89 protein-coding genes and 1 tRNA gene (2 of these 90 cut by a window edge) are annotated in these 115,343 nt (G+C 61.8%); 58 read left to right on the top strand and 32 right to left on the bottom strand.

Annotated features, from left to right (window positions below):
• From AC07X6_RS11675 to AC07X6_RS11660, 4 genes are all read left to right on the top strand, one after another.
• Window positions 1–390, top strand: partial view of a DUF2946 domain-containing protein gene (locus tag AC07X6_RS11675; RefSeq protein ID WP_494791059.1) — the 3' portion only. Its footprint begins 18 nt before the window's first position; only the last 390 of its 408 coding nucleotides appear in the window; its start codon lies beyond the left edge, outside the window; it ends in the stop codon at window positions 388–390.
• Window positions 391–467: 77 nt separating this feature from the next.
• Entirely contained in the window at window positions 468–2,582 is a 2,115-nt protein-coding gene (locus AC07X6_RS11670; RefSeq protein WP_494791058.1) for a TonB-dependent receptor family protein, read from the top strand.
• Between the two features lie 8 nt (window positions 2,583–2,590).
• Window positions 2,591–3,931 carry a PepSY-associated TM helix domain-containing protein gene (locus AC07X6_RS11665; RefSeq protein WP_494791057.1) on the top strand — a complete coding sequence of 447 codons (1,341 nt, stop codon included), beginning with the start codon at window positions 2,591–2,593 and terminating at the stop codon, window positions 3,929–3,931.
• Between the two features lie 56 nt (window positions 3,932–3,987).
• A complete protein-coding gene (locus AC07X6_RS11660) occupies window positions 3,988–4,380 on the top strand; it encodes a hypothetical protein (RefSeq protein ID WP_494791056.1) in 393 nt (130 codons plus the stop codon).
• Here AC07X6_RS11660 and AC07X6_RS11655 read toward each other — a convergent pair.
• Complete coding sequence (locus tag AC07X6_RS11655) at window positions 4,372–5,298, bottom strand: LysR family transcriptional regulator (protein WP_494788447.1); 927 nt, start codon at window positions 5,296–5,298, stop codon at window positions 4,372–4,374. The genes AC07X6_RS11660 and AC07X6_RS11655 overlap by 9 nt on opposite strands.
• Window positions 5,299–5,400: 102 nt before the next feature.
• On the opposite strand from AC07X6_RS11655, the gene AC07X6_RS11650 reads away from it, so the two are divergent.
• The 4 genes from AC07X6_RS11650 (at window position 5,401) to AC07X6_RS11635 (ending at window position 9,161) form a co-directional block, all read left to right on the top strand.
• On the top strand, window positions 5,401–6,510 hold the full coding sequence (locus AC07X6_RS11650) for a muconate/chloromuconate family cycloisomerase (protein ID WP_494791055.1): 1,110 nt from the start codon (window positions 5,401–5,403) through the stop codon (window positions 6,508–6,510).
• Between the two features lie 10 nt (window positions 6,511–6,520).
• On the top strand, window positions 6,521–6,811 hold the full coding sequence (gene catC, locus AC07X6_RS11645) for a muconolactone Delta-isomerase (protein WP_230538771.1): 291 nt from the start codon (window positions 6,521–6,523) through the stop codon (window positions 6,809–6,811).
• Window positions 6,812–6,822: 11 nt separating this feature from the next.
• On the top strand, window positions 6,823–7,626 hold the full coding sequence (gene pcaD, locus AC07X6_RS11640; protein ID WP_494791054.1) for a 3-oxoadipate enol-lactonase: 804 nt from the start codon (window positions 6,823–6,825) through the stop codon (window positions 7,624–7,626).
• 131 nt (window positions 7,627–7,757) lie between these two features.
• Window positions 7,758–9,161: a sodium:solute symporter family protein gene (locus tag AC07X6_RS11635; protein WP_494791053.1), complete on the top strand. Its 1,404-nt coding sequence runs from the start codon at window positions 7,758–7,760 to the stop codon at window positions 9,159–9,161.
• Between the two features lie 13 nt (window positions 9,162–9,174).
• On the opposite strand, the gene AC07X6_RS11630 is transcribed toward AC07X6_RS11635, so the two are convergent.
• The 3 genes from AC07X6_RS11630 to AC07X6_RS11620 form a co-directional block, all read right to left on the bottom strand.
• Entirely contained in the window at window positions 9,175–10,569 is a 1,395-nt protein-coding gene (locus tag AC07X6_RS11630) for a GntP family permease (RefSeq protein ID WP_494791052.1), read from the bottom strand.
• Between the two features lie 92 nt (window positions 10,570–10,661).
• Window positions 10,662–10,738 (bottom strand) — tRNA-Pro (locus tag AC07X6_RS11625).
• A gap of 54 nt (window positions 10,739–10,792) precedes the next feature.
• A complete protein-coding gene (locus tag AC07X6_RS11620; protein WP_494791051.1) occupies window positions 10,793–12,886 on the bottom strand; it encodes an AsmA family protein in 2,094 nt (697 codons plus the stop codon).
• 123 nt (window positions 12,887–13,009) lie between these two features.
• Here AC07X6_RS11620 and AC07X6_RS11615 point away from each other — a divergent pair, with 123 nt between their 5' ends.
• From AC07X6_RS11615 to arsH, 3 genes are read left to right on the top strand one after another with little or no spacing between them, the layout of a single operon-like run.
• Window positions 13,010–13,381: an ArsR/SmtB family transcription factor gene (locus AC07X6_RS11615; protein ID WP_494791050.1), complete on the top strand. Its 372-nt coding sequence runs from the start codon at window positions 13,010–13,012 to the stop codon at window positions 13,379–13,381.
• On the top strand, window positions 13,378–13,800 hold the full coding sequence (gene arsC / locus AC07X6_RS11610; RefSeq protein ID WP_494791049.1) for an arsenate reductase (glutaredoxin): 423 nt from the start codon (window positions 13,378–13,380) through the stop codon (window positions 13,798–13,800). The genes AC07X6_RS11615 and arsC overlap by 4 nt, the downstream gene beginning before the upstream one ends.
• Complete coding sequence (gene arsH, locus AC07X6_RS11605) at window positions 13,801–14,526, top strand: arsenical resistance protein ArsH (RefSeq protein ID WP_494791048.1); 726 nt, start codon at window positions 13,801–13,803, stop codon at window positions 14,524–14,526.
• A 50-nt stretch (window positions 14,527–14,576) separates the two neighbouring features.
• On the opposite strand, the gene ispB is transcribed toward arsH, so the two are convergent.
• Complete coding sequence (gene ispB, locus AC07X6_RS11600) at window positions 14,577–15,566, bottom strand: octaprenyl diphosphate synthase (RefSeq protein ID WP_099395339.1); 990 nt, start codon at window positions 15,564–15,566, stop codon at window positions 14,577–14,579.
• 304 nt (window positions 15,567–15,870) lie between these two features.
• On the opposite strand from ispB, the gene rplU reads away from it, so the two are divergent.
• From rplU to proB, 5 genes are all read left to right on the top strand, one after another.
• Window positions 15,871–16,182 carry a 50S ribosomal protein L21 gene (rplU, locus tag AC07X6_RS11595; protein ID WP_034754730.1) on the top strand — a complete coding sequence of 104 codons (312 nt, stop codon included), beginning with the start codon at window positions 15,871–15,873 and terminating at the stop codon, window positions 16,180–16,182.
• 53 nt (window positions 16,183–16,235) lie between these two features.
• Window positions 16,236–16,508, top strand: coding sequence for a 50S ribosomal protein L27 (rpmA, locus tag AC07X6_RS11590; protein WP_070219281.1), 273 nt, complete (start codon window positions 16,236–16,238; stop codon window positions 16,506–16,508).
• Window positions 16,509–16,622: 114 nt separating this feature from the next.
• Complete coding sequence (gene obgE, locus AC07X6_RS11585; RefSeq protein ID WP_071325171.1) at window positions 16,623–17,732, top strand: GTPase ObgE; 1,110 nt, start codon at window positions 16,623–16,625, stop codon at window positions 17,730–17,732.
• A 13-nt stretch (window positions 17,733–17,745) separates the two neighbouring features.
• Window positions 17,746–18,156 (top strand): hypothetical protein, encoded by a 411-nt coding sequence (locus tag AC07X6_RS11580; RefSeq protein ID WP_494791047.1) that lies wholly within the window; start codon window positions 17,746–17,748, stop codon window positions 18,154–18,156.
• 27 nt (window positions 18,157–18,183) lie between these two features.
• On the top strand, window positions 18,184–19,302 hold the full coding sequence (gene proB, locus AC07X6_RS11575) for a glutamate 5-kinase (protein WP_494791046.1): 1,119 nt from the start codon (window positions 18,184–18,186) through the stop codon (window positions 19,300–19,302).
• 35 nt (window positions 19,303–19,337) lie between these two features.
• Here the strand turns inward: proB and AC07X6_RS11570 are convergent, their stop codons facing one another.
• Genes AC07X6_RS11570 through AC07X6_RS11535 form a run of 8 tightly spaced genes read right to left on the bottom strand, consistent with a single transcriptional unit; the run spans window position 19,338 to window position 27,832 of the window.
• Complete coding sequence (locus AC07X6_RS11570; protein WP_175533213.1) at window positions 19,338–19,478, bottom strand: hypothetical protein; 141 nt, start codon at window positions 19,476–19,478, stop codon at window positions 19,338–19,340.
• Between the two features lies 1 nt (window position 19,479).
• The gene (locus tag AC07X6_RS11565) at window positions 19,480–20,607 is read right to left on the bottom strand and encodes an MBOAT family O-acyltransferase (RefSeq protein ID WP_494791045.1); all 1,128 of its coding nucleotides are present in this window, start codon (window positions 20,605–20,607) and stop codon (window positions 19,480–19,482) included.
• 1 nt (window position 20,608) lies between these two features.
• Window positions 20,609–21,496, bottom strand: a complete 888-nt coding sequence (locus tag AC07X6_RS11560; protein ID WP_494791044.1) for a hypothetical protein — start codon at window positions 21,494–21,496, stop codon at window positions 20,609–20,611.
• A 1-nt stretch (window position 21,497) separates the two neighbouring features.
• Window positions 21,498–23,291: an AMP-binding protein gene (locus tag AC07X6_RS11555; protein ID WP_494791043.1), complete on the bottom strand. Its 1,794-nt coding sequence runs from the start codon at window positions 23,289–23,291 to the stop codon at window positions 21,498–21,500.
• Window positions 23,292–23,304: 13 nt separating this feature from the next.
• Entirely contained in the window at window positions 23,305–26,163 is a 2,859-nt protein-coding gene (locus AC07X6_RS11550; RefSeq protein ID WP_494791042.1) for an AMP-binding protein, read from the bottom strand.
• 27 nt (window positions 26,164–26,190) lie between these two features.
• On the bottom strand, window positions 26,191–26,838 hold the full coding sequence (gene nth, locus AC07X6_RS11545; RefSeq protein ID WP_230538761.1) for an endonuclease III: 648 nt from the start codon (window positions 26,836–26,838) through the stop codon (window positions 26,191–26,193).
• Window positions 26,835–27,557: an electron transport complex subunit RsxB gene (gene rsxB / locus AC07X6_RS11540; protein ID WP_494791041.1), complete on the bottom strand. Its 723-nt coding sequence runs from the start codon at window positions 27,555–27,557 to the stop codon at window positions 26,835–26,837. Before rsxB ends, nth begins: the two co-directional genes overlap by 4 nt.
• An 8-nt stretch (window positions 27,558–27,565) precedes the next feature.
• A complete protein-coding gene (locus AC07X6_RS11535) occupies window positions 27,566–27,832 on the bottom strand; it encodes a hypothetical protein (RefSeq protein ID WP_494791040.1) in 267 nt (88 codons plus the stop codon).
• Window positions 27,833–27,917: 85 nt separating this feature from the next.
• Here AC07X6_RS11535 and AC07X6_RS11530 point away from each other — a divergent pair, with 85 nt between their 5' ends.
• From AC07X6_RS11530 to AC07X6_RS11520, 3 genes are all read left to right on the top strand, one after another.
• On the top strand, window positions 27,918–28,658 hold the full coding sequence (locus AC07X6_RS11530; RefSeq protein WP_494791039.1) for a substrate-binding periplasmic protein: 741 nt from the start codon (window positions 27,918–27,920) through the stop codon (window positions 28,656–28,658).
• Window positions 28,659–28,784: 126 nt separating this feature from the next.
• The gene (locus tag AC07X6_RS11525; protein ID WP_494791038.1) at window positions 28,785–31,349 is read left to right on the top strand and encodes a TonB-dependent receptor plug domain-containing protein; all 2,565 of its coding nucleotides are present in this window, start codon (window positions 28,785–28,787) and stop codon (window positions 31,347–31,349) included.
• A 42-nt stretch (window positions 31,350–31,391) separates the two neighbouring features.
• Window positions 31,392–32,069: a DOPA 4,5-dioxygenase family protein gene (locus tag AC07X6_RS11520; protein WP_494791037.1), complete on the top strand. Its 678-nt coding sequence runs from the start codon at window positions 31,392–31,394 to the stop codon at window positions 32,067–32,069.
• A gap of 67 nt (window positions 32,070–32,136) precedes the next feature.
• On the opposite strand, the gene AC07X6_RS11515 is transcribed toward AC07X6_RS11520, so the two are convergent.
• The 4 genes from AC07X6_RS11515 to AC07X6_RS11500 all read right to left on the bottom strand — a co-directional run bounded on the left by AC07X6_RS11515 (window position 32,137) and on the right by AC07X6_RS11500 (window position 36,073).
• Window positions 32,137–33,357 (bottom strand): polyhydroxyalkanoate depolymerase, encoded by a 1,221-nt coding sequence (locus AC07X6_RS11515; protein WP_230538755.1) that lies wholly within the window; start codon window positions 33,355–33,357, stop codon window positions 32,137–32,139.
• A 273-nt stretch (window positions 33,358–33,630) separates the two neighbouring features.
• Window positions 33,631–33,954 carry a ferredoxin FdxA gene (gene fdxA / locus AC07X6_RS11510; RefSeq protein ID WP_010395176.1) on the bottom strand — a complete coding sequence of 108 codons (324 nt, stop codon included), beginning with the start codon at window positions 33,952–33,954 and terminating at the stop codon, window positions 33,631–33,633.
• A 332-nt stretch (window positions 33,955–34,286) separates the two neighbouring features.
• Window positions 34,287–34,574 carry a protealysin inhibitor emfourin gene (locus tag AC07X6_RS11505; protein WP_474294964.1) on the bottom strand — a complete coding sequence of 96 codons (288 nt, stop codon included), beginning with the start codon at window positions 34,572–34,574 and terminating at the stop codon, window positions 34,287–34,289.
• Between the two features lie 101 nt (window positions 34,575–34,675).
• Window positions 34,676–36,073: a hypothetical protein gene (locus tag AC07X6_RS11500; protein ID WP_494791036.1), complete on the bottom strand. Its 1,398-nt coding sequence runs from the start codon at window positions 36,071–36,073 to the stop codon at window positions 34,676–34,678.
• Window positions 36,074–36,271: 198 nt separating this feature from the next.
• Between AC07X6_RS11500 and AC07X6_RS11495 the strand changes: the two genes are divergently transcribed.
• The 4 genes from AC07X6_RS11495 (at window position 36,272) to proX (ending at window position 40,536) form a co-directional block, all read left to right on the top strand.
• Window positions 36,272–36,556 (top strand): polyhydroxyalkanoic acid system family protein, encoded by a 285-nt coding sequence (locus AC07X6_RS11495; RefSeq protein WP_230538752.1) that lies wholly within the window; start codon window positions 36,272–36,274, stop codon window positions 36,554–36,556.
• A gap of 585 nt (window positions 36,557–37,141) precedes the next feature.
• Window positions 37,142–38,374 (top strand): glycine betaine/L-proline ABC transporter ATP-binding protein ProV, encoded by a 1,233-nt coding sequence (gene proV / locus AC07X6_RS11490; protein ID WP_086145175.1) that lies wholly within the window; start codon window positions 37,142–37,144, stop codon window positions 38,372–38,374.
• On the top strand, window positions 38,371–39,474 hold the full coding sequence (gene proW, locus AC07X6_RS11485; protein ID WP_494791035.1) for a glycine betaine/L-proline ABC transporter permease ProW: 1,104 nt from the start codon (window positions 38,371–38,373) through the stop codon (window positions 39,472–39,474). Before proV ends, proW begins: the two co-directional genes overlap by 4 nt.
• A gap of 9 nt (window positions 39,475–39,483) precedes the next feature.
• Window positions 39,484–40,536: a glycine betaine/L-proline ABC transporter substrate-binding protein ProX gene (gene proX, locus AC07X6_RS11480; RefSeq protein ID WP_494791034.1), complete on the top strand. Its 1,053-nt coding sequence runs from the start codon at window positions 39,484–39,486 to the stop codon at window positions 40,534–40,536.
• A gap of 151 nt (window positions 40,537–40,687) precedes the next feature.
• On the opposite strand, the gene AC07X6_RS11475 is transcribed toward proX, so the two are convergent.
• Together AC07X6_RS11475 and AC07X6_RS11470 are read right to left on the bottom strand one after the other, a co-directional pair.
• On the bottom strand, window positions 40,688–40,942 hold the full coding sequence (locus AC07X6_RS11475) for an acyl-CoA-binding protein (protein WP_070219266.1): 255 nt from the start codon (window positions 40,940–40,942) through the stop codon (window positions 40,688–40,690).
• A gap of 200 nt (window positions 40,943–41,142) precedes the next feature.
• A complete protein-coding gene (locus AC07X6_RS11470; RefSeq protein WP_494791033.1) occupies window positions 41,143–41,499 on the bottom strand; it encodes an FKBP-type peptidyl-prolyl cis-trans isomerase in 357 nt (118 codons plus the stop codon).
• A 196-nt stretch (window positions 41,500–41,695) separates the two neighbouring features.
• Here AC07X6_RS11470 and AC07X6_RS11465 point away from each other — a divergent pair, with 196 nt between their 5' ends.
• From AC07X6_RS11465 to AC07X6_RS11435, 7 genes are all read left to right on the top strand, one after another.
• Entirely contained in the window at window positions 41,696–42,667 is a 972-nt protein-coding gene (locus AC07X6_RS11465) for a YVTN family beta-propeller repeat protein (protein WP_230538749.1), read from the top strand.
• A 71-nt stretch (window positions 42,668–42,738) separates the two neighbouring features.
• Window positions 42,739–43,521, top strand: coding sequence for a polysaccharide deacetylase family protein (locus tag AC07X6_RS11460; protein WP_494791091.1), 783 nt, complete (start codon window positions 42,739–42,741; stop codon window positions 43,519–43,521).
• The gene (locus AC07X6_RS11455; RefSeq protein WP_494791032.1) at window positions 43,518–44,558 is read left to right on the top strand and encodes a sterol desaturase family protein; all 1,041 of its coding nucleotides are present in this window, start codon (window positions 43,518–43,520) and stop codon (window positions 44,556–44,558) included. The genes AC07X6_RS11460 and AC07X6_RS11455 overlap by 4 nt, the downstream gene beginning before the upstream one ends.
• Entirely contained in the window at window positions 44,558–45,385 is an 828-nt protein-coding gene (locus AC07X6_RS11450) for an EI24 domain-containing protein (RefSeq protein ID WP_474294973.1), read from the top strand. Before AC07X6_RS11455 ends, AC07X6_RS11450 begins: the two co-directional genes overlap by 1 nt.
• Window positions 45,386–45,416: 31 nt before the next feature.
• Complete coding sequence (locus AC07X6_RS11445) at window positions 45,417–46,202, top strand: competence/damage-inducible protein A (protein WP_230538745.1); 786 nt, start codon at window positions 45,417–45,419, stop codon at window positions 46,200–46,202.
• A gap of 364 nt (window positions 46,203–46,566) precedes the next feature.
• Complete coding sequence (locus AC07X6_RS11440) at window positions 46,567–49,683, top strand: transglycosylase domain-containing protein (RefSeq protein ID WP_494791031.1); 3,117 nt, start codon at window positions 46,567–46,569, stop codon at window positions 49,681–49,683.
• A gap of 73 nt (window positions 49,684–49,756) precedes the next feature.
• A complete protein-coding gene (locus tag AC07X6_RS11435; RefSeq protein ID WP_494791030.1) occupies window positions 49,757–50,128 on the top strand; it encodes a hypothetical protein in 372 nt (123 codons plus the stop codon).
• Here AC07X6_RS11435 and AC07X6_RS11430 read toward each other — a convergent pair.
• A complete protein-coding gene (locus tag AC07X6_RS11430) occupies window positions 50,125–50,730 on the bottom strand; it encodes a glutathione S-transferase family protein (protein WP_494791029.1) in 606 nt (201 codons plus the stop codon). The genes AC07X6_RS11435 and AC07X6_RS11430 overlap by 4 nt on opposite strands.
• A 131-nt stretch (window positions 50,731–50,861) precedes the next feature.
• Between AC07X6_RS11430 and AC07X6_RS11425 the strand changes: the two genes are divergently transcribed.
• Window positions 50,862–52,199, top strand: coding sequence for a TAXI family TRAP transporter solute-binding subunit (locus tag AC07X6_RS11425; protein WP_230538741.1), 1,338 nt, complete (start codon window positions 50,862–50,864; stop codon window positions 52,197–52,199).
• Here the strand turns inward: AC07X6_RS11425 and AC07X6_RS11420 are convergent.
• The 3 genes from AC07X6_RS11420 to AC07X6_RS11410 all read right to left on the bottom strand — a co-directional run bounded on the left by AC07X6_RS11420 (window position 52,196) and on the right by AC07X6_RS11410 (window position 53,459).
• A complete protein-coding gene (locus tag AC07X6_RS11420; RefSeq protein ID WP_230538740.1) occupies window positions 52,196–52,480 on the bottom strand; it encodes a helix-turn-helix domain-containing protein in 285 nt (94 codons plus the stop codon). The two genes, AC07X6_RS11425 and AC07X6_RS11420, sit on opposite strands and share 4 nt — an antisense overlap.
• Entirely contained in the window at window positions 52,477–52,827 is a 351-nt protein-coding gene (locus AC07X6_RS11415) for a type II toxin-antitoxin system RelE/ParE family toxin (RefSeq protein ID WP_494791028.1), read from the bottom strand. Before AC07X6_RS11415 ends, AC07X6_RS11420 begins: the two co-directional genes overlap by 4 nt.
• A 170-nt stretch (window positions 52,828–52,997) precedes the next feature.
• Window positions 52,998–53,459, bottom strand: coding sequence for a rhodanese-like domain-containing protein (locus AC07X6_RS11410; protein ID WP_494791027.1), 462 nt, complete (start codon window positions 53,457–53,459; stop codon window positions 52,998–53,000).
• 386 nt (window positions 53,460–53,845) lie between these two features.
• Between AC07X6_RS11410 and glnA the strand changes: the two genes are divergently transcribed.
• The 6 genes from glnA to AC07X6_RS11380 all read left to right on the top strand — a co-directional run bounded on the left by glnA (window position 53,846) and on the right by AC07X6_RS11380 (window position 61,176).
• On the top strand, window positions 53,846–55,261 hold the full coding sequence (gene glnA, locus AC07X6_RS11405; RefSeq protein WP_070219258.1) for a type I glutamate--ammonia ligase: 1,416 nt from the start codon (window positions 53,846–53,848) through the stop codon (window positions 55,259–55,261).
• Between the two features lie 156 nt (window positions 55,262–55,417).
• On the top strand, window positions 55,418–55,927 hold the full coding sequence (locus AC07X6_RS11400; RefSeq protein ID WP_442908028.1) for a DUF4124 domain-containing protein: 510 nt from the start codon (window positions 55,418–55,420) through the stop codon (window positions 55,925–55,927).
• Window positions 55,928–55,932: 5 nt separating this feature from the next.
• The gene (glnL, locus tag AC07X6_RS11395) at window positions 55,933–57,021 is read left to right on the top strand and encodes a nitrogen regulation protein NR(II) (protein WP_474294986.1); all 1,089 of its coding nucleotides are present in this window, start codon (window positions 55,933–55,935) and stop codon (window positions 57,019–57,021) included.
• A 48-nt stretch (window positions 57,022–57,069) separates the two neighbouring features.
• Window positions 57,070–58,560, top strand: coding sequence for a nitrogen regulation protein NR(I) (gene ntrC / locus AC07X6_RS11390; RefSeq protein ID WP_494791026.1), 1,491 nt, complete (start codon window positions 57,070–57,072; stop codon window positions 58,558–58,560).
• A 139-nt stretch (window positions 58,561–58,699) separates the two neighbouring features.
• Complete coding sequence (gene corA / locus AC07X6_RS11385) at window positions 58,700–59,665, top strand: magnesium/cobalt transporter CorA (RefSeq protein ID WP_034760218.1); 966 nt, start codon at window positions 58,700–58,702, stop codon at window positions 59,663–59,665.
• Window positions 59,666–59,799: 134 nt separating this feature from the next.
• The gene (locus tag AC07X6_RS11380) at window positions 59,800–61,176 is read left to right on the top strand and encodes a GAF domain-containing sensor histidine kinase (protein WP_230538735.1); all 1,377 of its coding nucleotides are present in this window, start codon (window positions 59,800–59,802) and stop codon (window positions 61,174–61,176) included.
• A 7-nt stretch (window positions 61,177–61,183) separates the two neighbouring features.
• On the opposite strand, the gene AC07X6_RS11375 is transcribed toward AC07X6_RS11380, so the two are convergent.
• On the bottom strand, window positions 61,184–62,812 hold the full coding sequence (locus AC07X6_RS11375) for an NAD(P)/FAD-dependent oxidoreductase (RefSeq protein ID WP_230538734.1): 1,629 nt from the start codon (window positions 62,810–62,812) through the stop codon (window positions 61,184–61,186).
• 800 nt (window positions 62,813–63,612) lie between these two features.
• Between AC07X6_RS11375 and AC07X6_RS11370 the strand changes: the two genes are divergently transcribed.
• The 4 genes from AC07X6_RS11370 (at window position 63,613) to AC07X6_RS11355 (ending at window position 71,543) form a co-directional block, all read left to right on the top strand.
• On the top strand, window positions 63,613–66,480 hold the full coding sequence (locus AC07X6_RS11370) for a TonB-dependent receptor (protein WP_230538733.1): 2,868 nt from the start codon (window positions 63,613–63,615) through the stop codon (window positions 66,478–66,480).
• A gap of 218 nt (window positions 66,481–66,698) precedes the next feature.
• On the top strand, window positions 66,699–67,097 hold the full coding sequence (locus AC07X6_RS11365; RefSeq protein WP_494791025.1) for a hypothetical protein: 399 nt from the start codon (window positions 66,699–66,701) through the stop codon (window positions 67,095–67,097).
• 591 nt (window positions 67,098–67,688) lie between these two features.
• Window positions 67,689–67,853, top strand: coding sequence for a hypothetical protein (locus AC07X6_RS11360; protein ID WP_230538732.1), 165 nt, complete (start codon window positions 67,689–67,691; stop codon window positions 67,851–67,853).
• 633 nt (window positions 67,854–68,486) lie between these two features.
• Window positions 68,487–71,543 carry a TonB-dependent receptor gene (locus AC07X6_RS11355; protein WP_230538731.1) on the top strand — a complete coding sequence of 1,019 codons (3,057 nt, stop codon included), beginning with the start codon at window positions 68,487–68,489 and terminating at the stop codon, window positions 71,541–71,543.
• 134 nt (window positions 71,544–71,677) lie between these two features.
• On the opposite strand, the gene AC07X6_RS11350 is transcribed toward AC07X6_RS11355, so the two are convergent.
• The gene (locus AC07X6_RS11350; protein ID WP_494791024.1) at window positions 71,678–72,403 is read right to left on the bottom strand and encodes a 16S rRNA (uracil(1498)-N(3))-methyltransferase; all 726 of its coding nucleotides are present in this window, start codon (window positions 72,401–72,403) and stop codon (window positions 71,678–71,680) included.
• Window positions 72,404–72,590: 187 nt separating this feature from the next.
• Between AC07X6_RS11350 and tkt the strand changes: the two genes are divergently transcribed.
• Window positions 72,591–74,588 carry a transketolase gene (gene tkt, locus AC07X6_RS11345; protein WP_494791023.1) on the top strand — a complete coding sequence of 666 codons (1,998 nt, stop codon included), beginning with the start codon at window positions 72,591–72,593 and terminating at the stop codon, window positions 74,586–74,588.
• Between the two features lie 78 nt (window positions 74,589–74,666).
• Window positions 74,667–75,677 carry a type I glyceraldehyde-3-phosphate dehydrogenase gene (gene gap / locus AC07X6_RS11340; RefSeq protein WP_010395244.1) on the top strand — a complete coding sequence of 337 codons (1,011 nt, stop codon included), beginning with the start codon at window positions 74,667–74,669 and terminating at the stop codon, window positions 75,675–75,677.
• A gap of 63 nt (window positions 75,678–75,740) precedes the next feature.
• Here gap and AC07X6_RS11335 read toward each other — a convergent pair whose 3' ends face one another.
• The 3 genes from AC07X6_RS11335 to glnE all read right to left on the bottom strand — a co-directional run bounded on the left by AC07X6_RS11335 (window position 75,741) and on the right by glnE (window position 79,877).
• Window positions 75,741–76,505 (bottom strand): YoaK family protein, encoded by a 765-nt coding sequence (locus AC07X6_RS11335; RefSeq protein WP_230538728.1) that lies wholly within the window; start codon window positions 76,503–76,505, stop codon window positions 75,741–75,743.
• Window positions 76,506–76,532: 27 nt separating this feature from the next.
• Window positions 76,533–77,024 carry a cache domain-containing protein gene (locus tag AC07X6_RS11330; protein WP_494791022.1) on the bottom strand — a complete coding sequence of 164 codons (492 nt, stop codon included), beginning with the start codon at window positions 77,022–77,024 and terminating at the stop codon, window positions 76,533–76,535.
• Between the two features lie 96 nt (window positions 77,025–77,120).
• The gene (gene glnE / locus AC07X6_RS11325; protein WP_494791021.1) at window positions 77,121–79,877 is read right to left on the bottom strand and encodes a bifunctional [glutamate--ammonia ligase]-adenylyl-L-tyrosine phosphorylase/[glutamate--ammonia-ligase] adenylyltransferase; all 2,757 of its coding nucleotides are present in this window, start codon (window positions 79,875–79,877) and stop codon (window positions 77,121–77,123) included.
• A gap of 259 nt (window positions 79,878–80,136) precedes the next feature.
• Here glnE and AC07X6_RS11320 point away from each other — a divergent pair, with 259 nt between their 5' ends.
• The 3 genes from AC07X6_RS11320 to tldD are packed head-to-tail and all read left to right on the top strand — an operon-like array spanning window position 80,137 to window position 86,604.
• Complete coding sequence (locus AC07X6_RS11320; protein ID WP_494791020.1) at window positions 80,137–84,291, top strand: YhdP family protein; 4,155 nt, start codon at window positions 80,137–80,139, stop codon at window positions 84,289–84,291.
• A gap of 30 nt (window positions 84,292–84,321) precedes the next feature.
• Window positions 84,322–85,122 (top strand): carbon-nitrogen hydrolase family protein, encoded by an 801-nt coding sequence (locus AC07X6_RS11315; RefSeq protein ID WP_494791019.1) that lies wholly within the window; start codon window positions 84,322–84,324, stop codon window positions 85,120–85,122.
• Between the two features lie 21 nt (window positions 85,123–85,143).
• Window positions 85,144–86,604: a metalloprotease TldD gene (gene tldD / locus AC07X6_RS11310; RefSeq protein ID WP_494791018.1), complete on the top strand. Its 1,461-nt coding sequence runs from the start codon at window positions 85,144–85,146 to the stop codon at window positions 86,602–86,604.
• Window positions 86,605–86,674: 70 nt separating this feature from the next.
• On the opposite strand, the gene AC07X6_RS11305 is transcribed toward tldD, so the two are convergent.
• Window positions 86,675–89,521, bottom strand: coding sequence for a TonB-dependent receptor (locus tag AC07X6_RS11305; protein ID WP_494791017.1), 2,847 nt, complete (start codon window positions 89,519–89,521; stop codon window positions 86,675–86,677).
• Between the two features lie 508 nt (window positions 89,522–90,029).
• On the opposite strand from AC07X6_RS11305, the gene aroG reads away from it, so the two are divergent.
• Window positions 90,030–91,094: a 3-deoxy-7-phosphoheptulonate synthase AroG gene (gene aroG, locus AC07X6_RS11300; protein WP_494791016.1), complete on the top strand. Its 1,065-nt coding sequence runs from the start codon at window positions 90,030–90,032 to the stop codon at window positions 91,092–91,094.
• A 77-nt stretch (window positions 91,095–91,171) separates the two neighbouring features.
• Here the strand turns inward: aroG and AC07X6_RS11295 are convergent, their stop codons facing one another.
• The 3 genes from AC07X6_RS11295 to AC07X6_RS11285 all read right to left on the bottom strand — a co-directional run bounded on the left by AC07X6_RS11295 (window position 91,172) and on the right by AC07X6_RS11285 (window position 99,910).
• Window positions 91,172–94,015: a TonB-dependent receptor gene (locus AC07X6_RS11295; protein WP_494791015.1), complete on the bottom strand. Its 2,844-nt coding sequence runs from the start codon at window positions 94,013–94,015 to the stop codon at window positions 91,172–91,174.
• Window positions 94,016–94,371: 356 nt separating this feature from the next.
• Window positions 94,372–97,047 carry a TonB-dependent receptor gene (locus AC07X6_RS11290; protein WP_494791014.1) on the bottom strand — a complete coding sequence of 892 codons (2,676 nt, stop codon included), beginning with the start codon at window positions 97,045–97,047 and terminating at the stop codon, window positions 94,372–94,374.
• A gap of 178 nt (window positions 97,048–97,225) precedes the next feature.
• Complete coding sequence (locus tag AC07X6_RS11285) at window positions 97,226–99,910, bottom strand: TonB-dependent receptor (protein WP_494791013.1); 2,685 nt, start codon at window positions 99,908–99,910, stop codon at window positions 97,226–97,228.
• A 724-nt stretch (window positions 99,911–100,634) separates the two neighbouring features.
• Here AC07X6_RS11285 and AC07X6_RS11280 point away from each other — a divergent pair.
• The 11 genes from AC07X6_RS11280 to infB form a co-directional block, all read left to right on the top strand.
• On the top strand, window positions 100,635–102,479 hold the full coding sequence (locus tag AC07X6_RS11280) for an ABC transporter substrate-binding protein (RefSeq protein WP_494791012.1): 1,845 nt from the start codon (window positions 100,635–100,637) through the stop codon (window positions 102,477–102,479).
• A 28-nt stretch (window positions 102,480–102,507) separates the two neighbouring features.
• Window positions 102,508–103,446 (top strand): ABC transporter permease, encoded by a 939-nt coding sequence (locus tag AC07X6_RS11275; protein ID WP_092798198.1) that lies wholly within the window; start codon window positions 102,508–102,510, stop codon window positions 103,444–103,446.
• Window positions 103,447–103,455: 9 nt separating this feature from the next.
• On the top strand, window positions 103,456–104,571 hold the full coding sequence (locus tag AC07X6_RS11270; protein ID WP_230538717.1) for an ABC transporter permease: 1,116 nt from the start codon (window positions 103,456–103,458) through the stop codon (window positions 104,569–104,571).
• 9 nt (window positions 104,572–104,580) lie between these two features.
• Complete coding sequence (locus AC07X6_RS11265) at window positions 104,581–106,272, top strand: ABC transporter ATP-binding protein (protein ID WP_494791011.1); 1,692 nt, start codon at window positions 104,581–104,583, stop codon at window positions 106,270–106,272.
• Between the two features lie 27 nt (window positions 106,273–106,299).
• Window positions 106,300–107,262, top strand: coding sequence for a VTT domain-containing protein (locus AC07X6_RS11260; RefSeq protein ID WP_230538715.1), 963 nt, complete (start codon window positions 106,300–106,302; stop codon window positions 107,260–107,262).
• 349 nt (window positions 107,263–107,611) lie between these two features.
• Window positions 107,612–108,631, top strand: coding sequence for a glucokinase (locus tag AC07X6_RS11255; RefSeq protein ID WP_494791010.1), 1,020 nt, complete (start codon window positions 107,612–107,614; stop codon window positions 108,629–108,631).
• Between the two features lie 412 nt (window positions 108,632–109,043).
• Window positions 109,044–109,838 (top strand): SMC-Scp complex subunit ScpB, encoded by a 795-nt coding sequence (scpB, locus tag AC07X6_RS11250; protein WP_230538713.1) that lies wholly within the window; start codon window positions 109,044–109,046, stop codon window positions 109,836–109,838.
• A complete protein-coding gene (gene rluB, locus AC07X6_RS11245) occupies window positions 109,831–111,918 on the top strand; it encodes a 23S rRNA pseudouridine(2605) synthase RluB (protein WP_494791009.1) in 2,088 nt (695 codons plus the stop codon). The genes scpB and rluB overlap by 8 nt, the downstream gene beginning before the upstream one ends.
• A 345-nt stretch (window positions 111,919–112,263) precedes the next feature.
• Entirely contained in the window at window positions 112,264–112,752 is a 489-nt protein-coding gene (gene rimP, locus AC07X6_RS11240) for a ribosome maturation factor RimP (RefSeq protein WP_035828693.1), read from the top strand.
• A complete protein-coding gene (nusA, locus tag AC07X6_RS11235; RefSeq protein WP_086144982.1) occupies window positions 112,749–114,314 on the top strand; it encodes a transcription termination factor NusA in 1,566 nt (521 codons plus the stop codon). Before rimP ends, nusA begins: the two co-directional genes overlap by 4 nt.
• A gap of 46 nt (window positions 114,315–114,360) precedes the next feature.
• A protein-coding gene (gene infB / locus AC07X6_RS11230; RefSeq protein WP_230538711.1) for a translation initiation factor IF-2 crosses the window boundary here: on the top strand, window positions 114,361–115,343 show its beginning. 1,876 nt of this gene lie beyond the right edge of the window; 983 of the gene's 2,859 nt are visible here — the first part of the coding sequence; it begins with the start codon at window positions 114,361–114,363; its stop codon lies beyond the right edge, outside the window.

Raw genomic sequence — 115,343 nt, 5'->3', positions numbered from 1 at the left:
ACGCGCCGCTTTGCCGCCTGGATCGCCTGTTTCGCGATCCTGCTGGCGGCGCTCGCGCCGTCGATTTCCCAGGCCGTCGCCAACGCCAAGCAGGAGTCCGGCTCCGGATGGGCGGAAATCTGCTCGGTGGCCGGCATCCGTTTTGTCCAGCTTGTGCAAGTCGATGACGGCGCCGCCGATGGCAAATCCGGCGGCAAGTCCATGCAGATGGAGCATTGCGCCTTCTGTTCCACGCATGCGGGTTCTGTCGGCTTGCCGCCGGCCAGTCCCGTGCTGCCGCTGCTTGTGGCCAGCGGCGCGGCCATCTTCCCGGCCCTGTACTACCAGTCCCCGTCTCCGCTGTTCATCTGGTCCACCGCGCAGTCGCGCGCGCCGCCCGGTCTCATTTAAGTTTTCGCATTTTCAATGCTGGCGCTGTCCACCTTGCGGTGTGACGCCCCGCATCCGCACACTTAAACGAGAATCACATGAACAAGAAATTATTGATGCTGGCGGCAGCCATCGCCCTGGCCTATCCCTGCGCGCAGGCGCAGCAACTTGACCACGCCATCGACACGGTCGTCGTTTCCGGCTCGCGCGCGCAATCGTGGCTGTCCGAGACGCCGCAGGCGATCGGCGTCGTCAACGCCAAAACCCTGGAACGCGACAAGCCCAGGACCATGGGCGATATCCTCAACCGCATCGCCGGCGTGTACTGGAATGACCTGGGCAACGAGCAGCACAGCATGAGCATCCGCCAGCCCATCGGCACGAATGCCGTCTACCAGTACCTGGAAGACGGCATTCCCATCCGCCCGCTGGGCGTCTTCAACCATAACTCGCTCAACGAGATGAACATGGCGGGCGCCAGCGGCGTGGAAGTGGTGAAGGGCGCGGCCTCCTCGCTGTACGGCAGCAATGCCGTCGGCGGCGCCGTCAATTTCCTCACGGCCGGCGCCAGCGCGACACCGACGGCAAGCGTGGGCGTGCGGCGCGATAATGTGGGCGGCTTCACCCGCTACGACACGTCCGCCAGCGATACCTGGGGGCCGCTGGGACTGCGCTTTTCCCATTACAGTTCGCGCCGTTCGCGCGACAACTGGCAAGAGTACAGCTATGGCGACAAGGATTCGTTCTCGCTGCGTGCCGATTATGCGCTCGGCCCCACCTCGCAGCTGCGCGCCACCCTCGTCCACACGGATCTCGATGCGGCCATGACGGGCAGCCTGTTCGAGAACGATTACCGCAGCCATCCCGGCAAGAGCCTGAACACGTTTAGCTACCGCAAGGACAAGACCACGCGCATGAACCTGGCGTGGGAAGGCGCGACGACAGCGCATGGCACGAGCACCGTCACCGTGTTTACGCGCAAGAACGACCATGGGCAGATTCCTGCGTATTCCATAGGCAGTTGCGCGGGGCTGAAGTGCAAGGGCGTCATCAACAACAACCACGTCGATTCGCTGGGGCTGGACGTGAAACACCAGCAGGAATTCGCGTGGCTGCGTTCGCGCCTGGTCGCCGGCGTTTACGTGGACAAGAGCGACAATCCCTTTGTCAGCGACAATCTCTCCATCGTGCGCGATGCCGCCACAGGGCGCTACCTGCGCTATACCCTGGCTAATGCGTCCAATCCGCAGGGCGTGCGCGACTACCAGACGGACATTTTGAACACGGCCGTCTTCGCGCAGTGGGAATGGTCTCCGCTGGCGGGCACGCGCGTGGTGCTGGGCGGCCGTTCGGACGCCATCCGCTACGATTACCACAACAAGGTGGCGCCGGGCGGCAGCGTCAATTACGGCGCGCCCGACGAGTCGCGCAGTTTTTCGCACGCGAGTCCGAAGCTGGGCGCCACCTACGCCATCGGCCATGCGGGCAGCGCGTATGCGAACGTCAGCCAGGGCTTCACGCCGCCCGAAGTGAGCCAGCTGTATGGCAAGACGGGCATCGCCGATTTGCAGCCGTCCGTCTACAACAACTATGAACTGGGCTTGCGCTGGGCCTTTTTGCAGGGCCGCTTGAAACTCGACACGGCCCTGTACCGCCTCGATGGGCGCGACACCATCGTCAGCTACACGCTCTCGCCGGGCAACAGCGAAAACCGCAATGCGGGACGCACGCGCAGCGAAGGCCTGGAGCTGGGCCTGAACTACGCCAGCGGCCCGTTCGACGCGCGCTTCGCCACGGCCATCGCGCGCCACCGCTACCTGCGCTACCAGGTCTCCGCCAGCCTCGATTACAGCGGCCACACCATGCCGCAGGCGCCGCGCGACATCACCTCGTTCGAGATCGGCTACAAGCCCGTGACGGGCGCGCGTATCGCGCTCGAAGCCGTGCATCAGGGCCGCTACTGGATGAACAATGCCAACACGGTGGAGTATGGCGGCCACGCGCTGCTGAACCTGCGCGCCAGCTATCAGCTGGCGCGGGGCCTGGAAGCGTGGGCGCAGGTGCGCAATGTGGCCGATAAACGCTATGCCGATTCGGCCAGCAGCAGCTATGCTGGCACGGGCAGCTATGCGCCGAACAGCCAGAACCAGTACACGCCCGGCGCGCCGCGCAGCGTGATGCTGGGCCTGGCCTATACCTATGGCGGAATGTGAGGATGGCCATGGACGACGCAACCTTTCTTGTCGCACGGCGCAAGAGCCTGTACTGGCGCATCCACTTCTGGGCCGCGCTGATCGCCTCGCCGTTTGCCCTGGTGGCCACCCTGACGGGCATTTTGTATGTGTTTACGCCGCAGATCGAGGCAAGGCTGTACCAGCACCTCGACCATGTGGCGCCGCAAGCGTCCATGCTGCCGCTGGACGCCGCCGTGGCGGCAGCGGAACGGGCGGCGCCGCGCGGCTGGACGGTGCAGCAGGTGGTGCCGCCGTTTCAGCAGGACGACGCGGTGCAGGTGGCGTTCGCGCCGCCCGGCGGCGCGCCCGATGAACATGCGGGCCATGGCGGGCATGCCGCACCGGTCAAGCCAAAATTCGGCCTGCCCGCGCAAGCCGTCATCGTGTATGTGAATCCCTATGACGCGCGCGTCTTGGGCAGCCTGGCCAGCAGCGAACGTTTCGGCAACTGGGCGAAAAAGCTGCATTCGCGCCTGCTGCAAAACGATGGCTGGCGCTGGATGATCGAGCTGGCCGCCAGCTGGCTGATGGTGATGCTGGTGACGGGCGTGGTGCTGTGGTGGCCGCGCGGCGCGCAATCGGGTTTGCCGAAGCGGGGCGCGCGGGGCCGCAATGGCTGGCGCCAGTGGCATGCTTTTCTCGGCGTGGTGCTCGGCATCGTCAGCGTCGTGATCCTGACGACAGGGCTGACGTGGAGCCAGGAGGCGGGTGGGCGCATCCGCGCGTTGCGCGACGTCAGCGGCCAGGCGCCGCCGCCCGTGCCGCGCGGCCTGCATTCGCGCGAGGAGGGCGCTCCGCTCGACTGGCAGGATGCGTGGCAGGTGGCGCGCAGCCATGCGCCGGCCATCGCCGTGCAGCTGACGGCGCCGGCCAGCCAGGACGATGTGTGGCGCGCCACCATGGCCGACCGCAGCCAGCCCACCCTGCGCTTCGACCTCCAATTCGATGCCTACAGCGGCAAGCCTTTGTACTATGCGGGATGGGACGCGCAGACGGCGTTCGGCAAGGCGACGGCCATCGGCATCCCGTTCCACCGGGGCGAATTCGGCTGGTGGAACCAGGCGCTGTTGCTCGTGTTCGGCGCCAGCGTGCTGTTTTCGCTGGTGTCAGGCTGGGTGATGTTCTTCAAGCGGCGCCTGCCAGGCTCGCTGGGCTTGCCCAAGCTGCTGCCGGGCGCCTGGACCTCGCCGTCCGCGCTGGCCTGGCTGGCGGCGGCCGGCATGTGCGCGCTGATGCCGCTGCTGCTCGTTTCCGGCTGCATGCTGATGCTGCTGGAACTGGGGCTGGCAAAATGTGGGCCGCGTGTCGGCCGGATGTGGCTGCGCTAAAATAAGGGGCGCGGTCAGGCTCGTTGCCAAGGGCCGCCCCTTTGCCTTGGCTGAACATGATATTCATCGACTTCCCCGCCCTGTCCACGCTGGCCGCCACGTCGGCAGGCGTCACGCAAAAATGCAGCTGCTGCGCCGTCCTGCTCGATGCCTGGCAGCGTCTTCCCACCTCGCTGGAGCTGGACCGCTTTGAAGAAATTGGCACCCTGCGCGAAGATCCGTACGAGGAACCGACGTTTGCGGAATACCACCCGCAGGGCACGTGCTACGACAGCGTCGATGCGCCCATCGCGCCGCGCTACTATCCCGCGAACCTGAGTCAGGTGGCCCGCTGCCTGGACTGCGGCCGCCACTACCTGCGCTACAACGAGGCGGGCGGCTATTTCACGGAGCTGCGCATCCGCGCGCTGCGCCCGGCATTGCTGGCCGACGCGCCGCTGTCAGCGTGAGGGCGACAGGCTTTCCTTGACGTGCGCGATGCCGTGTTCATCGTAGATCGAATACACGGCGGCGAGAAGGTTTTCCAGTTCCGGCGAGCGGTCCATATGCCGCATGCTGAATAAAATGGGCGAGAACGCATGCTTGTCGTCCAGTTTGCGGTACACGACGTTCCGGTGATGCATGGCTTGCACGCTTTCCGGCACGATGGAAATGCCCTGGCCGGCCGCCACCAGTCCCATGGAAATCTGCAGCTCCCGCACTTCCGTGACGGGACCGGGCGTGACATTGCCTTCGCTGAACATGGCCAGCACCTGGTCGGCAAAGCTGGGGCGGGGTGCTTTCGGATACACGAGCAGGGTTTCATGCACCAGCTCCGTCAGGCGCAATCCGCCTTCCCCCTTGGCCAGCCGGTGGCCGGGCGGCAGGGCCACCACCAGCCGCTCTTCGCGCAGCAGGATGCGGCGGATGCTGGGGTCTTCGCTTTTCAAGCGCCCGAAGCCCACGTCGATGCGGCCTTCCTTCAGGGCCTTCAACTGCTGCACCGTCGTCATTTCATGCAGGGTCACGTCGACCTCGGGATGGCACTCGCAAAAGCGGTGCACGATGTCGGGCAATTCGCCATACAGGGTCGAGGCGACGAAGCCGATCGACAGCGTGCGTTCCAGCTTGCCCACGCGTTGCGTCATCGCCTGCAGGTCGCGCACCTGGTCGAGCAGGGGCCGCGCATGGGCGAGGAAAAACTCGCCCGCTTCCGTCAGCCGCAGTGGCCGTGACCCCTTTTCGATCAGCGCCACGCCCAGGGTTTCTTCCAGCTGCTGCATCTGGCGGCTCAGCGGCGGCTGCGCGATATGCAGGCGCGCGGCGGCCCGCGTGAAGTTCCTTTCCTCTGCGACCGCAACGAAGTAGCGCAAGTGCCGTAATTCCATCTTCATACCTTTCAGGTATAGGTTTGATACCAACTCGGTGTTGGACGTGGGGGCATTCCGGGAATATCGTGTCTCCACTCCACAGAATTATACGGAATAAATATGATTCAAAATATCGAGACCTACCTGGTTGATGTGCCAACCATCCGTCCGCACCGGATGTCCGTCGCCACCATGAACACGCAAACCCTGGTGCTGGTGCGGCTGCGCTGCGCCGACGGCATCACGGGCTGGGGCGAGGCGACCACCATCGGCGGCTTGGGCTACGGCGGCGAAAGCCCGGAAAGCATCAAGACGAATATCGATACCTATATCGCGCCGCTGCTGGTCGGCATGGAAGCGAGCCAAGTGGCCAAGGCCATGGCCAGGGTGCGCAAGGCCATCCAGGGCAACCGCTTCGCCAAGTGCGCGATCGAGACGGCCCTGCTGGACGCCCAGGCGCGCCGCCTGAACGTGCCCCTGTCTGAATTGCTGGGCGGCCGCGTGCGCGATGCGCTGCCCGTGGCCTGGGTGCTGGCCAGCGGCGACACGGCGCGCGATATCGCCGAAGGGGAAAAAATGCTGGACCTGCGCCGCCACCGCATCTTCAAGCTGAAGATCGGCCTGCGCGACGTGATGGACGACGTGGCACACGTGCTGGAAATCAAGCGGGCGCTGGGCGAGCGGGCCAGCGTGCGGGTCGACGTCAACCAGGCCTGGAGCGAGACGGACGCCGTGCGCGGCATCGCCGCGCTGGAAGCGGGCGGCATCGACCTGATCGAACAACCGGTGAAGGCGGGCAACCGCGCCGCGCTGGCGCGCCTGAAACAGCGCTTCGACGTGGCCATCATGGCCGACGAAGCCTTGCACGGCCCCGCCGATGCGCTGGCGCTGGCCCAGGCCGATGCGGCCGATGTGTTTGCCGTCAAAATCACGCAGTCGGGCGGCTTGCTGCCCGCGCTGGAAGTGGCCACCGTGGCGCGCCTGGCCGGCGTCGGCCTGTACGGCGGCACCATGCTCGAAGGCGGCGTCGGCACGGCCGCCACGGCCCATGTCTGCTCCACGTTTGCGGAACTGGCCTGGGGCACGGAATTGTTCGGGCCTTTGCTGCTGACGCAGGAAGTCTTGCGCGAGCCGCTCGTGTACCGCGACTTCATGCTGCAAGTGCCGACGGGTCCGGGTCTGGGCGTCGAGATCGATATGGACAAGTTGCATGCGATGCAGCGTCAATAAGGGAGAAATCATGTTATTCCATGTACGCATGAACGTGAACCTGCCGTTGAACATGCCCGCCGAGCAGGCGGCGCAGCTCAAGCAAACGGAAAAGGAACTGGCGCAGCGCCTGCAGCACGAGGGCAAGTGGCGCCACCTGTGGCGCATCGCCGGCCAGTACGCCAACATCAGCGTCTTCGACGTGGACAGCGTGGACGAGCTGCATAATTTGCTGACCTCGCTGCCGTTGTTCCCTTACATGCAGATCGACGTGATGCCGCTGTGCCGCCATCCTTCGTCGGTGCGCGGCGACGATTCCTGAGGAGACAGGCGATGACGCAGACAGGCAACGACACTGCCGGGAAAACGTGCGAGGTGGACGGTATCGGCCTGCATTACCGCACGGATGGCGAGCGCGCTAAACCCTGCCTGGTCCTGTCGAATTCCCTCGGCACGGACCTGTCCATGTGGGATGCGCAGGCGGCCGCGCTGGCGGGCGACTTTTTTGTCGTGCGCTACGACACGCGCGGCCATGGCCAGTCCGCCAGCAGCAGCGCGCCGTTCGGCATCGAGCGCCTGGGCCTGGACGTGGTGGCGCTGCTCGACCACCTTGATATCGCGCGCGCTGCCTTCTGCGGCATTTCCATGGGCGGCTTGATTGGCCAGTGGCTGGGCATACACCAGCCGCGGCGCCTGACGCAGCTCGTGCTGGCGAATACGGCGGCGCGCATCGGCGGCGCCGCGCCGTGGCAGCTGCGGGCGGAGCACGTGCGCCGCGACGGCATGGCCGCGGTGGCCGGAAGTGCCGCCACGCGCTGGTTCACGCCGCAATTTATCGCACGCGAGCCGGATACGGTGGCGCGCCTGGTCGGCACCTTGCGCAGCCAGGATGCCGGCGGCTACGCGGCCTGCTGCGAGGTGCTGGCCCAGGCGGACTTGCACGCCGGCGTCGGCACGATCAGCGTGCCGACCTTGATCATCGCGGGCGAGCACGATCCCGTGACCACCATCGACGACAGCCGCTGGCTGCAGCGGCAAATCGCGGGTGCCCGCCTGGCAAGCCTGCCCGCCTCGCATATCTCGAACGTCGAGGCGGCGGACTTGTTTACAGAGCAGTTGCGGACCTTTTTGTTGTGAGGCTTGCTGTACCGTATAGGTATGGCAGGAATTTGACTTCCCCCTGAGCACCGCCACCGGCTGGTCCGGCATGCGGCAGGGGAAGCTTTCTTGAAAAATAATAATAAGAAAAGCAGACTTGGAGTAGACGGATGGAAAACAGATTGATCATCATCGCTGCGATCACGGTGGGCTATTTCGCCCTCATGTCGTACATTACCTACAGCGTGCGCAAGCATGCCAACAGCGCCGAGGGCATGACGGCGGGCGGGCGCAATTATCCCGCCTACCTGATCGGCGCACTGTTATTGTCGGAATTTATTGGCAGTTCCGTCAGCATCGGCACGGCCCAGAAGGGTTATGAGCTGGGCATTTCCGCCGCCTGGAACCTGGTGGCGCTGTCGCTGGGCTTCTTGCTGCTGGCCATCGTGCTGGTCAAGAAATACAAGGAAAGCGGGCAGTCGACGATTTCCGGCATCCTGGCGCAAACGTATGGCGAGCCCGTGCGTTATGCGGCGTCCATCCTCACCATCGTCGCGTTGAGCATCGTTGCCGTGGCCCTGTATGCGAGCGGCGGAGCCGTGCTGGCGGCCGTGTTGCACATCAACAAAACGGTGGCCATCCTGCTGGTGGGCGCCATTACCGTGATCTATGTCAGCCTGGGCGGCATGCGCTCGGTCGTGTACACGAATTTTGCCCATTCCATCGTCAAGTACCTGGGCGTGATCCTGGCGCTGGCGTATGCGCTGGAAGCCTCTGGCGGCATCGGCGCGCTGCAGGCGCAATTGCCGGCCAAGATGTTCAATTGGGTCGAGATCGGCTGGGGCCAGATCATCGCCTGGATGATCGGCGGCATCGGTTCCATCTTCGCCACGCAATACGTGATCCAGGCCCTGGTCAGCACGGACAACCCGGCCGTGGCCAAGCGCGCCTGCTATTACGTGTCCTCGCTGATGATCCCGTTCGGCCTGATGGCGGCCCTGATCGGCATGTGCAGCGCCGTGCTGTATCCGGGCATGAAGTCGATCGATGCTTTTCCTACCCTGATCGCGCACATGCCGGCGTTTTCCGCCAGCATCATGATCGTCGGCTTGGCCGGTGCCCTGTTCGGCGGCATTTCCGCCACCACCCTGGCATCGGCCACGCTGGCCATGAAGGATTTTTATGACCCTTGGTACAACAAGGCGAAGAATGACGCGAAATCGCTGATGTTCCTGCGCATCGCCATCGTCGTGGCCGGTTTGCTGCCGCTGGTGCTGGCGCTGTATGCGGAAAAACTGCTGATGATCGCCTTCCTGGGCAAGGCCCTGCGCGCCACCCTGGCCGTGCTGGTGCTGATGGCCTTCTACGCGCCGAAATTCGGCACGCCGCGCGGCGCCTTCGTCGGCGTGATCGTTTCCGTGATCTCCACCATCGGCTGGTTCCTGGCGGGCAATCCGTACGGCGTCGACAGTTCCTACCTGGCGCTGGCTGGCCCGCTGCTGACCATGGGCATCAGCCATCTGTTCAAGCCGGCGCAAGCTGTGGCGAAGCCGGCATCGTCGTCGCGCCTGTAGTTTGCCCCGACCCTCAGACCAGCCCCGTCATGTAATAGATGGCAATGACGAGGAACACGGCCACCGTCTTGATGACGGTGATGCCGAAAATGTCGCGGTAGGACTGGCGGTGCGTGAGGCCCGTGACGGCCAGCAGGGTGATCACGGCGCCATTGTGCGGCAGGGTATCCATGCCGCCGCTGGCCATCGCCACCACGCGGTGCATGACTTCGAGCGGAATGTGCGCTTGTTGCGCGGCCTGGATAAAACTGTCCGACATGGCGGCCAGCGCGATGCTCATGCCGCCCGATGCCGAGCCCGTGATGCCGGCCAGGGTGGTGACGGAGACGGCCGCGTTGACGAGCGGATCGGGCACGCTGCGCAAGGTGTTGCTGACGGCAAGAAAACCGGGCAGCGCGGCGATGACGCCGCCGAAACCGTATTCGGACGCCGTATTCATGGCCGCCAGCAGGGCGCCGCCCACGGCCGCCTTGGTGCCTTCGGCAAAGGCGGCGCGGATGCGCCCGAAGGCGGTAATGCACACGAGCAAGATGCCCAGCAGCAAGGCGCCTTCCACGGCCCAGATACCGGTGACGGAAGCGATCGACGTGGACACGGGCGCATGCAAGCCCGGCAGGGCCTCGGCGGTGAGTACGTAGCTGGCGCCATACCAGTGCGGGATCAGCTTGGTCAGCGCAAAGTTGGCCACGCCCACCAGCACCAGAGGCGCCACCGACAGCAGCGGATGGGGCAAGTCGCCCGCGTCGGCCGTGGCCTTTTCGGCCTCGGCCCCATACCCTTCGCCCGTCGCCATGACGGAGCGGCGGCGCCATTCGAGGAAAGCAAGTCCCATGATCACCGTCAGCACGGCGCCTATCGTGCCCAGCCACGGTGCGGCCCAGCCGGTCGTATTGAAAAAGGTGGTGGGGATGATGTTCTGGATTTGCGGCGTGCCCGGTAAAGTATCCATGGTGAACGAAAACGCGCCCAGGGCGATGGCGCCCGGCATCAGCCGCTTGGGGATATTGCTCTGGCGATACAGTTCGGCCGCAAACGGATACACGGCAAACACCACCACGAACAGCGACACGCCGCCGTAAGTCAGGGCCGCGCACACGGCGACGATGACGGCATTTGCGCGCGCGCTGCCGATGTAGCGAATGGCCGCCATGACGATGGCCTGCGAAAAGCCGGACAGCTCGATGAGTTTACCGAACACGGCGCCGAGCAAAAAGACGGGGAAATACAGCTTGATGAAGCCCACCATCTTTTCCATGAAGATGCCGCTGAAGACGGCCGGCACGGCCGATGGATCGGTGAGCAGCACGGCACCCAGCGCGGCGACAGGCGCAAACAGGATCACGCTGTAGCCGCGGTAGGCGGCCAGCATCAGGAAGGCCAGTGCGGCCAGAACTATCAGGAAAGACATCGGTCAGGCCCTTGCGTGAGAAGTGATCAGGATACTAATGATGTAATTAATATCATACTTCCCGGCAACACGCCAACGCGTGGGTCAAGGACTGGTCGGGGTGAGAGGATTCGAACCTCCGGCCTCTGCGTCCCGAACGCAGCGCTCTACCAGGCTGAGCCACACCCCGCTTTCCTTTATTACAGCAGATGGCGGTGCGGGTTTCAAGCGGCTGCATCAAGGTCTATTTCTTTTCCTGTTGCGCCTTTTTGATTTCCGCTTCGCTGACCTTTTTCGCTGGCGCATGCGTCGCCGGGGAGGTGGGGGCCTTGCGGGTGGCGTTTGCTTGCGCCATGACGGCGGCGCAGTCCGTGTCGGGGGCCTTGTCGACATTGACCAAGGGCAGCAGGGCGGCCAGCGGCGTGACGACGGTGGCCAGGGCCACGGCGGCGCCCGCTTTCAGGGCCAGCGGGCCTTTTTGCGGGCCCACGTCCGGGTTCTTGAACGTGCCTTTCGCGTACAGCGGCGTGCGCAGGGTGATGATGCGGGCGCCCTTGGTGCGGGGACGCACGTCGAGGTCCAGAGTTTCGTGGGCCAGGTTGACGTTGCCCGTCACATTCACCACGGCCGTGTCCGTGTCGAGCACGAAGCGGCGCACGTCGGCCTGGCCATTCGTGACGGCGAAATCGCTGGCCAGGCAGTTCAGGTGCACCTGCTTGTCGCCAAAGATTTTTACGAACACGGCATTGGCCAGGTTCAGGCCCGCCAGTTCCAGCATGAACTGGCTGACGGAGCCTTCGCTGACGGTGGCCGCCAGTTCGCCATTCGCGCTGGCCAGCATGGCGGAAATGGAATTTCCGTGGCCCGTCAGCGCCGCATCGCCATACACTTCGCCGAAGCTCGCCTGCATCGATTGCAGCTTGGGAAACAGTTCGCGGATTTTGAGGTGGCGCGCCGCCACCTTCGCTTGCGCGGCGATGGTCTTTTGACGGCCGTCGAGCGTGATGTTCGACGTGATGTCGCCACCGGCCATGCCGAAGTTGAGCGGCGTCAAACTCAGCACCTTGTCTTTCATGTGGATGTTGGCGACAATGTCGTTGAGCGGGATATCGTGCGTGCGCACGAGTTTCTTGCCCGTGAATTTGACGTCGGCATCGAGCGCATTCCATTTCGCCGTGTTGAACTGTTCCACGGGTAAGGCTTTATTGTCCGGCTGCACGGGCGCCTTGCCGCGCGCCTGCTTTTGCGCATTGCTGTCGGCGCCGATGGTGGGACCCAGGTCTTCCAGGCGCAGCTGCTGCGACGTCACTTCGCCACGCAGCAGGGGGCGGGGCTGGCGCGGTAAATATTGCAGGGTGCCGGCCAGGTCGCTCTGGCCCACCGTGCCCTTGAAGTTCTGATACGTCCAGCTCCAGCTGGCGCCGTCCTTCTTGCCCAGCAAGCGGCCCTTGGTGGCGTAGTCCGGCGTTTCCGGCAGCAGCACGCCCGTCAGCGGGTACAGGTCGGCCATGCTGGCGCCGGCCAGGCTCAGTTGCAAGTCGATGCCGGACAGCGAACGCGGGTCCGTCAGGGTGCCATCGATGCTGGCCTTGTTCTTGCCCAGCACGGCATGCGCCTGCACGGGATAGACGGTGTTGTTGTCGGTCAATGACAGCACGGCGCCCGCCTTGCCGCCGCCCGTCACGGGCGCCTTGCGGTAGCTGCCGCCCAGGGTGAATTCGATGCCGTATTTTTGCATGGGGGCGTTGCCTGGCGCATCGCCCGGCGTGGCGTCGGGCGCCGTCGAGCTGACCTTGGCACGCAGGTCCAGGGCGATGCCCTCGTCCAGATAACGGATGGCGCCGTCGGCGAAGGCCATGCGCTGGATTTCCACGTCCCATGCCGACGGGCCATTGTCTTTCAGGGTCCAGCTATTGCTGCCGTCGGCGCGCCGCTGCAGGGCGATATTGGGTGCGTCGAGCGCCAGGTCCGTCAGCACCAGCTTGTGCCGCAGCAGGGGCAGCGGGTGGAGGGCCACGTCGATGCGTTTCGCGCTGGCCAGTTGCGGGCCGGCCGTGGCCCAGTCCGGGTTGCTCATGCGCACATCCTGCGCGCTGATGACAGGGCGCGGCACGTAGCGGCGCCAGCCCGGCTCCGTGTTGAGGCCTTGCTTCCATGTCACTTGCAAGTCGCCGCCGATGACGAAGCTGCGCCCCGTGCTTTCCGACACCTTCTCGTTGATGTAGGGGCGGGCGCGGTTCCAGTCGAAGGTCAGTACGAGGATGACGAGGATGGCAATCAGGGCCAGCAGGGCGGCCAGGCTCCAGCCGAGCATTTTCAGGGGTGTCGAGCGTCTCATGGGAATGCCAATCGCAGTGATTTTTCATCAAGGTAGACCGATTGCTCATATCGGTCGGTGCGCTGGGTTACGTAGGCAGCGCGATTGCTGGCATTGATTCCATAATTCGATTATTATTGAAGTATGGAAAACGAAAATACAACCGCAACGCAAGCTGCGCCGCTGACGAGCACGGCTGCCATCTCGGCCCTGGCCGCGCTGGCACAGGAATCGCGGCTGGCCGTGTTCCGCCTGCTGGTGCAGACGGGCCCGGAAGGCATGGCGGCGACGAAAATCGCCGAAGCGCTGGCGATCGCGCCCTCGTCCCTGTCGTTTCACTTGAAGGAGCTGGCGCACGCCAATCTGGTGACGGCGAGCAAGGCGGGGCGCTCCATCATCTATGCGGCCAATTACGCGGGCATGAACGGCTTGCTGGCCTTTTTGACCGAGAACTGCTGCGCTGGCGCGCCTTGCTGCATCAGCGAACCACATTTACTGAAGGACATCACGACATGACGATCACGATCTATCACAACACCGCTTGCGGCACCTCGCGCAATACCCTGGCCCTGATCCGCAACACGGGTGTCGAGCCCGTCATCATCGATTACGTCAAGCAGCCGCCTTCGCGCGAGGAACTGGTCGATCTGATCCAGCGTGCGGGCCTGTCCGTGCGCGCGGCCATGCGCGACAAGGGCGCCCTGTACGATGAGCTGGGCCTGGCCAATCCGGATTTGCCCGACGCGGCCCTGCTCGACGCCATGCAAGCCCATCCTATCTTGATCAACCGCCCCATCGTCGTCACGGAACTGGGCGTGCGCCTGTGCCGGCCGTCGGAAAAAGTGCTGGAAATCCTGCCGCTGCCCCAGCAGGGCGCGTTTGCCAAGGAAGATGGCCAGGCCGTGGTGGGCGCCGACGGCAAGCCGGTGGCATAAATGGAAGAGTTGCCGAACATCAGCGCCGCGCATCTGGACGTGCCGGATATGGACAAGCTTGCCCCGGCGCAGCTGTCCACGCACGCGCCACGCATCCTGCTGTTGTACGGCTCCTTGCGCGAGCGCTCGTACAGCAAACTGCTGACGCTGGAAGCGGAGCGCATCCTGCGCCATTTCGGCGCCGAGACGCGCGTGTTCGACCCGCATGGCTTGCCCATGGTCGATAGCGTGTCGCCCGAGCATCCGAAGGTGCAGGAGTTGCGCGCATTGTCGCTATGGTCGGAAGGGCAAGTGTGGTGCAGCCCCGAGCGGCATGGCGCCGTCACGGGCGTCTTTAAATCGCAGATCGACTGGCTGCCGCTGGAAACGGGCAGCGTGCGACCCACGCAGGGCCGGACTCTTGCTGTGATGCAAGTGTCGGGCGGCTCCCAATCGTTCAATGCCGTCAACGGCTTGCGCGTGCTGGGGCGCTGGATGCGCATGGTGACTATCCCGAACCAGTCCTCGGTGGCCAAGGCGTACCAGGAATTCGACGATGACGGCCGCATGAAGTCGTCGCCGTATTACGAGCGCCTGGTGGACGTGATGGAGGAGTTGTACAAATTTACTTTGCTGGTGCGCGACCGCCGCGACTACCTGGGCAGCCGCTACAGCGAACGGCTGGAGGCGGCGCCGGCCATCGTGCAGGAATTGGCGAATGCGGCCATGGAGCATGAACGGCAGTAATAAAAACGGCGCCAGTGGCGCCGTTTTTTATTGATGCAGGTCAAACACGATCAGTGATTGCGATCCACGGCAAACGAGCACAGTTGCAGCATGGATTGTTTATAAACACTGTCAGGCCAGCCGGCGATGGCATCGGCGGCGCGCTGGCCGGCGATTTCCGCCTGCTTGCGCGTGTAGTCGAGGGCGCCGCTGCTGGTGATGGCCGTCAGGACGGCATCGAAATGCTGTTCGTCGCCTTGCTCGATGCAGCTGCGCACCAGTTCGCGTTGCTCTGGCGTACCATTTTCCATCAGCCAGATCAGCGGCATGGTTGGTTTGCCTTCGCGCAAGTCGTCGCCCACGTTCTTGCCGATTTCGGCGGCGTCGCCAGCATAGTCGAGCACGTCGTCGATCAGCTGGAAAGCCGTGCCCAGCGAGCGGCCGTATTCGGCAGCCGCTTCGATGTCGTCTTCGCTGGCGCCGGCGATCAGGGCGCCCAGTTGCGCCGAGGCTTCGAACAGCTTCGCCGTCTTCGAGCGGATGACGTTCAGGTAGCTGTCCTGCGTCACGTCCGGATCGTGCATGTTCAGCAACTGCAGCACTTCGCCTTCGGCGATCACGTTGGTGGCATCGGACAGGATTTGCATGACGCGCATATTATTGAGCGACACCATCAGCTGGAACGAGCGCGAGTGCAGGAAGTCGCCCACCAGCACCGACGCGGCATTGCCGAACAGGGCGTTGGCCGTCTGGCGTCCGCGGCGCATCGACGATTCATCGACGACGTCGTCGTGCAGCAGGGTGGCGGTGTGGATGAATTCGACCACGGCGGCCAGTTCATGGTGCGCCGTGCCGCGATAGGCGTGGGCATTGGCCACCAGCAAGATCAGCACGGGACGGATGCGTTTTCCGCCTGCGCTGATGATGTATTCGGCGATCTGGTTGATCAGAATCACATCGGAGTGCAACTTTTGGCGGATCACCGTATTGACTGCGTCCATATCGGCGGCAATCGTTTGCACGATGGTGTTTTGGTTAACGTGTTTGTTAGCGTCAGACAAGGCGAACCTGCATTAGATTGTGGGTGCCGCGATTATACGACAAGGCTTGCGCGCGCGTGATGTTTGCCTATGGCTGTAGGGCAATTGTTTGATCTTGTTGGCACTGGCGTGTGTTTTCCTGTCTGCCTGGCGCAAGCCTGACATGGTGGTCAGGTTGTCGACATACCACGATCATCAAGCTTTGTGAATAGTTTTTGACGCAATTTCTCAGTCCGTGTATAATCGCTGGTTCCCCCTGTTGTGCACGGCTTGCTTTTCATGGCAGTGGGACAAATTCTTTCAACATTTGATGAGGTTTCAAATCATGTACGCGGTCATAAAAACCGGTGGCAAACAATACAAAGTTGTCGCTGGCGAAAAACTTAAAGTAGAACAGATACCGGCAGACATTGGTTCCGAAATCACCATCGATCAAGTGCTCGCAGTAGGCGCGGGCGACAGCATCAAGTTTGGTGCTCCATTGGTCGAAGGTGCAACGGTACTGGTTACGGTTGTGGCGCATGGTCGCCATGATAAGGTCAAAATTTTCAAGATGCGTCGTCGTAAGCACTACCAAAAGCATCAAGGCCATCGCCAGAATTTTACCGAAATCCAAATCGTTTCGATCAACGGCTAATCGCCGCTGTTTGACGCAGTTTGTCTACATAATCAGCTATCAAGGAGTCTTAAATGGCACATAAAAAAGGCGGCGGCACAACGCGAAACGGCCGTGATTCAGAATCAAAACGTCTGGGCGTTAAAGTCTACGGCGGCCAAGCTATCAATGCTGGCGGCATCATCATTCGTCAACGCGGCACCCCAGTGCGCGCCGGCGAAGGCGTAGGCATGGGCAAGGACCACACGTTGTTCGCGTTGATCGCTGGCAAAGTGAAGTTCGTTGTCAAAGGTGCCGGCTCGAAGCAATTCGTGACCGTTGTACCAAACGAAGCAGTACCAGCGTAATTCATTGGCGGAGCGCCAGTTCGCTCCGCAATGATCGCATGATGTAAGGCGCAAGCCTTCAATCGAAAGGCTCTGCCCAAGGTAGAGCCTTTTTAGTTTTATGGCGGCAAAATTATGAAGTTTATCGACGAAGCAAAAATCGAAGTCATCGCGGGCGATGGCGGCAACGGCTGCGCATCTTTCTGCCGTGAAAAATTCCGGCCTTTCGGCGGTCCCGATGGCGGCGATGGCGGCAAGGGCGGGTCCATCTGGGCCGTCGCCGACCGCAATATCAACACGCTCGTCGATTTCCGTTTCTCCAAAATGCACAAGGCTCGCAATGGCGAGCCTGGCCGTGGCGCAGATTGCTATGGCAAGGGCGCCGATGACATCCACCTGCGCATGCCGGTCGGCACCTTGATCATCGACAACGCGAGCGGCGAAATCCTCGCCGACCTGACCGAACACGGCCAGATCGAACTGCTGGCCAAGGGCGGCGAAGGCGGCTGGGGCAATATTCACTTCAAGTCCTCGACCAACCGCGCACCGCGTCAAAAAGGCGAGGGCAAGGAAGGCGAACGCCGCGAACTGCGGCTGGAACTGAAAGTACTGGCCGACGTGGGCCTGCTGGGCATGCCGAACGCCGGCAAGTCGACCTTTATTTCGGCCGTCTCGAACGCGCGTCCGAAAATTGCCGATTATCCATTTACCACCCTGCACCCGAACCTGGGCGTGGTGCGCGTGTCGCACGAGAAGAGCTTTGTGATCGCCGACATTCCCGGCTTGATCGAAGGCGCTTCCGAAGGCGCGGGCCTCGGCCATCAATTCCTGCGCCACTTGCAGCGCACTGGCTTGCTGTTGCACATCGTCGACCTGGCGCCGTTTGAAACCAATGTCGATCCTGTCAAGGAAGCCAAGGCGCTGGTCAAGGAGCTGAAAAAGTACGACGAGTCGCTGGTCGACAAGCCGCGCTGGCTGGTGTTGAACAAGCTCGACATGGTGCCGGAAGAAGAGCGCAAGAAGATCGTCAAGGATTTCCTCAAGCGTTTCGCCTGGAAAGGTCCCGTTTTCGAGATTTCCGCGCTGAACCACCAGGGTTGCCCGGAACTGGTGAATGCGATTTATCAACATCTGGAAGAGAAGAAACACAGCGAAAGCCGTGCCGAAGAAACGCAGATGACCGAAGAAGCGCGCGGTATCTCGTCGATCGACCCGGATGATCCGCGTTTCAAGATTCTCGACTAAGAGCCTTACCCTGATGCCGGTACAGACGATCGCTGTCGCGCCCGCGCGCAAGCAAGCCTGGCAGCGCCGTGTATTGCATCTGATCGCGTATGCTTACGGGCTGAGGGCGGTCGCCTGCCTGCTGTTCGCCGACGAGATGGCGGCCGGCATGGGCATCTTCCTCAATGGCGTCGATGGCTACAGCCAGTTCTACGCTTCCCATGTCGGTGTCTGGGGCGCTACCGCGCTGCTGGCGCTGTTCGCGGCACGGCAGGGCGAACCGCCCATCCTCGGCGATATCACTGCAATGTTGGTCCTGGCGCAGCCCGCCGGCCGTCTGTTCGCGGCCATCAGCTTCGGCTTGCCTCAGGGTTTTGTGTTGTTCATGTGCGCAATCGAGCTGACGGCGGGGCTGGCCTTGCTGCTGCTGCGTCCTGCGCGCTGACGTCTATTAAGTGAAGAGCGCCGCCCCATGAATTCCGTGATTCAAAAAGCTACCCGCATCATCATCAAAGTCGGCTCCTCGCTGGTCACCAACGATGGCCGCGGGCTCGACCATGCCGCCATCGCCCGCTGGGCCGCGCAGATTTCCGGCTTGCGCGCCCTGGGCAAGGAAGTGGTGCTGGTGAGCTCCGGCGCCATCGCCGAAGGCATGCTGCGCCTCGGTTTCGAGCAGCGCCCCACCGATATCCACGAATTGCAGGCGTGCGCCGCCGTCGGCCAGATGGGTCTGGCGCAAATCTATGAAAGCAGCTTCCGCGCCCACAGCCTCGGCACGGCGCAGGTGCTGCTCACGCACGCCGACCTGGCCGACCGCGAACGCTACCTGAATGCCCGCTCCACCCTGACGACCCTGCTGCGCCTGGGCGTGGTGCCGATCATCAATGAAAACGACACGGTCGTCACCGATGAAATCAAGTTCGGCGACAACGACACCCTGGGTGCCCTGGTGGCCAACCTGATCGAGGCCGATGCGCTGGTCATCCTGACGGATCAGCACGGCCTGTTCTCGGCCGACCCGCGCAAGGACCCGAACGCCTACCTGATCACGCAAGGCATCGCCGGCGATCCGGCCCTGGAAGCGATGGCGGGCGGCGCCGGCTCCAGCCTGGGGCGTGGCGGCATGCTGACGAAAATCCTCGCCGCCAAGCGCGCCGCCAAGTCCGGCGCGCACACGATCATCGCCTGGGGCCGCGACAGCGACGTGCTCAGCCGCCTCGCGCAGGGCGAAGCGATCGGCACGGAGTTGCGGGCACAAACGGGCCAATTGACGGCACGTAAGCAGTGGATGGCCGATCATCTGCACACGGCCGGCGCCGTCGTGCTCGACGCGGGCGCCGTGCAAAAGCTGCGCCAGGAAGGCAAGTCACTGCTGCCGATCGGCGTGACGGGCGTGAACGGGGAATTTGGCCGCGGCGCCGTCATCACCTGCGTCGACGTGGATGGTGTGCCCGTGGCGCGCGGCCTGTCGAACTACACGAGCGGCGAAGCGCGCCGCATCATGCGCAAGCCGTCCACCGAGATCGAGTCCATCCTCGGCTACATGGAAGGCCATGAGCTGATTCACCGCGATAATATGGTCTTGCTGTAGGCGGCAACGGGGCCGATGCCTGCATCGGTCCCCGCTTACAGTTGTCCATAACGAAAGCCCACGCCCAAGGCCAGCGGCCATTTTAGCCACAGCAGCAGCAGCAATCCCCCATACCATAGCGTGAAGAGGCCGTGCACGAGCGGTGCGGGCAGGTAGCGCAAGAGAAATTGGTACACCTTAACTCCCGGGTAACAGTGGTGCAAACAGGACCGCCAGGCAGGACCAGGCCGCCTGCAAGTCGCTGGTCGACGTCAGCGCGAAGCTGAGTATGACAAATTGCAAGGTCAAGAACCAGCTGAAAACACGCCAGAGGGCGTAGCGGCGCAATTGCTCCGCCCATGGCATGTGCTTGCCCCACAGGTAGACGATGGCCAGGCCGGCGCCGTGGAACAGGCCCCAGGCCAGGTAGCGCGGCGACAATTCATGCCACAGGCCCAGCACGATCATGCTGCCCAGGCTGGCAAACAGGTATTGCCGCGTGCTTGAGAGGATGGGCCGGAAGACGAAATCGCGGCACCATTCCGACACCGTGATGTGCCAGCGGCGCCAGAAATCGGGCAGGTTGCGGGCTGCAAAGGGAAAATGGAAGTTTTCCGGTACGCGCATGCCCAGCAGAGCGGCAAAGCCGATGGCGATATCGCAATAGCCCGAGAATTGCCAGTACAGGTTCAAGCCATAGCCCACCAGCGGCAGGTAGGCATCGAACCAGGCGTTGCCTGTGGGTAGCTCCAGGCCGTGGAGTTTGTAGTTGATCAAATATCCGGCCAGTAATATCACCTTGCAGTAGCCATACAGCATGCGCTGCAAGGCTTGCGAGGCGAGTTGCTTGTCCCAGCGGGCGCGCAGCAATTCCATGCGGAAGGCGTCGTAACGCTGGACCGGACCGACGGCCAGGGTTGGTGGAAATAGCAGATAGCCCAGAGTCGTGGCGGCGCGGCCATCGCGGGCGACGTTGCCGCCATGCTCGGCGATCAGGTGCCAGGCTTTCAGCGAAACAAAAGCGTAACCCAGATATGCGGCCAGGCCCTGGCTGGCTTTTGCATACTGGTAAGCGATAAAGGCGAGCAGCACACCGGCCAGCCCCAGGGTCTGCATCATGGCCGGGCGGCGCCACTGCGGGCCGCAAATGAAGGCCAGCCAGGCCAGCAAGGCGCTCCAGGCCGCCACGCTGCTCCAGCCATCATGCGCCAGCAAGATGGCACCGCCCAGCGCCAGCAGCCAGGTCCGCCATGCGGGTGGCAGGCGCCAGTAGAGCGCGACCAGCACAGACATGCACAGCATGCCGAAGGTTGTCAGCCAGACCATGTCAGCGCCCGTCCCGCAACTGCTGTAATTGCGTGGCCCACCAGGGCGCAAACAGACGTGCGCCAGCTGCGTTCATGTGGCTGCCATCGCAATGCAGGTCTTGCTGCGCGTAATGTGGGGATGTGAGGTAATGAATATTGGGGCCTGGTGGCAGTGCTTGACGTAATCGCGACAGCCAGCGTTGTTTTTCTGGCGCGATTATTTGTTCCACCAATTCGGCGCGTCTCAGCTCAAGCAGCACGATACGTACGCCACGTTGCGCCAGACGTTGCAGGCGCCTGGTCAGTTGCGGGTTGACGGCCCGGTTGTTAAAAACGAGTTGTATATTGGCAGCATTTTTGAGCGTTTCGCGCCGCCGAATATAGGCCGGGACGGCGGCGCACGCAAAAACTTCGCGTTGGTCAACAAGTGCGGCATAGACCTGTGGCGGTGCCACGCGTACGTCCCCGGCAAGCCGGAAGGCCAGTCCCTTGCTTTCCAGGATGAAATCTTGTCGCAGTTGATCCATGATCAAGTTGTCTTGCTCGGGCAATAGAATGTTTTCGTCTATGACCAGAATGTCAGGGGGATTGCGGTCAATGATGTCCAGGCTGGGTTCCAGGTAGCCGATGCCTGGGCCGGGTTTGGTCATGCGCATCCAGTCGATGCCAGGCAGCGCTATCGGTGCCAGCGCAGGCGGCGTGGCGGCCCATAGCAGGGACGAACCCAGGCCCAGCACGCGTACCTTGCCACCGGACGGCGGTGCGGAGAGAAACTGGCGTGTATGATTGGCAATGGCGTAGTCCGGCTCGCGCCACGGCGCCCAGCGCAATAGCGCCAGCAGCGCGAGCACGCCTGCCATCAGCACCGCGCTGTACAGCCAGATGCGCAGAGGAGGTGCGCTTGCCATCTCAGCGCGTCAGCCGTTTGATCAGTTGTACGGTGGCGTCCATCGTTTCCATGTGCACCACGTCCGATGGACTCAGGCGTACCTTGAACAGGGTTTCCAGGCCGATCACGAAGTTGATATGCGCCAGCGAATCCCAGCCTGGCGTATTCGCGGGACCTGAGTCACCCGTCAGGACGCCCGCCGGGAGGTTGAAGAGTTCCGTTGCCAGCGCGAAGATGTCTTCCTGTTGATTGCCGTGTGCGCTGGCCTCCACCGGACTTTGCGAGAGCGCGTGCTGCAACTGCGCTGTGATGACCTTGCCGGACGGCGTGCGCGGCAACTGGCCCGTAAAACTGATGCGTTTAGGCAATTCATGAGTTCCCAGGTGCTGGGCGCAATGCTGCAGCAGTTGCTGCTGGTCCGCTTCCATGCCGGGGCGTAATACGACGCAGGCGACGGGGATGTCGCCCCAGGTCGGGTCGGGCAAGGCGACGGTGGCCGCTTCCAGCACGGCCGGATGCTGCATCAGCACGCCATTGATGGCTGCCGGCGACAGATTGTAGCCGCCGCAAATGATCACATCCTTGAGGCGCCCCGTGATCCAGTACACGCCATCGCTGTCGCGCCGCGCCAGGTCGCCCGTATGCAGCCAGCCGTCGCGCAACACGGCGGCGGTGGCTTGCGGATTGTCAAGGTAGCCATGCATCAGGTTGGCGCCTTGCAGGCACAGTTCTCCTGCTTCATCACAGCCGGCCGCGCTGCCATCGTCGCGCACGATTTTGGCCAGCATGTCGCGCGGCACCCCCACGCTGCCGATCTTGTGGCTGGCCGCATCCGGTCCCGCATACAGGCCGCAAGCCCCCGTTTCGCTCAAGCCATAGGTATTGATGAGTTTTACATTGAAACACTGGCTGAAGCTGGTCCAGGTGGCTGTGCTCAGGGGCGCACTGCAGGAAATGGCAAAGCGGAAATGACCATTGTCGAAATTTTCCGCCAGGTGGGCGCCATATTGCTGGAGCAGGGCCAGCGCCGTCGGCGCGGCGATCAAATGGCTCACCTGTTCGCGGTAGATGGCAATCAGGATGGCTTCGATGGCCACGATGCTGAATGGGGCAGGACGCACCAGGGTACAGCCCCGTTGGTAAGCCAAGAGCACGCCTTGCACCAGGCCATCGGCGTGCGACAGCGGCATCAAGTTCAGCACGCGGGAGGCGGGCGTCAGTGCGTAGTGTTCGCCGATGGTATGCAGGTGGGCGAGCAGCGCGGGCCAGTGCATTTCCACGCCTTTTGGCCGTGCCGTGCTGCCGGAGGTGAACACGACATAGGCGGGACCATCCTGCCGTGCAGGCGGCAAGGGCGCCGGTGCCGGCGCTGCCAGCAGGCCGGGCCAGTTGTCCAGGTCGGCGGGCGCTCGTCTTCCCAGTAATTTGCTCAGCAGCGCTCCCTTGGCCTGGACGGTGCCGACGCGGATCTGCTGCGCTGGCAACGGTACATGCTCGGTGCGCCACAGGTCGATGATGTCCGCATCGGCAATGACGCCATCGATATGGGTATGTTGCAACAGATCCTTGACTTGCCGCACGGCGGTGCCTGGATCGAGCAGCAGGGGAATTGCGCCGGCGCGCATGCAGCCGAGCAGCATAGGGGCAAATGCCAGATCGTCGCGCACCATCAGCAGCACGCGCTTGTTTTGCAGGTCGTTTGCGGTCAGTTTGGCCGCCACTTGCAGCAGTTGTGCTTCCAGGTCGGCATGCGACAAAGACTTGGGGCCGATCAGGAAGGGCGTATTCGCAGGCGTGGGGCGAGTCTGAAACATGGTATGTGGTTGGTTATGGTGCGATTGAATGAGCCAGCGCGCGGCGGTCGAGTTTTCCTGCTGCCGTGTAAGGCAAGGCTGCCTGTAGGCGCAATTCGCGGGGGAAGGCTTCGATGTGCGCGTGTTGACGGCAAAAGGCGACAAAAGCGGGCAATTCGAAGCCATCATCGACCACCAGCAGGCCGATCAAGCCCTGCGGCCCGGCGGTGACGGCCGCGTGCCGTACCCGCGGATAGCTGCACATGGCGTGTTCAAGCGGGGCAGGATGGACGATGTCGCCATATTCGTTCTTGAGCTGATCGTCGTGCCGGCCCAGCAGGGTGATGTTGCCCAGGCCATCGTGGCTGGCGATATCGCCCGTGTAGATCCAGCCGTCGCGGGCGATGGCTGCCGTTTGCGCCGGATCCCCCCAGTAGGCGCTCATCAGCTGGTTGCTGTGCACGCGCAGTTCCCCTGCCTGCCCCGGCCCCAGCGGCTGGCCATCGCCATCGCAGATTTGCACCACGGCGCCGGCGGGGCGGCCGCAAGCCTGCGCGGCGTCAGGAGCATGCTGGAACAGCATGCACAGGCCGCCCGTTTCCGTCAGTCCGTAATAATCGATGATGGCGAGCCCCATGCGCTCGCACAAGGCCGTGTGCAGCGCCGATGGCAGGGGCGCGCCCGTGGAGATGATTTGCCGCAAACCGGCCGGGTGCAGAGTCAGGTGCTCCGGCAGCCGCTGCAGCATGGCCAGCCAGGCGGGGCCTGTCGCCAGCACGCTCACGCCATGGCGCTGGGCCGCCTGCAAGGTCTTGCCGACATTGCCTCGTTCGCTTTCGTCGGCCAGGTACACGCTGGCGCCGGCAAACAGGGCGGCGACCATGGGATTGCGCAAGCCGCTCATGGTGTGGCAGTCGCCCAGCGACAGCAGGACGTCTCCGTCGTGCCAGCCAAATTCCGTGGCCGCTAGCTGGCCGCTTTGCAGCAGCGAACGCTGGCTGTGCACGACGCCCTTGGGCGTGCCGGTGCTGCCTGAGGTAAACAAAATCACGGCAGGATCGTCGGGATGGACGGCATGTCCGGATAGGGCTGGCGTCGATGGCAGGTCCATCCAGTCTTCCAGCAAGGTTGACAGTTCGGGCAGCGCACAGTCGGGCGGCAAGATCGCTGCCGTTTCCTGGCCGATAGCGTCGAGCAGCAGTGCCGGGCATGTTGCCAGGGCAGCGGCGCCGTGACGGGGATGATCCAGCACCAGCAAGGCGGGTTCAATGCGTTCAAGCAAAGGCTGCAGCAAGGCGGGCGTGTCCGCGAGTTCCTTGCGCAGGGGAACCACGACAGCGCCGATGCGCCAGCTGGCCCAGCTGAGCAGCATGGCTTCAGGATGTTGCGCGCACACCATGACGATGCGGTCGCCTGCCCGGATACCCATCGCCAGCAGACCCCGTTGCAAGGCCGGCACGAGCAACTCGACTTCCGCCCAGCCAAACGCGCTGTCGTCCATGCCACACAGCAATAGCGGGCGCTGCTGGTACAGGGTCGGCAGCAATTCCCACAGATATTCGAAGGTTTCTTCCTGGGGCAGCGGACGCACGATCTGGCTGGCGTAGTAGGACTGCAAACGGGCCATGGCGCCGCTGATGGGAGCCGTCTGCAGCAGTTCCATATCGACCATGTTCCTGGCCTGCTGGCAAACGTATTCCACTGGCAGCTGCAGACGCTGCGCCACTTGCTCCAGCGTACGCAGCTGGCCTAGCTGGAACAGGATCTGCAACTGCTCCGCACTCAGCTTTTGCGGGCCCAGGTGTGCCAGACGTTCCGCATAGCATGGGTGGCGCAGCAGCAAGTCGTCCATCAAGCCGCCCAGTGCGTTCGCATCGGGGATGGCGCAGCCATTCAGGCCGTCGAACCGCAGCAGGGCATTGACGACGGCGCGCGATGCGGGCACGGCGACGTCGAGATCGGCCGGGCGCAGCGGCGCCCCTTCCCATGCGGGCGGCACCAGCGCCACCAGGCCGTTGTAGTGCGCCGTGTCCGGTTCGCCATGCAGCGGTCCGCTGGCGTCGAACAGGGTCACTTCCGACATCACCAGCGTCTTGCGGTCGCCGCGTGCTTGCGCTGCATCAAAACGCTGCTGATAGCGTCGGCCATGAACGATGTTGCCGCCGCGCTCGAAGTACGGCACGGGCTGGCTATTGGCCATGTGTACGTGCGGGAAGATGACCGGTGCATTGCTGCGGGCGATGCGCAGCATCTCGCCGGCAAAGGTCAGCGGCGCATAGCGATGCAGCGAATCGAGACCGTGAATCAGTGCGAACGTGCCGTCGAGAAAAGGCATGGGACTGCCCGGTGGCAAGAAAATGATGTCATGGTTGGGTGCGCGTTGCCCCGCAGGCAGCCAGTGCGCGTATCCCATGTAACCGAGCACATCGAAATTGCCTTCCCATACAGAAATAACATGCTGCTGGGGAAATGCCGCTGCCAGCATTTCGCCACTCCAGCCCGTGCGGCCCCAGGTGTCGAGGATGAGGTCGCCAGCTTGCAGTTGCTCTCTGGCCAGGTCCAGCAAGGGATAAAAGGCACGCGTGGATTCATTGAAGGGCTGAAAGGCGGCGTAGCGGTCGGGAATGCGGCGCACATGGCGGCGATGCATGAAGGACAGATATTCGGCGCTGGGCGTCAACTGGGCACGCAGCGCCGACAGCATTTGCTTATCGCAGCCTTGCCGCGCTTCCGTAAATAGCGCAAAGCCTTGCACGACGGGAATCTCGATCGCGCACGCCGGACAGCTTAATATTGCTTCCATGACATGTGCCGACGTCCCAGCTGGCGTGTCGCCGTGCAGGGGCTGCCGGCAGGCGGGGCAACTCAGGATGTCTAGCGTCGTTTGCAACATGGTGTCGTCGTTCGTGAAAGTGGGTTGTCAGACGACGGCCGGCATCGGCGACTTGTCCTTGTAGTCGCACAGGTCGGCGATCATGCAATTCCAGCATTGCGGCTTGCGCGCCGTGCAGGTGTAGCGCCCGTGCAAGATGAGCCAGTGGTGGGCGTCGTGCAGGAATTCCTTGGGGATGAATTTCAGCAGTTTTTGCTCGACGATATCGACATTCTTGCCTGGCGCGATGCCCGTGCGGTTCGAGACGCGGAAGATATGCGTGTCGACCGCCATCGTCGGTTCGCCGAACGCCGTGTTCATGACCACGTTGGCCGTCTTGCGGCCCACGCCGGGCAAGGCTTCCAGCGAGGCGCGGTCGCGCGGCACTTCGCCGCCGTGCTGATCGAGCAGGATCTGGCAGGTGGCGATCACGTTCTTCGCCTTGGTGCGGAACAGGCCGATGGTGCGGATGTAGCTGGCCAGCTCGTCCACGCCCAGGGCCAGCATCTTGGCCGGGGTATTGGCGACCGGATACAGCAAACGGGTCGCCTTGTTGACGGACACGTCCGTTGCCTGCGCCGACAGCAGCACGGCGATCAGCAGCTCGAACGGCGTCGTGTATTCGAGTTCCGTTTTCGGGGACGGGTTGGCGGCGCGAAAGCGCGTAAAGATTTCCAGGCGTTTGGCGGCGTTCATGCGTCTTTTTTCGGGGCGTTGGGGGCGGGCGGTTCGGTCTGGGCGCTGGCGGCGGCCTTGGCGCGCGCGCGCTCCATGGCGGCGGCGATGATGGCGCGCTTGCGCTCCTTTTCCGCCTGTTCGTCGGGTGTGACGGGCACTTCCTGCGTCACTTCGCGCATCTTGGCGACGGCCTTGGCGGCCAGGCGCGCCTCGTTTTCCTCGCTTTCGCGGCGCAGGCGCTGCGTGCGGAAATCGTGGCGCGCGCGCGCGTCGTCCGCTTCCGCCTGGCTCCAGGCATCCCAGCCCGTGGCGTCGCCGCTGACCGGGTACATGACGATGCAGTCGACGGGGCAGGGCGCCACGCACAGGTCGCAGCCCGTGCACAGGCTGGTCACCACCGTATGCATCTGTTTGGCGGCGCCGACGATGGCGTCGACGGGACAGGCCTGGATGCACAGGGTGCAGCCGATACACAGCGATTCGTCGATGTAGGCGACAGATCGCGGACGTTCGAGGCCGTTGACGGGATTGAGCGGAATGACTTTTTTGCCCAGCAAGCCGGCCAGGCGCACGATGCCCTGCGCGCCGCCCGGTGGGCACTGGTTGATGTCGGCGCTGCCTGCGGCAATCGCTTCCGCATACGGGCGGCAGCCGTTGTAGCCGCATTTGGTGCACTGCGTTTGCGGCAGCAAGTCTTCGATCTGGTCGGCAAGTGAGGGAGGAACGGGATGCGGCACGGTCGTCTTCAATACGCTAAAACGTCATTATCGGCCATCTGGCCCGCATACAAGTAAAAACCTGTGTTGCGAGAGGGGCATAGCGGGCTGTTGCGGGCGCGCCGCAATCGTATTTTATTTCTCCCGGGAATGTCAAAGTGCAAATAAACAACTTTGAAAATTCCTTTTTTTATGGGAGCATGATTTTTATCAAGCCAGTGATCAAAAAAAGCCGACCGCCAGTCCTGTTGCCGCGCCTGCATTGCCATGCGCGCCAGGCCATAGGAGCAAAACATGCGTTTCCTCCGGACAGTTGGTTTGCCCTTCTGTTTCTTTATGCACTCTGCGCTTGCCCTTGCGCACGGGCAGGCAGTATCTTCCATGGCGGCGCCGGGCGCTGCCAGCTCGCGCATCGTCCGCTTCGCGGCGGAAGACTGGCCGCCCTTCATTTCCCGCAGCCTGCCGGCCGACGGCATGTCGGGCGCGATGGTCAGCGCCGTCTTCGAGCGTCTCGGCTATACGGTCAAATATGAGTATTTTCCCTGGAAGCGCGCCATGCAGTTTGGCCTGGCCAGTCCCCGCTATGCCGGTTTTCTGGCCGTCTGGCGCACGCCCGAACGGGAAAAACTCTGCCACTTTTCTGTTCCGGTTGGCAATACGCAAGGCGTGCTCGCATATCTGAAGGAAGATGGCGTGCCTGGCGCCACCCTGGCGGAACTGGGCCAGTTGCGCATCGGCACCGTGGCCGGCTATTCGAATGGAGAACAGTTCGATGGCATGGTGGCGCGCGGCGAGCTGAAGACGGAAGAGGGCTTGAACGACGCGACGAATCTGAAAAAACTGTTCATCAAGCGCTACCGCGTTATCGTCATCGAGCGCCATGTCCTGCAGCACTTGCTGATGGGGCGCAACTTCAGCAAGGCCGAGCGGGAACGCATCGCCATCATCGATACCGTCTTCAAGGAGCGCCCCGTGCACGTGTGCTTCCAGCGCACGGCAGACGGCGCGGCGCAGCAAAAACGCTTCAACGAAGCGGCCCGTGAAATCGATACGGCCAGGCTGGAACGCGATTACTGGAAGCGGCTCGACCAGAGCCTGGCTAGTGCCCCGTCCCTTCCCTGACGTCCCGCGGCACTGTTGTTAGTTGCCAAAACGAAATATCTAAATACGAAACCATTCGTTCTTGTTTGTTTGTCCATCCTTTAGTCTGCAGCCACTGTGTTGACGACTTTGAAAGGATGTTTTCGTATGCTGGAACTGATTCACAAGCATTCCCCCGCACCACGCTTGCGGCAACTGGCGCACGCCGTCTCGCTGGCCGTGCTCGTGCTGGGCGCGCCCAGCGCGGCCCATGCGCAAGCGGCGGCGGACGGCGCTGGCACGCTCGCCGGCGCGCCGCTGGACGCCGTCATCGTCACGGGCGCGCGCGGCACGGGCCGCACGGTGGCCAATAGCGCCGCGCCGATCGACGTGATCAGCGCGCAGCAATTGCAGGCCACGGGCAAATTGAACCTGCTCGATGCGCTCGATACGGCCTTGCCATCGTTTAACTTACCGGCCCGCGTACAGCCCGACCTGGGCAGCATCGTGCGCGCGGGCCAGCTGCGCAACCTCGACCCATCGCATACCTTGGTGCTGGTCAACGGCAAGCGCCGGCATACGACGGCCATCGTCAATGAGGATGGTTTTCCCGGTTCCGTCGCCACCGACCTGGCCCTGATCCCCACGGGGGCCATTGCCCGCGTGGAAATCCTGCGCGACGGCGCCTCCGCCATCTACGGTTCCGACGCCATCGCCGGCGTCATCAACATCATCCTGAAAGCGGATGACAAGGGCAGCTTCAGCACACAGCTCGGTTCCACCTACGACGGCGACGGCACCAACGGTTCCGCGCGCATCGACGGCGGCACGCGCCTGGGCGAGCACGGCTTTGCCCACTTCGGCGCCGAAGTCCAGCGCCAGGGCATTGCCGTGCGTAACTTCGGCTTGAATCCCGGCTATCTGTCGTATCCGGCCGTGCGCAACAGCGATGGCCAGCTGGTCAAATTGGGGCCGAACAACAGCTTGCCGGCCGGCGCTTCGCCTAACCCGGCCGAAGCGACGCGCAACAGCAATCCCTGGCGCAATACGGGTGTGCCGCAAAGCACGACCGCCTCGCTCAGCGCCAACGTCGGCTATGACGTGTCGAACGAGGTGCAACTGTACGGCTTCGGCACGTATGCGCACCGCAATGCCCGCTCGGCGCAGAATTTCCGTCTGCCCAATACCATTTTCAATAACAACAAGGGCTTGCTGGCCGTGTATCCCGACGGCTTCACGCCATATGAAACGACGAGCGAAAACGACTTTTCCTTGACGGGCGGCATCAAGGGCGAGACGGCGGGCTGGTCTTGGGACCTGAGCACGACATATGGCCGCGACGATATCAACGTGGGCGTGGAGCACTCGGCCAACTACTCGCTGACTTATCCGGGCGGCAAGACGGATTTTGATATCGGCAAGCAGCGCTATAGCCGTTCGACCACCAACGCCGACCTGCGCCGTCCCGTGCCGCTTGGCTTGAGCGAACCGGCCGACCTCAGCGTCGGCCTCGAGTATTCGCATGAAACGCAGCAACGCAGCCCGGGCGAGCCTGCTTCCTGGCAGGGCAGCGGTTCGTCGGCGCTGGCGGGCTACCTGCCCGTCGATGCGTCCGACACGGCGCGCCACAGCTACGCGGCGTATATCGGTCTGGGCGCCAAACTGACGCCGCAGTTGCTGCTCGATACGGCCTTGCGTGCCGAAAAATATTCCGATTTCGGCAGCAAGACGACGGGGCGTTTGTCGGCCCGCTATGACGTCACACCCGCTGTCGCCGTGCGCGGCACCGTCAGCAATGGCTTCCATGCACCGAGCCTGGTGACGCAATCGTATTCGAACACGTCCGACCATGCGGGCGTGCCCTACACCCTGGCGCAGCCCAATTCGCTTGCGGCGCGAGCCTTGGGCGCGCAAGCATTAAAACCGGAAAAATCGACGAATCTGTCGGCCGGGCTGACCTTCAATCCTACGCGGACCCTGCGCCTGGCCGTTGACGCGTATCAAATCAAGGTCAGCGACCGCCTCGGTGTGTCGTCGAACATCGGCATCGACCGCAGCTCGGGCGTGGCGCTCGACGGCAGCGGCCGGCCGCTGACGGCGGCGCAAGCGGGCGTGATTGAAAACCTGCTGCGTTCGGCGGGCTTGACGGTCGGCAATGGCCTTGTCGCGCATTATTTTGCCAACGTGGGCGACACGCGCACGCGCGGCATCGATTTCACGGCGGAAGATGTGCTGCGCGTGGCCGACGGCAAGCTGCGCTGGACGGCGGCGGCGAATCTCAACCATACGAGCCTGGTGGGCAAGGCGGAACTTCCCGCCGTGCTGCAAGGCTTGCCGAACATCGGCACCCTGAGCAAATCGGCCGAGTACGACTTGCTGTACCGCGCGCCGCGCGACAAGGAAATCCTCACCCTGGCGTATGAAAAAGCCGGTTGGGCATTCAATGTACGCGAGACGCGCTACGGCAAGCTCAAGCGCCTGAACGCGATCACGGGCGGCGATTACCAGCTGAAAGCCGCCTTTGTGACGGATGTCAGCATCGGCTACGACATCAGCAAGCGCCTCAACGTGACGGTGGGCGCCAACAATGTCTTCGACCAGAAACCGAACCAGGTGCCGCGCGAGGCGCGCAGCGCCGCGAATCTGGCGCAGTACACGGGGGCTTACGACAACTCGGGGCCATTGGGCGTGCTGGGCGGCTATTACTACGCCCGCGCAACACTGTCATTCTGATTTGCCGCATCCCTCTACCGATCATCAAGAACAGGAACTCCTATGTCTGACAAAAATCAACACGCGGCCATCGACCTGGAATGGGCCAATCTCCTTTCTCCGCAGCGCCGCACGGTCTTGCGCGGCGGCGGCCTGGTGGCGGCGCTGGCCGCCTCGGGGCTGGCGGGGACGGCGCTGGCGCAGGATGGCGCCGTGAAACGGGTGAAGCCAGGATCCGGCAAGAGTCCGTGGGGCGAGCATACGGACACGGCGCCTACGCCGCGCCCCGTCAGCGTGCGGCCCGGCGAGGAAGCCTTGCCGGGCAAGCCGCGCGCCTATACGGATATCGAGAGTTATCACGCGCATATCTATTTTGACGAAGACAGTTACCAGAAGGCGGCGCTGATACGCAAGTGGGCGGCCGAACGCTTCCAGATCGAGCTGGGCGACTGGAACCTGGAGCCGCGCGGCCCGCACGTGACGCCGTCGTTTTACTTTGGCTTTACCAATGACCTGATATCGGTGATCGTGCCGTGGCTGCAGCTCAACAGCCTGGGCCTGACGATATTGATCCACCCGAATACGGAAGATCCGCGCGCCGACCACCTGTATTACGCGCTGTGGGTGAACCGCTCGCAGCCCGTGAATGGCTATGCGATGAAGAAGCCGGGGCCGGGCGAGCCGAGGGTCGAGCAAATCTTTGTCAATACGCGCCCGACGGTGAAAATCGAGCGCGCGTGAGCCGGGCATAAAAGAAAACGCCACGCCAGTATGAACTGGCGTGGCGTTTCGATGGAGATTGCGTGTATTAGCCGTGCTTCTGAATGAATTCGCCGATTTTCGGGCAAATGATCTCGCGCCAGCGGCGGCCCGAGAAGATGCCGTAATGGCCACATTTTGGCGCCACGAAATCTTGCTGCATCTCGGCAGGGATGCCGGAACACAAGTCATGCGCTGCCTGCGTCTGGCCGGCGCCGGAAATGTCGTCCAGTTCGCCTTCCACGGTGAACAGCGCCACGTTCGTGATGTCTTGCGGGCGCACCAGCTGGCCGCCCACTTTCCACGTGCCCTTCGGCAGGCTGAATTCCTGGAACACGGTCTTGATCGTTTCCAGGTAGTACTCGGCCGGCATGTCCAGCACGGCGTTGTACTCGTTGTAGAACTGGCGGTGGCCTTCCGCCGGTTCGTCGTCGCCCGTCACCAGGTGCATGTAGAACTCGCGGTGGCTTTGGGCGTGGCGGCCCGGGTTCATGGCGATGAAACCGGCGTGCTGCAGGAAGCCCGGATACACCTTGCGGCCAAAGCCCGGGTAGTTCGGCGGCACCGCGTAGATCACGGTGTTTTCAAACCACGAGAATTTCTTTTCCGTCGCCAGGTTGTTCACTTGCGTGGGCGAGCGGCGCGGGTCGATCGGGCCGCCCATCATCGTCATGGTTTTCGGCATGTGCGGATCTTTGGCCGTCGCCATCAGCGAAATGGCCGCCAGCACGGGCACGGTCGGTTGACAGACGGAAATGACATGCAGGTCGGGCGCCAGCAGGCGGATGAATTCCTGCACATAATAAATGTAGTCGTCCAGGTGGAACGGGCCTTCCGTCAGCGGTACCATGCGCGCGTCCGTCCAGTCGGTGATGTAGACATCGTGCTCGGCCAGCAAGCCGCGCACGGTATCGCGCAGCAGGGTCGAGTGGTGACCGGACAGGGGGGCAACCAGCAAAACTTTGGGCTGTTGCAAGCCAGTGGTTTCTTTTTTGAAGTGAATCAGGCGGCAAAACGGTTTTGTCACGACAACATGTTCGCGGATGTCGACGCTCTCGCCTTGGACGAGAACGGATTTGATGTCGAATTGCGGTTTTTCGTAGTCTTTGCCAAGGCGGTACATCAGCTCGTAGCCGGCTGCGATGCGTTGCGAAAACGGGGTGTGGGCCAGTGGAGAAACCGGGTTGGTAAATAACTTGGAGGACATGTCTGCCCATTGCATCACCGGAGTGAGGAAAGAGCGTTGCAGTTCGTGCAGTTGGTAAAGCATATAGAGTCCTTGTTTAATTCCAAGCGCCAATATCGGCTCAAATATCATAATCCAATTTTACGATATTTGTTGAGGACAAAATGTGCTTTACCGCGCACAGGTCCACAGTTTGCGCTTTGCTGTGACAGCGCGCCACACTTGCGTGGATAGACCTGCAACGATGCCATAAAAGCAAAAAAAGCAGCGTTTCCGCTGCTTTTTGTACATTTTTTTGCCGCCACGCCCCTGCGGGGAAGAGTCTCCGCCGGAACTGCCGCCGCAACTGCCGTGCGCTTAGCGCACCAGCATGTCGAGCTTGTCCTTGACGTCCTTGTATTGCTCGGCTTCCGGCAAGGCAGCCTTCGTCTTGGTGATCGAGGGCCAGTTGCGGGCCAGATCGACGTTGATCTTGATGAAGGCTTGCTGGTCGCCCGGCACGTCTTCTTCCGCGAAAATCGCGTTCACCGGGCACTCTGCCACGCAGACGGCGCAGTCAATACATTCGTCCGGATCGATTGCCAGGAAGTTCGGGCCTTCCCGGAAACAATCTACCGGGCAGACATCGACGCAGTCGGTATAGCGACAGGCGATGCAGGATTCGGTGACAACGTGGGTCATAACAGTCCTATCAATTTGGGGGGAGGTGCTGTAGCGCCTGCAGGAACCTCGGCGGCGCATACTAAAGCAAAGCATTGTATTTTAAGGCAATTCGCTATTTCTCACAAATCCCGCTTATATACAATACATATAAGCAAATTCATTTTTTGACAGTGCCGTTGCTGCGCAGAGCGGGCATTTCAGCGACTATCCGGGACGTTGCCATGAAGAACGCGGCAAGAAAGCGACAGTCGCCCGCCGCGGCAGGTTGCGGGGCGGGTGGCGTGCTGGCTTACCGTGTGGTGTTTTTGTTTTACTCAGGTCAAGAGCGCTACAAATACATGCCAGAAAAATCAGGCGCTGGCACGTATTTGCGTCAGCAACTGTTGCCAACGTGCATTTTCAGCACTGCCATCCTCGGCAAACGTGATGGTGCGGCGCGCGCTGGGCGCGTCGACGGTGATCTGCCAGTGGGGAATGTCGGCGCCGACCTGTTCCACCGTGGCTGGCGGCTGCGTGAAAAAGCCGCTGCTGGCCAATGCCGCTTCCAGGCGGGGGCCAGCCGGATGGGCTTGCGTATCGATGTCGTACTGTTCGCTCAGGCCGGCAAAGCCGCCGCTGCTGCGGGCTGAAATTTTCATGCTGCTCCTTGCTGTTGTGGGTGGTGGGCCGCGCCATGGCCAGCCGCTGGTGCGGCTGGCCTGACGCGGGCGCGCTGGTGCGCTGCCTTGTGCTGTCCTGTTTACCGTGGACCGTAGCTGCGGCACCAGGCGGCCAGTGCTTCGCGCTCCGCTTCGAGCAATTGATCCGACTCGCTGTATTCCGCATGGTTCATGGTACCGCAGCAGGCGCGCCTGTCCTGCACGGCGTCGTCTTTGTCGACGACATCGGCGGCAAACGTCATCTGGCCATCGTCCGTCATGGCATTGGCCTTGAGCACTTCGCGCACGGTAAAGCTGTTGCGGATGAAATCGAGGTAGGCGCCGTTGCCGTCGGCCTGGGCGATCGTCAGCATGTGGCCGGCCACGTCGGCATATGTGGCGGCCTGCTCGGGCGATGCCACCAGGGCGCGCAAGACCAGGCTGCGCAGGTAGTCGCCGCAGCGGTGCAGCACGGCCGCGTCGTCTTCCAGCTGGGGCTGGCGTTCGTGGGCAAAGATGTCGGCCAGGATGTCGTAGATGGCGCCCGTAAACACTTGCGAGATGGCGTGCACTTCCGTGCCTGCTTCCGACAATTTGATGTCGTTGTCGGCATTGCGCAAGCCGTTCGGCCGGCCCAGCGCCAGGCCGAATTGCTCCGCCAGGTCGGCCAGGAAGGTTTTATCGTGCAGGTCGGATTTCGTTTGCGCGATCACCGCTTCCACCTGGTCCAGCTGCGACAGGGCCAGGAAGATGGCCGTCAGGTCGCCGAACGACTCGTGCAAGCCGCCCGTTTGCGGCGGATTGTTGCTGAGCAGCCAATTCGGCTTGAGGCCATCGAGCACGGCGTGCCCCGTTTCATGCGAGACGATATCGAGCGAGCGGCAGGTGTAGACGCGCTCGGTGGCGCCGCTGGGGATGAAGTCGCCGAACTTGAGCGCCTTGTCGCTGCGGCTGTAATACGCGTTCATGACGTTGGGCAAGCCGTGCGGGAATACGCGCAGGGGCGCCGTATTGCTGGCGCTATTCCATTGCCAGGGCAGGGGCGGCGCCGTGTCATTGCTGGCCAGCGCGCGCTGGTACATGGTGAGCGTCATGCGCACGATGGCAAACGTGTGCACGGCGTCGAACTGGTCGGTGTTCGGCGAAACGATGAAGTCGCCGAAGGCATTCGGGCTGACCTGCGCGATGCCCGGTTCGCCAAAGGTGATGCGCGCGTCGCGCGGGCCTTGCAGGATCAGCCCGGGCAGGAAGGCCTTGCGTGTGCCCAGGTCGCTGACGGACGGATCTTGTTTCCAGATCAGCACGCGTGAGCCGACGGGCACGGCGGCCAGGTTGCGCACGGTTGCCTCCGTCAGGCGGGGCGGACCCGGCTGCAAGGTCAGTTGCGCATTCTTGCGGTGCAAGCGATACGGCGCCGAGGGGGTAGGGACGTAGCCGACGGGCAGGGACACGCATTTGGTCAGCACGGCTTCGACCGGCACGATGACTTTCTGGTCCATGGTGGTTCTCCAAGACACTCGCAACTGGAACTGGAATAGTCGTCCCGCTGCGGCGTGTCCGGTTTGATCGCACGCAAACGACATGCGGGAAAGACGGGCTTTTTTAGCCGTCCGGCGCCGGCTGCGGCCGTGTCCGCCGCATGGCGGCTGGTATGATGCTGGCCGTATTGCCCCCGTTTTTAATAAAAGGATCGTTTGATGGCGGATATAAATATAGTTCAGCAACATAAGCTGACAGCGGTAAAGGCGCGCGAAGCGGCGCAGCAAGTGGCCGACAAGCTGGCCCAGGAATATGACCTGGCGTGCGCCTGGGATGGCGATGTGCTGCGTTTCGAGCGCAGCGGCGTCGATGGTTCGCTGACCCTGGAAAAAGAGCAGGCGCAACTGCAAATCAAGCTGGGTTTCATGCTCAGCGCGTTTGCTTCCACGATCGAAGGCAAGATCGCCGAGAAGATGCGCAAGGTGTTTACCGAGTCAGCTTGATGGCGTTTCACGCGCTTGTCTGGCGCCCCGTTTGGTGCTAGGAAGCGTGCCGCAGCAATGGGCGAAAAGACGATGAAAACACGTCTCTTTTCGCCTTTTTTACGTCTGACTGTACGTTAGCGAACATTGCTATCACATTTCTATTTGGAAAGCTATTGGACTTTTGTGTCTTTTTGCGTTATACTTGAGTCATATTTACAACAGCTACACCGCGTTTCACCTTCTGCTTCGCAGTACTCTCCGCTCGCTGAGTGGTGAATAATTCTTCGGGTTTTACACCCGCATCCAGTTAAAAGTAGCTTGGTCGATTTTTTTTCGGTCAAATACATTTGGTGCCATGTATTTGCATGGCGCTAGCGTTGTTAAAAGTCCTGAACCACAGCCTCTTTTAGCACGCACACGGCACCCCGGCACCGGCTTAGGCCATCCGCTGGTCACACGCGTGTCACCCCCTGTTTATTGTCGCTCCCGTGCGCATTTTGGCGCCGTGGCGTAGCCGACGCAACAGGGTTTGCTGATTCCCGCCGCAAGCTAGCAGGCTTGCTGGGTTTCAATCCATTCGTCAAATCGAGGGAGAACCACATCGTGGCAAAACAAATCATTATCGACCATGTGTTCAAAGTGTTCGGCGACAAGCCAGAAGAAGCACTTGAACTCGTCCGCCAGGGCGCCAGCAAGCAGGACATTCTGGCCAAGACAGACTGCACCATCGGCGTCTTCGACGCCACCTTTACCATTGAAGCGGGCGAGATCTTCGTCATCATGGGCCTGTCCGGTTCGGGCAAGTCGACCCTGGTGCGCATGCTGAACCGCCTGATCGAGCCCACCGCCGGCCGCATCCTGATCGACGGCAACGACATCAATACCTTGCCGGACGCCCAGCTGCGCGCCCTGCGCCGCAAGGACATCAGCATGGTGTTCCAGTCGTTCGCGCTGCTGCCGCAAATTACCGTGCTCGACAACACCGCCTTCGGCATGGAGCTGGCCGGCATGCCCAAGGCCGAGCGCCATGCGCTGGCCCAGCAAGCGCTGGAGCAGGTGGGCCTGGACGGCTACGGCGCCAGCTATCCCGACGAATTGTCGGGCGGCATGCAGCAGCGCGTGGGCCTGGCCCGTGCGCTGGCGTGCGATCCATCGATTTTGCTGATGGATGAGGCGTTTTCCGCGCTCGATCCGATTATCCGTACGGAAATGCAATCGGAACTGCTGCGCTTGCAGCAAATCAAGCGCCGCACCATCGTCTTCATTTCGCATGACCTCGACGAAGCCATGCGCATCGGCGACCGTGTTGCCATCATGAAAGATGGCCACGTGGTGCAGGTGGGCACGCCGGAAGAGATTTTGCGCAAACCGGCCAACGATTACGTGCGCAACTTCGTGCGCGGCGTCGATGCGGCGGCCGTCTTCAAGGCCAGCGATATCGCCCGCAAGAGCCAGATCGTCGTGTCCGAGTCGCCGAGCCGCGGTTCGCGCGCCGCGCTGTCGATGCTGGAAGAGCAGGATCGCGCGTTTGCCTACGTCGTCAATCCGCAGCGCAAGTTCCTCGGCGTCGTCTCGGCCGATTCGCTGCGCAGTGCGCTCGACGGCCATGTCGGTCCGCTGGGCCTGGCGCATGCCTATTTGCCCGACGTGCAGACCATCAATGCAGACGAGCCAGTCGCCGGCCTGTTCGGCCAGGTGGCGCAACTGCCTTACGCCGTCCCTGTGGTGGCCAATGACGGCAGCTTCCGCGGCGCCATCAGCAAGACAACCTTGCTGAAGTTCCTCGACCGCGATACGCCAGCCATTGCCGAACAACAACAGAAAGGACAAGCATGAACCCAAGCACCGTTTCCACAGTAGAACCTGTTGTTGAACAGGCCGCCCAGATCAATCCCTGGGCGCTGACGCCGCCGACCGACGCCAGCACCGCGTGGCTGGATGCCGCCGCGCCCGCCGTGCAGCCGGAACACGCGACCGGTTTTCACCTGACGCAGATTTTCGACGGCTCGCTGCCGCTGGAAAGCTGGATCAACCAGGGCCTGGGCTGGGTCGTCGCGCATTTCCGCCCCTTCTTCCAGGCCGTGCGCGCGCCGATCGACAGCGTGCTGTCCGGCGTGGAAGGCGTGCTGCTGGCGGCCCCGTCGCTGACGGTGATCGCCATCATCGGCTTGCTGGCGTGGCAATTTACCAGCCGCACCCTGGCCATCGGCACCGTGCTGGCGCTGCTGCTCGTGTCGATGCTGGGCATCTGGCCGGAAGCCATGACCACCCTGTCGCTGGTGCTGACGTCGCTGGCCTTCTGTCTGGCCATTGGCTTGCCGCTCGGTATTTTCCTTGCCAGCAGCGACCGCGCACAGAATATCCTGCGCCCCCTGCTGGACGCCATGCAGACGACGCCCGCCTTCGTCTACCTGGTGCCCGTGGTGATGTTGTTTGGTATCGGTAATGCGCCGGGCGTGATCGTGACGATCATCTTTGCCCTGCCGCCGCTGGTGCGCCTGACCAACCTCGGCATCCGCCAGGTGCGTCCCGACCTGATCGAAGCGGCCCGTGCCTACGGCGCCTCGCCGTGGCAGCTGCTGACCCGCGTGCAGTTTCCGCTGGCCATGCCGTCCATCATGGCCGGTATCAACCAGTCGCTGATGCTGTCGCTGTCGATGGTCGTGATCGCCTCGATGATCGCCGTTGGTGGCCTGGGCCAGATGGTATTGCGCGGCATCGGCCGCCTGGACATGGGCCTGGCAACCGTGGGTGGCCTCGGTATCGTGCTGCTGGCCATCACCCTCGACCGCTTGACGCAAGCGATGGGCCAGCCACGCCGTGGCGTGCGCCACTGGTACCAGACGGGCCCTGCCGGTTTCGTTCTGCGCCTGGTGCGCGGCAACACGGACAAAAATAATGTTGAACAGCAAGCAACGCTGGCCAACGCACAATAAAGGAACCACATGCATCAAATCGACAATTTTAAAGTGACGCAAAAATCGCAACGCAAGTTCCAGCTGTTTTCCGCCCTGGCGATCGCCGCCATGGCCCTGACCACCAGCCTGGCCATGGCGCAGACGCCGGCCGCCGATGCGCTGCCCGGCAAGGGCGTCAAGGTCCAGCCGCTGCAAAGCTCGATCGCGGAAGAAACCTTCCAGACCATGCTGGTCGACAAGGCCCTGGAAAAGCTCGGCTACGATGTGCAGCCGATCAAGGAAGTGGAATATCCGACCGCGCATATCGCCATCGCCAACGGCGACGCCACCTTCATGGCCGTGCACTGGGACCCGATGCACAAGGATTTCTATAACAATGCGGGCGGCGACGCCAAGCTGCTGCGCACGGGCCAGTATGCGGGGCCGGCCGCGCAAGGTTATCTGATCGATAAGGCGACGGCCGAGAAGTACAACATCACGAATATCGACCAGTTGCGCGACCCCACCCTGGCCAAGCTGTTCGACCACGATGGCGACGGCAAGGCCGACTTGACGGGTTGCAACCCCGGCTGGGGCTGCGAAGCGCTGATCGAGAACCACATGGATGCGTACAAACTGCGCGAAACGGTAACGCACGTGCAGGGCAGCTATGCGGCCCTGATCGCCGATACGCTGGGCCGCTACAAGCGTGGCGAACCGATTTTGTACTACACGTGGACGCCGTACTGGGTCAGCGGCGTGCTGGTGCCGGGCAAGGACGTGGTCTGGCTGAAAGTGCCATTCTCGGCCAATCCGGACAAGGTGAATACCCGCCTCGACGATGGCAGCGATTACGGTTTTGCCGTCAACACGGCTCGTATTGTTTCTAACAAGGAATGGGCGGAGAAAAATCCGGCCGCGGCCAAGTTGTTCGAGGTGATGCAATTGCCCGTGGCGGACATCAATGCGCAGAACGAGCGCATGCGCCGCGGCGAAAACACGCAGGCCGATATCGCCCGCCATACGGCCGGCTGGATCAAGTATCACCAGCAAAAGTTTGACGGCTGGATCGCGCAGGCGCTGGCGGCGGCAAAACAGTAAATTACGGCTGATACCGGCGTAAATACAGGCGTAAAAAAAGTGGCTACCGGTTTGGTAGCCACTTTTGCGTTAACGGCCTGTTTTGGTGGTTTTTGGTGAGTTTTCAGCCGTTTTCGGCCTGTTTCTCTGCAAAACGGGCGCTTGTCGCGCTTTAGTCCTTCAAGTCTTCGATCAGGTCGATGTATTGCTGTTGCGCATCTTCCTTCGAGGTGCCGGCCAGGGCCGCCCAGGCATCGAACTTGGCGCGGTTGACGAAGTCGGTCATGCCGGGGCGTTCGCCCGTGGCGTCGCCGCTCGACGCTTGCTTGAACAAGGCGTAAATTTTCAGCAAGGTCATATTGTCCGGACGCTCGGACAGGGTCTTGGAATCGAGCTGCGCTTGGTCGAATTGCTCTTGTAAACTCATGATGGCTCCTGTGTACAGATGGAATCGCTGGAAAAGTGCGGCAGGCGCGGCGGAGTGGCCACCGTGCGTGCTGCAGTGCCTGACATCATAGTGAAAAAAGCGCGCCGTGCATTAGAGGACACATTCAAAACAAAAACGCCGCCGCTGCGTGAGCAGGGGCGGCGCCTGGTACAGTCGCTTGAGCGCTGCGGAGTCGGTGCTTATACGCCCAGCAGTTCGACGTCGAAAATCAGGGTGGCGTTCGGTGGAATCACGCCGCCGGCGCCGCGGGCGCCATAGCCCAGTGCCGCCGGGATGATCAGCTGGCGCTTGCCGCCCACTTTCATGCCTTGCACGCCTTCGTCCCAGCCTTGAATGACGCGGCCGGCGCCCAGCGGGAATTCGAATGGGTCGTTGCGGTCCTTGCTCGAATCAAATTTCGAACCGGCGCTGCCGTCGTCGTTCTGCAGCCAGCCCGTGTAGTGCACGACAACATTGTTGCCGGCTTGCGCTTCAGGGCCTTCGCCGACGACGGTATCGATGTATTGCAGGCCGGAAGCGGTAGTGGTGGTGGTCATGATAATCCTTGTGTAGGCGATGAAAGCTTCAGATTGTAGAGCAATGAGTTGCAAAGCGCCATTCCAGGCCCGGAGCGAAGAAAAACCGGAAATGAAGGCGATGTGTGGCCGCCCGGTGCATTTAAGGGGGATTTCACACAATAAATACGGTGTTCCACGTAAAATGCATGTTTTGTATTTAACAGTGATTTCTTCCATGTTCCGCAGTCTACGCCGCCTTGTTTTTTCCTCGCTGTGCCTGGTTTCCGCAATATCGACGGCGCAAGCCGAAGTGGTGGTGGTGCTCAATTCCCGTGATGCTACGGTGCAACTGCTGGACCAGAAAACCTACGCCCCCCTGTCCACCTTTGCCGTCGGCAAGGAACCGCACCATCTGATGGAGACGCCGGACGGCAAGTCGCTGATCGTCGCCAGCTCCGTCGGCAATGAGCTGATCTTCCTCGACCCCGTGTCGGGCCAGATCCAGCGCCGCATCAGCAATATCCTCGACCCGTACCAGATCGGCTTTTCGCCGGACCAGAAATGGTTCATCTCGAACTCGCTGCGCCTGGACCGCATCGACCTGTACCGCTACGATGGCAAGAACCTGACCCTGGCCAAGCGCATCGCGCTGCCGAAATTGCCCAGCCACATGGCCTTCACGGCCGACAGCACCATGGCGTTCATTACGCAGCAGGGCAGCAACCAGGTCAGCGCCATCGACCTGGCCACGCAGACGGTGAAATGGACCATGCCCGTCGGTCCGGCGCCGGCCGGCATCACGATGACGCCCGACGGTAAATATTTGCTGGTCGGCATCATGGGCAGCGATTACGTGGAAGTGATCGACTGGCGCACGCAAAAGACCGTCAAGCGCATCAAGGCGGGCGCCGGCACGCACAATTTCCGCGCGCTCGGCGACAACCGCATGACGTTCGTCTCGAACCGCGTGTCGAACACCATCAACATCATCGACCAGAAAACCCTGGAAAACGTGGGCACCATCAATGTGCCCGGTGGCCCGGACTGCATGGAAATCACGCCCGATGGCAAGACCATGTGGGTAACGTTGCGCTGGATCAAGAAAGTGGCCGTGATCGACCTGACCACGCGCAAGGTGATCAAGACGATACCGGTGGGCCGCTCGCCCCATGGCGTGTATTTCGCCACCCACTCGCCGCGCATGTGATGACGGGTGTGATGATGCAACCTTTCACTTTCGCGTGCCGCGTGCCTGCCATGCTGCTGTGCGCCAGCGTCATGCTGTCGCCCGCGCATGCCGCCGCAGCGGCGCCAGCAGCACCGGCCCCAGCCGCATCTTCGGCCCCGGCCGCCTGCAAGGGCACGCTCTACATGACCTTCGACACGGGCAGCCAGTCGCAAGCGCAACTGATCGCCGACGTGCTGAACAAGCGCCATATCAAAGCGACGTTCTTCCTGGCCAACGAAAAGACCACGCGCGGCGACTATTCGCTCGATGCCTCGTGGGCACCGTACTGGAAAGCGCGCGTGGCCGAAGGCCATGCGTTCGGCACGCATACGTTTGACCACGTGTACTGGAAGAAGGATCTGGCCAACGGCTTGATCCAGGTCAAGCCCCAGTTCGGCAAGGATGGCGGCAAGCTGGCGTCTTTCACGGATCAGCAATTTTGCGAGGAATTGCGCCGCGTCGATACGCGCTTCCAGGAACTGACGGGCCGCAAGCTCGACCCGTTCTGGCGCGCGCCGGGCGGCTACACGTCGCCGCGCACCCTGGCCGCCGGCAGCGCCTGCGGCTACCAGCATGCGGGCTGGGCGCCAGCGGGGTATTCGGGCGATGAACTGCCCAGCGACAAGTATCCAAACGCCATGCTGCTGAAAAAGGCGCTGGCGAACTTGCGCAGCGGCGACATCTTCATTGCACACATGGGTATCTGGTCGCGCAAGGAGCCGTGGGCGCCGGCCAACCTGGACGCCTTGATTTCCGGCTTGCAAGACAAGGGCTTCTGCTTTGCCACCCTGCGCGAGCATCCCGGCTACGCGCCGAAGAAGGGCCAGCCATGACCGCCGCCGACATCGTCAGCGTCGTCACGCCCGCCATCGACGCCGTGGTCGACGCGTTTGGCGTGGCGCAAGGCTGGCTGTTCCAGACCGTGGTGAATCCTCTCGTCTACCACCTGGGCTTTGGCGAATTCACGGAAGAAGCGTTTGAGGGCACGGAATGGCTGCTGATCGGCCTGTGCGAACTGGTGCTGCTGTTTCTCGTGCTGCGCCCGCTCGAAGCCTGGATACCCGCGCAAAAGATCACCGACCCGCGCGCCCGCTGGAACGATTTTATTTACACGGTGCTGCACCGCATCGGCCTGTTTTCCGTGCTGGTCTTCTTCACGCTCGATCCGCTGATGGATGCATTGGCGGGTGCTTTGCGTTTCGACAATATCCATCCATTGAATCTGGAGTCGCTGTTGCCCGGCATCAGTCCCTTAGTCAGTTTTATCATTTATTTTGTGATACTGGACTTCGTCGACTATTGCTATCACCGTGCCTCGCACCATTTCGGCTGGTGGTGGGGCTTGCACAGCCTGCATCACAGCCAGCAAAACATGAATTTGTGGAGCGATGACCGCAACCACCTGCTCGACGACTTCCTGCGCGACGTGGTGATGGCGCTGGTGGCGCTCGGTATCGGCGTGCCGCCAGGGCAATATGTGCTGCTGGTGTCGATTTCGCGTATTTTGCAAAGCTTGCAGCATGCGAATGTGAGGATACACTTCGGCCGCATCGGCGAGCGGCTGCTGATCTCGCCCCGTTTCCACCGCACGCACCATGCGATCGGCGTGGGGCACGAGTCGAAAGGCAAAGGCAGCCTGGGCGGTTGCAACTTCGGCGTGGTGCTGCCGATTTGGGATATGCTGCTGGGCACCGCGAATTTCTCGGCGGGCTATGCGCGCACGGGCGTGCGCGACCAGCTGGCCCGCATCGACAGCAATGGCGTGGGCTGGCCCGGGCGCAACTATGGCCGCGGCTTCTGGCAGCAGCAATGGCTGGGCCTGCGCCGCATGGTGGAATTTGCAAGATTGAAACGAAAAGGACGCCGTTGATGCGTAATGTGCTGAATTCGTATGGCCGTGCTTTCCTGTCGCAATTGCACGGCAGGATATTGCTGTTGAGCATCGCACCGTTCATCCTGTCGCTGGTCCTGTGGGGCGCCTTGCTGTACGTGGGCTTGCAGCCGCTGATCGACAGCCTGCATGCGCTGTTCACGCAGTATGATTTCTTCCGCACCAGCGGCCAGGTGCTGTCCGCCTTCGGCCTTGGCGTGCTGAAAGCCGTGATCGTGCCGCTGATCGCCATGTTCATGCTGCTGCCGCTGATGATATTGACGGCGCTGATCTTCATGGGCCTGTTCGCCATGCCGGCCATTGGCCGCCATATCGGCGGGCGGCACTTTCCGCAGCTGGAAAAGAAGCATGGCGGCAGCCTGCTGGGCAGCGTCGGCACCTCGCTGGCCACATTTCTGCTGTTCATCGTCGTATGGGTGCTCATGCTGCCCCTGTACGCGTTTCCGCCGGCCGCGCTGGCGGGGCAAGCCGTGCTGTGGGGCTGGCTGACGTACCGCGTGATGGCGTATGACGCCATGGCCGATTACGCCAGCGTGGAAGAGCGCCACGCCATCATGCGCACGCAGCGCTGGCCGCTGCTGGCCATCGGCATGGTGTCCGGCGCGGCCGGCGCCGTGCCCGGCATGCTGTGGATGGGCGGCGTGATGTCGGTGGTGTTCTTCCCCTTCCTGGCGGCGTTCGCCATCTGGCTGTATGTGCTGATCTTTATCTTTACGGGTCTGTGGTTCCAGTATTACTGCCTGGAAGCACTGGCGCGTTTGCGGGGCGTACGCGGCATGACCGACGTGGCGCCGGCGGACGCCTGACCATTTTTATTGCATTCTACGAGGGAGCTTCATGGCTATCGGATTGATCATCATCGGCGACGAAATCCTGTCGGGCAAGCGCACGGACCAGCATTTCCCGAAAGTCGTGAGCATGCTCAAGGCACGCGGCTTGCAGCTGAGCTGGGCGGAATACGTGGGCGACGAGCCGGCCCGCCTGGTCGCCTTGCTCAAGCGCAGCTTTGCCAGCGGCGACATCGTCTTCAGCTTTGGCGGCATCGGCGCCACGCCGGACGACCATACGCGCCAGGCGGCCGCCGATGCGCTGGGCTTGCCGCTGGTGCTGCATCCGCAGGGCAAGCTCAATATCCAGCAACGCATCACGGAAATGGGCGAAGAGGCGGGCGTGCCGGCCGATTTGCACTCGCCGGAAAACCTGCACCGCCTGAAAATGGCGGAATTTGTCGAAGGCGCCGAGCTGATTCCGAATCCGTACAACAAGATTGCCGGCTTTGCCGTACGCGAGCATTATTTCGTGCCGGGCTTTCCCGTCATGTCCTGGCCCATGATCGAATGGGTGCTGGACACGCATTACAGCCATTTGTTCAACCAGGTGCCGCATGCGGAACATGCCTTGCTCGTGTATGAAACGGCCGAATCCCTGCTCACGCCGCTGATGGTGCGGCTGGAAGCGGAGTTTCCGTTGATCAAGGTTTTCAGCTTGCCCAGCGTGGGCGACGCGCAGACGCGCCGGCATATTGAATTGGGCGTCAAGGGCGAGCCCGCGCAGGCGGCGGCCGCCTTTGCCGAGATGCGCGCCGCGCTCGATACCTTGCAGGCGGAATACACCACCATCTGACATGCCGCCAGCCCGGCGCCGGCGGCTTTTTCGCTGGCGTCCAGCCCGCCTTGCATCTATGTACGCAAGCGTACATTCCCAGACGTTGTTTTTTTGCGAAAATCTTCAATGAAGCAAGATTTTTGTGCGCGCTCGTCAGTCGTTTTCATGCCGATGTGGTGGAATGGTGAACAGGGGCTTCGCGTGTCGAACGCGGGGTCGCCTGCCTGTGCAGTAGCGTGTTTTTTCGATTCACCGGTATGGACATCATGTTAAGCAAGCTTTGTTGTGACCGGCCCTGGCTGGCCCTCGTCTTATCCCGCGCGGAGCGGTATCGCTACCGCCTTTTCCGCGCCGTCCAAACCCAACTTTATCCCAGCATCCCATGAAAGACACAGGCGTCAATCTGGCCGCGCAAGAGCGGCCCCCCTCTGATCCAGCTGCCGAGGCGCCGCCGCCGGCGAGCCCGCCGAAGAAGCGCCGTTCGCGCATCTGGCCCATCTTTGCCATCATCGTGCTGGCGCTGATCGCCGGCGTGGCGTGGTTCGTCATGCGCGAAGTGCGCACGTCGGCCCTGCAGGCCGAGTTTTTCACGCGCCTGGACCGTCAGCTGACGTTCAAGGTCGAGCCTGGCCCTGCGCCGGCGGGCGCCATCCGCTATCCGCAGCACGGCCCGTATGACGAGCGGCTCGGCTATGCCAGCTTGCCCGACTTCATCACCAAACTGAATGCCCGCGACTACGCCGTCACGGCGCAGGCGCGCATGTCGCCGAAAATGGTGCAACTGGTTGACCGGGGCATCTTTGCCACGTATCACGAGAAAAACCGCGCGGGCCTGACCATTCTCGATTGCCGCGCCGCGCCGCTGTTCGCGGCCAGCTATCCCGAGCGCATGTTCGACGGCTTTGCCGAAGCGCCGCCCGCGCTCGTGCAAAGCCTGCTGTTCATCGAAAACCGCGAATTGCTCGACCCGGGCACGCCCGAGCGCAATCCCGCCGTGGAATGGGACCGCCTGAGCAAGGCCGTTCTCGACAAGGCGCTGAACCTGTTCGGCGGCCACCGCGGTGGCGGCGGCAGCACGCTGGCCACGCAGATCGAAAAATACCGCCATTCGGAAGACGGGCGCACCAGTTCCATGCAGGACAAGCTGATGCAGATGATTTCGGCCAGCCTGCGCTCGTACCAGGATGGCGAAAACACCATGGAAGCGCGGCGCAAGATCGTCGTCAATTACTTGAATACCGTGCCGCTGTCGGCAAAGAGCGGTTTTGGCGAAGTCAACGGCATCGGCGACGGCATGTGGGTCTGGTATGGCCGTCCGTTTGCCGAAGTGAAGACTTTGCTCAAGGGTAATATGGATCAGCCGGGCAGTGCGCTGGCCTACAAGCAGGCGCTGAGCCTCTTGATCGCGCAGCGCCGTCCCTCGCACTACCTGGTGGCCGGCGGCGCCGACCTGGAAGAATTGACCAACAGCCATCTGCGCCTGCTGGCGCAGGCGGGCGTGATTTCGCCGCAGCTGCGCAATGCGGCCATTGCCGAAAAGCTGCGTCCATCGACGGCATCGGGCGTGCAATCGGAAGCGTCGACCTCGTTCGTCACGCGCAAGGCCTCGAATGCCGTGCGCAACCACCTGGCCAGCATGCTCGGCGATCCGCGCTTGTACAACCTCGACCGCCTCGACCTGAAAGTGGTCAGCACGCTCGATGCGCAGGCGCAAAACGCCGTCACCAAGGTTTTGCGCGAGCTGCGCGACCCGGAAGTGGCGAAAGCGGCCGGCCTGACGGGCAAGGGCATGCTGGGCAATGGCGACCCGGCCAATGTGGTCTACAGTTTTACTTTGCTGCAAAAGGGCGAGCAAGCCAACTTGCTGCGCGTGCAGACGGATAACTTTGACCAGCCGCTCGACATCAACGAAGGCGCCAAGCTGGATCTCGGTTCCACGGCCAAGCTGCGCACCCTGGTCACGTACCTGGACATCATCGACCAGTTGCACCAGCGCTACAGCGGCATGGGCGCCGCCGAGCTGGGCAAGATTGCCGTCGATCCCAAGGACATGCTGTCGCAGTGGGCGATTGCCTATCTGAAACCGTTGCCTATCGGCGAGGCGCGCAACTTGCCGGCCATGCTGGCGGCCGCCATGGAACGCAAATATTCGGGCAATCCGGGCGAAGGCTTCTTCACGGGCGGCGGCTTGCACCATTTCGGCAACTTCTCCAAGCTCGACGACAGCCGCATCATGACGGTGCAGCAAGCGCTGCGCCAGTCGACCAACCTGGTGTTCGTGCGCCTGATGCGCGACGTGGCCCGCTACTACATGTTCTCGCGCCCCGATTCCTCGGCCTCGCTGCTGGCGGATGCGGACGATCCGCGCCGGGCCCAGTACCTGAGCCGTTTTGCCGACAAGGAAGGGCGCGAATTCCTGCACCGTTTCTATCAGAAGTACCGCGGCAAGAGCGTTGACGAGCAGGAAAAGATTTTATTGGCCAGCATCCGCCCGACACCAGTTCGCTTGGCGAACATTTTCCGCACCGTCAATCCGAAAGGAACCGTCGCGGAATTCGGCGATTTCCTCAACGCCAACTTGCCGTCGCAAAATGAAGTGCCGCCCGAGCGCGTGGCCAGAATGTACGAGCAGTACGCGATGGAAAACTGGTCGCTGGCCGACCGGGGATACCTTGCCAATGTGCATCCGCTGGAACTGTGGATGGTGGCGTATCTGCGCCAGCACGAAGGTTCCACCCTGTCGCAGATGGTGGCGGCCAGCGAGAAGGAACGCCAGGAAGTGTATAAATGGCTGTTCAACACGCACCGCAAGCATGCGCAAGACCGCCGTATCGCCAATTTGCTGGAAGTGGAAGGATTCCTGGAAATCCACCGCCAGTGGAAAAAGATGGGCTACCCCTTCGATTCGCTGGTGCCGTCGTATGCGACCACCCTGGGTGCGTCGGCCGACCGTCCCGCCGCGCTGGCCGAGTTGATGGGCATCATCATCAACGATGGCGTGCGCAAGCCGAGCGTGCGCATCGATTCCATGCATTTCGCCGCCAATACGCCGTATGACACCATGGTCAAGCGGGGCAGCAAGGTGGAGGCGGAGCAAGTGTTGTCGCCGGACGTGGCGAAAGCCGTGGCCAAGGCCATCCGCGAAGTGGTGTCGGACGGTACTGCCAAGCGGGCGAAGACGGCGTTCGTCGGCGCCGATGGCGTGCCGATTCCCATGGGCGGCAAGACGGGTACGGGCGACCAGCGCTTCGACGTGTATGGCGCCGGTGGCCGTTTGATCGAGTCGCGCTATGTGAACCGTTCTGCCACGTTCGTCTTCAATATCGGCGAGCGCTTCTATGGCAGCATGACGGCGTATGTGCGGGGGCCGGAATCGAAGAACTACGATTTCACCAGCGCCTTGCCCGTGCAACTGCTGGTGTCGCTGGCGCCGAGTCTGATGCCGCTGATCGAGCCGCCCGCGCCGGCCGAGGGCGTGGCGAAGCAGTGTGCGAATTAAATCGTTGCTGCAATGAAAAGCCGGCCTGAATGGGCCGGTTTTTTTTATGGAGGAGAAAGAAGCTATGGAAAGAATGCAGCACATCTTTGCGCAATATCACCGCTTCGACGATGGCGTGCTCGTATCATTCGATCAAGCATATGGGCCGCGCGGCGTGCAAGCCGTGCGCATCGTGTTGTACGCAAGAAATCATGCGCTGGACGGCAATGTCTGGCGCAACGTCGCCATCACGGTGGGTGACGTACGCGAAGTGCTGGTCAGGACGCCGGGCAACTTCATCAACCGCATCTGCTGCGGCGTGAAGTTGCTGCGTTTCGGCGATGTCTGGTGCGTCGATGTCGACGGCACGTATGCGCACGATGATCCGGCGTCCCTGGACGAGGTGCGCCGCGATGGCGATTGCTACGTCATCGGCGGCACGGTCGAGGCTATCGAACTCGATTAGCCGGCAAACACGGCCGTTTTATCTGCCAGGCGCGCGTGGTAGGCGGCGATGGCGGGATAATCGGGACGTTGCATGGGCGCCATCAGCCAGCGCTTGACGGACAGGCCCAGCACGATATCGGCCAGCGTGAATTGCTCGCCGCACACATACGCGCCCGTGCGCTGCAACTGCTGCTCCAGCACGCCCATCATCTTGTTCCATCCGGCAATACCAGCCGCCAGCTGCGCCGCATCCTGGTGCGCGGGGCTGTGGCGCACCAGCGACATGAAGGCGTAGCGCCAGCTGTTGTTTAAATCGCCCATTTGCCAGTCCATCCATTTTTCCACTTCCGCGCGGGCGCGGGGATTGCTCGGCAGCAAGTCGTCGCGGCCCGCCTGCGCGCACAGGTAGCGGCATATCGTATTCGATTCCCACAGCACCAGGTCGCCGTCAACCAGCACGGGCACCATGGCGTTCGGGTTCAGGGCCAGGAAGGTGGCGTCGTCGGTGCTGCGAAAGCCGCTGCCCCAGTCTTCGCGTTCGTAGGGCAGGTCGAGTTCCTCGCACGTCCACAGGACTTTGCGGACATTGATCGAGGCGGCTTTTCCAAGAATTTTCAGCATGCGGGGCTCCAGAGGGCAGGTGATCGATCTGCTACTGTAGCCGATTTGGCTACGCCGCGCCTGTGAAAGTGCCTTGCATAGTTGAGGTTTTCTTGGCATCGTAGCCACCCATGAAACCTATGCGCCACCACATGTCCAAAATCCTCGCGTTCAGCCGCTTTTCCGTGCGCGACTTCCTCGCCACCGCCGGTCCCACCTTGCTGCTGGTCGGCGCGTTCTGTGCGCTCGCCTACTGGCTGGTTGACCCGGCGCCGCCGCGCCAGGTGAGTTTGTCGACGGGGCAGGACAATAGCGCCTACGAAGAGTTCGGCAAGAAATACGCGGCCACCCTGGCCAAACACGGCATCAAGGTGACCTTGCAACCGTCGCTGGGCTCGCAGGAAAACCTGCAGCGCCTGAATAACGGCAAGACCGATATCGCCTTCGTGCAAAGCGGCTCGACGGAGCACGCCGATGCCGAGCGCCATGGCCTCATTTCCCTGGGCAGTTTGTTTACGGAACCCGTCTGGCTGTTCTTGCGCGAAGACAAGGCGGTGACGGAGTTGACGCAATTGAAGGGCATGAAGATCAACCTGGGGCCGGAAGGCACGGGCGTGCCCAGCCTGTTCCGGCAGTTGCTGTCCGTGAATGGCGTGGAAGCGAAGGAGCTGACGGTGAGCGACCTGCAGAACACGCCCGCCACGGTGGAGTTGCTGGAAGGGCGCATCGACGGCCTCGTGTTCAGCTCGGCACCGGAAGCGCCGCTGATCCAGATGCTGCTGCAGACGCCGGGCATCAAGCTGTTTGATTTTTCGCAGGCGGAAGCGTACACGCGGCGTTTGCCTTTCCTCACGCATGTCGTTTTACCGCGCGGCATAGTCGACCTGGGGCAGAATATTCCGGCGCAGGATTATCATCTGATCGCGCCGACGGCCACCCTGGTCGCGCGCGAAGACTTGCATCCGGCCCTCGTCGACCTGTTCGTGCAGGCGGCGGCCGGCATCCATGGCGGCACGGGCTGGTTCCAGCAGCAGGGGCAGTTCCCGTCCGCGCGCTACACGGAAATTCCCGTCGCGCCCGAAGCGCTGAAATTCTACAAGGATGGCGCGCCCGTGCTGCAGCGCTACATGAGTTTCTGGCTGGCCAATTTTTTTGATCGCATGTGGGTGCTGGTGGTGGCGCTCGGTGCCTTGATATTACCCCTGTCGCGCGTGGTGCCGCCCCTGTACGTGTGGCGCATCCGCTCGCGCGTGTACCGCTGGTATGGCCAGCTGCGCACGGTCGAGCAGGCGCTGGAAGACGTGCCGCCAGAGCAGCGCGCGCACGTGTATGCGGAGCAATTACAACGGCTGGACCAGATCGAGGAGATGGTCAACCAGATCTCGATACCGCTGTCGTTTGCGGATGGCCTGTATGGCTTGCGCAGCCACATCAATTTCGTGCGCAAGCGCATCTTGACCCTGATGGGCGAACAGCCCGAGGTAGTTTAGACGAGGGTGACCGACAGCTTGCGTCCGAGCAGCGTGGCGGCCCGCTCCAGGGTCGACAGGGTCACGTCGCTGCCGGGGTCGAGCAGGCGGTCGAGCTGCGAGCGGCTCGTCTGCAGCAAGGCCGCCATGCGCGTCTTCGACAGCGATTGTTCCTGCATTGCCTGTGTCAGTTGCCAGGCGATCACTTCCTTGATGGCGCGGGTTTGCGTTTGCTCGAAGATGCCTTCTTCCTTGAGGAAGTCATCGAGGCTGCTGCCGAGGTGGGGAGCGGTGGCGTTCATGTCAGTTCCTTGTAGCGTTTGCGGGCCAGCGCCAGGTCATCGTCCGGCGTCGTCCGGGTTTTCTTGATAAAGCCGTGCAGCGCCACCAGGCAATCGCCGTGATGGCAGATCAGCACGCGCGCGATGCGGTTGCCGGGCAAGCTGCTGCGCACCTCCGACAAGCCGTGCCCCAGATGGCGGCACAGGGGCATGCCCACGGGCCAGCGCCATTGCGCATGCATCAAGTCTTGCCCGATCACATGGCGTTCCTCGATGGGGAACGACTTGAGCCAGTCGCGCACGGGTTCGCCGCCATTGCCGTTCGCGTAGAACAGCAGGGTAATCTGCCGCAAGCCGGAAGCATCCATGACGCACCTCTACGGTGTACTATATAAGGTACATTTTTTCAAGGAGAATTTGCGCCGCAGTTGAAAAATCGGGCGCGCATGGATGGTTGTAGCCGATGGCGGGCCATCGCGTGGCCCGCCAGATCAAACACGGTTCAGATAATTAAGCGGCCAGCATCAAGCGGCCAGCGTCAGGCGCCCAGCCAAGGCAAGCCTGCCTTGCACCAGCCGCCGATCTGCTTGCGGTGGCCGTCGGCGTCCTTGTCGCCTTCAAAACCTTCGAGGATGTCGAAACAGTTGCTGTAGCCGTGCTCGGTCGCCAGCTTGGCGGCATGGCGCGAGCGCACGCCGGAGCGGCACAGGAACAGCAGTACCTCGTCCTTGCCGGCCTGGGCGGCCAGTTGCGCAAGGAAATCGGGATTCGGCACGCCGCCCGGGTAGGTGGCCCACTGCACCGCACCATGCTGGGTATCGGCGATGTCGACCCGGCCGACCCAGTCGCGCTCGGCATTCGTGCGCACGTCGATGAGCTTGACGGCGGCATCGCGTTGCAGCAGCTCGTATGCTTCCTGCGGCGTGACGGCGCCGGCGTACGGCGTACCTTCATTGGCCCGGCTGCGGGCGGTGGTCAGGATGTCGGCGGCGGTGGTCATGGCGTCCTCGATGAAAGTGGGCAGGTATGGTCGATTATAGTGCGCCATCCGCGCCCCGCAAACGGGAATGCCATGGTGCACGCTCAATGCACCACAACGAGGCATTTTTCAGAAAACCGCACAAAATGCACGATAATGGTGCGTTATTCGTTTTTTGCACTTGCATAGTGCATTCTTGATTTGACGCAAACTCAGCAGGAAAATCGCGGGCGGGAAAACTTTCATTGGGATAGCCGGGTTTTGCCTCTGGCGGCCAGGTCTCTTCTGGAGCTGGCATGGAATCTGCTATGATCCTTATGAGTTTTGGTGGCACGCAATGTTTGCTTCGCTTCATCAGCCCAGACGCACTAAGGTCGGCTCACCCCACATTCATTTAGGAGATACGCATGGCAATGACAGCCGCAGAAGTCTTGAAGATGGTAGAAGAAAACGAAGTCAAATTCGTTGATTTCCGCTTTGCTGATACCCGTGGTAAAGAGCAGCACGTGACGGTTCCCGTGTCGCACTTCGACATGGACAAATTCGAGTCGGGCCACGCCTTTGACGGTTCTTCGATCGCTGGCTGGAAAGGTATCGAAGCGTCCGACATGATCTTGCTGCCGGATCCAAACACGGCCAATATCGACCCGTTCATGGAAGAAACGACCTTGTTCATGCAGTGCGACGTGATCGAACCGTCGGACGGCAAGGGCTACGACCGCGACCCGCGCTCGATCGCGAAACGCGCCGAAGCCTACCTGAAATCGTCGGGCATGGGCGACACCGCCTACTTCGGCCCTGAGCCGGAATTCTTCATCTTCGACAGCGTGCGCTGGAAGATCGACATGTCGGGCTGCTTCGTCAAGATCGGTTCGGACGAAGGTTCGTGGTCGACCGGCAAGGACATCGAAGGCGGCAACAGCGGCCACCGTCCTACCGTCAAGGGCGGCTACTTCCCCGTGCCGCCAGTGGACAGCTTCCAGGACATGCGTTCGGAAATGTGCCTGATTCTGGAATCGCTGGGCATCCCGGTTGAGGTACATCATCACGAAGTGGCCGGCGCCGGTCAGAATGAAATCGGCACCAAGTTCTCGACCCTGGTCGAGCGCGCCGACTGGACGCAAAACCTGAAATACGTGGTGTGGAACGTGGCGCACAGCTATGGCAAGACCGCCACCTTCATGCCGAAACCTATCGTTGGCGACAACGGTTCGGGCATGCACGTGCATCAATCCGTATGGAAAGATGGCAAAAACCTGTTCGCTGGCGACGGCTATGCCGGCCTGTCCGATTTCGCCCTGTACTACATCGGCGGCATCATCAAGCACGCCAAGGCACTGAACGCGATCACCAACCCGGGCACCAACTCGTACAAGCGTCTGGTACCAGGCTACGAAGCTCCAGTGAAACTGGCGTACTCGGCGAAAAACCGTTCCGCCTCGATCCGTATCCCGCACGTGGCCAATCCAAAAGGCCGCCGCGTCGAAGCGCGCTTCCCGGATCCACTGGCGAACCCGTACCTGTGCTTCGCCGCACTGCTGATGGCCGGCCTGGACGGCGTTGCCAACAAGATCCATCCGGGCGAAGCCGCCTCGAAAGATCTGTACCATCTGCCGCCGGAAGAAGATGCACTGATCCCTACCGTGTGCGCTTCGCTGGAAGAAGCACTGGAAGCCCTGGACAAGGACCGCGAGTTCCTGACCCGCGGCGGCGTGTTCAGCGATTCGATGATCGATGCTTACCTGGAACTGAAAATGCAGGACGTGCAGCGCATGCGCATGACCACGCATCCTGCCGAGTTCGACATGTACTACTCGCTGTAATGGCGCCATGCCGGCAACTTGCCGGTAGTGAATAAAAAACGCGGGTGAGGCGATGGTCTTGCCCGCGTTTTTTTATGCTGTGCGCCAAGGCGGCGCCGGTGCGGTGTTGTATAGTCGGCCCAGGAACCATGCGGCACGAGCCGACAGGAGTGAAGATTGACCAAGCATTACAGAATGGCGCTGATGGCAGGATTGCTGGGCGCGGCGGCACAGGCGCACGGGCAACTGTATGTGTGCGCCGATGCGCAGGGACACAAGACGTACACGGACAAGCGGGCCGGCGCGCATTGCCAGCTGCTCGATTTGCCGGGCGCCATGACGGAGCCGCCACGCAAGACGGCGCCGCTGGCCGGCGCGCCTGCCCGGTCCGCCACGCAGGCGGTGGCCACGGCGGCGCCTGCCGCCGGCGCGTTTCCCAAGGTCGATGGCGCCGAGCAGCGGGCGCGCGACCTGGACCGGCGCCAGATCCTGCAGGACGAATTGCGCAGCGAAGAGCAGAAACTGGCGGCGCAGCGCCTGGAATTTAACGGCGGCCAACCCGAACGCCAGGGCAATGAGCGCAACTATGCGAAATATCAGGAAAGAGTGGCGCAGTTGAAGGACAACATCAGCCGCACGCAGCAAAACATAGACGCCCTGAAACGCGAGATCGCGAATATTCGGTAAAGCACATGACACTAGACAACCATTCCAGCCGTCCCGCCCACCTGGCCGGCCTTGATTTGCTCGCTTCGGCCGTGATCCTGCTCGACGGCGACGGCCGCATCGGCTATGCCAACGCGGCGGCGGAAAACCTGCTGGAAAGCTCGCTGAAGGCGCTGTCGCGGCAAAAGCTGACGGCGCTGTTCTTGAATCCCGAGGAGCTGGCCGGCATCTGCGCGCAGGCGCTCGAACACAAATTTTCGGACCTGCGCCAGGACCTGAGCCTGGAACGCCTGGGGCGCGAGCCGCTGCGCGTGCACAGCATCGTCAGCGCGCTCGACGCGCCTAGCGACGGCGTGCTGATCGAATTGCGCGAAAACGTGCAGCAATTAAAGCTCGACCGCGAGGAGCGCATCCTCGACCAGAGCCAGGTCAACAAGGAGCTGATCCGCAATCTGGCGCATGAAATCAAGAACCCGCTGGGCGGCATCCGTGGCGCGGCCCAGCTGCTGGAGCTGGAGCTGCCGGCCCTGCACCTGAGCGAACTGCGCGAATACACGCAAGTCATCATCAAGGAGGCGGACCGCCTGCAGACGCTGGTTGACCGCCTGCTGGCGCCGCACCGCCGCCCGCACATCGTGGGCGACGTGAATATCCATGAAGTGTGCGAACGGGTCCGCAGCCTGATCCTGGCAGAGTTTCCCAGCGGACTGACCATTTCGCGCGATTATGACGCCTCGATCCCCGAGTTTCGCGGCGACAAGGAGCAGCTGATACAGACCGTGCTCAATATCGCGCATAACGCGGCGCAGGCCTTGGCCGAGCGCATCGAGGCGGGCGACGCGGAGCTGATTTTCAAGACGCGCGTGGCGCGCCAGGTGACCCTGGCCAAGGTCCGCTACAACCTGGCATTAGACTTGCATATCATTGACAATGGACCGGGCATCGCACCCCAGATCCGCGACCGGATTTTCTACCCGCTGGTGTCGGGCAGGGAAGGCGGCAGCGGGCTGGGGCTGACCTTGGCGCAAACCTTCGTGCAACAGCACCTGGGCGTGATCGAGTGCGAAAGCCGGCCTGGATACACCGATTTCAGGATCGTTCTCCCCTTGCCATAAGCGAGGCAGTATCCCACCCATGAAATCCATTGCGGGACGCACACACTAATGAAGCCAATCTGGATAGTTGACGACGACGAATCAATCCGCTGGGTGCTGGAAAAAGCCCTGGCGCGGGAAAACCTCGCCACCAAGAGTTTTGCCAATGCGCGCGACGCCATCGCCGCGCTGGAATTTGACACGCCGCAAGTGCTCGTGTCCGATATCCGCATGCCGGGCGCATCCGGCCTGGAACTGTTGCAGACGGTCAAATCGCGTTTTCCCGGCTTGCCGGTCATCATTATTACCGCCTTTTCCGACCTCGATTCGGCCGTCGCGGCCTTCCAGGGCGGCGCCTTCGAATACCTGGCCAAGCCGTTTGACATCGACAAGGCCGTCGAGCTGATCCGCCGCGCGCTGGAAGAGAGCCTGCGCGAGACGAGCGTCGAATCGGGCCCGTCGGAAACGCCGGAAATCCTCGGCCAGGCGCCGGCCATGCAGGAAGTCTTCCGCGCCATCGGCCGGTTGTCGCAATCGAATGTGACGGTGCTCATCACGGGCGAATCCGGTTCCGGCAAGGAACTCGTGGCGCGCGCGCTGCACAAGCACAGCCCGCGCGCGGCGCAACCGTTCATTGCCCTGAATACGGCGGCGATCCCCAAGGATTTGCTCGAGTCCGAACTGTTCGGCCATGAGCGGGGGGCGTTTACGGGCGCGCAGACGACGCGCCGGGGCCGCTTCGAGCAGGCCGAGAACGGCACTTTGTTCCTCGATGAAATCGGCGACATGCCGTTCGATTTGCAGACGCGCTTGCTGCGCGTGCTGTCTGACGGGCATTTTTATCGCGTCGGCGGCCATCAGCCGATGAAAGCAAACGTGCGCGTGATTACGGCCACGCACCAGAACCTTGAGCAGCGCGTGCGTGACGGCCTGTTCCGCGAAGACTTGTATCACCGCCTGAACGTGATCCGCTTGCGCCTGCCCAGTTTGCGGGAGCGGCGCGAGGATATCCCCATCCTGGTGCGCCACTTCCTGGTGCAAAGCGCGCGCCAGCTGGGCGTGGAAGCCAAGCGCATGAGCGAGCCGACGATGCAATTCCTCAGCAGCCTCGATTTGCCCGGCAATGTGCGCCAACTGGAAAACCTGTGCAACTGGATCACCGTCATGGCGCCGGGCCAGACGGTGGAAATCAAGGACTTGCCGCTGGAATTGACGCAGGGACAGGGCGATGGCGCCGCGCAGGCCGTGGCCGCTGATGCGCCGCCGGCGAATGTTGCTCATGTGCAAGGCGGCCAGGTATTCGAAGCTGCCGCGCCCGCCAACGGCGCGCCGCCGGGCTGGATTGGTTTACTGGAATTGCAGGCGGCCGGCATGCTGGGCGCAGGGCAGCAGGAAGTCATGGCCGTGCTGGGGCGGCAATTCGAGTCGGCCCTGATCAAGACGGCGCTCAAGCATACGCACGGGCGCAAGAACGACGCCGCCGTGCGCCTGGGCATCGGCCGCAACACCATCACCCGCAAGATCTCCGAACTGGGCATCGACGGCGCCAAGGACGATTGACGCCTTGCCGGACGGGGGCTCCCCCGTCCGCTTTTTCTTGCGGTGTTCCTTGCACGCCACAACACCCACAGCAGGCGATAAGGTAAGCTGGCGCCTGCCGGACTGTTTCGTCCGGTCTTAACTTTCATTGTGGAACTGTATGCTGATTAACTGCGTGGCCTACCAGGATGGCAAAAAACTGGCCGACTTGCCGATCGACGATATCAGCGATTACGTCGAGCGCCCCGATTGCTTCGTCTGGGTCGCCCTGCTCGACGCCACGCCGGACGAGCTGAAACAGATGCAGCACGAGTTTTGCCTGCACGAACTGGCGGTGGAAGACGCGCAGCGGGGCCACCAGCGCCCGAAGATCGAGGAATACGGCGATTCCCTGTTTGCCGTGGTGAAAACCGTGGAAATGGTCGAAAACGAACTGGTGCTGGGCGAAGTCGACATTTTTGTCGGCGCCAATTACGTGCTTTCGTCGCGCAGCAACAGCTCGCAAGGTTTTCTTGGCGTGCGCGCCCGCGCCGAGCGCGAACCGCACCTGCTGCGTCAGGGTTCCGCCTTTGTCCTGTACGCGCTGATGGATGCGGTCGTCGACCGCTATTTTCCCGTGCTCGACGCGCTGGAATCGGAGCTGGAACTGATCGAGGACCGCATCTTCGACCGCGGCACCGAGCGCGACAATATCGAGCGGCTGTACCAGCTGAAACGCAAGGTCATGGTCTTGCGCCACGTGGTGGCGCCCCTGATGGAAGCGGTGGGCAAGCTGCACGGCGGGCGCGTGCCGCCGCTGTGCCACGATACCCAGGAGTATTTCCGCGACGTGCACGATCATCTGGCGCGCATCAATGGCACGCTCGATACCATCCGCGACACCATCAGCACGGCCATCCAGGTGAATCTGTCGATGGTGGCCATCGACGAGAGCGAAGTGAACAAGCAGTTGGCGGCCTGGGCGGCCATCTTTGCCGTGTTCACGGCATTTGCCGGCATCTGGGGCATGAATTTCAAGTTCATGCCGGAGCTGGACTGGCATTATGGCTATCCGGCCGCCGTGGCAGTGATGAGCTGTGTCTGCGGTTATATGTATTACTTGTTCAAGCGTTCCGGCTGGCTTTAAAAAATTCCTGTGTATCTGTATTATTGAACAATATCCAGGGGTACAATCGCGGCAGGTCCGCTGGGGCGGGTCATGGCTGAGAATCGCCGCGTCGGCAGCTGTGCCTGCGCTGCCGGTGCTGTGCAGGAGCATTCATGAGTATTCCGTTGTTTGATGTGAATTCGCAAGAACCCCTGTTCGATCCCGAGCAGCGGCGCACCCTGGCGGAAGCGGCCCTGCGCTCGATCACCGCCTCGACGGCGCACGCCCGTGGCGACGACTTCCTGCGCATCCTCGTCAAGGACCTGGCCGAAGCGCTCGACGTGCAGTATGTGATCGCCGGGCGCCTGGTGCGCATGGACGATGGCAGCGAAGGCATCCGCACCCTCGCCCTGTGGGGCGGCAATGGCTACCAGCCGAATATCGAATACAGCCTGCAGCACACGCCTTGCCAGGACGTCACCTGCCAGAGCATGTGTTTTCACGGCAGCGATATCCAGCGTCGCTTTCCATTCGATACCCTCCTTGTCGACATGCATGCGGAAAGCTATGTCGGCATGCCGCTGATCGATACCGATGGCAAGACCCTGGGTATCCTGTCGGCCATCGACACGCGTCCCATCGATGAAAACAAGCGTTTGCTGGCCTTGCTGCTGCTGTCGATCTTCTCTGCCCGCGGCGCGGCCGAACTGCAGCACCAGGAGCGCACGCAGCAACTGGAAGAAATCGTGCGCGTGCGCACCGAATCGCTGCTGGCAGCGCAGGCGAACCTGATCGAGCAGGAACAGATGGCGGCCCTCGGTTCGCTGGTGGCCGGTGTCTCGCATGAAGTCAACACGCCCATCGGCGTGGCGCTGACGGCCGCGTCGAGCATGGGCAGCTATGCCGACCAGCTGGTGCAGCTGCTGGGCGGCGCCAAGGTCAGCCGTGCCGAACTGATCGACATCGCCGAATCCCTGAAAGGCGCGGCCGCCTTGATCGAGCGCAACCTGGCGCGCGCCGCCGACCTGATCGGCAATTTCAAGCAGCTGGCCGTGGACCAGGTCAGCGAATACGTGGCCGACCTGGCGCTGCACGATTATGTGCACGGCCTGGTGTCGGCGCACAGTCCTGAATTGCGCAAGGCGGCGCTGGGCGTGGAACTCGACATCGCGCCCGATTGCCAGGTGCGCCTGGCGGCCGGCAAGCTGTCGCAAATCCTTTCGAACCTCTTGATGAACAGCGCCCGCCACGGCTATCCGCACGGCGGGCCGGGGCGCATCACGATACGCGCGCGCATCGAGGAGGAAGAGGGGGAAGACGCAGCCGGGCGATGGCTGCTGCTGGAGTTTTCCGATGACGGCATCGGCCTGGCGCCGGCCGTGCGCGAACATATGTTCGAACCGTTTTTCACCACCAAGCGGGGCCAGGGCGGCTCCGGCCTGGGCATGCACATCGTCTACACCATCGTGCAGCAGCTGGGCGGCCAGGTCAGCGCCATCGATGCCACGCCAGGCTGTCATATACAGATCAGGCTGCCGCTGGCAGCCTGAGGCTGGCTTAGCGCGCCGCCATCGACAGCGCCACCGCCTCGGCCACCTTGATGCCGTCGACGGCCGCCGACAGGATGCCGCCCGCATAGCCGGCGCCTTCGCCGGCGGGGAACAGGCCCCGCGTATTCAGGCTTTGCAGGTTGTCGTCGCGGCGCTTGATGCGGATCGGCGATGAGGTGCGCGTTTCCACGCCCGTCAGCACGGCATCGGCCTTGTAATAACCCTTGATCTGCTTGTTGAACGCCGGAAACGCTTCGCGCAGGGCCGTGATCGCGTATTCGGGCAGCGAAGGCGCCAGATCCGTCAGGTGCACGGCCGGTTTGTACGACGGCACCACGCTGCCGAATTCCGTCGAGGCGCGGCCAGCAACGAAGTCGCCGACTAATTGCCCTGGGGCATCGTAGTTGCCGCCGCCGAGGGCGAACGCGCGTTCTTCCAGTTCGCGCTGCAAGGCCATGCCGGCCAGCGGGTCGCCCGGATAGTCGGCGGGCGTGATGCCGACGACGATGGCGCTGTTGGCGTTGCGTTCATTGCGCGAATACTGGCTCATGCCGTTCGTCACCAGGCGGCCCGGCTCGGATGCGGCCGCCACCACCGTGCCGCCCGGGCACATGCAGAAGCTGTAGACGGAACGGCCATTGCTGGCGTGGTGCACCAGCTTGTAGTCGGCCGCACCCAGGATCGGGTGGCCGGCGCTGGGGCCGAAGCGGCAGCTGTCGATCAAGGATTGCGGGTGTTCCACGCGGAAACCGATCGAGAACGGTTTCGCTTCGATGTACACGCCGCGCTTGTGCAGCATTTCAAAGGTGTCGCGCGCGCTGTGGCCGATGGCCAGCACGACGTGGTTGCTGGCGATGGTTTCGCCATTCTCCAGCACCACGCCACGCACCTGGCCGCCGTCCGGGCCGGGCGCGATGTCGAGATCGACCACTTTGCTGCTGAAACGGTATTCGCCGCCCAGTTGTTCGATATTCGCGCGCATTTCCTCCACCATCTTGACCAGGCGGAAGGTGCCGATGTGCGGCTTGCTCACGTACATGATTTCTTCGGGCGCGCCCGCCTTGACGAATTCCGTCAGCACTTTGCGGCCGTAGTGCTTGGGGTCCTTGATCTGGCTGTACAGCTTGCCGTCCGAGAAGGTGCCGGCGCCGCCTTCGCCGAACTGCACGTTCGATTCCGGGTTCAGTTCGCGCTTGCGCCAGAAGCCGAAGGTGTCGACCGTGCGTTCGCGCACCTGCTTGCCCCGTTCCAGGATCAGGGGGCGTAGGCCCATCTGCGCCAGGATCAGCGCCACGAACAGGCCGCAGGGGCCCGTGCCGATGACGATGGGGCGCGGTTCGGTGCTGTGGCCGGCCAGCTGCTCGCCGCCGGCGACGAATTTGTAGTCGGTGTCGGGCGCGGGCATCAGGTGCACGTCGTGCCGCAGGCGCGCCAGCACGGCCGCTTCATTCTTGACGTCCACATGCAGCGAGTAAATCAGCACCACGGCGCTGCGCTTGCGCGCGTCATAGCTGCGCTTGAAGACGGTAAAGCCGAGCAAATCGGCCGCATCGATGCCCAGGCGCGCCAGGATGGCTGCGGGCAGGGCCGCTTCGTCGTGTTCGAGGGGGAGTTTTACTTCGTTGAGTCGCAACATGGTGTCTATCCGAAAAGTGCAGGGCTCCGTATCTAGCGGAGAGTGGGCAGCCGCGTGGCGCGGCGCAAGGCGGCATTTTACTCCTTCCGGCGGGCAATGCATTGCCTGTGGTTCCAGCCTGGAAGCCGCCGTGCGCCGGGTTTTTAAAAATGACAATGTCATAGCTGTATCGCAACAAATGTAACTGCCAACGCTGTTACGGTCCAGTGGACATGGGCAGGCCGGCAGTGGGGAATGGATGGGCGCAGGCAATGTTGTTCTGGCGCAAGCAGCAGGGGGAGCGGCAGTGCACAGCATGTTGTTGCTGCAAAAAAACAACATTTCACCGCAGGCGTGGTCGGCGCCTTGATAGCGCCGCGCACCGGCTTTGCCAGTCTTTCATTTGCTGCATTTGCACAATCGCCAATGAGCAGGGAAAGCAGCCTTCTTTTTCAGGTCTCAAGAAGGGTAAAGAGGAGTAATTTCGCGCAAAATTGTAACGGTGTTTTGTAAATATCCTGTTAGTTTTTTGTTGCATTGCAATATATGTATCATTGCACAAAAAAACGACACTAACGCACTAATTTAAATTGTTTTTGAATTATTGCCGAATAATGTATGGGATAAAAGTTGATTGTATGAATTTAGATATTGTTCCAAAGCCATACTACCTTTCTAATAAATTGACATCGTTCAGTGCCATATGGTTCCATGTAGTCGCTGCGTCACATTTGTAACGTTTTGACACATTTACTGGGAAAACCTTTACCCAGGGGTTTCCTTACAAAAATTCAGGCACATGTCCAGAAGGAGTTTTTTACATGAAGTTACGTATCAAACCTATGCCAGTTGCGATCTTGCAAGTTTTTGCAAGTGGCGCACTTTCCGTTGCAGCTATCTCCCCGGCAATGGCTCAACAAGCTGCCGCCAGCGAGCCTGTGCAACGCGTTATGGTGACCGGTTCGCTGATCAGCCGTACCGATAGCGAAACCGCGGCACCAGTTCAGGTAATCACTGCAGCCGAAATCCAGCGCAGCGGTAAAACCTCGGTTGCCGAGCTGCTGCAGGATCTGGCTTCCAACGGTGCGGGTACGCTCGGTACGGGCTTCTCTGGCGCATTCGCCAACGGTGCATCGGGCGTCTCGCTGCGCGGCCTGACCGTTGGTTCGACGCTGGTGCTGATCGACGGCCACCGCATGTCGCCTTACGCGATCGGTGACGATTCGCAACGCTCCTTCGTTGACGTCTCCAACATTCCATTCGATGCCATCGACAGCATCGAAGTGCTGAAAAGCGGTGCTTCCTCGCTGTACGGCTCGGATGCGGTCGCTGGCGTGGTCAACATCAAACTGAAGAAAAACTTCACGGGCACCCGCTTCTCGGCTGACAGCGGTACCACGGAACATGGCGGCGGCACGACCAACCGCGCTTCGTTGAGCACCGGTTTCGGTGATCTCGACACCGACGGCTACAACGTTTTCGCTACCGCCGAATGGCGTCGCCAAGGCGCGATCAAGGTCGACGACCGCAAGCAGTACGCCTGGGACCAGCTGGACTGGCGTCCACGTGGTGGCCAGAATCTGACTTTCGGCGTGCCAACCGCCCGCAACGGCTTCCTGACCGCAGCGAACTCGCCATTCCTGTATAACCCTTCTGGTGCGGGCGGCGCGCAAAACGCGGCCAACTTCGTCTTCCTGGATCCTAAATGTAATTACACTACGTACCGCGCCGGCGGCTGCGCGGTGGAGGATAAATACGCCTTCATCCAGCCTGAAACCGAGAACAAGAATTTGCTGGTCGGTTTTACCAAGAAGCTGCCGCAAGACTGGGAAATGTCGGTCAAGGCTTCGATCTTCCAGCGTGATAACCTGAACAATCGCGGCTTGCCAGGAGCTTACTCGCCGACCTCGTTCGCCGGTACCAACGTCAATAACAATGGCGTACTGATCCCGGGCTTCGGCGCCATGCCTAGCACCACGTTTGCTCCCGGTGCAGCTGTCGGTGCCAACGTGAACAACCCGTTCGCCAATAATGCACGCCTGTATGGCTACATTCCTGGCCTGGACGGCAACTCGCAGCAAAGCAACACGGCGACCACCACCCGTCTGGCGATCGACCTGACTGGTGCCGCGATGGGCTGGGATCTGCAACTGGCAGGCGGCTTGACCAAGTCCAAGGCAGAAGTCGATTACAGTGGTTTTGTTGACCGTGCCGCTTTGTACAGCCTGCTGCGCTCCGGTGCGTGGAATGCAGTGGGTGGTAATTCGCAACAGCTGATCGACCAGGTGTCGCCACGCTTCTCGAACACGCTGGAATCGAAGCTGAACTACATCGACGTGGTCGGTTCGCGCGAACTGATGCCGCAACTGGGTGCAGGCCCGCTGAAACTGGCAGTTGGCGCCCACTGGCACAAACGTACCTGGGATGCGCCACCGTCGCCACTGACCCTGAACGGTCAAGTTGGTTCGACGTCGGCTTTCGTGTTTGGTGAAGAGACCAACAAGGCTATTTTCGCCGAGTTGGCAGCCATTCCGGTGAAAAACGTCGAGTTCAATCTGTCGAGTCGCTATGATAAATTTGACAATAATAAATCGTTCACCCCGGCAGCAACGCTGAAATGGACGCCGACCAAGGAAATCGCCTTGCGCGGTACCTTCGCTCGTGGTTTCCGCTCGCCTAACCCGGCAGAGACAGGCAATTCGGGTTCGTTCTTCCTGTACCACGGCATCAACGATCCTATCCTGTGCGCCAACGGCCAGCAGTACACCGCTGGCAACGTACCAAGCTCTTGCAACATCCAGCCTACGTACGTACAACGTCCGAACAAGGATCTGTCGCCAGAGAAATCGAAATCGTACACCCTGGGTGCCGTGCTCCAGCCATTCAAGGGCTTGAACGCGACCATCGACTACTACAACATCGAAGTGCGTAACCAGATCGTGACCGCCGCCGGCAACGATCCTAGCTACCGCGAGACGTTTGTGCGTGGTGCCGCCGTGCCGATCGACATCGCTACTGGCGTAGGTACGGGCGTTGCCCAGGGTACCCCATCGGTTGGTCCTATTCTGTTTGCAGAATCGGCCTACATCAATGGTGGTTCGACCAAGACCTCCGGCGTGGAAACCGATATCGGCTACCGTTGGAACCTGTCCGAAAACGGCATCATTCGTGCCAACCTGAGCTATGCTCACACCATCAGCTACGAGCAAACCGTTGCTGGCGTGACTTACCAGCTGGCAGGAACCCAAGGCCCGACGGTGGTTTCCGGCGCAACCGGTTCGCCGAAAGACCGTGCGCAGCTGAGCCTGGGCTGGACCCGTGGTCCGCTGGACGTGAATGCCACGCTGAACTACACCAGCAGCTTCTCGGCACTGGACCCATCGGTGGGTGCTACCGATTGCTCCAAGGCATCGGCTGTCATCACCAGCCGTCCTTACTACCAGAACCTTACGCAGCCTGATCAGTATTGCCACGTGCCATCGTTCACGACGACCAATCTGAACATCCAGTACAAGGTCAGCCCGAACCTGACATTGAAAGGTTCGATCCTGAATCTGTTCGACCGTCAGCCACCGTTTGACCTGAGCACCTACGGCAATGCCACTGTACAAACCACGTACAACGCATCGCTGCACCAGGCAGGCGCTGTTGGCCGCTTCCTGAGCCTGGGTCTGGCATATACCTTCTAATATAGCAAGGTGAGCAAGGCGGCAGCGATGCCGCCCCGTTCTTCGAAAGGGCGGGATGACTGAAGAGTCATCCCGCCCTTTTTTTATGGCTATCGCACAATCAGGTGTGGAGGCATACCTAAAGTTGCCTTCAAGAATACCTTGCGCACGGAATCTGATACCAGCAGGGAATGTGCGTAGTCGAGCCACGAGGTCGCGTGGTGCAAGGGGCCAGCTGCATGCCGCTGAACACAAGTAAAGATGCGCCCGCAGGGCACGTGACGGCCGCGCTGGAGGCCGTGTGCATGAACATGCGGGTGCAAGTGTTTCGAGTGGCAGGCGGGACAGTGCAAGCGTACTTGCGCAGCGTGTTCAAGGAGCACCATGATCGCGTTTTGCGGCGTGTTGCCAAGCAGCAGGGGTCGAGGAAGATTCCTGGAGTGTTCCTGCTTGCCGGGGACCGCGAGCATATCAGCTGTTGCCGCCAGACACAGGCCAAGATCGCCGGCGCTGCCGCTGGACAGGGAACGGCATACGACGCTTGCGTTTCAGGGCGCTTCCTGCGCGTGCAACACCTGTTCCGGCTATGCGGAATGCCTGATAAGGGGGGGTATCAGCAACTGCCCGGCACGGCGTAGGGCCAGTGCTAGTGGGTGTCCCGCTGCTTGAGCGCAAAAACATACCCGCGCAGGACCGTGATCGCTTGCCCGGCCGGGAAGGGGCGCATTCACTACTCAAGGCACCAGGACGCTATTTAACAGTAGCCTGACGCAGGTTGCAGTCGTACCTGCACCCTATTGCGGCGCACCATACCGGTGCGTTGGCCCGTCGTTTTGCAGGCTGGTTTGTACAGGCAATGTGGCCGGCCGAACTGGCCGACAATTGCCGAAGTCAGGCAGCCTTGCCAGTTTTCAGATATCACTCATTTGTATGCTGAATATGTTTCACGGCATGGCATTTTATCCACGGCAGTTCGCTTGCTTATTCGCCAAGCTAAAGGGATCGAAAAGAAATTGAGAATAGGGATGTATAGGCAATTGCTCGGTTTTTCTATTGAGTTGCATGGACAAGGTCGTATTGCAGAGACTTCTGCGGATTGGCCAAGGCTCCAGACCGCCAGAAGGATGGCATCGAGGGGGAGGCAGGACGGCGTCTGCTGAGGCCGTCATCTTCGCGAGCATGCCCGGATGGCACGGTTTGATATTGTCGACAACAATATATGCGTCGACATGATGCTGCTCTATAACTGGCGCATTGCATCAGTGCGGAGTTTCTCGGTGATTGCCGCAGTCATATGCCGGATTATTCTGGTTATTTCCGAATTGGATATTTTTTGGATGCTGCTTATTTTATTCGTTTCTCGCGAGCTTGCCGGGGTGAGTGTTTATGTTTGATATTCGATTTTTAATGATGTATATGAAGTTGCCATTTTCTTCGATGGTGATTTTTTTGAAATATCCATTCAAGAGCGAATATTCTTTTAAATCGTAATTATTCAATGTAATTGAAAATCCCAACTTTCGGCAATTTAATTTCATGAAACGTTGTTGTTTTGCAACATTTATCCTGTCATGCCAAGGGGGTAAAGGCGCTGTTTCAAGGGCTACGTGCATCGCAGCATGCCCGCAGCTTGCCGCATCATGTCTGCAAGGCGCACGCCATAATGCACGGTCTCAAAGTACATTTTTCACATATTCTTATTCTCTTTTTCTGCACTGCATCAAAATGGTGCGCTGCTGCACCATTTTCGCTGGTTTGTTCAATATTTCTCCGTTTATTTAAATTGTTGTTTGTTTGCATCATATTTTCCCGCTATGTTGACAGTGAACAATCGCCTATGGTTTTATGTGTCTCTTAGGCAAGAGGGTTCTTCCTGTTTTGTCTGAGGACTGCCATATCATTGGTGGGGGAGTGTCAAATTATCAAAAAACTAAAACCGGAAATAAAAACGTATTAAACATGATTTAGTGCTTAAATTTACCAAGCAACTCTACCAGAGACGCTTAATCTAATAATTAGGAAACCACATGTTGAGAAAAACTGTTTTAGTGCGTGCCCTGGCGCTGGCCTTCAGTGCCGGTGCCATGTCCACGATGGTCGTTGCGCCTGTCATGGCACAATCGAACGCAGCCGGTACGATTTTTGGTACGGTTGATGCGCCTGCTGGCGCCACCGTGTCGCTGCAAAACTTGGATACAGGACTGAAGCGTACCGTTACGGTAGAGGCCAACGGCCGCTATACCGTCACGGCGTTGCCTATCGGTCGCTACAAGGTTGATCTGGTCCGCGATGGCAAGGTTGTCGAATCGAAGGAAACGGATGTTGTGATTGGCCAGGGTGTGGATGCATCCTTCAGTTCCAAAGTGCAGGCCGTGCAAGTGACGGGCCGCCGTAACCGTATCGATGTCTCGAATACCAATAATGGCGCGATCTTTACCGCCAAGGAACTGGATAAGTTGCCAGTTGCCACGAACTTGAGTTCGATCATTTTGCTGGCGCCGAACACCACGCGCGCTGACTCCGCTTATGGCGGCACGAGTATCGGCGGCGGCGGCGCGTCGGAAAACGCGTTCTATGTCAACGGTTTCCCTGTCACCAACCCGCTGACCCAGCTCGGCTCGTCGGAACTGCCGTTTGGTGCCATCGCTCAAGCCCAAGTGCTGACCGGTGGTTTCGGTGCGGAATTCGGCCGCTCCATCGGTGGCGTGCTCAACGTCACGACCAAGAGCGGTACCAATAATTGGGAATTTGGCGCAACAGCTGCCATTACGCCAAATTCGATGCGTTCGGACCCGAAGAATATCTACTATGCAAACACTGGCGAGAATCCGGCTACGGATGGCAAGCTGCATTTCCGCCGTGACACCAGCCAGAGCACGCAGAACTACTACGGCGCGTACGTGGGTGGCCCGATCGTGGAAGACAAGCTGTTCATGTTTGTCGCCGTGGATCAAACCGCAACCAAGACCGGCATCGCCAACAGCACCGCCAGCACCACCTTGGCGCGCGATGGCTGGGCTGACCGCCGTGTAGAACAAACCCGCTACCTGGCCAAATTCGACTGGAATATCAGCGATAACCATCGTCTGGAATGGACGTCGATCGGCGATACCACCAAAGATCGCCAGCGCGCGTATGGTTTGAACACCGACACGTACAAGTCGAACGGCGTCAAGTACTCGGAACAGAACGACAAGAACGGCGGCGGCAACGGCGCCGAGTCGAATGCGCTGAAGTACACGGGCCAACTTACCGATGACCTGGTCTTCACGACCTTGTACGGCATCTCCAAGGCACCGCGCAGCACCACGTACGAAGACTATGACGTCAATGGCATCTTGCGTTCGGTCGCTTCCACCGTGGCTGGCCGTGTGCCTGAGCTCGACGCGCAAAACCTGTACCGCAACTACCAAAAATATGCGGGTGCGACCGGCAACATCACCAAGCCTGGTAGCGACAAGGTGAAATCCTTCCGTGCCGACTTGGAATACAAGCTGGGTAGCCATACCCTGCGCGTCGGTGTCGATCACAATGAAATCGATTCCGTTAACGCTGGCCAGTTCCGTGCTGGTGGCGGTTCGTGGACCTATCGTACGGTAGGTGAGACAAATGCCTTTAAACCGGTCAACCTGTCGGGCGGTCGTCCTGGCGTGGTCGGTGATTTCGGTGGTTACGGCACGCGCGGTTTCTACGCACGCCTGTCGGACTTCTCCAGCGTGACGGATGCTTCGGCAACTCAATCGGCGCAATACCTGGAAGATCGTTATCAAGTAACCAAGAACTTGCTGATTACGGCTGGTTTGCGTAATGAGCAATACACCAACAAAAATGGCGACGGCGAGAAGTTCATCGATGTGAAAAACCAGATCGCTCCGCGTCTGGCCGCATCGTGGGACGTCTTTGGCGACGCCTCGATGAAGGTATTTGGTAGCGCCGGTCGTTATCACCTGCAATTGCCTACCCAGGTAGCTGCACGTGCCGCCAGCCGTTCGACCTTGATTACGCAGGACTTTACCTATACCGGTATCGACGCTCAAGGCCAGCCTACGGGCCTGGTTGCCATCAATACCCCGATCTCGCCAGACAATGAGTACGGCCAACGCAAGGACGTGCGCAGTGTCGTTGTCAAAGATCTCAAGCCTAACTACCAGGATGAAATCACGCTGGGCTTTGAAAAAGCCTACAACCCTAGCCTGAACTTCGGCGCCAAGGCAACCTACCGCAAACTGGGTGCCGGTATCGATGATAGCTGCGATACCCGTCCGCTGCGCGCGTATGCCGCCAAAAACGGCATTCCTGTTTCCGCTACGGATATTCCTTGCTTCATCTTCAATCCGGGCGAAGATGCAACGGTATGGTTGAACGGTTCCGATGGCAGCGGTCGTTATGTACACTTGTCCAAAGAAGAACTGGGTTTCCCGAAAGTGAAACGTACGTACGCTGCTCTGGACTTGTTTGCCGAACATCCATTCCGCAATGGCTGGTATGGCAAGATCAACTACACGTGGTCGCGTAGCTACGGCAACATGGAAGGTCAAACCCGTTCCGATACCGGTCAAACCGACGTTGGTACCTCGGCTGGTTGGGACTTCCCTGAGTTCACTCCGGATTCGATGGGCTTGCTGCCTAACGATCGTCGTCATCAGTTGAAAGCATTCGGCTACTACGAGTTTACTAACGAGTGGTCGGTTGGCGCCAATCTGTTGATCCAATCGGGTCGTCCGAAAACTTGCTTGGGTACCAACCCGGTTGCCGATGCAGGCGAAGACAATCCATTCGGCGGCCCTGGCTACGGCGCAGAGTACTACTTCTGCGGCGGCAAACCGACCCCACGTGGCAGCCTTGGCCGTATGCCATACGAAAAGCGTCTTGACATGAACGTGGCCTACAAGCCAGCGATTCTGAAAGGCGTCGAGTTCAAGATCGACGTGTTCAACGTCACCAACTCGCAAACGGCAACGGCTCGTCAAGAAACTTACGATGACGGCAGCGGCGAAGGGATCCTGGCTAACTACGACGAATACCGTACCCTGCAAGCAGCACGCACGGTCAAATTGTCGGTCGAGTACAACCACAAGTTCTGATGCAAGCTGACAGCTTGAGTTGACCTTTGGGTTGGCTCGGCTGTCCTGCTGGCGCACCGCGCAAGTGGTTCGCTGGAAAAAAAACACCCCGCAAGTGTCGCCACTTGCGGGGTGTTGTTATTTTTGGGCAGTGTTTACATCCCGCCCCACAGGGCACTCAACGTAGCCAGCGCCGTCAAGCCCGCCGTTTCCGTGCGCAGGATGCGCGGGCCCATCGCCAGGCCGATGGCGCCGGCGGCCATGGCCGCCTTTTCTTCCGCCTCCGAAAAGCCGCCTTCCGGGCCCACCATCACGGTGATCGCCTGCGGCGGCTGGTGGCGCGCCCAGTCGGCCAGCGACTGCTCCGCGCGCGGCGTCAAAATGATGCGCTTATGTAAATCTTGTTGCTTGCTCCAGCTATTGAACTCCTGCAGCGGCGCCAGCTGCGCCAGGCGGTTGCGGCCCGACTGTTCCGATGCGGAAACGATGATCGCTTGCCAATGCGCAAGTTTTTTCTCGGCCCGCTCGGCGGACAGGCGCACCACGCAGCGCTGCGCCGACAGCGGCACGATGCCGGCCGCGCCCAGTTCGATGGCTTTTTCGATGATCCAGTCCATCTTCGACGCTTCCGGCAGCGCCTGCGCCAGGGTCACGGCGTACGGCAGTTCCGCCTCGCGCGCCACGTGCGCCTGGATTTCAGCCGTCACGCTGCGCTTGGCGACCGCCACCAGGCTGGCCTGCACTTCGCCCCCTTCGCCATTGAACAGGGTGATGACGTCGCCCGGCGCCAGGCGCACGACCTGGATATGGTGGGCGACAGCCTCCGGCAGGGCAATGGTGGTGCCGGCAACGAGCGGCTGGGGACAGAAAAAACGCGGCATGCAAATCCTCAACGGGGGGTAAGTGGGGTGGAAAGACGTCAAAGTATAGCCATTTGGCGGGCCAGTACGCCGCAATTCTAATTTGCGGCCCCCCAGTCTGGTAAAATAGTTGACTACAGAAAGCAGCCGGCTTCCCTGTCCGCGCTGTTGCAAACGAATCCCAAACTCGCGACTGACCCACACCATCATGACAACTACGCTCCCGACTACCAAAATGGCCAATGCGATCCGCGCACTGGCAATGGACGCTGTACAAAAGGCCAACTCCGGCCATCCAGGCATGCCGATGGGCATGGCCGAGATCGCAGTTGCCCTGTGGAGTGGTCACTATCGCCACAATCCCGCGAATCCGAAATGGCAGAACCGCGACCGTTTCCTGTTGTCGAACGGCCATGGCTCGATGCTGCATTACGCGCTGCTGCACCTGACGGGCTACGACCTGTCGATGGATGACATCAAGGCCTTCCGCCAGATGCACTCGAAAACCCCGGGCCACCCGGAAGTCGATATCACGCCAGGCGTGGAAACGACCACCGGCCCGCTGGGCCAGGGCATCGCCAACGCCGTCGGCATGGCCCTGTCGGAGCAGTTGCTGGCCGCTGAATTCAACAAGCCTGGCCACGACATCGTCAACCACTACACCTACGCCTTCGTCGGCGATGGTTGCCTGATGGAAGGTATTTCGCACGAAGTGTGCGCACTGGCCGGCACCCTGGGCCTGAATAAACTGATCGCCCTGTACGACGACAACGGCATTTCCATCGACGGTAAGGTGGAAGGCTGGTTCACGGACGACACCCCGGCCCGCTTCGAAGCGTACGGCTGGAACGTCATCCGCGCCGTCGACGGCCACGATGTTGCCGCCGTGGCTGCCGCCATCGCCGCCGCCAAGACCGCCAGCAAGCCAACCTTGATCTGCTGCAAGACCATCATCGGCAAGGGTTCGCCGAACCTGCAAGGCGGCGACAAGGTCCACGGCGCCGCGCTGGGCGACAAGGAAATCGCCGCCGTGCGCGAATACATCGGCTGGGATGCCGCACCGTTCGAGATGCCGGCCGACGTGTACGCCGCCTGGGATGCGAAAGAGCAGGGCGCCCTGCTGGAAAAAGACTGGAACGAGCGTTTCGCCGCCTACGCCAAGGAATTCCCGCAGCAAGCCGCTGAACTGTCGCGCCGCATGCAGGGCGAACTGCCACAGGCATTCGAAGCGGCCCTGAGCGCCGCCATCGCTTCCTGCGTGGAAAAGAAAGAAAACATCGCTACCCGCAAGGCCAGCCAGAACGCCATCCAGGCACTGGCGTCGTCGCTGCCGGAATTCCTGGGCGGTTCGGCCGACCTGACCGGTTCGAACCTGACCAACTGGAAAGAGTGCGTGGCCGTGCGTTCGGGCCAGCCTGGCAACCACATCAACTACGGCGTGCGCGAATTCGGCATGAGCGCCATCATGAACGGCATCACCTTGCACGGCGGCTACATCCCGTTCGGCGCCACGTTCCTGACGTTCTCCGACTACAGCCGCAACGCGCTGCGCATGGCCGCCCTGATGAAACTGCGTTCGATCTTCGTGTTTACCCACGATTCGATCGGCCTGGGCGAAGACGGCCCAACGCACCAATCGGTCGAGCACGTCTCGTCGATGCGTCTGATCCCGAACCTGGACAACTGGCGTCCATGCGACACCGTCGAGTCGGCCGCTGCCTGGGGCGCCGCCGTGCGCCGCAAGGATGGCCCATCGACCCTGATCTTCTCGCGCCAGAACCTGCCGTACCAGGAGCGTAGCGCCGAACAGATCGAGAACATCTTCCGCGGCGGCTATGTGCTGAACGACGTGGCCGATGCCAAGGCAATCCTGATCGCTACCGGTTCCGAAGTGGAACTGGCCGTCGCCGCCGCCAGCGCGCTGGCATCGGAAGGCATCAATGTGCGCGTGGTGTCGATGCCGTCGACCGACGTGTACGACCGCCAGGACGCCGCCTACAAGGCCAGCGTGCTGACGAAGGGCGTGCCGCGCGTGGCCATCGAGGCGGGCGTGACCAGCTTCTGGTACAAATACGTGGGCCTGGAAGGCGCCGTGGTCGGTATCGACACGTTCGGCGAATCGGCGCCGGCTGGCGTGCTGTTCAAGCACTTCGGCTTCACGGTCGAGAACGTCGTAGCCAAGGTTAAAGCCGTTATCGCTGGCTAATATTGATTTTGAGCAGACCCTGGCAAGGTAATGCCGGGGTGCTGTGCTGATACCTTTTTTTTTAATCAGGAGCAGAGTATGACGATCAAAGTTGCAATCAACGGCTACGGCCGCATCGGCCGTAACGTGTTGCGCGCTTTCTACGAAGGCGGCAAGAAACAGGATATCCAGATCGTTGCCATCAACGACCTGGGCGATGCCAAATCGAACGCCCACCTGACCCGCTACGACACCGCGCACGGCAAGTTCCCGGGCACGGTTACGGTCGAAGGCGACAACATGATCGTCAATGGCGATCCGATCCGCGTATTCGCACAGCGCAACCCGGCTGAAATCCCATGGGGCGAGCTGGGCGTGGACGTCGTGCTGGAATGCACGGGCTTCTTCACCACCAAAGAGAAAGCTTCGGCTCACTTGAAGGGCGGCGCGAAAAAAGTCATCATCTCGGCACCAGGCGGCAAGGACGTCGATGCAACCGTCGTCTTCGGCGTGAACCACTCCGTGCTGAAATCGACCGACACCGTCATCTCGAACGCGTCGTGCACCACCAACTGCCTGGCACCGCTGGTCAAGCCATTGAACGACGCCATCGGCATCGAAACGGGCCTGATGACCACCGTGCACGCCTACACCAACGACCAGGTGCTGTCCGACGTGATGCATGAAGACCTGCGCCGCGCCCGTTCGGCCACCATGAGCATGATCCCGACCAAGACGGGCGCCGCTGCCGCCGTGGGCCTGGTGCTGCCTGAGCTGAATGGCAAGCTGGACGGCTTCGCCATCCGCGTGCCGACCATCAACGTGTCGCTGGTCGACCTGTCCTTCATCGCCAAGCGCGACACCACCGTGGAAGAAGTCAACGCGCTGATGAAAGCCGCGTCGGAAGGCGCCCTGGAAGGCATCCTGACGTACCAGACCGAGCCGCTGGTCTCGATCGACTTCAACCACAACCCGGCGTCGTCGAACTTCGATTCGACCCTGACCAAAGTGTCGGGCCGCCTGGTGAAAGTATCGTCGTGGTACGACAACGAGTGGGGTTTCTCGAACCGCATGCTGGACACCACCGTTGCACTGATGTCGGCCAAGTAATTGTTGACCGCATAAGAAAAAACGCCCAGGTAGTTGCCTGGGCGTTTTTTTTCGTCCGTATGATTAGAAACGGCGCCGGTAGAAGCGCCACAGCAGGCGCAAGTCGCGCAGCACGGGCGCGCCGGACAGCAGGGTCAGCACGCCGGCCAGGATGATGGTGGCGGCGGGAAAACCGATGTGCTTGAAGGCGAGGGCGCCGCTGACGCCGCCGATGAAGAAGCAGCCGATCAGCAGGCTGTGCGTTCTCAGCTTGCCCCGGTTGACTTTGACCACGCGGTCCGGCAATTGCCTGCGGTTGTAATACGCCATCTTGCCCAGTTCGATGCCGATGTCGGTGGACAGCCCCGTCACGTGGGTGGTGCGGATGACGGCGCCGGAAATCTTGGTGATGATGGCGTTTTGCAAGCCCATCACAAAGCACAGCAGCAAGATGGTGACGGGACCGAGCACGTCGGGCATGGCGGCCAGGTAATTGCCCGCCAGGCCGAACAGCAGCAGTAGCGCCGCTTCCAGCAGCAGGCTGGCGGCAAACTGGCTGTGCAGCCGGCGCCGCTTGCCCCAGTTCACCATGATGGCCGTCACGGCCGCGCCGCTGACGAAGGCCAGCCAGGCACCCAGCGCGGCCAGCGCCACCGTGATATTGCCCAGCGCCAGGTCGTCCGCCATGCCCGAGACGATGCCCGTCATGTGCGAGGTATAGCCGCCGATGGCGAGAAAACCGCCCGCGTTGACGGCGCCCGCCACCAGCGCCAGCACGCAGCCCAGCTGCAGGTTGGCTTGCGTATCGCGCGCCGATCCGCTCAGGCGGGACAGGTAATGGAGCGGCATGCGGGCGCGTTTTCCTCTTGCCGTGGCTTATTTATAGATGCCGGAACCGACGATCATATTGTCGACCCGTTCGATGTAGCCGGATTTTTGTTCGACCACCTTGGTCAGGGGATTGGGCCACTTGAAGTCCACCCAGCCGCGTCCGGCCGGCGTGCTGGCCGTGGTAATCAGCGACTTGATGACGGCCTTGCCTTCATTGTCCTTCAGGTCGATCAGGTTCTTGCCGACCATCTTGGGATTGTTGCCGTGCGCCAGGGTGACGCCATTCATGTCGTACACATAAATGTACAGGTCGCGGTCATGGAAGCTGGTGTTGGCGGGATCGGCAATGGCGGCAAAGGCCTTTTCCTTGCCGTCGGCCTTGATCATGGCCACGGCGCGCTTGGTCATGGCGATGGCTTCATCCGCGCTGCCTCTGGGGGCGGCCCATGCCGTTGCCGGCATGGCGCAGAGGATGAAACTGGCAACGAGGGCGTGGATGCCCGTTTTTACACTTGCCGTTTTTACACTTGTATTCATACGCTGTCTCCTGGTATGGGCAACCCCGGCGCGGCCTGTTGTACGGCACTACTGGGAAGTGGAGTTGCCTGTACGTATCATACGCCGGCGCCGGGCTTATGCAATCGTCGCGGGAAAGATCGTGTGCCACAGGCGCATGACGTTGTCCGCATGCACGCGCACCCGTTCCGGTTCCACCCGGGCCAGGTCTTGCCCCTGCAGGCGCAGCTGGTGCTGCAGCTTGCGCAGCGCGCGGTAGGCGTCGGCCACCAGGGCGGCCAGTTGCGCGTCGATCAGCCCCAGCTCGCCGCACAGGCGCAGCAGGGCGATATTGCCCGAATTGGCCGTCAGCTGCGGATATTGCGCCGCATGCTGGAGCACCAGGTATTGCACCATGAATTCGATGTCGATCATGCCGCCCGGATCTTGTTTCAGATCAAAGCTGCCGGGGCGGGACGGGTGGGCATCGAGCATTTTCTTGCGCATGGCCACCACTTCACCCTTGAGCGGGCCGTTTTCCGGCCTTTCCTTGCGCAAGATCGTGTCGCGGATGCGTTCGAAATGCTTGCCGATGCTGACGTCGCCCGCGCAAAAGCGCGCGCGCGTGAGCGCCTGGTGTTCCCACACCCAGGCCGCGCTGCCCTGGTAGCGCTCGAAGGCTTGCACGCTGGACACCAGCATGCCCGAGGCGCCGTCGGGGCGCAGGGCGATGTCGATGTCGAACAAAATGCCGGCCGAAGTGTGCGAGGTCATCCAGGTAATGAAACGTTGCGCCAGCTTGGCGTACAGGCCGGGCGCGTCCTGGTCGTCGTCGTCGAACAGGAAGATGACGTCGAGGTCGGAGACATAGCCCAGTTCCTTGCCGCCCAGCTTGCCATACGCGATGACGGCGAATTTCGGCACCTCGCGGTGGCGCGTGGGCAATGTTTGCCACACGGCTTGCACGGTGGCGGCGACGATGATGTCGGCCAGCTGCGACAGGTAGTCGGCCAGTTTTTCCACGCTCAGGTCGCCCGCCAGGTCTTGCGCCAGGCACTGGAACAGCTGCGCGTGGTGCATTTCGCGCAGGATATCCATCTGCCGCTCCGTGTCGCCGGGGGCGTCGTCGAGCTGGCGCTGCAGGTCGAGTGCCAGCGCGGCCGGGTCGGGCACCGTGTTGCGGATGCGTTCATCGAGCAGCTCGTCGAGCAGGATCGGGTGCTGCGTGAGGAAGGTGGCGGCCCAGCCGCTGGCGCACACCATGCGCACGACCCGTTCCAGCGTGTGTGGGTATTCCGTCAACAATGACAGATAGGCCGAGCGGCGCGCAATCGCTTCCAGGAAATCGAGCAGCCGGCCCAGGGTGGCCAGCTGGCTGGCATTGCCGTTGGACACGGAGCAATCGGTGATCAGGGGCAGGGCGGAATTGACGAGGGCGACCAGGCGCGTGCGGCTCGCCTCGGGCAGGGATTGCAAGCGCGGCGCCTGCCACGTGGCCAGCAAACGGCGCGCGCAGGCGGCCGGCTCATGGAAACCCAGGGCGGCGAAGCGCGCCTCGATGGCTTCCTGCTGGTCGGAAGCGGCGCAGTCGTTCGACGTTTGCGGGTCGATGCCCGTGTCGGCCGGCGGCGTGCCGCTGCTCTTGTCGCTGAACATTTCGTCGAATTGACCGGCGACAAACACGCGGTGCGCTTCCAGCTGGGCCAGCAGGGTGGGCGTGTCGGGCAAACCCATCATCTGCGCCACCACCAGGCGGTCGGCCTCGCTGGCGGGCAGGGTGTGGGTTTGCGCATCATCAAGATATTGCAGCCGGTGTTCGAGGTTGCGCAGGAAAGTGTATGAATTGAGCAACTGTTCCACGATGGCCGGTTCCAGCAAGCCCTTGTCCGCCACCGTGCGCAGGGTAGCGCGCGTGGAACGCTCGCGCAGCTCGGCGTCGCGCCCGCCCCGTATCAATTGAAACACTTGCGCGAGGAATTCGATTTCACGGATGCCGCCGCGGCCCAGCTTGACGTTGTTGCTGCGGTCGGGGTGCAGCCGCTCCTGGCGGTTGACCTCGGCGCGGATCTGGCCGTGCATGGTGCGGATGGCGTCGATGACGCCGAAATCGAGGTAGCGGCGGAAGACGAAAGGCCGCACGATGGCGTCGAGCGCGGCGATGTCCTCCGGCTTGCCCGTCACGGCGCGCGCCTTGACCCAGGCATAGCGCTCCCATTCGCGCCCTTGCACGATCAGGTATTGCTCCACCATGCCCAGGCTGGCGGCCAGCGGCCCCGAGTTGCCGTTCGGGCGCAAGGCCATGTCCACGCGGAAAGTAAAACCATCCTGCGTGATCTCGGCCAGGGCGGCGATCAGTTTCTTGCCCATGCGAATGAAAAACTCGTGGTTGGACAGGCTGCGCTGGCCCGGCAAGGTCGTTTGCGTGTCGCCGTCTTCCGGATACACAAAGATCAGGTCGATGTCCGACGAGACGTTGAGCTCGCCGCCGCCCTGCTTGCCCATCGCCAACACCATCAAGGCTTGTTCCTCGCCCGATTCCTCGCCCACGGGCATGCCGTGCAGGGCCACCATCTCCGCCATGATGGCGTCCACATGCGTGCGGATGGCGAAATCGGCAAAGCCCGTCATGGCCGTGACGACTTCGTTCAAGTCCGCCTGGCCGTCCAGATCGCGCGCGATCAGGCCGCAGACGAGCAGGTTGCGCAGGCGGCGCATGGCCCGCTCGGGCGGCAGCGGCGGCGTGGCGGCATTCGCCTGGGCGGCCAACTCGGCGGCAAAATCGAGCCCGTCCAGCGGCGCGCGCACCAGTTGCGCTACCTGCGCGGCGCGCTCGGGGGCGGCGTCCAGCCAGCGCTGGTAGAAACGGGAGGCGGAAATCAAAGGCTGTGTGCTCATGGTATCGGTAAGTGTCTCGTGGATGCTGCGTGCATGTTCTTGTTTAACTTGGCTGCGAACGGCGGGGGATGCGGTAAAATTGTGCCGCTGGCGCTAAGCCGCCGGCAGTGCGTGCTCTTCCGGACGATGGTAAGGGAGGCTTTGCTCTGACGCAAGCGCAAGGATGCAGGCGCGCACCACGAATGCAGACGATTTTTGCCATTATTTGACGCCGGGCCAGTTTATTAGCTTATTGATGCAAAAACCGCCAGAAGCAAGCGTGACAGAACATGTGCCACTGGCCCTGCGCTGGCAGCGGCTGCGTGCCGCCTATCGCATGGCCAACCTGGCCACCCACCATGTGCTGGGTTTTACCGTCAAACTGGTGCTGCTCGCGTATTTCGCCTTCGCCGTGCTGTTTTTGTTCCTGCGCTACGCGATCTTGCCGAATATCGATTATTACAAGGGCGATATCGAGCGGGCGGCCAGCCGCGCGCTGGGCAACCCCGTCAGCATCGCGCGCATTTATGCCTCCTGGCACGGCCTGCGGCCGAATCTCTTCCTCGGCGACGTGACCCTGCGCGACCAGGCGGGCCGCCAGGCGTTGAGCCTGCCGAGCATATCGGCCACCGTGTCGTGGTGGAGCGTGCTCGGCTCCGTGCGCTTCACGACCCTGGAAATCACGCGGCCCGACCTGGACGTGCGGCGCAGCCTGGATGGCAAGCTGTACGTGGCCGGGGTATTGATCGACAGCACGCAAGGCAGCGATGGCAAGGGCGCCGACTGGCTGCTGTCGCAGCATGACGTCATCATCCGCGACGGCAAGGTGCGCTGGACGGACGAAGCGCGCGGCACGCCGGAGCTGGCTTTGTCGCAGGTCAACTTGCTGCTGCGCAACCGCTGGCGCAGCCACCGCCTGGGCTTGCAGGCCACGCCGCCGGCCAGCCTGGCCGCGCCCATCGATGTGCGCGCTCACTTCACCCATCCCCCTTTCAGCACGCGCATCTCGGATGTATCGATGTGGAAGGGCGAGTTGTACGCGGACCTGAAAAACGCCGACCTGGCCGCCTGGCGCCGCTACCTCGATTATCCGTTCGAACTGAGCCAGGGCAAGGGCGCCCTGCGCGCCTGGCTGAGCCTGGATCACGCGCGCCTGGCCGGTTTCACGGCCGACGTGGGCTTGACGGACGTGCAGGCGCGGCTGGGCGAGCATATCGCCCCGCTCGACCTGCTGTCGGTGAGCGGGCGCATTTCCGCCAAAGAAGAGTTGTCGGCGCAGGTGCCGGACGGCAAACCCACCTTTGGCGCGAATGGCCATCAGGTGGAATTGACGAATTTCGCAGTAGAAACCCGCGATGGCCTCAGCCTGCCGCCCACGACCTTGTCCGAGCGCTTTATTGCCGCCACGAAGCGCAAGCCGGCGCGCACGGAAATCGCGGCCAAGTCGCTCGATTTGCAAACCCTGGCCGCGCTGGCCGACAAACTGCCGCTGGGCGAGCAGCAGCGCCAGCGCCTCGACGCCCTGGCGCCGCGCGGCCGCCTGCAGGATTTTTCCGCGCAATGGGAGGGCGACATGGCCGCGCCCGCCAGCTACCGCCTGCGCGGCAAGCTCATCGGCCTGGGCCTGAATGCGCAGCCGGCGCAACTGGCCGTGGCGAAGACGGCGAGCAGCCCCGCGCAGGCCGCCGCCCCCGCCATCCCCGGTTTCGACCATTTGAGCGGCAGCATCGACGCCAGCGACAAGGGCGGCAGCATTGCCATCGACGCGCAGGACCTGGTGCTGCAATTGCCCACGTACTTGAGCGAACCGGCCATGCCGTTCGAACAATTCGCCATGCAGGCGCGCTGGACCTTCGAAGCGGCCAATATGCTGCAGGTCGAACTGGACAAGCTCGACTTCAATCAGCAAGGCTTGCGCGTCGCCTTGCAAGGCACGCACCGCCTGCCGCTCGACGGCAAGAACCTGGGCCAGGTCGACTTGACGGGGTCGATCGACAATTTCCAGATCAACACCATCGGCCGCTATCTGCCGCTGCAAACGCCCGAGCACCTGCGCCACTGGCTGACGGGCGCGCTGGAAGGCGGCGTGGCGCGCGATGTCAGCCTGCGCCTGCGTGGCGAACTCGAGCATTTCCCCTTCAAGGCCGACACGCCCGCCCAGCGCAACCGGGGCGATTTCCGTATCGCCGGCAAGCTCGAGAACGGCACCCTGAATTATGCGCCCGGCGAATTTGCGGAAAGCGGGCCGCTGGCCGGCAAGGCGCCCCTGTGGCCGCAGGCGGAAAAGATCAAGGGCAGCTTCGTCTTCGAGCGGGCGCGCATGGAAATCCGCGGCGACACGGCCACCACGGGCGGCGTGGCCTTGACGAATGTCAAAGCCGTGATCCCCGACCTGACCGTGTTCGACACCTTGCTCGATATCGACGGCAACGCGGCCGGCCCGATGCAGGAATTCCTCAAGTATGTGACGGCCAGCCCCGTGCTGGGCTGGATCGAGCATTTCACGGATGAAACGACAGCGACGGGCAACGCCAAACTGGCCCTCAAATTGCACTTGCCGATCGAGCGCATGCTGGAAGCGACCGTGCAGGGCAGCCTGCAGCTGGCGGGAAACGACGTGGTGCTGTTCCACGACATGCCGCCCGTGCTGGGCACGCAGGGCAAGATCGAATTCAACGAAAAGGGCGTCAACCTGAATGGCTTGAACGGCAGCCTGCTGGGCGGGCCGCTGGCCATCTCGGGCGGCACGCAGGCCGACAATTCCATCCAGGTCAAGATTGCCGGCAACATGACCATCGACGGTTTGCGCAAGACGTATCCGGCGCCCGTGCTGCAGCGCCTGGCGAAACATTTGAATGGCGGCGCCCGCTACAGCGGCCTGATCACGGCGCGCGACCACCAGGTGGTCGTCAATGTGGAGTCGCCGCTGACGGGCCTGGGCCTGGATTTCCCCGCTCCCCTGAAAAAGCCGGCCGGCGACAGCCTGCCCGTGAAATTCACCCTGACGGGCAATGCGGCCAACGGGGCCGGCCTGCGCACGGACGAGATCCGCATCGCGCTGGGGTCCGGCATCGCCGCGCGCTACCAGCGCCAGAAACAGGGTAAGGACGCCTGGCGCCTGGTGCGCGGCGGCATCGGCGTGAACGTGCCGGCGCCGGAACCGGACAGCGGCATGATGCTCAATGTGAATTTGAAAACCCTGGACGTGGACAGCTGGATCGCCGCCGGCAGCGAGATCGCCGGCAGCGCCGCGGCCTCCGCCGAGGCCGATGGCGACGCTCCCGATATCGCGCAATACGTGGTGCCGGACATGATGGCGGCCCGTGCCAGCGAACTGATGCTGGGCGAGCGCAAGCTGGAAAACGTGGTGGTCGGCGCCACGCACCAAAAGGATGTATGGCAAGCCAATATTGATGCAAAACAAGTGTCAGGCTATGTGACGTGGCTGGAAACGCCGTCCGGCCTGGGCAAGATGACGGCGCGCCTGTCGTCGCTGATCATTCCGGAGTCGGCCGCCAACGATGTGAAGAATTTGCTGGAGGGAAAGAGCGGCGCCCAGTCGATCCCCTCGCTCGATATTGTTGCCGAGCAATTTGAACTGTTCAACAAGAAGATCGGCCGGCTGGAGTTGCAGGCCTATAACACCATGGCGGCGGGCGGGCGCGAGTGGCGCGTGGGCAAGCTGCAACTGTCGAACCCCGATGGCGCCCTGAGCGGCAATGGCAAATGGGTCATCAAGGATGGACTAAGCACGACCAGCCTGCGTTTCGGCCTCGATATCGTCGATGCGGGCAAGCTGCTCGACCGCTTCGGCTTTGCCGATACGGTGCGTCGCGGCAAGGGCCGACTGAGCGGCGACATCGCCTGGAACGGCTTGCCGTATTCGCTCGATATTCCCACCCTGTCGGGGCAGATCGAAATGAACGTGGAGTCGGGGCAGTTCCTCAAGCAGGATCCGGGCGCGGCCAAGCTGTTGGGCGTGCTCAGCCTGCAAGCCTTGCCCCGCTTGCTGAAACTCGATTTCCACGATGTGTTTTCCGAAGGCCTGGCCTTCGACGGCATCACGGCCAACGCCAGCATCAAGCGGGGCGTGGTGACCACCGACAACCTCAAGATGCACGGCGTGGCGGCCACGGTGCTGATGGATGGCACGGCCGATATTGCCAATGAAACGACGAATCTGCACGTGGTGGTGATCCCGGAATTTAACCTGGGCACGGGACCGCTCGTGTACGCGCTGGCCGTCAACCCCGTCATCGGCCTGGGCAGCTTCCTGGCGCAGCTGTTCCTGCGCGCCCCCGTGATGAAGGCGCTCACTTACCACATGCAGATCGCCGGCCCGTGGAAGGCGCCCGTCGTGACCAAGCTCGATGGTGGTAAATTGGAGCCTGTCGCCTTGCCTGCCGCCGCGGCGGCGGAGGCCGTGGCGAAATAAGCGAGGCGTTCGAATGGATAAGAGGTGGCAATGATGCATACAGTCGCAGCGGTACAAATGATTTCCTCGCCGTCCGTGGAAGACAACCTGGCCACGGCACGGCGCCTGGTGGCGCAAGCTGCGGCCGGTGGCGCGCAGCTGGTGGTGCTGCCCGAATACTGGGCCATCATGGGCAAGCAGGAAACGGACAAGCTGGCTCATGCGGAACAGCCCGGCCACGGGCCGATCCAGGATGGCATGGCGCAGATGGCGCGCCAGCACGGCATCTGGCTGATCGGCGGCACCTTGCCCCTGATTTCCGGCGAGGAGGGCAAGGTCTTGAACACCACGCTGGTGTACGACCCGCAAGGCGAGCCGGCCGGCCGCTACGACAAGATCCACCTGTTCGGCTTTACGCGCGGCGCCGAGTCGTACAACGAATCGCGCACCATCGTGCCCGGCGCGCAGGTGCGTGCCATCGAGACGCCGTTCGGCCGCGTCGGCCTGTCCATCTGCTATGACCTGCGCTTTCCCGAACTGTACCGCGCCATGGGCGATTGCGCATTGATCGTCGTGCCGGCCGCGTTTACCCACACGACGGGCAGCGCCCACTGGGAAGTGCTGCTGCGCGCGCGCGCCATCGAAAACCAGTGCTATGTGCTGGCCTCGGCGCAGGGCGGCCTGCATCCGAACGGCCGCCGCACCTGGGGCCACAGCATGCTGATCGATCCGTGGGGCGAAGTGAAGGCCGTGTTGCCCGAAGGCGAGGGCGTGGTCAGCGGCGAGATCGACCTGGTGTTTTTGGCCGGCGTGCGCGAGTCCTTGCCGGCGCTCGCCCACCGCACCATGTAAATTGAATGTTGAGAAAGAGTCATGATCCCATTTGAACCCAATCTGTCCAGCCTTGCTGTGGCGCGCGATATCCTGCTCACGCCGTTCGGCCTGGATGAAGACAAGCTGTTGAAAGCCCTGGGCACGATGTTTACGCACAAGGTCGATTACGCTGACCTGTACTTCCAGTCGACCAGGAGCGAAGGCTGGAGCCTGGAAGAGGGTATCGTCAAGACGGGCAGTTTTTCCATCGACCAGGGCGTGGGCGTGCGCGCCGTGTCCGGCGACAAGACGGCGTTTGCGTATTCCGACGACATTTCCGAGCGGGCCCTGCTGGAAGCGGCGGCGGCCACGCGCACCATCGCGCGCGCCGGTAGCGGCAAGATCAAGATCGCGGGCCGGACGCTGGCGCAGGGCGGGCGTTCCTTGTACCTGCCCAATGATCCGCTCGCTTCGCTCGATGCCACGGCCAAGGTGCAACTGCTGGAACGCGTGGAAAAGATGGCGCGCGCGAAAGACCCCCGGGTGGTGCAAGTGATGGCGGGCCTGGCCGGCGAATACGACGTGGTGCTGGTGCTGCGCAGCGACGGCGTGCTGGCGGCCGACATCCGTCCGCTGGTGCGCGTGTCAGTGACGGTCATCGCCGAGCAGAATGGCCGCCGCGAAACGGGCTCGGCCGGTGGCGGCGGGCGTTTCAGCTATGATTATTTCAGTGATGCCGTGCTGGAACAATACGCGACGGACGCCGTCAATTCTGCCCTGGTGAACCTGGAAGCGCGCCCGGCGCCCGCCGGCCCCATGACCATCGTGCTGGGCCCGGGCTGGCCCGGCATCCTGCTGCACGAAGCCATCGGCCATGGCCTGGAAGGCGATTTCAACCGCAAGGGCTCGTCCGCGTTTTCCGGGCGTATCGGCGAGCGCGTGGCGGCCAAGGGCGTCACCGTGGTCGATGACGGCACCCTGGCTGGCCGCCGCGGCTCGCTGAATATCGACGATGAGGGCAACCCCACGCAGTGCACGACCCTGATCGAGGATGGCATCCTGAAAGGTTACATCCAGGACACGATGAATGCGCGCCTGATGAAGATGCCCGTGACGGGCAATGCGCGCCGCGAATCGTTTGCCCACCTGCCCATGCCGCGCATGACGAATACGTATATGCTGGGCGGTGACAAGGACCCGGGCGAAATCCTTGCATCCGTCAAAAACGGCTTGTATGCCGTCAACTTCGGCGGCGGCCAGGTCGATATCACGAACGGCAAGTTCGTCTTCTCGGCCAGCGAGGCGTACATGATCGAAAACGGCAAACTCAGCTACCCCGTGAAGGGCGCGACCCTGATCGGCAACGGCCCGGACGTGCTCAACCGCGTTTCCATGATCGGCAACGACATGCGCCTGGACTCGGGCGTGGGCGTGTGCGGCAAGGAGGGGCAAAGCGTGCCCGTGGGCGTAGGGCAGCCGACCCTGCGCCTGGATGGCATCACGGTCGGCGGCACGGCCTAGGTACTTGAACGGGCGTTGCAGGCACCGGCGGTTCCTGCAACCCCCGACACGTCCGGCACGTTGATACAGATCAAAACTTGTATTTCACCCCCGCACTGATAAAGCGTCCCGCCGCGCCCGCATAATCGAGCGGGTTGTAGCCCGTGGCGCCATACGTCAGCGGATCGAGCGGGGCGATCTTGTCGAACAGGTTTTGCACCGTTGCAAACACTTCCAGCTTGGGCGTGGCCAGCCAGCGGGCCGTCAGGTCCACCGTGGTGAACGAGGCGATGCGGCAGCCGCGCGGCGCATCCGTGCCGTCGGCGAAGTGCGTGGCGCAGCCGTCCGGGTCATTCTTGAACAGTATGTTGTCGAGCGGCGCGCGGTAGTTGACGTTGGCGCTGACCCGCCAGTTCTGGCGTTCCCAGGTGGCGCCCAGATTGATGCGGTCGTCCGGCGTGCCCATGCAGTTGGACACGTCGCAATTACCATGCGTGCCGGCAAAATCGCGTTGCGTGCCGTCCTGTTCCGTGCGCAGCCATTTGTACAAATGCGTCCATTTCAGGTCGAACACCAGGTTGCCATAGTCGCTGCCCAGGTTGAAGCGCTGGCGGGCGTCGATATCGATGCCGCGCACCGTCGTTTGCGCGGAATTCACATAGTTGGCCAGCACGGCCGTAATGGCGCCCGGATCGCCGGCGATGCCGGTGGCCGTGGACGGGTCGCGCGCCACGCTGCCGGCGGCAATGGCCGCATCCGTCTGCTCCTGGTTGATTTCATTCTTGCGGCGGATTTGCCACAGGTCGACGGAAATGCTGGTACGCGGCAGCGGATCCCACACGGCACCCACGGAAAAGCTGCGCGAACGCTCGGGCGACAGATTCGGATTGGGCGAGGTGATGACGGCGATCGGCGCGGGATCGCAGGCCACTTCCACGCCCAGCGCGCAGCGCAGCGGATCGCTGGCCGTGGAGAATGCGGCCAGGCCGCCGACACCGTTTTCCGCCGCGCTGGGGGCGCGGAAACCCTTGGCGAAGGTGCCGCGCAAGGCCAGTTCGCGCACGGGCGTCCATTTCACGCCCACTTTCGGTGTGTAAGAGTTGCCCACGTCCGTGAAATGGTCGGCGCGCAGGGCGCCCGACAGTTCCACGGTCTTCAGCACGGGCGCCAGCACTTCCGCATAGATGGCGGAGGCATTGCGGCTGCCTTTGTAGGCGGAATAACCGAGGCCAATGATGTTGCCCCGTTCCGTGCCGGTGGTGGGCTTGAGTTCCGTTGATTCGTGGCGGAATTCCGCGCCCACGGCCACGCCCAGGCCGCCGCCGTCGAGCTTGGCCATTTCGCGGCTGGCCTTGAAGTCGATCTGCGCGATATGCGTCTTGGCATCGTTCGAGATGCGCGGCGACAGGGCCGCGTACAGTTCGGCCGAATTGAGGCCCGCGTTTTCCGCGATGCGCCACAGGCTGCCGGCCGGCAGGGCCGCATACGCGGGGTTCAGGCTGGCCGCCGCCACGTTGGCGGAAGTCGGATTGAGCAGGGCGAAGGCGACGTCGCGCTGCAGGTAGCCGTCCAGGTCGTTCGAGACCTTGTTTTGCGAGTACAGCAAGGCGCTGTCGATATCCCAGCCCGCCACCGTGCCCTTGATGCCGGCGACAAAGCGCGTGAAGGTGGATTGGACTTCCGACAGGCGCGGCCCCACGTCGGCCGCCAGGTAGCGCAGCCGCGCCGCCGTGCCGAAATACGGATTGTCGGGGTGGGCGGCACCGAGCGACACGCCCGCATTGCTGACGGGGCCGCCCGGGTAGCCGACCGAGCCGCTGACCGTCGAGGGCGTGGTGGCCGAGTGCGATTCGCTGTGATACAGGTTCAGTTCGGCATACGTTTGCAACGCTGGCGTCAGCTGCCAGGCGCCACGGCCGAAGAAGTTGATGTTCTTCTGTTTCGGCTGGATCTGGCCATATTGCTGTGCGGCATCGGTCAGGCAGCCGCCGCCCGGATCGCCCTGCGGATGCGTGGTGAAGTTGCCGCAGGCGGCGCCGGGGAAGGTGCGCGTAAAGTCCGCGCCGGCCAGGTTGCCGCGGTTGTAGTAGTCGAGCGTGTCGGGATTGCGCACATTGCCGTTGACGGCGCTGCCGGCTGCATTGTTGGTGGTGATGGCGCCCGCGCCGCTCAGCGATTCCTGCGCACTGAAACCCAGGTCGCGCAAGTCGCTGCGGCCGACGGCGCCCCGCCCGGCCCGGTCGCGGTTCCAGATGGCGGCCTTTTCGCTGTATTCGAGGTTCAGCAGCACGTTGTAGCGGTCTGTATCGATGTCGCCGAAGCCGTGCGTGATGGCGGCGCGCGCGTCGCGCCCGTCCCACTCCTTCGTCTTGCCGTAATTGCCCTTGATGGCCGTGCCCTGGTAGTCGCGCCGCAGGATCACGTTGACCACGCCGGCGATGGCGTCCGAACCGTAGATGGCCGAGGCGCCATCCTTGAGGATTTCCACCCGCTCCACCGCTTCCAGGGGAATGATGTTCAGGTCGGCGAACACTTTCTGGCCATCGTCGGCCAGGCCATACGGCGCCACCCTGCGGCCATTCAGCAGCACCAGGGTCGAGGCCGTGCCCAGGCCCCGCAGCGACACGCCGGAAGCGCCGGCGGCAAAGCCGTTGCCGAAGGTGGTGGGCACCGAGCCCTGGTTGTCGACGGCCAGGGTCTGCAGCAGTTCGGCCACGCTGGACTTGCCCGATTTTTCAATGTCGGCCGCGTTCAGGGTTTGTACGGCCGATGCCGTTTCCGCCTGGGCGCGGCGGATGTTCGAGCCGGTGATTTCCACGCGGGCAATGGGCGCGGCATCTTGTGCCAAAACGGGTAGACTCAGCAGTGCACTGGCCAGCGCCAGGCCCAGTCTGGGTGGTGAAAAGGCAGGGGATTGCAAGGATGGTGTAGGGATCATGCGGTTCTCCGGAAAGGTCAGGCAATCAAAGGTCGTCGATACGTCCTTGAGTTTTGTCCGTGCGGCGATGCCGGGACTAGATATGGATCAAGGAGTGTCCTGCTTGTCGTCGATAGAATGGCTGGCGTGGCGTGGTTGCCACGACGGGCACAGCGGTGGCGCCCGGTATGCAGCGTCACAGCGAGATTCACCGTGCGCAACTTTTTATGCTTTTTTGCGGCTTATGCAGTGTAAAACGGCAGCGGCATGCGGCTTTGCCGACAAATATGCTTGCCAACCCTTGCAATTTAGGTTTATAGTCGTTCATCACTTACGGATGACTCGCATGTTCGCTCGCCACTTTTTTACCGCTTATTTTTACTTTAGCAATTCCAACCCAAAGGCGGTGGAGTAGCGGTCGGTTCACGTAGCAGCAAAACGAGATCCCAGCAAATTCTAAAAAACCGCCACTGATGGCGGTTTTTTTTTACCCAGATGTTTTACCCTTCCTTAAATTTTGGAGAAAATGATGCCCCGCACCGATGATTTGCGCATTCGCGAAATGAAGGAACTGACCCCGCCGTCCCACCTGATCCGCGAATTCGCCTGCTCGGAGCAAGCCGAACAGACCGCCGCCAGCGCCCGCATTGCCTTGCACCGTATCCTGCATGGCCAGGACGACCGCCTGATGGTGGTGATCGGGCCTTGCTCCATTCACGACACCAAGGCGGCGATGGAATATGCGCGCCTGCTGGTCAAGGAACGCGCGCGTTTTGCGGGCGAACTGGAAATCGTCATGCGCGTCTACTTCGAGAAGCCGCGCACCACGGTGGGCTGGAAGGGCCTGATCAACGATCCGTACATGGACAACAGCTTCCGCATCAACGACGGCTTGCGCATGGCGCGCGAACTGTTGCGCGATATCAATGAGCTGGGCTTGCCGGCCGGCACCGAATTCCTCGACGTCATCAGCCCGCAATACATCGCCGACCTGATCAGCTGGGGTGCCATCGGCGCGCGCACGACGGAGTCGCAGGTGCACCGCGAACTGGCGTCGGGACTGTCCTGTCCGGTCGGCTTCAAGAATGGCACGGACGGCAACGTGAAAATTGCCGTGGAAGCCATCAAGGCCGCCTCGCAGCCGCACCATTTTCTTTCCGTCACGAAGGGCGGCCACTCGGCCATCGTGTCGACCAACGGCAACGAGGATTGCCACATCATCTTGCGCGGTGGAAAAACCCCGAACTATGACGCGGCCAGCGTGGACGAGGCGTGCAAGGCCATCGCCGCGCAGGGCCTGGCGGCGCGCCTGATGATCGACGCCTCGCATGCGAACAGCTCGAAAAAGCCGGAAAACCAGATCCCCGTGTGTGCCGACATCGCCAGCCAGGTGGCAGGCGGCGATGGCCGCATCGTTGGCGTGATGGTGGAATCGCATCTGGTGGCGGGGCGCCAGGATTTGATCCCGGGCAAGGAATTGATCTACGGCCAGTCCGTCACGGACGGCTGCATCGACTGGAGCGCCAGCGTGGCCGTGCTGGAAAACCTGGCGGCGGCCGTGAAGCAGCGCCGCCTGCAGGGCGATCAGGAATAAAGTGCCGCGCAGCATGAAAAAAAGCCCGGAAAGCTAAGCTTTCCGGGCTTTTTCAGTTTTCAGCTGATGCAATCCGCTTAGAACTTGTAGGAACCGCTCAGGTAGAACTGGCGGCCCAGGGCGCTCGAGTACGATGGGTTGTAGCCCACTTGATGCGAACCCGTGTTACGCAGGGTGAACGGCGGATCGCGGTCGAACAGGTTCAGGATGCCAGCCGTGACTTCCACGTTCTTCAGCGGACGGTAAGCCGTCTGGAAGTCGAAGGTGGTGTAGCTCGGCACTTCCAGCTGGATGCCATAGCATTCGCCTGGGCTGCCGGCGACGATCACGGCGCAGCCTTTGGCTGTCTGTTCCTTGTCCGTGTAGCCATTGCGATAGCTGGCGCTCAGCGTATGCGTGAACTTGGCCGTCTCAAACGTGGTGGTGGCGCGGATGATGTTGCGGAAGCTGACCTTGTCGTTCGAACCGTAACGATTCAGGCTGGTTTCCCATTGATCATTGGTGCCTGGCGTCGTGTAGCGCGAGCGCAGCAGGTAGGTACCCATCAGGCGGCTCGTCAGGCGGCCGTCCAGCAACTTCATCTTGTGGGTGAAGTCGTAGTCGATACCGCGGTTTTCCACCTTGCCGATGTTAATTGGCAGCAGTTTAACGGCCAGCACGTCCTTGCCCGTCGAGGTGATGTGCTTGGTGGTGAACAGGTCGGCGTATTTGGCTGGATTGTTGAAGATCAGGCCTTCGGAGACCGCCGTGACCTGATCGTTGATCTGCACGTTCCACAGGTCGAACGACATCGACAGGCTGTCGATCGGCTCGAACACGGTACCGATGCTCCATTGCTTCGACGTTTCCGGTTTCAATTCCGGATTGCCGCCCTGGAAGGCTTCGAACTGCTGGCGTCCAACGCCACTGCAGTAGCTGGCCAGCGGGTGACCGCCCATGCCGTTCGCTGCCGTCAGCGGACATTGATAGTTACCACCGGTAACGCCCCAGTCTTCCAGCGGTCCGGCGATTTCCTGCATGCTGGCGGCGCGGAAACCGGTGCCGGCAGCGGCGCGGAACATCAGGCTCTTGGTTGCCGAGTACTTGCCGCTGACTTTCCAGGTGGTGGCGTTTTCTTTCTTGCCAACCGTCTTGCCCGTCAGCTTGTTGTCGATGGCGCCGATCTGGTCATAACGCAGCGAGCCGGTCATTTCCAGTTTCTTCGAAATCGGCAGCATCAGCTCGGCATACGCGCCCGCATTGTCGCGTGCGTATTCGCTATCGACTTGTGCATTGTCAAACAGGATTTGCGCCTGCTTGGCGACGTCCGCCTGTTGCACCTTGTACGAGGTGTTGCGGAAGTCGGCGCCCACGCCCAGCATGGCCGTGCCGCCTGGCAGTGAGAACACGGAACGAGAAGCGCGGCCATCGATGCCTTTCATTTCCACGGTTTGCGTGTTGTAGGTGCCGCTGAAACCCGTGCCCAGCAGGGCCTGGCGCATGGCGTCCGGCATGGCGCCGACAGGATAGGCGAACGGGTCGATGTTGCCGGCGGCGACTTGCGCGTCGAACTTGTCGGCCAGCGGGAAGCCGCTGACGTATTTCTGCGTCTGCTTGTTTTTCGAGTACGTCACGGCCGAGTTGATATCCCAGCCGAATGCATTGCCGTCAACACCGGCGACGATATGCGTGGCCTTGGTGCCGTAGTCGTACACGCGGTTGCCCATTTCCGACAGGCGGTATTTGGCGACGGCGCCCGTGGCGTTGGCCAATTGCGCTGGCGTCAGGTTCGGCGCCAGGTATTTGTTGAACAGCGGCGAGCCGACGTCGACGGAGAAATCGGCCGGGTACGGCGCAATGCTGGCGATGACGCGCGCTTCAGTGTAAGCGAGGTCGTAGAAGCCCTGGAAGCCGGTTTTTCCCAGTTTGACGGTACCCGAGCTGAAGATGGCGTCGCGCTTCGATTCAGGATTGATTTCGATGGTCGATGGCGAATCGAAATAGCAGTTGCCGTCGCCATAGAAATCCATGTTGCTGGCGGCGCATTTGCCGCCATGGGCTAGTGCGTACGGGTTCAGGTTGACGTTGTCGACGAAGGGCTTGTTGGTCTCCGGATCGATGACCACATTACCGTTCGCATCGGTGCGGTTGTAATCGACCGTGGCATTGCCAGGGGCTGAACGCGAGGAACCATTGATGAATTGCAGTGCCTTGCCGGTCTTCGGATCGTTGAAATTGATGATGCCGCTTTTCGCGAAGCTGCGCTGCGAGGCTTTCAGCGACTTTTGTTCGTCATGGCTGGCCGACACGAAGATGCTGTAGCCGTCTTCGTCGATGTCGCCGAAGCCCTTGCTGATCGAAATCGAGTTGCTGGCGCCGCCTTTTTCTTCAGGACGCGAGTACTTGGCATTGATTTCCAGCGGCGATGCGCCTTTTTTCAGGATGAAATTGACCACGCCGGCGATGGCGTCGGCGCCGTACAGTGCCGAGGCGCCGTCCGTCAGCACTTCCACGCGCTCGATGGCCGACAGGGGGATCGAGTTCAGATCGATGGTGGTGCCGGAATTGGATGGCGCTACGCGGCGGCCGTTCAGCAGCACCAGCGTGTAGGCTGCGCCGATATCGTGGATCGAAGCCGTGGTGACGCCGCCGCCGCCGCCGCCCACCGAATCGCCGGCCACGGAGAAGCCCTGCATCGCCGGAATTTGCTGGATGAAATCGGTCACCGTGGTGACGCCGGTTTTCTTGATGTCTTTCTGGTTGAACGACTGCACCGGCAGCGACGCTTCGGAAGCGATGCGCTTGATGCTCGAACCCGTGACTTCCACGCGCTGCATGGTGCCATCTGTTGTTTCTTGCGCATACGCGGCGTGCATGCCCAGGGCCATGCCGCCTGCAAACATCAGGCGCAGCGACCGCGATATTACATTTTCTATCATCATCTGAAATTCCTTGTTATTGTGATAAAGGCGGCAATTATTTTGAAATAACTTGTTGCTTGCCAACAATTTATTTGCCTTTTTGAAAATCCACCAATGAAAATTCTGTAAATTTTCAGGGCCCTCATCAAAACATTCACGATTCAGATTGTCAATTTCGTGCGGACTTTTTGGACAAAATGCAACATTTTCCTGTTTTTTTTATAATCCTTCAGTAATAAAGTATCGTGAACCCTTGCCAGCCTTGCTCAGATGCGTAAAATAAAACGGCGCACATCATCGCTGATGGCGCCGCTTTTCTGTTGCTGGCACACTGTTGCCAGCGCTGCCTGTTTTATCCATTACTCTGCAAATTTCCCTTAAAACGTATAGCTGCCACGCAGGTAATACGCGCGTCCGACCGGGTCCGTGTAGCGCGGGTCATAACCTTTCTGGAACAAGGTGCCCTGGTTAGAGAACGGCGGTTCCTTGTCCAGCAGGTTTTTCACGCCCGCCGTCAGCAGCAAGCCCTTCCACGCGTAGCTGCCCGACACGTTGAGCAGGCTGTACGAGGGCACATCGTGCTTGTACTGCGGGTCCACATTGTTCTGGTCCGTGTAGCCGGACTTGAACGATTGCGACACGGTGGCGCCCCAATTGCCCATGCGCCAGTTCAGCGCGGCCGTATGTTTCCAGCGGAATACGGGATTGTTGTCCGCATAGCGGCCCACATTGGCGATGAAGGGGCCATTGCGCTCGTTCTGGTAGTCGTATTTGTGGGTCCAGGTGCCGTCGACCGACACGCTGAAGTCGCCGTAGGCGCCGCGTCCCAGGCGCGCATTCAGGCTGACATCGATGCCGTCGGTTTTCACTTCGCCGATGTTATCGTTCAGGTCGAGAATGGCGTAGGGCGAACCGTCGGGATTGCGCAGGAACAAGGCCTTGTATTTCTCGTAGTTGCCGAAGATCGATTGCTCGGGCAAGGATGAAATCTTGTCCTTCAAATGGATGTTCCAGTAATCGACGGCGACGGTGACTTCCTTGATGGGTTCGACCACGACGCCGAAGGCAAAGGTGGTGGATTTCTCCGGTTTCAGCTTTTCATTGCCGCCTTGCAGCTTGAATTGCTGCAAGTCGCAATCGCGCAAGGGGTTGGCGCCCGGTTGCGGCACGCCACCGGGGCACAAGATCGGGTCGTCATAGGTATCGTTGGTATCGTTCTTCGATGGCGGCGCGTTCTTCTCGAACAGGGTGGGCGCGCGGAAACCCGTGCTGGCCGAGCCGCGCAGCACCAGCGCGCTGCTGGCCTGGTAGCGCAGGGCCAGCTTCGGATTGGTGGTGCTGCCCACGTCGCTGTAATGGTCGAAGCGGGCCGCCAGCTGTACTTCCAGGTCCTTGATCAGCGGCAAGTTGACTTCGCCGAACACGGCCTGGATCGTGCGTGCGCCGCTCTTCGACAGCGAGCCGGACAGGCCGGAACTGGCGGCCTGGCCGGCGATGTCGCGGTTGACATTGAAGTTGGCCTTTTCGCGCCGCACTTCGCCGCCCAGCGCGATGGCCAGCGGGCCGCCGGCCAGCTGCATCAGGTCGCGGCTGCCCTTGACGTCGAAGCCCGTGGTGGTGACCCTGGCGTTCTGCACTTCGCCGCGCAGGGCCGTGCTGGCCAGGTAAGCCTTGCCGGCCGCATCCTGCACGCCGAACGGATTCAGTATGCCGTTCAGCACGCCGGCCGCAAACGATGCATCCTGCACATAGCCGTTCGTGAATTTCTCCGATGACTTGCTGATCGCATGGCTCAGCCCCGTCTTGTAATCCCAGCCCGCCAGCTCGCCTTCCAGGGCCAGCACCAGGCGGTCCGCCTTGCCGGTCGAATCGATCTGCCGCTGGCCCGCTTCCACGGGACGCCAGTTGACGCTCAGCGGCTGGCCGGACAAGCCCGGCTGGGCCGGCACGCCACCCGCATTGCCCGGATAGTATTTGCTGGTATTGGGCAAGATCAAGCCCGTTTGCGGCGGCGGCGCCGTGCGTGCCTTGACCTTGTTATCCGAATGCAAATATTCGACGGTGGCCAGGTGCCCGCCGCCCAGCTTGAAGGCGCCCTTGCCGAAGAAGGCCAGTTGTTGCTGGGCAGGCAAGTCGTCGATCTGCCGCGTGTAGTCCTGGCGGCAAGTGCCGTTCGCCGGCACGGCCGGCACCGACAGCGGAGGCAGACAGCCGCTGGCCGCGTAGGGGTTGCCGGCCAGCCCATCGCCGCCATTGGCTGCCGCATCAAAGTAATTGCCGGGGAAAGTGGTGCCGCTGGTAATCGACAGGCCGCGCGACGGGACGATGCCGGTCGCCGAGAAGGCGCGGTCTTGCGAAGTCAGCACTTTTTGCTTGTGGTAGTCGAGCACGCCAAAAATATTGTAGCCATCCGTGTCGAGTTCGCCAAAGCCCGTCGACAGGTTGAGGCGGTGCTCGTCGGCGCCCTTGTGCTGCGGAGCGATGACTTCGGCGGTGATGTTCGTGACATTTACCGAGCGCTTGGTGATGAAGTTGATGACGCCGCCGATGGCGTCCGTGCCGTAGATGGCCGAGGCGCCGTCGCGCAGCACTTCGACGCGCTCGAGGGCGGCGATGGGGATGATGTTCAGGTCGACGCTGGCGCCGTCATACGGGTGGTTGGCGATGCGCCGGCCGTTCAGCAGCACGAGGGTCTTGTCGCCGCCCAGGCCGCGCAAGTCGGCGCTGGCCTGTCCGCCCGTGGGCAAGCCGCTGGTGTTGCCGCCGACGGCATTGCCGCTGCCCATGCTGGAGGAGTTCGCGGGGATCTTGCTGAGTACTTCCTGGGCCGTCGTCAGGCCCTGCTTGGCGAAGTCTTCGGCCTTGAAGATGGACAAGGGCGTGGCCGTTTCCGAGACGAGGCGCTTGATGGAGGAACCGGTGACTTCGACCCGCTGCATGGCGGGCGTACCGGCTGCGCCGGTGTCCTGCGCCATGGCCGCATGGCCATAGGCGCCGAGCAAGGCTGCGCACAGCAGGCGCAAGGTAGGGGAGGGACTGCGGGTTGGCATCATCTGACACTCCTGTGGCATGGTCATGGGCCAAGTGGCCTGCAAGGGAGTTTTACAGGCGCACAGCAGGTAAGGTTTGCGCTGGCGCAATAGGCGTGTGGATGAGTGCCTTGCGCCACAGTCGCAGACGAAAAAAAGGCGGTGATTGCTCACCGCCTCGCGTCAGGATGCCGGCGTCAGCTTAGAAGAACTTGTAGCTGGCGCCCAGTTTGAAGTAGCGGCCGATGGCGCCGCTGGCATCCATCGGGTTGTAGCTCATGCCGCCATAGGTCAGCGGGTCGAGCGGGGCGATCTTGTCGGTCACGTTGTTGATCGAGGCAAACAGTTGCAGCTGCTTGCTGTAGTTCCAACGGCTTGACAGGTCAAGCGTGGTGAACGAGGCGAGCTTGCAGCCGTTCGGCGCCGGCGTGCCGTTCGCCAGTTTGGAGGCGCAAGGATCGCGCTCAAACTTGATATTTTTCATGTCCGAACGGTAGTTCAGCACGCCGCTGACGTTCCAGTTGCCCAGGTCCCACGAGCCGGTGAGATTGATCTTGTCCTTCGGCGTGCCGGCGCAGTTGGACGTATCGCAATTGCCATGCGTGCCGGCGAACTGGTAGCGCACGGCGGCCGACTCGGCCCGCACCCACGAGGCGATGTGGGTCCAGGTCAGGCCGAATGTGGCGCGGCCGTAGTCGCCCAGGCGCACGCGCTGCTTGACGTCCAGGTCGATGCCCTTGATCTCCGTGTAGCTGGAGTTGCGGTATGGCGCCTTGGTGATCAGCAAGGTGCCCGTGTTCGGCGTGACGACGCCATTGATGGTCAGGTTGTTGTCGGAACGGATGGCCGTCGGCAGGGCGGCCGCCTCGTTGTACGGCAGCGGATTGATCTCGTTTTCGCGCTTGATTTTCCAGCCATCGAGCGACAGGCTGGTATCGTTGAACGGATCCCACACGATGCCCAGGGTATAGCCCTTGGATTTTTCCGGCTTGAGGCTGGGGTCGCCGACCTTGACGGCCGCCACCTGCAGTTCGCAGTCGCTGGCATTGGCGCCGGGCAGGCGGTTGCCGCCCGGGCAGCGCACGGGGTCGGTCACGGTCGAGGTGCCCGTCGATTGCGAATCGGCATTGCTTTCGGCCGGGCCCGGTGCGCGGAAGCCTTCCGAATACGTGCCGCGCACGGCGAAGGTTTTGACCGGCGTCCACTTGGCGCCCAGTTTCGGCGTGGTCGAGGAGAAACGGTCGTATTTGTCGTAACGCAAGGCACCCGACAGTTCCACCGTCTTGATCACGGGCGCCAGCACTTCCAGGAACACGGCAGAGACCTTGCTGTCGCCCTTGGCCGCCACGTAACTGGCGTTGATGGAGCCGTCTTGCGTGCCCGTCAGCGAGGGATTGTCGAGTTTGTCGCGACGGTGTTCCGCGCCCACGGCCAGGCCCAGGGCGCCGCCCGGCAACTGCATCAGCTCGCGCGTGGCCTTGACGTCGATAATGTCGAGCTTGGTCGTGGAATCGGAGGTGGCGTTGGTGACCATGGCTGCGTACAGCGAGGCGGGATTCTTGCCTGCCTGTGCACCGATGTAGTAGGGGAAATACGGGTTTTTTGGGCTGGAATCGCCCAAGGCCGCCTTGACGACGGCCATGTTCAGCATGTTGCTGTAATCGAGGTGCAGCTTCGATTCCGAATGCGTGTAGCCGGCATCGTAGTCCCAGCCCATGGCATTGCCCTTGACGCCAAGCACGATGCGGTTGAACTCGTTGTTCGCCTTGCGCGTGCTGGGGCCGACGTCGAAAGCCTGGTAGCGCACGCGCACCGGCACGCCATACGGATTTTGCGGGTGGCCGGCGGCCAGCACGATGCTGGTGCCCTCTCCGGTGGCGTAGTTGATGACACCGGCCTTGTTGCCGGCGTTCGGCGGGAAGGCGACCGTGGGCGTGACCGATGGCGGGATCATGGTGAAGGCCGTATCGCGTTTCGAGTAGCCCGCTTCCGCATACACCTGGGTGTCGGCATTGACTTGCCAGGTGCCGCGCGTGTACAGGTTGACCGATTCGATCTTCGGCTGCATCGAGCGGAACTGGTCGTGGTGCCACACGCAGCCGCCTTTCGGATCTTGCGGCGAGGAAACGGACAAGCTGGAGCAACCGGGCAGCGATACATAGTTGTTGGTGACGGGGTCGCGGATCAGGCCCGTCGGCGCGGCATTCGCATCGTTGTTGCTGTTGATGTAGCCGCCGGCGAACTGGGTGTTGATCGCATAGCCATACGGGCGCAGGTCGCCCTTGCCTATCCACTTGCGCCCGGCGCGGTCGCTGTTCATCAGCATGTCCGACTTGGTGTATTCGGCATTGACGACGACATTGAATTTATCCGTGTCGAGGTTGCCCTTGCCGAAGGTCAGCGAGGCGCGGTGCTGTTTGGCGTCGCTGTCGCCGGACATGCCCGTGTCGGCTTTCAGGGTCAGGCCTTCGAAGTCCTTGCGCAGGATGATGTTGACGACGCCGGCGATGGCGTCCGCGCCATACGTCGACGAGGCGCCGTCCTTGAGGATTTCGATGCGCTCGACGATCTGCATCGGCACGGTGGACAGGTCGGTAAAGCTCTTCTGGCCATCATCGGCGCGCGCGAACGGCGCCATGCGGCGGCCATTGAGCAAGACCAGGGTCGAGGTGGCGCCCAGGCCGCGCAGCGAGATGGCAGTCGAACCGGCGGCAAAACCGTTGCCGAATCCCGTCGGCAGGGAGCCGGCGCCATCGGCGGTGAGGGTTTGCAGGTATTCGGCGACGGTGGCCTTGCCCGATTTCATCAGGTCGTCGCGGGTGATCAGCTGTACCGGCGATGCGGTCTCGGCCGTCGCCCGTTTGATGCTCGAGCCTGTAATTTCCACACGTTGTACATTGGCCTCTTGCGCCATTGCCGGCGCAGCCATGATGCCAAGGCTGAGCGCCGCTACGCTACCCGAAAAGATCAGGCGTACGGAGCGGGATGTCACTGTTTCCATCATCATTCTCAGAACTCCGAAAGTATGCTCGGCCGGCCTGTGTGCGGCACAGCTTTGCCAGGGTGATAAAGATTGCTGCGTCGGCAATCGCTGTGGGTCAAACGGCATATCGTGCGTTGCCGTGATTGATAAGACCATTTGCCGGGAAACCCTGTCAACGCGCACACATGCTTTTTCAGCATGGAAACAACAGTGTTTTTTATAATATTGACCTGTTTCAATATTTGCAATTATTTCAATGTTGCACTGCGCCGCATATTTTCCGTACTGCCATAAAAACAGTTGTCATTCGGGGCCGTAAGGGTTCTTGCCAAGGCGTTTTTTCATGGTGGCGACCTGCTTTTGTTGCAATGCGGAAAATTTCACCCATGCGGCAGGCGGCCGTGGCTGCGCGCCACGCCAGTACGGCGGCTTTTCGCCCGGCGAACAAAATATGCGTTATCGTTACGCCTTTTTCCAGCTCGCCTGCATGCGGACGGAGCTGGCGATGAGCAAGGCACAGATCTTGCGTGGATGGACTGGTTTTGGCGGTGGAATCCTGTATCCCAGGAGGAAGCCAGTACAAGCGCACCAATACGGTGCGACGGATAATCGAGATGAAGGGTATTACATGAAGTCACCATGGATGCGGCGCGTGGCGCTGCTCGCCTGCCTGGCCACCCTGCCGCTGGCCGCCGTTGCCGTTGACGCTGCCCCCGCGGCCGCGCCGGTGAAAACCTTGCGCTATATCCTGCCGGCCGCCGAGACGGGTTTTGACCCGGCCACCGCGCGCGACCTGTATTCGAACCACATCACGCAGGCCGTCTTCGACACCCTGTACACGTATGACTACCTGGCGCGCCCCGTGAAGGTGGTGCCCGGCGCGGCGGCCGCCATGCCGGAAGTGTCCGCCGACGGCAAGACCTATACCATCCGCCTGAAAAAAGGCATCCTGTACACGCCCGACGCCGCGTTTGGCGGCAAGCGCCGCGAACTGACGATGGCCGACTACGTGTATTCGTGGAAGCGGCTGTTCGACCCGCGCCTGGCGTCGCCGCACAGCTGGCTGTTCGAAGGCAAGGTGGTGGGCCTGGACGATCTGGCCAAGGAAGCGGCCAAGTCGAACAAGCTGGACTTCAACAAGAAGGTGGCCGGGCTGGAAATCCTCGACCCCTACACCCTGCGCATCACGCTGACCAAGACCGATTTCAATTTCCCCATGATCCTCGCCTACGTGCCGACGGCCGCCGTGGCGCGCGAAGTGGTGGACAAATACGGCGACGTGAAGGGCGAAGTGGGCTCGAATCCCGTCGGCACCGGCTACTACACGCTCGGTGAATGGACGCGCGGCAACCGCATCGTCCTGAACCGCAACCCGCAGCACTTGCCGGAAGCGTGGAATTTCATGGCCGGCGACGACCCGGACGACCAGCGCATCGTGCGCCAGATGCAGGGTAAACGCATTCCCGCCATCGACCGCATCGAAATTTCCGTGATGATCGAAGACCAGTCGCGCTGGCTGTCCTTCCAGAGCGGCGGCACGGACGTGTTCTGGCTCGACGGCCCGCTGGCGCCGAAGGCCTTGCTGAACGGCAAGCTGCGTCCCGAGCTGGCGGAGAAGGGCGTGCAACTGTCGCGCTTGCTCGATCCCGAGATCAGCTATTACTACTGGAATATGGAAGACCCGACCCTCGGTGGCTTCAGCAAGGAAAAGATCGCCCTGCGCCGCGCCATTGCCATGGCGCACAATATCGACGAAGAAATCCGCATCATCTGGAATGGCCAGGCCAAGCGCCTCGACTATCCGATACCGCCCGGTGTCGTCGGCTACGACCCGCACTATAAATCCCTGCTGCAATACGATCCCGTGCTGGCAAACAAATTGCTGGACAAGTTCGGCTACAAGAAGGGCGCCGACGGCTGGCGTACCTTGCCGGATGGCAAGCCGCTGCTGATCCGCTACGCTTCGCGCAACGAAGCCAACGGCGTGCTGCAGGCGGAAATGTGGCGCAAGACGTACAACTCGCTGGGCATCCGCATGGAAAACGACCGCATGATCTTTTCCGACATTCTGAAAACGGAAAAGCAGTGCAAGATGCAGACGCGCACGGCGCCATGGCTGGCCGACTATCCGGACGGCGACAACTTCATGCAGCTGTTCTACGGCCCCAACACGCACCAGAACAACAACGGCTGCTACCAGGACCCCGAGTACGATAAATGGTACGCGGCCAGCCAGGCCATGCCGGCCAGCCCCGAGCGCGACGAGCTGTTCCACAAGATGGCGCGCCGCCTGGAAGTCAATGCGGGCGCCCTGATCGGCTATGCGCGCTACCGCAACATGCTGGCGCAAAAGTCGGTGCAAGGCTACAAGAAGCACCCGATCCTGTTCCAGGAGTGGGCGTACATGGATATCGACAGCACGGGCGCGCCCGTGTCTGCCGCGCCAGCCCCTGCAGCCTCGGCTAAAAAATAAGCGCAGCTTATAAAGACAAGGAATCATTATGTTCGCTTATATCCTGCGCCGCCTGTGGCAGATGCTGCCCACCATGCTGGGCGTGGTCCTGCTGGTGTTTATCTTGTTTAACTGGGTGGGCGGTGACCCCGCCTACATCCTGGCCGGCAAGATGTCTAGTGCGGAAAGCATCGCCAACATCCGCCGCCAGCTCGGCGTCGACCAGCCGTACTATGTACAGCTGTGGATCTTCATCAAGCAGATCGTCACCTTTGATTTCGGTCAAAGCTGGGCCACGGGGGAATCCGTGTCGCACATCATCACTTCGCGCCTGGGACCGTCGATGATGGTCTTGATTCCGCTGACCGTGCTGGAAACGTTTTTCGGCGTGGCGCTGGCGCTGGCCATCGCGTTTGTCCGCGGTTCGCTGACGGACCGCATGGTGATGATCGCCTGCACGGTGGGCATGTCGATTTCCATCCTCGTCTACATCATCGTCTTCCAGTACGGCTTCGCCTACAAGCTGGGCCTGTTCCCCGTGCAGGGCTGGGGCGACAGCTTCTGGGAAAACCTGCTGCGCTATTCCACCCTGCCGATCCTGATCGGCCTGGCCGTGTCGATCGCGCCGACCCTGCGCCTGTTCCGCACCTTCGTGCTGGACGAGGCGAACCAGGATTACGTGCGCACGGCGCGCGCCAAGGGCCTCAAGGAAGGCCGCATCATGTGGGTGCACGTGCTGCGCAATGCCGCCATTCCCATCATTACCTATGTGATGTCGAACTTGCCGGCCTTGCTGATCGGCGCTTTCCTGCTCGAGCGCTTCTTCGGCATCCCCGGCATCGGGCGTGAAGTGATCCTGGCCGTCGAGCGCAGCGACTTTCCGGTGATCAAGGCGATCACCGTGTATGTTGCCGCCGCCACCATGCTCTTCAACCTGCTCACCGACCTGCTGTACCAGGCGGTCGATCCTCGCGTACAACTGAAGTAGAAAGAGACGATGTCGAAACCTCATACATCGCCCGGCCTGTGGGCCCTGGCGTGGCGCCGTTTGCGCGGCGACAAGATTGCAATGGTATCGCTGGCCGTGGTCGGCGCATTTTTCCTGCTGGTGCTGGCCTCGGCCAGCGGCCTGGTGGCGGCGAACTGGGAAGACGAAGTGGCCGTCAGCTATGCGCCGCCCACGTTTGTCGGTGCCGACAAGGATGTGGCCGGCGCCGCCGACGGCGCCATTCCCCAGTCCGACGAGCGCAGCGCTCCCACTCCCGTCAACGTGCTCGACCCGCTGGCCGACGATATCGCCGAACTGCGCGCCCAGATGGGCAGCAACCCTTCTGCCGGCGTGGAGATGTACGGCGTCACCGACCCGCTGGCCGACGACTTGACGGCCTTGCGCGCCGGCATGGGCAAGACGAAGAAGTTGATCGCGCACAAGGCGGCAACCTTGCCGTTCGGCGCCGACAAGTGGGGCCACGACATCGTGCAGAAAACCATCAAGGGCGGCGAGACGTCGATCGTCGTGGGCCTGGTGGCAGCCTTGCTGGCCGTCGTGCTGGGCACCCTGTTCGGCGCCGTGTCCGGCTACTTCGGCGGCATCGTCGATGACTTTTTTAATTGGTTCTACAGCATTTTTACCTCAATTCCATCGATTTTGATGATCTTGACGGTCGCGGCCGTGCTGCAGCAGAAGGGCGTGCTGACCATCGTGCTGATCCTTGGGTTGACGGGCTGGACGGGGCCGTACCGCTTGATCCGCGCCGAATACATCAAGCACAAGGCGCGCGAATACGTGATGGCGGCCGACGCCATCGGTGCTTCGCACTGGCGCAAGATGTTTTCGCACATCTTCCCGAACGTGAGCCACGTTGCTCTGGTGCAAATGTCGATTCTGGTGGTGGGCTTCATCAAGGCGGAAGTGATTTTGAGTTTCCTCGGCTTTGGCGTGCCGGTGGGCACCGTCTCGTGGGGCAGCATGCTCAACGAGGCACAAAATGAACTGATCCTGGGCAAATGGTGGCAGCTGACGGCCGCCGCCACGGCGATGGCCGTGCTGGTGACGGCGTTCTCGCTGTTTACCGATGCCTTGCGCGATGCGCTCGACCCCAAAGTGAAATAGGAGTTGCTCATGGACCAGAATAACCTGTTGGAAGTGCGCGACCTGCGCGTCACCTTCCGCCTGGACAAGAAAACCACGTTCGAAGCCGTCAAGGGCATCTCGTTCAACGTGCCGCGCAACAGCACCGTCGCCCTGGTGGGCGAATCGGGCAGCGGCAAGTCCGTCAGCTCCCTGGCCGTGATGGGCTTGTTGCCGCCGGATAACACCATCATCGATCCCGCGTCCAGCATCCACTTTGGCGGACGCGACCTGCTCAAATTGTCGATTGCCGAGCGGCGCACCATGTGCGGCAAGGATATCTCGATGATCTTCCAGGAGCCGATGTCGTCGCTGAATCCCGTGTTTACCGTCGGATTCCAGATCGCCGAAGTGTTGCGCCAGCACATGGGAATGAACCGCAAGCAGGCAAGGGCGCGCACCTTGGCGCTGCTCGAGGAAGTGGGCATACCCGACCCCGCCACCAAGATCGACGCCTACCCGAGCCAGATGTCGGGCGGCCAGCAGCAGCGCGTGATGATCGCCATGGCGATCGCCTGCGAACCGAAACTCTTGATCGCCGACGAACCGACGACGGCGCTGGACGTGACGATCCAGAAGCAGATCATGGACCTGATCGCGGCGCTGCAAAAGAAGCACCAGATGTCTGTGCTCTTCATTACCCACGACCTGGGCCTGGTGGGGGAGATCGCCGACCAGGTGATCGTCATGCGCCACGGCGAAGTGCGCGAAACGGGGGAAGTGCGGCAAGTGTTTGAAGCGCCGGCCGACGCCTATACCAAAGCCCTGCTGCATTGCCGTCCCTCGCTGGACGAACGCCCGTGGCGTTTGCCCGTGATCGCTGATTACATGGACGGCAAAGCGGGCCCCGGCATCGAAATGAAGCAGCGCACGCGCGGCTATACGCCGGGCGACGAGCCGGTGCTGGTGGTGAAGAACCTCAGTAAAAGTTTTTATACGCGCGAGGGCCTGTTCGGCAAGCGTGAATTTCAGGCCGTCAAGGACGTGTCGTTCACTTTGCCGCGCGGAAAAACGCTGGGCGTGGTGGGCGAATCCGGTTCCGGCAAGACGACGGTGGGCTTGACCCTGCTGCGCCTGCACCAGGCAACGAGTGGCACGGCCATGTTCCACGGCAAGGATTTGATCGCCATGCCGAATAAGGAGTATTTGCCGTATAAACGCCGCATCCAGATCATCTTCCAGAATCCGTATGCGTCCCTGAACCCCCGCTTTACGGTGGGGCAGATCTTGCTCGAACCGATGCGCATCCACAAGATCGGCGCCAACGACCAGGAACGCATCGCCAAGGCCTATTGGCTGCTCGACAAGGTGGGCTTGCCGGAACAGGCTTTCCACCGCTATCCGCACGAGTTTTCCGGCGGCCAGCGTCAGCGCATCGCGATTGCCCGCTGCCTGACCATGCAGCCGGAAATTCTGGTGTGCGACGAATCCGTGTCGGCGCTGGACGTGTCGGTGCAGGCGCAGGTGCTCAATTTGCTGCAGGACTTGCAGGATGAATTCGGATTGTCCTATATCTTCATCTCGCACGATTTGTCCGTCGTCAAATACATCGCCGACCAGGTGATGGTGATGCACAAGGGGCAGGTGGTGGAACTGGCCGATTCGGATGAGCTGTACCGCAATCCCGTGCATCCGTACACGCGCACCCTGCTCAGCGCCATACCCAAGGGCGTCCAGGTGTAGGGGCATTTTTACGGTAAGATAGCGGCCATGCCCAACCTCATTTACCTGCTCGAACATTACGGTGTCCTGATTGTCTTTGGCATCGTGCTGGTGGAGCAGCTCGGCCTGCCGATTCCCGCCTTTCCCATTCTCGTGGTGGCGGGGGCGCTGGCCGTCGATGGCGACATGAATGGGGGACTGGTGCTGGCCGCCGCACTGGGCGCCTGTCTGATCAGCGACTTCACGTGGTTCCGCGCGGGCCGCCATTTCGGCAAGCGCATCCTGCGGCTGCTGTGCCGGATCTCGCTGTCGCCCGATTACTGCGTCAGCCAGACGGAAGACAAGTTCAAGCGCTGGGGTCCGAAAGCCCTGATCGTTTCCAAATTCGTGCCAGGATTCAATACCGTGGCCGCGCCCATGTCGGGCGCGCTGGGCACGCCGCCGCGCCTGTTCTTCCTGTATGCGGGCCTGGGTGCCTTGCTGTGGAGCGGCACGGGCATCGCCGTCGGCGTGATCTTTCACGCCAGCGTGCAGCAGGTGCTCGATTTGCTCAGCACCATGGGCAGCACGGCCTTGCTGATGCTGGCTACCTTGCTGGGACTGTTCCTGCTGTATAAATTCCTCGAACGCCGGCGCTTCCGCCAGGCCTTGCAGATCGAGCGCATCGGCATCGATGAATTGCTCGAACTGATAGAGCAGGGCGAAGAGCCGCTGATGGTCGACGCGCGCAGCGCCACGGCGCAGGCCCTGGAGCCGGCCGTGCCGGGTGCCTTGTTCTTCAATGGCAAGGAACCCGTACCCGCCATGATCGCCATGGACAAGGACCGCCACATCATCGTGTATTGCAGCTGTCCCAACGACGTGACGGCCGCGCAAGTGGCCAAGCTGCTGCACCAGCACGGCTTTCACCGGGCCAAGCCCCTGCATGGCGGCCTCGACGCGTGGAATGCCGCCTACCGCTCGGACCAGCCGGCACCCGCCAGCCTGCTGGGCGAAGGCTTGCCTTCCTGATCAGTAAAAACTGGTAGTAATAATACGAAAACACCGTCGCCGGGCCGCCGGAACGGCAGCGCTACGCCTGCGCCGCCCCATACAAAGCGGCTTTGCGCAAACTGCGGCATACTCTTGTTTTCAGGCGATTCCTGCTGCTATGCAGCATGCTTTTCGTGCGCCCACCGAGTGCAAGTACTTACTATAAATCATTGTTTGCGAGCAACTTTAGCCTTGCCTGTTGCATTTGGAGTGGAACTACCAATAAAGGCTTGTTTTGATGTACTTAAACTACAAACTTTGCTTGCCTCCGGGCGCATTCATCCTTTAAGCTTGGCGTCCCATGCGTCCCACTTCATCATTTAAAATCATGAGCGCTTCGTCTTCACCCGTATTGCCGACTTCCGCCTTTGCCGATGGACCGCGCCTGCTGGCCGACGTGGGCGGCACGAATGCCCGTTTCGCCCTGGAAGTGGCCGCCGGCCACATCACGCTGGTGGAAGTGCTGCCCTGTGCCGATTACCCGAGCCTGTCCGCCGCCCTGCAAGCCTACCTGGCCCTGCCGCACATCGCTGCCGCCGGCGGGCAAGCCGTGCGCCATGCCGTGATCGCCATTGCCAACCCCGTCGACGGCGACTTCCTCAGCATGACGAACCACCACTGGTCGTTCTCGATCCGCGCCATGCGCGAAGAGTGCGGTTTCACGACCCTGGACGTGGTCAACGATTTCACGGCCCTGGCGCGTTCCTTGCCGCAGCTGTCGAGCGAGCAAAAGCACCAGGTGGGTGCGGGTACGGCCCGTCCGAACACGGCCATCGGCTTGATTGGCGCCGGCACGGGCCTGGGCGTGTCGGGCCTGATTCCGTCGCACGGCGGCTGGATCGCCCTGCAAAGCGAAGGCGGCCACGTCAGCTTTGCGCCGTTCAATGAAATGGAAGTGAGCATCCTGCAATTTGCCTGGCGCGAATACGAACACGTCTCGGCCGAGCGCTTGATTTCCGGCGATGGCCTGGAACTGATCTACCGCGCCCTGGCCGACCGCGCGGGCGTGCCGGCGGAAGACTTGCCGGCCGCGGAAATCACGCGCCGCGCGCTGGCCGGCGAATCGCAGCTGTGCGACGACGTCATCGAAGCGTTCTGCTGCATGCTGGGCACCGTGGCGGGCAACGTCGCCGTCACCCTGGGCGCGCTGGGCGGCATTTATATCGGCGGCGGCATCGTGCCGCGCCTGGGCGCGCGTTTCGACCGCTCCGGCTTCCGCGCCCGCTTCGAGCGCAAGGGGCGCTTTGCCAATTATGTGTCGCAAGTGCCGACCTTCGTCATCACGGCGCAGTATCCAGCTTTCCTGGGCGCATCGGCTATTCTCTCGGAGAAACTCGCCTCCCTGTGATGCGGGGAGTGGGCGATGTGTCGCGCCAGGGCCGGGTAAAACGCGTGTTTTACCCGGTTTTGCGCTTTTCCGCTTTTTATCAGGTACAATTGGCATCGTTGGATGAAACGACGACTGTCGCTCTCCTGTCTGGCTGTTTCGTCGCCACGGGAAAAGCAGCTGCTCCGGAGATCGTTTCATTGCTGGTTACTTAGTGAAGGTTAATTAAGGCCAGCACCATGGATGGCAGGACTTTCACTGCATCCGCTTTAGTCCCGCTTTGCGCGCATCGGCCAAGGCGTCGGAAAAACAGCCTCAACTAGTAACCCAGCACGGCGTCATCATCGATGTATGCCATCTGTTACGTTGAAATGAACGTTTTTGATTTCTTTCTCTGCATACGAATTGCAACACACATCCGCACAGAATTGCTATGAATACAATTGAGGCTAAAAAAGTCCTCGAAACCGCGTTGCTGTGCGCTCGTGAATCGCTGACGATCCACAGCCTGAAAAAGCTGTTCGTCGATGCGGACGAGAACGGCCGCGTGCGCGGTGTCGGCGTCGGTGCCGACACGATCAAGCAATTGCTGGAAGAGTTGCGCGACGAGTGGGAAGGGCGCGGCATCGAGATCGTCAGTCTGGCTTCGGGCTGGCGCTTTCAAAGCCGCCCGGAAATGAAGATGTATCTCGATCGCCTGACGCCCGAGCGGCCGCCCAAGTATTCGCGGGCGACCCTGGAAACCCTGGCCATCATCGCCTACCGCCAGCCGGTGACGCGGGGCGATATCGAGGAGATTCGCGGCGTTGCCGTCAATTCGCAGACGATCAAGATGCTGGAAGACCGCGGCTGGGTCGATGCCATCGGCTACCGCGACGTGGTGGGACGGCCGGCCTTGCTGGCCACCACCAAGCAATTTTTGGATGACCTGGGTTTGCATTCGCTGTCCCAGCTGCCGCCTTTGCAGCAAATCAGCGAAATGCAGGGCAATGGGCTCGAAGCCCTGGAAGCGGCCCTGCAAGAAAATTTTGACAAGGCAAGCAATGAGCTTGCCCCCCAGCTTGGTGCAGGTAGCAATACGGCTGTGACAGATGTAGATGTGACAGCAAGCCTTGATGCCGGCCCCGATGCTTCGCCCACGGACGAAGCCTACACTCACGACCCTGCGCCAGAACTAACGGTTGACGCTGCGCCAGGTCAGCACAGCCAAGAAACGAAGAATGAATAATCCGAACACACCCGAGACAGTAACCGCCAGCGACGAAGCCATCGTTGCCAAGCCCAAGCGCCGCACCAAAGCCCAGATCGAGGCCGACGCGGTTGCTGCAACCGCTGCTGGCGACACCGCCGCGGCCAAGCCGAAGCGCCGCACGAAAGCCGACGTGGCCGCCGACGCGCCCGTCGTCGCCGCTGCTGAAACTGAAGCTGCGCCAGTGGCCAAGAAAACCCGCGCCAAGCCGGCCCTGAAGGCCGTGGCCGAAGCCGCGGAAGCCGCAGCCGAGGCGGTTGCCGACGTTGTCGGCACACCTGCGCCGCGTCCGCCGCGCGCCCGCGCCGCCGCCAAGGCCGCTGCTGCCGTCGCTGAAACGGCGCCGGAAGCCGTCGCCGACAAGCCGGCCGAAGCACGCCCGACCCGCGGTCCGCGCCAGATGCGCGGCGTGCAGGCCGAACGCGCGCTGCGCCAGCCGCCACGCGCCGAAGCGCCGCAGGCAGCGCAAGCCGCTGCGCCTGCCGCAGAGCAAGCTGCCGCGCCGGTCGCCGACGTGTTCGACGCCGAAGGCAATCTCGTGTCCGGCCCGCGCCTGCCGCGCGGTCCGCGCAACGACGTGCCGGGCGCCGGCAAGAATGCCGGCAAGAGCCGCAAGAAGGGCAAGGGCCGCCAGGCTGCGCCCGGCAAGGTCAGCGACGCCGATGCTGTCTTCTCGTTCGTTACTTCCGACGCGTTCGACAGCGAAGAAGGCGGCACGGGCCGCGTGCAGAAAGCGGCCGTGCGCCGCGACCTGACGTCCGACGACGACGCGCCGAAGCTGCACAAGGTGCTGGCCGAAGCCGGTCTCGGTTCGCGCCGCGACATGGAAGACCTGATTATTTCGGGCCGCGTGTCCGTGAATGGCGAGCCGGCCCACATCGGCCAGCGCATCCTGCCGAGCGACCACGTGCGCATCAACGGTAAATTGATCCAGCGCCGCGTCAGCAAGAAGCCGCCACGCGTATTGGTCTACCACAAGCCGGCCGGCGAAATCGTCAGCCATAATGACCCGGACGGCCGTCCATCCGTGTTCGACCGCTTGCCGACCATGAAAGCCGGCAAGTGGCTGGCCGTGGGCCGCCTCGACTTCAATACGGAAGGCTTGCTGCTGTTTACCACCTCCGGTGACCTGGCCAACCGCCTGATGCACCCGCGCTACGGCATCGACCGCGAGTACGCCGTGCGTACCCTGGGCGAGCTGGAAGAGGGCATGCGCCAGAAGCTGCTGGCCGGCGTCGAGCTGGAAGACGGCCTGGCGCAGTTCTCGAAGATTGCCGATGGCGGCGGCGAAGGCATCAACAAGTGGTATCGCGTGGTGATCGGCGAAGGCCGTAACCGCGAAGTGCGCCGCATGTTCGAAGCCATCGGCCTGACCGTCTCGCGCCTGATCCGTACCCGCTACGGCGCCATGACCCTGCCGAGCGGCCTGAAACGGGGCCGCTGGGAAGAGATGGATGAAAACACCGTGCGCGACCTGCTGGCCGCCTATGGCATCGAAAAGAAAATGCCGCCTTCGGGCGACCCTCGTGCCGCCGGCGCCGCCAAGGGCCGCGAAGCGCGCAAGGTCGAACGCAAGGACCGCGATGACGAGCCGAATGGCAACCGTATCGATGTGAGCAACCGCAACGCCGATCCATTCCCCGTGGCGCCGCGCCGTGGCCAGCCGCAAGGCCAGTTTGCTCGTCCGCAAGGCCAGGGCCGCCCAGGCGGCGCCGGCCGTCCAGGCGACGCGCGTGGTCCGGGCCGTGGCCAGCCGCAAGGTCCGTTCCAGGGTGGTCAGCCACGCTCGTCGGCGTCGTTCGACGGCGCGCAAGGCCAGGGCCGTCCGCCGCGTGCGGCAGGCCAGGGCCAGGGACGTCCCGGTGGCGAAGGCCGCGCGCCGCAGCGCGGTCCGCGTCAGCCCGATCCGCTGCAGACGGCCTTCGGCTTCGCCAATACGGGTCCGCGCCGCAATGCTGGCGGTGGTGCCGGTGGGCAAGCGCGTTCCGGCGGCCAGCCGCGTGGCGGCATGGATCGTGGCGGCATGGACGGCATGCCGCGCCGCCGCAGCAAAGGTTAATCGGGAAGAGTTTCTTCTTGCGCGCCCGCCGATCTGCGGCGGGTGCGCGCTCTTGTAACTGTTGTAAGCCGGGCCGTTCCTCGTGTGCGGCATTGCGGCGAAGTTAATAAGAGGTTATAATCTGCAGCCTAATAAAAGTTCTCCGCAGGGTTGTTTGGTGGGGAGTGCTTTCATCTGGTTGGGGAAATACAAGAAGATGGGCAGATGCCCATTTTTTTTTTGTTGAACCGTTTGTAATGGCGCCAACAAGGGGCCATATATGACTTGAATGCGTGTTTTTGCATGTTTTCGGCGCCCAATGCGGCGCTGTCATGCCGAAAACGGGCCTTATTTCTGGAGAATTTCTTGCAGCAGTTGGGATTGATTGAAAAGACAGTTACAGGTCTGGGCTATGAGCTCGTTGATGTCGAACGTGCCGAGCGCGGACTGCTGCGCGTCTTTATTGATTTCAGCGCCGCCGATGCCGCTGAAAAAGGTCCGATCACGGTCGAAGACTGTGCCACGGTGAGTCACCAGTTATCGCATGTGTTGACGGTAGAGAACGTTCCTTACGAGCGTCTCGAGATTTCTTCCCCGGGTCTGGATCGTCCGGTGCGCAAGCTGGAAGACTTCGTCCGTTTCGCAGGCCAGGAAATCATCGTCAAGCTGATGGTGGCGATGCCGGGTACGAACAACCGGAAATCGTTCCAGGGGATCTTGCAAGAACCCGTGGGCGATAAATTGTCGTTGGAATTTGAAGGTAAGGATGGTCCGGCGATGTTGGAGTTTACGCTCGCGGATGTGGATAAGGCACGCTTGGTGCCGCAGGTGGTTTTTAAGGGACGCAAAGCATGAGCCGCGAAGTTTTATTATTGGTTGACGCGCTGGCGCGCGAAAAAAACGTCGATAAAGATGTCGTCTTCGGCGCCCTCGAATTCGCGTTGGCGCAAGCCACGAAGAAACGGTATGAGGGTGAAGTAGACATCCGCGTTTCGATCGACCGCGAAACGGGCGAATTCGAATCGTTCCGCCGCTGGCACGTGGTGCCCGATGAAGCGGGCCTGCAATTGCCGGATCAGGAGATCCTGCATTTCGAGGCAAAAGAACAGATTCCCGATATCGAAGTCGATGACCATATCGAAGAACCGATCGAATCCGTCGAATTCGGCCGCCGTTTCGCCCAGGATACCAAACAGGTGGTCCTGCAGCGCGTGCGTGATGCCGAACGCGAACAGATCCTGGTCGACTTCCTGGAACGCGGCGATTCGCTCGTCACCGGCACCATCAAGCGCATGGAACGCGGCGACGCCATCGTCGAATCGGGCAAGATCGAAGCACGTTTGCCACGCGACCAGATGATCCCGAAAGAGAATCTGCGTATCGGCGACCGTGTGCGTGCATATATCTTGCGCATCGACCGCAATATGCGCGGCCCGCAAGTGATCCTGTCGCGCACCGCGCCAGAATTCATTATGAAGCTGTTCGAGCTGGAAGTGCCGGAAATTGAACAAGGCATGCTGGAAATCAAATCCGCAGCCCGCGATGCCGGCGTCCGCGCCAAGATCGCCGTCTACACGGCCGACAAGCGCATCGACCCGATCGGTACTTGCGTCGGCATGCGCGGTTCGCGCGTGCAGGCCGTGACCGGTGAGCTCGGTGGCGAACGCGTCGACATCGTGCTGTGGTCGGAAGATCCGGCGCAGTTCGTCATCGGCGCCCTGGCGCCGGCGAACGTGTCGTCGATCATGGTTGACGAAGAGAAACACGCGATGGATGTCGTCGTCGATGAAGAAAACCTGGCAATCGCGATCGGCCGTTCCGGCCAGAACGTGCGCCTGGCCTCGGACCTGACCGGCTGGAAGATCAACATCATGACGGCCGAAGAATCGGCCGACAAAGCTGCCCAGGAAACGGCTGCCGTGCGCATCCTGTTCATGGAAAAGCTCGATGTCGACCAGGAAGTGGCCGATATTCTGGTGGAAGAAGGTTTCGCCAGTCTGGAAGAAATCGCTTACGTGCCAATTTCCGAAATGCTGGAAATCGAATCGTTTGACGAAGATACCGTCAATGAACTCCGTACCCGTGCGCGTGATGCGCTCGTGACCGAAGCGATTGCTTCGGAAGAGGGTCTGGAAGGCATGGACGAGGCGTTGGTGGGTCTGGAAGGCATGGACCGCATTACCGCCGGCAAGCTGGGTCTGGCTGGTATCAAGACCGTTGAAGCATTTGCAGCACTGGCATACGACGAATTTGGCGCAATCCTGGCCTTGTCTGCGGACCGTGCGCGTGAACTGATTACAAGTGAATTTAAAGATGTGACCGACGATGAGATGAAGTTGGTTGACTCGAAATACGACGATCGTGCCAAGGCGTTGCAAGCCAAGGCATGGAGTCTGGCCGAATCCGCAAAGGCTTAATTTGAGTATCTTTATCATCTCCGCGACACATAGAAAAGAGGACTGAATGGCGAGTAACAACGTAGCCCAATTTGCCACCGAACTGAAGATGCCTGCAGATTTGCTGCTGACGCAGCTGCGTTCTGCCGGCGTCGAGAAAAGTTCGACGTCAGATCCATTGTCGAAAGATGATAAGGACAAGCTTTTGGATCATCTGCGCCGCACACACGGCGCAGCGGCTGACACAGAAAAGAAAAAAATCACCGTGACCCGCAAGGAAACGACTGAAATCAAGCAAGCTGACGCCACCGGCAAGTCGCGCACCATCCAGGTGGAAGTGCGCAAGAAACGCACGTTCGTCCAGCGTGACGAAGCTGCGCCGGTCGCGGCAGAACCGGCCGCGCCTGCCGCACCGGTGATCGATCCCGCCGACGTGGCGCGCCGTGAAGAAGAAGCCCGTAAACAGGCTGAACTGATCGCCCGCCAGGAAGCCGATCTGCGCGAAAAGCAGGAACGTCTGGCCAAGCTGGACGCGGAAAAAGAAGCCCAGGCGAAAGCCACGCAACAGGCTGAACTTGCTGCTAAGAAAGAAGCTGAAGCGGAAGCGAAGAAAGCGGCCGCCAAGGCTGCCGCCGCGCCTGTCGCCAGCGCCGCTGCGCCTGTCGTTGACGACGCCGCCGCCGAAGCGAAAAAAGCTGCTGCCGCTGAAGAAGCGAAGAAGAAAGCCGCTGCCGCTGCTGTTGCCGCCAAGGAAGCCGCCGATAAAGCGGAAGCCACCGAGCGTGCACGCAAGGCCGTTGCCGACGAAGTCGCCCAGATCAAGGCCATGATGAACGCGCCACGCCGCGCCATCAAGGCACCGGAACCCGTACCGGTTCCAGTGAAACCGAAGGCGCCGGAAGGCACCCTGCACAAGCCTGCTGACAAGAAACCTGGCGACAAGCCGGGCGACAAGAAGCCTGCTGTTGCAGACAAGAAATCCATCAAGTCGGCGAATGTGTCGTCCACCTGGTCCGATGACGCGAAAAAACGCGGCACCACCGGTGGTCC

It is taken from the genome of Janthinobacterium sp. GW460-12-1-14-LB5, assembly GCF_059423585.1.
This window is presented reverse-complemented; position numbering and strand designations above follow the sequence as displayed.

Bases quoted from the DNA above. Each gene is read 5' to 3' on its own strand.
- AC07X6_RS11655 (WP_494788447.1), bottom strand. From the start codon at position 5,298: ATGGAATTACGGCACTTGCGCTACTTCGTTGCGGTCGCAGAGGAAAGG.
- fdxA (WP_010395176.1), bottom strand. From the start codon at position 33,954: ATGACCCACGTTGTCACCGAATCCTGCATCGCCTGTCGCTATACCGAC.
- AC07X6_RS11660 (WP_494791056.1), top strand. From the start codon at position 3,988: ATGATATTCATCGACTTCCCCGCCCTGTCCACGCTGGCCGCCACGTCG.
- AC07X6_RS11270 (WP_230538717.1), top strand. From the start codon at position 103,456: ATGTCGAAACCTCATACATCGCCCGGCCTGTGGGCCCTGGCGTGGCGC.
- AC07X6_RS11475 (WP_070219266.1), bottom strand. From the start codon at position 40,942: ATGAGTTTACAAGAGCAATTCGACCAAGCGCAGCTCGATTCCAAGACC.
- tldD (WP_494791018.1), top strand. From the start codon at position 85,144: ATGATCCCATTTGAACCCAATCTGTCCAGCCTTGCTGTGGCGCGCGAT.
- catC (WP_230538771.1), top strand. From the start codon at position 6,521: ATGTTATTCCATGTACGCATGAACGTGAACCTGCCGTTGAACATGCCC.
- AC07X6_RS11530 (WP_494791039.1), top strand. From the start codon at position 27,918: ATGGCGGCGCCGGGCGCTGCCAGCTCGCGCATCGTCCGCTTCGCGGCG.
- AC07X6_RS11335 (WP_230538728.1), bottom strand. From the start codon at position 76,505: ATGCCGCTCCATTACCTGTCCCGCCTGAGCGGATCGGCGCGCGATACG.
- nusA (WP_086144982.1), top strand. From the start codon at position 112,749: ATGAGCCGCGAAGTTTTATTATTGGTTGACGCGCTGGCGCGCGAAAAA.
- AC07X6_RS11565 (WP_494791045.1), bottom strand. From the start codon at position 20,607: ATGGTCTGGCTGACAACCTTCGGCATGCTGTGCATGTCTGTGCTGGTC.
- glnE (WP_494791021.1), bottom strand. From the start codon at position 79,877: ATGAGCACACAGCCTTTGATTTCCGCCTCCCGTTTCTACCAGCGCTGG.
- AC07X6_RS11450 (WP_474294973.1), top strand. From the start codon at position 44,558: ATGCGTAATGTGCTGAATTCGTATGGCCGTGCTTTCCTGTCGCAATTG.
- arsC (WP_494791049.1), top strand. From the start codon at position 13,378: ATGACGATCACGATCTATCACAACACCGCTTGCGGCACCTCGCGCAAT.
- AC07X6_RS11555 (WP_494791043.1), bottom strand. From the start codon at position 23,291: ATGTTTCAGACTCGCCCCACGCCTGCGAATACGCCCTTCCTGATCGGC.
- AC07X6_RS11260 (WP_230538715.1), top strand. From the start codon at position 106,300: ATGCCCAACCTCATTTACCTGCTCGAACATTACGGTGTCCTGATTGTC.
- rplU (WP_034754730.1), top strand. From the start codon at position 15,871: ATGTACGCGGTCATAAAAACCGGTGGCAAACAATACAAAGTTGTCGCT.
- AC07X6_RS11620 (WP_494791051.1), bottom strand. From the start codon at position 12,886: ATGAGACGCTCGACACCCCTGAAAATGCTCGGCTGGAGCCTGGCCGCC.
- AC07X6_RS11375 (WP_230538734.1), bottom strand. From the start codon at position 62,812: ATGTTGCGACTCAACGAAGTAAAACTCCCCCTCGAACACGACGAAGCG.
- AC07X6_RS11370 (WP_230538733.1), top strand. From the start codon at position 63,613: ATGAAGTTACGTATCAAACCTATGCCAGTTGCGATCTTGCAAGTTTTT.
- AC07X6_RS11665 (WP_494791057.1), top strand. From the start codon at position 2,591: ATGGACGACGCAACCTTTCTTGTCGCACGGCGCAAGAGCCTGTACTGG.
- AC07X6_RS11295 (WP_494791015.1), bottom strand. From the start codon at position 94,015: ATGATGATAGAAAATGTAATATCGCGGTCGCTGCGCCTGATGTTTGCA.
- AC07X6_RS11330 (WP_494791022.1), bottom strand. From the start codon at position 77,024: ATGAATACAAGTGTAAAAACGGCAAGTGTAAAAACGGGCATCCACGCC.
- AC07X6_RS11615 (WP_494791050.1), top strand. From the start codon at position 13,010: ATGGAAAACGAAAATACAACCGCAACGCAAGCTGCGCCGCTGACGAGC.
- AC07X6_RS11430 (WP_494791029.1), bottom strand. From the start codon at position 50,730: ATGCTGAAAATTCTTGGAAAAGCCGCCTCGATCAATGTCCGCAAAGTC.
- AC07X6_RS11440 (WP_494791031.1), top strand. From the start codon at position 46,567: ATGAAAGACACAGGCGTCAATCTGGCCGCGCAAGAGCGGCCCCCCTCT.
- AC07X6_RS11650 (WP_494791055.1), top strand. From the start codon at position 5,401: ATGATTCAAAATATCGAGACCTACCTGGTTGATGTGCCAACCATCCGT.
- tkt (WP_494791023.1), top strand. From the start codon at position 72,591: ATGACAACTACGCTCCCGACTACCAAAATGGCCAATGCGATCCGCGCA.
- AC07X6_RS11415 (WP_494791028.1), bottom strand. From the start codon at position 52,827: ATGGATGCTTCCGGCTTGCGGCAGATTACCCTGCTGTTCTACGCGAAC.
- obgE (WP_071325171.1), top strand. From the start codon at position 16,623: ATGAAGTTTATCGACGAAGCAAAAATCGAAGTCATCGCGGGCGATGGC.
- AC07X6_RS11560 (WP_494791044.1), bottom strand. From the start codon at position 21,496: ATGGCAAGCGCACCTCCTCTGCGCATCTGGCTGTACAGCGCGGTGCTG.
- AC07X6_RS11580 (WP_494791047.1), top strand. From the start codon at position 17,746: ATGCCGGTACAGACGATCGCTGTCGCGCCCGCGCGCAAGCAAGCCTGG.
- AC07X6_RS11515 (WP_230538755.1), bottom strand. From the start codon at position 33,357: ATGCTTTACCAACTGCACGAACTGCAACGCTCTTTCCTCACTCCGGTG.
- AC07X6_RS11305 (WP_494791017.1), bottom strand. From the start codon at position 89,521: ATGATCCCTACACCATCCTTGCAATCCCCTGCCTTTTCACCACCCAGA.
- glnA (WP_070219258.1), top strand. From the start codon at position 53,846: ATGGCAATGACAGCCGCAGAAGTCTTGAAGATGGTAGAAGAAAACGAA.
- aroG (WP_494791016.1), top strand. From the start codon at position 90,030: ATGCCCCGCACCGATGATTTGCGCATTCGCGAAATGAAGGAACTGACC.
- proB (WP_494791046.1), top strand. From the start codon at position 18,184: ATGAATTCCGTGATTCAAAAAGCTACCCGCATCATCATCAAAGTCGGC.
- AC07X6_RS11255 (WP_494791010.1), top strand. From the start codon at position 107,612: ATGAGCGCTTCGTCTTCACCCGTATTGCCGACTTCCGCCTTTGCCGAT.
- corA (WP_034760218.1), top strand. From the start codon at position 58,700: ATGCTGATTAACTGCGTGGCCTACCAGGATGGCAAAAAACTGGCCGAC.
- AC07X6_RS11355 (WP_230538731.1), top strand. From the start codon at position 68,487: ATGTTGAGAAAAACTGTTTTAGTGCGTGCCCTGGCGCTGGCCTTCAGT.
- AC07X6_RS11445 (WP_230538745.1), top strand. From the start codon at position 45,417: ATGGCTATCGGATTGATCATCATCGGCGACGAAATCCTGTCGGGCAAG.
- glnL (WP_474294986.1), top strand. From the start codon at position 55,933: ATGACACTAGACAACCATTCCAGCCGTCCCGCCCACCTGGCCGGCCTT.
- AC07X6_RS11495 (WP_230538752.1), top strand. From the start codon at position 36,272: ATGGCGGATATAAATATAGTTCAGCAACATAAGCTGACAGCGGTAAAG.
- AC07X6_RS11505 (WP_474294964.1), bottom strand. From the start codon at position 34,574: ATGAAAATTTCAGCCCGCAGCAGCGGCGGCTTTGCCGGCCTGAGCGAA.
- AC07X6_RS11265 (WP_494791011.1), top strand. From the start codon at position 104,581: ATGGACCAGAATAACCTGTTGGAAGTGCGCGACCTGCGCGTCACCTTC.
- ntrC (WP_494791026.1), top strand. From the start codon at position 57,070: ATGAAGCCAATCTGGATAGTTGACGACGACGAATCAATCCGCTGGGTG.
- AC07X6_RS11380 (WP_230538735.1), top strand. From the start codon at position 59,800: ATGAGTATTCCGTTGTTTGATGTGAATTCGCAAGAACCCCTGTTCGAT.
- AC07X6_RS11470 (WP_494791033.1), bottom strand. From the start codon at position 41,499: ATGACCACCACCACTACCGCTTCCGGCCTGCAATACATCGATACCGTC.
- AC07X6_RS11535 (WP_494791040.1), bottom strand. From the start codon at position 27,832: ATGTTTTGCTCCTATGGCCTGGCGCGCATGGCAATGCAGGCGCGGCAA.
- pcaD (WP_494791054.1), top strand. From the start codon at position 6,823: ATGACGCAGACAGGCAACGACACTGCCGGGAAAACGTGCGAGGTGGAC.
- AC07X6_RS11350 (WP_494791024.1), bottom strand. From the start codon at position 72,403: ATGCCGCGTTTTTTCTGTCCCCAGCCGCTCGTTGCCGGCACCACCATT.
- AC07X6_RS11360 (WP_230538732.1), top strand. From the start codon at position 67,689: ATGATGCTGCTCTATAACTGGCGCATTGCATCAGTGCGGAGTTTCTCG.
- scpB (WP_230538713.1), top strand. From the start codon at position 109,044: ATGAATACAATTGAGGCTAAAAAAGTCCTCGAAACCGCGTTGCTGTGC.
- AC07X6_RS11455 (WP_494791032.1), top strand. From the start codon at position 43,518: ATGACCGCCGCCGACATCGTCAGCGTCGTCACGCCCGCCATCGACGCC.
- AC07X6_RS11635 (WP_494791053.1), top strand. From the start codon at position 7,758: ATGGAAAACAGATTGATCATCATCGCTGCGATCACGGTGGGCTATTTC.
- proW (WP_494791035.1), top strand. From the start codon at position 38,371: ATGAACCCAAGCACCGTTTCCACAGTAGAACCTGTTGTTGAACAGGCC.
- AC07X6_RS11460 (WP_494791091.1), top strand. From the start codon at position 42,739: ATGCTGTCGCCCGCGCATGCCGCCGCAGCGGCGCCAGCAGCACCGGCC.
- AC07X6_RS11280 (WP_494791012.1), top strand. From the start codon at position 100,635: ATGAAGTCACCATGGATGCGGCGCGTGGCGCTGCTCGCCTGCCTGGCC.
- AC07X6_RS11410 (WP_494791027.1), bottom strand. From the start codon at position 53,459: ATGACCACCGCCGCCGACATCCTGACCACCGCCCGCAGCCGGGCCAAT.
- AC07X6_RS11500 (WP_494791036.1), bottom strand. From the start codon at position 36,073: ATGGACCAGAAAGTCATCGTGCCGGTCGAAGCCGTGCTGACCAAATGC.
- AC07X6_RS11420 (WP_230538740.1), bottom strand. From the start codon at position 52,480: ATGAACGCCACCGCTCCCCACCTCGGCAGCAGCCTCGATGACTTCCTC.
- rluB (WP_494791009.1), top strand. From the start codon at position 109,831: ATGAATAATCCGAACACACCCGAGACAGTAACCGCCAGCGACGAAGCC.
- AC07X6_RS11425 (WP_230538741.1), top strand. From the start codon at position 50,862: ATGTCCAAAATCCTCGCGTTCAGCCGCTTTTCCGTGCGCGACTTCCTC.
- AC07X6_RS11275 (WP_092798198.1), top strand. From the start codon at position 102,508: ATGTTCGCTTATATCCTGCGCCGCCTGTGGCAGATGCTGCCCACCATG.
- AC07X6_RS11315 (WP_494791019.1), top strand. From the start codon at position 84,322: ATGATGCATACAGTCGCAGCGGTACAAATGATTTCCTCGCCGTCCGTG.
- AC07X6_RS11465 (WP_230538749.1), top strand. From the start codon at position 41,696: ATGTTCCGCAGTCTACGCCGCCTTGTTTTTTCCTCGCTGTGCCTGGTT.
- AC07X6_RS11520 (WP_494791037.1), top strand. From the start codon at position 31,392: ATGTCTGACAAAAATCAACACGCGGCCATCGACCTGGAATGGGCCAAT.
- rpmA (WP_070219281.1), top strand. From the start codon at position 16,236: ATGGCACATAAAAAAGGCGGCGGCACAACGCGAAACGGCCGTGATTCA.
- AC07X6_RS11525 (WP_494791038.1), top strand. From the start codon at position 28,785: ATGCTGGAACTGATTCACAAGCATTCCCCCGCACCACGCTTGCGGCAA.
- nth (WP_230538761.1), bottom strand. From the start codon at position 26,838: ATGAACGCCGCCAAACGCCTGGAAATCTTTACGCGCTTTCGCGCCGCC.
- gap (WP_010395244.1), top strand. From the start codon at position 74,667: ATGACGATCAAAGTTGCAATCAACGGCTACGGCCGCATCGGCCGTAAC.
- AC07X6_RS11435 (WP_494791030.1), top strand. From the start codon at position 49,757: ATGCAGCACATCTTTGCGCAATATCACCGCTTCGACGATGGCGTGCTC.
- AC07X6_RS11630 (WP_494791052.1), bottom strand. From the start codon at position 10,569: ATGTCTTTCCTGATAGTTCTGGCCGCACTGGCCTTCCTGATGCTGGCC.
- arsH (WP_494791048.1), top strand. From the start codon at position 13,801: ATGGAAGAGTTGCCGAACATCAGCGCCGCGCATCTGGACGTGCCGGAT.
- AC07X6_RS11550 (WP_494791042.1), bottom strand. From the start codon at position 26,163: ATGTTGCAAACGACGCTAGACATCCTGAGTTGCCCCGCCTGCCGGCAG.
- AC07X6_RS11670 (WP_494791058.1), top strand. From the start codon at position 468: ATGAACAAGAAATTATTGATGCTGGCGGCAGCCATCGCCCTGGCCTAT.
- AC07X6_RS11290 (WP_494791014.1), bottom strand. From the start codon at position 97,047: ATGATGCCAACCCGCAGTCCCTCCCCTACCTTGCGCCTGCTGTGCGCA.
- AC07X6_RS11365 (WP_494791025.1), top strand. From the start codon at position 66,699: ATGCCGCTGAACACAAGTAAAGATGCGCCCGCAGGGCACGTGACGGCC.
- proX (WP_494791034.1), top strand. From the start codon at position 39,484: ATGCATCAAATCGACAATTTTAAAGTGACGCAAAAATCGCAACGCAAG.